Raw genomic sequence first — 111,399 nt, forward strand, 5'->3', positions numbered from 1 at the left:
CCGTGCCGAGGGGAGCGCGACCTCACCCGTAGAACAGCTTCTCGAACACGCGCCTCGCACGGCGGGTGGCCGCGAACCAATCCTCCTCGACCTGCGTCGCCGACCGCGGGGGGTAGTCGAGCAGGCGGCCGATCGCGTCGAGCTTCATCCGGTCGGGCGGCAGGATGTCGCTGGTGTGACCGGAGGCCAGGGTGTTGGCGGAGCGGAGCCGACTGGCCAAGCGCCACGCCTCCCCCAGCCGCTGTGCGGCCGCGGAAGGAACGAGATCGGCATCGCGCGCTGCGGCCAACGCGGCCTGCGTCGATGTCGTGCGCAATTGTTCGACGCGATGTCCATGCTCGAGCTGGAGGAGCTGAACGAGCCACTCGACGTCGCTGAGGGCTCCGGGACCGAGCTTGAGGTGCCGGCGGGGGTCGGCGTTCTGCGGCAATCGCTCATTCTCGACACGCGCCTTGATCCGTTTGATCTCACGGACGCCCTGCGGGTCGACCTTCGCCGGGAAGCGGACGTCGTCGGCGAGCTTCATGAACGCGCCGATGAGCTTGACGCTCCCGGCGACACCGCGCGCCCGCAGCAGCGCCTGCGCCTCCCATGACAGCGACCAGCGCCGGTAATACTCGGCGTAGGCGTCGAGCGAGCGGGCGAGCGGTCCGTTGCGCCCTTCCGGACGCAGGTCGACGTCCAGATCGAGCGGCACGCGGTGATCCTCGGAGTGCTTCCGGATGCCTGCGACGAGCTTGAGTGCGAGATCGTGGGCGCGCTGTGGTTCGATGCCGTTCGCGCGGTAGACGTACATGACGTCGGCGTCCGAGCCGAATCCGAGCTCACGCCCGCCGAAGCGTCCCATCGCGATCACCGAGAAGTCGAGGTCACGGTCTTCTGGCGGCACGATCTCGCGGCGAACGGCGCGCAGGGTCGCCTGGATCGTCACCTCGGTGATGGTCGTGAGCGTCTCTCCCAGCTCCTCGACGGTCATCCCGCCGACGATGGCGCCCATGGCCGTGCGCAGCAGCTCACGGCGGCGCAGTGCCCGCACCGCCCGCATCGCGTCCTCGGTCGTCTCGTGACGCGTCTGGATCGCACGGGCCTCCTCCTGCAGCGCCACTCCGCCGCGTGGCCGGAGCAGGTCGTCGTCGTCGAGCCACGCCGCGGACTCGGGGATCCACTCCATGAGCTCGCCGATGTACCGCGAGCTGGACAGGACCCGCGTCAGGCTCTCCGCCGCGGCGGACGAATCACGCAGCATCCGCAGGAACCACGGTGAATCCCCGAGCCGCTCACTCAGCCGGCGGAAGGCGAGCAGTCCATAGTCCGGGTCGGCGCCGTCGGCGAACCATCGGATCAGCACCGGCATCAGGTGACGTTGGATGCTCGCCTTGCGGCTGAGGCCGCTCGTCAGGGCGGCGATGTGGCGCAGCGCTCCGGCCGGATCGGAGAAGCCGATCGCGGCGAGCCTGTCGTGGGCCTGTTCGGGCGACAGGCTGCGTTCCTCGGCGCTCATCCCGGCCACCGCCGACAACAGCGGCCGGTAGAACAGCCGCACGTGGATGTCGCGGACCTCGCGCTTGACGGATTCCCAGAGCTCCCACACGGCCGGACCCGAGCCGACGAGTCGTGTCGCGCGCGCCAGCGCGCGCAGCTCCCCCGGATCGGACGGCATGAGGTGGGTCCGGCTCAGTCGACGCAGCTGCGTCCGATGCTCGAGCAGCCGCAGCACACGATAATCGCGTGCGAAGGTCTGGGCCTCGGCGCGACCGATGTAGCCGGCTGCCACCAGCGCCGTCAAGGCATCCAGCGTGCCACGCTGCCGGATCGTGTCATCGCTGAGACCGTGGACGAGCTGCAACAGCTGCACCGTGAACTCGATGTCGCGGATGCCGCCGGGACCGAGCTTGATCTGGTACTGCACCTCGTCGGGCGGGATGTGCTCGGTGACCCGCTCGCGCATGCGCTGCACACTGTCGACGAAGTTCTCTCGCGCGGCGCTGGTCCACACCTTCGGCTGCACCGCCGCCACGTACTCCTGTCCGAGTTCGAGATCTCCGGCGAGCGGACGCGCCTTCAGCAGAGCCTGGAACTCCCAGCTCTTGGCCCACCGATCGTAGTAGGCGAGGTGCGATTCGAGCGTGCGCACGAGCGCCCCCTGACGCCCTTCGGGGCGGAGGTTCGCGTCGACCTCCCACAGCGGCGGCTCGACCTCGACTTCGGAGATGCCGCGCATCGTCTGCACGGCCAGACGCGTGGCGATGTCGACGACCCGGCTCTCCCCGACCTCATCGATCAGGGCCGGATCGCCGCCGCCGACGAAGATGACGTCGACGTCGCTCACGTAGTTGAGCTCGCGGGCGCCGGTCTTGCCCATTCCGATGACAGCCAGGCGGGTGCCCGCCACCTGCTCCCGCGGGAAGAGCCCGCCTCCTGCCGGGTCGCGGGCGATGCGCGTCCGCGCCACGCAGAGGGAGGCCTCCAGCGCGGCGCCCGCCGCGTCGGCGAGGGTCGCCGCGACGTCGGGGATCTCATCGACGGGTTCATCGCTGAGCAGGTCGTACGCGGCGATGCGCGCCAGCATCCTCCGATAGCGGACACGCAACGCCACCCAGGAGGCCTCCGCGCCGGACTCGGCGAAGCCGTCCTCGGCACCGACCGCGCTCGTGAGTGCGTCGAGCAGCTCCGTCGCACTGGGCAGCCGTGTGCCTGCGGTCGTCAGGTCCGGGAGTTCTTCGGGGTGGCGCAGGTAGAACTCGCCGAAGCCGTACGACGCGCCGAGCAGAGCCCACAGCGCCCGCCATCCCTTCTCGGACGCCGCCAGGGTGCGCACGGCCTGAGCGTCCCGCCGCGCGATGAGCGTGAGCGAGTCCAGCGCCGCGTCCGGGTCGGCCGCGACCGACGTGTGGGCCAGCAGCGCGTCGCGGTCGAGCCCGAGCACTGACTCGAGCTCGGACAGGTGGGCGTCCGCATCGGCGAGTTCGCTGAAGCCGACGCGGGCGAGCAGGGTGAGCGCCGACGAGCGCTCGCTGGCGGCCACGGCGGTCTCAGAGCATCTCGAGGTTGCTCTTCAGTTCGAAGGGCGTCACCTGCGAGCGGTATCCCTGCCATTCACGACGCTTGTTGAGCAGCACGTAGTTGAAGACCTGCTCGCCGAGCGTCTCGGCCACCAGCTCCGACTCCTGCATGTACTCCAGAGCGTGGTCGAGGCTCGCCGGCAGCGGCGCGAACCCCAGCGCGCGGCGCTCGGCATCGCTGAGGTACCAGACGTTGTCCTCGGCCTCGGCGGGCAGCTCGTACCCCTCCTCGATCCCCTTGAGCCCGGCGGCGAGCAGCAGTGCGTAGGCGAGGTACGGGTTCGCCGCGGAATCGAGCCCGCGGTACTCGACGCGCGAGGACTGACCCTTGTTGGGCTTGTACATCGGCACGCGAACGAGCGCGGAACGGTTGTTGTGACCCCAGCAGATGAAGCTCGGGGCCTCGTCGCCGCCCCACAGGCGCTTGTACGAGTTGACGAACTGGTTCGTGACGGCGCTGATCTCGTTGGCGTGCCGAAGCAGACCCGCGATGAACTGGCGACCGATCTTCGACAGCTGATACTGCGCGCCCTCCTCGTAGAACGCGTTCACGTCGCCTTCGAACAGCGACATGTGCGTGTGCATGCCGCTGCCCGGCTGACCGCTGAGCGGCTTGGGCATGAACGTCGCATAGACGCCCTGCTCGATCGCGACCTCCTTGATCACCGTCCGGAAGGTCATGATGTTGTCGGCCGTGGTCAGTCCGTCGGCGTACCGCAGGTCGATCTCGTTCTGCCCGGGGCCGCCCTCGTGGTGGCTGAACTCCACCGAGATGCCGAGGTCCTCGAGCATCCGCACCGACCGGCGGCGGAAGTCGTGCGCCGTGCCGCCGGGCACGTTGTCGAAGTAGCCGGCCGAGTCGACGGGCTCGGGCCCCTCGGGTCCGTACGACGATGACTTCAGCAGGTAGAACTCGATCTCAGGGTGGGTGTAGAACGTAAACCCGGCATCCGCGGCCTTGGCCAGCGACCGCTTGAGCACATTGCGCGGGTCGGCGACCGCGGGCTGACCGTCGGGGGTCGTGATGTCGCAGAACATCCGGCCGGTGGGGTCGATCTCACCGCGCCATGGCAGCGTCTGGAACGTCGTCGGGTCGGGGTAGGCGAGCAGATCGGACTCATACGAGCGCGTCAGCCCTTCGATCGCCGAGCCATCGAAGCCGAGGCCCTCGGCGAACGCGCCCTCGACTTCGGCCGGGGCGATCGCCACCGACTTGAGCGTGCCCATCACGTCCGTGAACCAGAGGCGCACGAACTTGACGCCGCGCTCCTCGATCGTCCGCAGAACGAAGTCTCGCTGCTTGTCCATTCGCTTCCTCTCCGCTTGTCGTCCTGCTCAGACTCCGCCGCCGCCGCCGGACCTGTCTTCGCGCGCGTCCTCTTCGGCCCACGCGCGTGAGCGCTCCTTGATCACCTCGGGGGCGTTCTCCGCCTCCTCCGCCGTCTCGAACGGGCCGGCGCGATCGATGCCGAGGGACTGCGGGCCCTTCTCCACCTCGCCGGTGCGGAGGTTGAACCAGAACTTGTCACTGTCGTCGTGCATCGGGGTCTCCCTGGTCGATCGGATGCCTCGATCCTACTGATCGCGCGCGGTGCCCTGGATAGGCTGAGCGCATGGCAGCAGACAGCACCCGCGCCGTCGGCGTGGACATCGGCGGGACGGGCATCAAGGCGGGCATCGTCGACCTGACGGCGGGAGAGCTCATCAGCGACCGCATCAAGGTCGCGACGCCGGACGGCGCCGAACCGAAGGACGTGTTGGCCGCGGTGACCGAGGTGCTCACGCACTTGGGCGTCGCCGACGATCCCATTCCGCTGGGAGTGGCGTTCCCCGCGATCGTGAAGTCGGGGCGCACCCTGTCGGCGGCGAACGTGTCGGACGCCTGGATCGGTTTCGCGGCCGAGGATTTCTTCGAGCAGGGACTCGGGCGTGAGATCCACTTCGCCAACGACGCCGACGTGGCCGGCGTCGCCGAGATGCGGTACGGCGCTGCGCGTGACCGATCGGGATTGACGATCCTCACGACGCTCGGCACGGGCATCGGCTCGGCATTGCTGTACAACGGAGTCCTGATCCCCAACAGCGAACTCGGCCACGTCCATCGGGCCAAGCACGGCAAGGACGCCGAGGCGTATGCCGCCTACTCGGCGAAAGAGCGCGAGGATCTCTCCTGGGAGGAGTGGACCACACGACTGCAGTGGTACTACTCGCACATCGAGTTCCTCTTCAGCCCCGATCTGCTCGTCGTGGGCGGCGGCGTGTCCAAGCACGCCGACAAGTTCCTGCCGCTGCTCAAACTCGACACCGAGATCGTGCCGGCGGTGCATCGCAACAATGCGGGCATCATCGGGGCGGCCGCACTGGCGGTCGCCTGACCGGCTGGGCGAATGGGCCGGCCGGTACGCCGGGTTCTGTTCCGGGGCGAAGCCCCATCGACGGTCATCTCTCTCGGCGACACGTTGCCGTGCCGCTCCAGCGGCCTACCCGGGGACTCGGCGGGCCGCGTCGTCATCCCCTGTCTGGCCTTGCTCCGGGCGAGGTTTGCCATGCGGATCGCGTCACCACGATCCCGGTGGTCTCTTACACCGCCCTTTCACCCTTACCGGGTCGCAACCCGGCGGTCTGCTCTCTGTGGCACTGTCTCGCGGATCACTCCGGGTGGGTGTTACCCACCGCCCTGCCCTGTGGAGCCCGGACGTTCCTCGGCGCAGCCGGTCTCCCGGTTGCGACGCGACCGTCTGGCCGACCCATTCGCGACCGCGAGTCTAGCCCGTCGCGCTGATGCTCCCCTCAGTCCTCACGGGCCGTCTGCCCGATTCGCACGTCGAGGGGGAAGTCGATGGGGAAGTCGCCGAACAGCGCCGCGCCTGCGGCGTCAGAGGCATCCTGCACCGCATCCGCCACCTCTTGCGCCCGTTCGGCGGGCGTGTGGACGATGACCTCGTCGTGCAGGAAGAACGCGAGATGGGCCCGTTGCGCGAACGCCACGCCGGACGCCTCCGCACGCGCACCGTCGGTCGGCGCCAGCTCGGCGAGGCGACGCCGCAGCTCGGCGAGCCAGACGAGCGCCCACTCGGCGGCCGTGCCCTGCACGATGAAGTTGCGCGTGAACCGGCCACGCTCCCGTGCCCACTGCCGGGCCCGAGACACGTCTGCGGAAGTGGCGCCGTCCTCGGTCGCAGCAGACTGCGCGTGCCGCCACTGCGCCGACGGGAGCGGCGACGTCCGACCGAGCCAGGTCGAAACGACCTCGCCGTCCTCACCCGCCTTCGCCGCCGCATCGACGAGCGCCATGGCCGCCGGGTAGGTCCGGCGCAGGCCGGGGAGAAGCCGACCCGACTCGCCCGTCGTCGCTCCGTACATCGCCCCCAGCACGGCGATCTTCGCCTCGGCGCGCGTGGACACGGCGCCGGCGGCGACGATGCCGTCGTAGAGATCGGCTCCCCGGGCGGCGCCGGCCAGCGCGCCGTCGCGAGACATCGCGGCGAGGACACGGGGTTCGAGCTGTGCGACGTCGGCGACCACGAGCCGCCACCCCGGATCCGCGCGCACGGCCGCGCGCAGCGGGCGCGGAAGCTGGAGCGCGCCACCTCCCGACGACGCCCAGCGGCCCGTTACGACGCCCCCGGGGACGTACGTCGGCCGGAAGCGTGCATCGCGGACCCACTCCTCGAGCCAGGACCAGCCGTTCGCGGAGTACAGCCGCGCCAGCTTCTTGTATTCGATCAGCGGCGCGATCGCCGGATGCGCGTACTCGGCGAGCTCCCACCGCGCGGTGGACTGCGCGGGGATCCCCGCGCGGTGGAGCGCGCGCAGCAGCTTGGGCTGGGAGTCCAGGCTCACCGCCGCGTCGTCGAGCGCGACGCGCACCTGCGTGGCGAGCTCCTGCATCCGCTGCGGCACGCCGTGTGTGCGCGCGCCGAGCGTGTCGGTGAGGATCCGGTCATGCTCGGCCGCGTCCCACGGCACACCGGCGGATCTCAGCTCTGCCGCGACGAGTGCCCCGGCGGACTCGGCCGCCGTGAGAATGCGCAGCCGGCCGCCCGTGTCCGGATCGCGGAGGGCTGCGCGTTGGCGCATCCACTCGTTCGCCGTGTCGTCCGGACTCGAGGGCAGGCCGCGCTCGGCGAACTCAGCCAGGTCGAACAGGCCGTCGTCGGGATCGACCCGAGCCTCGGATGCGGCATCCCACCGTCCGTCCGCGTCGAACGGCGCAGAGTCGGCGACGAGCGCCGACGATCGTAGAATCGCGCGACACAGTCGCAGATCGTGGCAGCGCGCGACGCGCACACCGGACGCGAGGAGTGCGGGATACCACTGCGGCGTGTCGTTCCACACCCAGCGCACCGAGGGGCCCTCGTGGCGCGCCACCCACGCCGCGAGGTCGGCGAGCGGCATCTCCTCGTGCGAGATCAGCTCGCCGGCGCCATCGCGCCGGTCGACGGCGACGGCCGCACCCACCCGGCCGAGAAGGATACAGACGGGCTCAATCGCGGGCATCACCGAGGTCGCGGCGGAAGCTGGCGCGCCGATCCATCGACTCGTTCGCAGCCGCGTCGGCCCGGGCGTTCGCCGCTCGCGGCACCCACTCGAAGTGGACCTCGCGGTCTGCGATGAGCTCGCGCGCGCGCTGGGCCAGCACCTGCATGTCGCGGTGCTTGATGCGCCAGCGACCGGACATCTGCTCGACGACCAGCTTCGAGTCCATCCGCACCCGGATCGAAGCGGGGTCGCGTTCGATCGCGGCTTCGAGACCGGCGATCATGCCGCGATACTCCGCGACGTTGTTGGTCGCGATCCCCACGTACACGCCGACCTCGGTCAGGACGGCGTCGGAGTCCGGATCGATCACGACGGCCCCGCCGGCCGCCGTGCCCGGGTTGCCGCGCGAGCCTCCGTCGGCCTCGACGACGAGAGGGACGGTCACAGCCCGGATTCCTCGGTGCGCACGAGGATGCAGCCGCACTCCGGACACGTCGCGACGACGTCCGCGGCGACGTGACCGAGTGCGTTCAGATCGGTGCCGGACAGCACCATGTGACAGCCTTCGCAGGTCCGCCGGCGCAACAGGGCGGCACCGGCGCTGCGCGTGGACAGGCGGTCGTAGAGCGCAACCAGCTCGGCCTCGAGCGTCCCGGCGACAGCAGCCCGGTCTCGGGTCGCCGCCTCCAGCTCGGCCGTCGCCTCGGCGACGACCCGCTTGGCCTCGGCGCTGAGCCTCGCGCCCTCCTCGTTCGTCTCGGCGATCAGCGATTCCTGCTCGGCCACGGCGGCATCGGCCGACTCGAGCCGCTCCATGATCTCGAGTTCGCCGTCTTCGAGGTCGGACTTGCGGCGGGCCAGCGAGGCGAGCTCGCTCTCGAGCCCCTGGGCCTCCTTGACGTTGCTCGTCGCTGCGAGTCGCTCCTGGTCGCGCGCGGATCGCGCATCGACCACCGCCACGTCGGACTCGATCCTGCTCAGCTCGGTTCGCAGGTCGTCGCGCGTGCCCAGGCGCACCGACAGCTCCTGGGCCAGTGTCTGGCGCTGGGCGAGGAGCTCCTTGACCCGCTCCGCCTGCGGCGGATTGCGGCGCGCATCCTCGGCCCGACGGATGCGCGTGTCGAGGGCGGCGAGGTCGAGCAGCCGTCGCTGCTGGTCGGGGGTGGCATTCACGGCATCCAACCTACGGCACCCGCTTGCGCGTGCGTTCGCGGGACCGTGTTGCGTCGCGTTACCACCCGCTCGCGGCGCCGACGCGAGCGCGGATAGCTTCGCAGGACACCCACGGAAGGAGAGCACCATGACGCTCGTCGCACCCTCGCAGACGGTGCGGGCAGGACTGCCCACCGCCGCGGCGCACGTGCGCGTCAGCGAAGTGGGTCGGCGCTTCGGCGATCACGTGGTGCTGCGCGACATCGACCTCGACATCGCACCGGGCCAGATCGTCACCGTTCTCGGTGCGTCGGGCTCGGGCAAGTCGACCCTGCTGCGCATCGCCGGTGGACTCGACACCGCGACGCACGGGGGTGTCCGCATCGATGACGAGCCGGTCACAGGAACCGACACGCGGGTCGCGATCGGCTTCCAGGAGCCGCGGCTGCTGCCGTGGCGCACCGTCTCCGAGAACATCGCGCTCGGGCTGCCCCGCGGTCTGTCGAGATCGGATGGCGCCCGCCGCGTCGACGACCTGCTCGAGCGCACCGGACTCGCCGATTTCGCCCGTCACCGTCCGCGGCAGATCTCCGGCGGAATGGCCCAGCGCACCTCGTTGGCCCGCGCACTGGCGCGGCGCCCCCGGCTCCTGCTCCTCGACGAGCCGTTCGGAGCCCTCGACGCCCTGACCCGCCTGCGAATGCAGGACCTGCTCCTGGCCGTGCTCGACGGCACACCGACGACGACGCTCCTGGTCACCCACGACGTCGACGAGGCGCTGCAGCTCGGCGACCGCGTCATCGTGCTCGGCTGCGATCCGGACGCACCGGCGGGCGCCCAGATCCAGCGCCACGTCATGGTCCCGGGCGACCGTCCCCGCGACCGCGGATCCGCCGCGCTGGCGGAACTGCGCGCCGAGCTGCTCGTCGCCCTCGGCGTCGATCGCCACGCGCACTGACCGCACACCCGATCCCCTCTCCCTCCCCACCCTGACCGAAAGGCCGACCATGTCCCGTTCCCTGCGCGCTCTCGGCGCACTCGCGGCCGCCGCCGCCCTCGCAGCGGGCCTCACCGGCTGCCTCGCCGGCGAGGATGCCCGTCCCGCCGCCGTCGTCGACGCCGACGGCTTCGCCCTCAACCTCGATTGGGCGACCTACAACCCCCTCAGCCTGATCGTGAAGGATCAGGGCTGGCTCGAAGAGGCCGGCTACGAGGTCACCTGGAGCCAGTCCCTCGGCTCGTCGAAGGCGAACGAGGCCCTGCGCGCCGGCGCGATCGACTTCGGGTCCACGGCAGGCTCGGCGGCACTGCTGGCACGCGCGAACGGCGCACCCCAGCAGATCGTCGACGTCGTTGCACAGCCGGAATGGTCGGCGCTCGTCGTCCCGGCGGACTCCGACATCGACTCGATCGAAGATCTCCGCGGCAAGACCGTCGCAGCGGCGCTCGGTACAGACCCGTACTTCTTCCTCGTGCAGGCGCTCGAGGAAGCGGGGCTCTCGGTCGACGACGTCACCGTCGAGAACCTCATCCACCCGGACGGCTGGGCCGCCCTGCAGGCGGGCGCCGTGGACGCCTGGGCGGGCCTGGACCCGATCATGGCGACGGCCGAGGCCGCCGGCGCACAACTGCCCTACCGCAACCTGGAGTTCAACTCGTACAGCGTGCTCAATGCGACCGAGCAGATCATCGCGGAGCACCCCGAGGTGGTGCAGGACGTCGTCGACGCCTATGAGCGGGCCCGTGCGTGGGCCCTGGACAACCCGGCCGAGACCGCGCAGATCCTCGCCGACGCGTCGGCGATCGACCTCGCGGTCGCGACGAAGGTCATCGACGAGCGCGAAGGACTGGACGTCGACCCCGTTCCCGGCGATGGTCTGGCCGCCGTGCTCGCGCCGATCGGCGTCATCCAGGTCGGTCTCGGCGACGTGGCATCGCAGGACGCCGTCGATGACGCGCTCGCCACTCTGTTCGCCCCGCAGTTCGCCACGGCCGCGACGGACCGCTGATGGCCTCCCCCCTCGTGCGTGCCCCGGAGACGCGTGCCGTCGCCGGGGCACGCCCGTTGGACTCCCCCGGTGTCCGGGCCGTCCTCGGCGCGGCGATCCCCGTCACCCTGCTCGCGATCTGGTTCCTGGTCACGCTGCCGGCGAACCCGATCGTGCCGCCGTACCAGTTCCCGAGTCCCGAAGCGGTGGTGCGTGCCGGCGTCGATCTCGCCGAACGCGGCGAACTCGGACCCTACATCGCCATCTCGCTGCAGCGCGTCTTCGTCGGGTTCGCCGCCGGAGGCCTGCTCGGCATCGCGGTGGGCGGACTCGTCGGGCTCTCGCGGTTCTGGGACACGGCGCTGGGGCCGATCCTCGGCATCATCCGCGCCGTACCCAGTCTCGCGTGGGTGCCGCTGCTGATCGTGTGGTTCCAGACCGGTGAGCAGTCGAAGATCGTCCTCATCGCGATCGGCGCGTTCTTCCCGGTGTTCACCACGGTCTCGCTCGCGCTGCGGCACGTCGACCCCCAGCTGGTCGAGCTCGGACGGTCGTTCGGCCTGCGCCACGTGCGGCTGTTCTTCACGGTGCAGTTGCCCAGCGTGCTGCCCGCCGTCTTCGCCGGGCTGCGACTGGCTCTCGTCCAAGCCTGGCTGTTCCTGGTCGCCGCCGAGCTTCTCGGAGCATCGATGGGACTCGGCTTCCTGCTCTCGCGCGGATCGTCGAACGGACGCGTCGATCAGATCGTGCTCGCGATCATCCTGCTCGCAGTGCTCGGCAAGCTCACCGATGTCGTGCTCGCACAGGTGCAGCGCTGGGCGACGCGGCGCTGGGGCTGACCACTCGGTCGCCGGCGCCCCTCGCTATCGTCGGTGCATGCGCATCGGTCTGATCAACCAGCTGCACGGCCGTCCCGGCGGCGCCACGCCCGCGCCGACGTGGCAGACCATCTCGGCGCGGGCGAAGGCGGCGGAGCGGGCCGGGTTCGACATCTTCGTCTACGAGGACGCGCTCCTCTACCGCGGCGACGCAGCCTCGGACGGGGTGTGGGAGTCGATGGCGGTGTCGGGAGCCCTTGCCCTCGCGACGGAAACCATCCGGTTCGGCCCCTCGGTGATGAATGCCCCGTATCGGCATCCGGGTGTGGTCGCCTCCGCGGCCGAGACCCTCGGCGAGATCTCGGACGGACGATTCGTCCTGGGTGTCGGCGCGGGCAACACCGACGACTATCGGGCGTTCGGCATCCCCGCGGATCCGCGCTACTCGCGATTCGCGGGGTGGCTGCCGATCGTGCACGGACTGCTCCGCGGCGAGGTCGTGACGACGGACGGCCCCTATCACGCGGCCGAGCACGCCGAGCTGGTGCTGCGAGGACCGCGTGAGGTGCCGATCGTCGTGGCGGCGCGGGGGCCGCGGATGCTGCGTCTGACCGCCCGATTCGCGTCGGGGTGGAACTGGTGGGCGTCGGGTCGCTCCGACAGCGCGATCGCCGATCTCGCGCGACTCGTGCGCGAACTCGACATCGCATGCGACGAGTCGGATCGTGACCCCGCGACACTCACGCGCACCCTTGACTTCTACACCGTCATCGCCCCCGGGTCGACGGGCGAAGCGCCGGACGGCGCGATCTCGGGAAGCGCCGAGCGGATCGCCGAGGAGATCCTCGGGTTCCGGTCGCTCGGGATCGAGGAGGTGCGCTGCGACGTGCATCCGAAGACCACCGAGGCCATCGATGCGATGACCGACGTGGTTCGGCTCGTGCACGCGAGATGATCCGGGTGGGCCCTGCCGGGATCGAACCGACGACATCCACGGTGTAAACGTGGCGCTCTACCAGCTGAGCTAAAGGCCCGCCCCGCAATTGTAGGCGTCCCGCCTCGCCCGGCGACGAGTGACTAGGCTGTGTGCGGTGCGTTCGTACGCGGCGGACAACGTCGGCGACGCCTCTCATGCGAACTCCTGGCACGATCTGCCAGAACCGAGGAAAGGTCATCCGTGACTGTCAACGACCAGGATCCGTACTCCCAGGGCCCGCAGGACAGCGATCCCGAGGAGACCTCCGAGTGGCGGGAGTCCCTGTCGCAGCTCGTCGACGCGAAGGGCCGCGGTCGCGGCCGCGAGATCATGCTCAGCCTTCTCGCGCGCTCGCACGAGCTGCAGCTGAACGTGCCCCAGGTGCCCACCACCGACTACATCAACACGATCCCGACCGAGAACGAGCCGGACTTCCCCGGTGACGAGGAGCTCGAGCGGCGCTATCGACGTTGGATCCGGTGGAACGCCGCCATCACTGTGCACCGTGCACAGCGGCCGGGGATCGGCGTCGGCGGGCACATCTCGACCTATGCGTCGTCGGCGTCCCTCTACGAGGTCGGTTTCAACCACTTCTTCCGCGGTCTCGACGACCCGTCGGGCGGCGACCAGATCTTCATCCAGGGTCACGCCTCGCCCGGGATCTATGCGCGGTCCTTCCTCGAGGGCCGCCTGAGCGAAGACCAGCTCGACGGATTCCGCCAGGAGAAGTCGAAGGCGCCTGATGGGATCCCGTCGTACCCGCATCCCCGCCTGATGCCCGAGTACTGGCAGTTCCCGACCGTGTCGATGGGCCTCGGTCCGATCAACGCCATCTATCAGGCGATGACGAACAAGTACCTCACCAACCGCGGAATCAAAGACCTGTCGGACTCGAAGGTGTGGGCATTCCTCGGCGACGGCGAGATGGACGAGGTCGAAAGCCGCGGCCAGCTGCAGGTGGCGGCCAACGAGGGGCTCGACAACCTCGTCTTCGTCGTCAACTGCAACCTGCAGCGCCTCGACGGTCCGGTGCGCGGCAACGGAAAGATCATCCAGGAGCTGGAGAGCTTCTTCCGCGGTGCCGGCTGGAACGTCATCAAGGTCGTGTGGGGCCGCGGCTGGGACGAGCTGCTCTCGCGCGACGACGACGGTGCACTCGTGCACCTGATGAACACGACGCCGGACGGTGACTTCCAGACCTACCGCGCCGAAGACGGCAAGTTCATCCGCGACCACTTCTTCGGCCGAGACGAGCGCACCTCGCAGATGGTCGCGGACTGGTCGGATGACGACATCTGGGGCAAGCTGCGTCGCGGCGGGCTCGACTACACGAAGGTGTATGCGGCGTACAAGGCGGCCGCAGAGCACAAGGGCCAGCCCACCGTCATCCTCGCCAAGACCATCAAGGGCTACGGACTCGGGCACCACTTCGAGGGCCGCAACGCGACGCATCAGATGAAGAAGATGACGCTCGACGATCTGAAGCACTTCCGCGACTCGATGCGCATCCCGATCACCGACGCACAGCTCGAGGAGAATCCGTACCTGCCGCCGTACTTCCACCCCGGCGAGCAGGACGAGACCATCCAGTACATGCTCGAGCGTCGTCGCAACCTGGGCGGCTTCCTGCCCGAGCGGCGGACGCATCACGTGGGCCTCACCCTGCCGGGCGATGCCGCGTACGCGTTGCCCAAGAAGGGGTCGGGCACACAGGAGATCGCCACGACGATGGCGTTCGTCCGGCTGCTGAAGGATCTGCTGCGCGCGAAGGACTTCGGCCACCGCATCGTGCCGATCATCCCCGACGAGGCACGCACGTTCGGGATGGACGCGTACTTCCCGACGGCGAAGATCTACAATCCGCACGGCCAGAACTACACCTCGGTCGACCGCGAACTGCTCCTGGCCTACAAGGAGAGTCCGCAGGGTCAGATCATGCACGTCGGCATCAACGAGGCCGGCGCCCTGGCAGCGTTCACCGCCACCGGTACGAGCTACTCGACTCATGGCGAACCGCTGATCCCCGTGTACGTCTTCTACTCGATGTTCGGGTTCCAGCGCACGGGTGATGCCCAATGGGCCGCGGGAGACCAGATGGCACGCGGTTTCATCATCGGCGCCACCGCCGGACGCACCACGCTCACCGGCGAGGGTTTGCAGCATGCGGACGGGCACTCGCACCTGCTGGCCTCCACGAACCCCGCGACGGTGTCGTACGACCCCGCCTACGGGTACGAGATCGCACACATCGTGCGCGCGGGCATCGACCGGATGTACGGCGGGAACCACCCCGACCCGAACGTCATGTACTACCTCACGGTGTACAACGAGCCGATCGTCCAGCCGGCCGAGCCGGAGGACGTCGATGTCGAGGGGATCGTGCGGGGCATGCACCGCATCTCGGTCGCGCAGGGCGAAGGGCCACGCGCTCAGCTGCTCGCCTCGGGCGTCGGCGTTCCGTGGGCGCTCGAAGCGCAGCAGCTGCTGCGCGACGACTGGGGCGTGCTCGCGGATGTCTGGTCGGTCACCTCGTGGACGGAACTGCGCCGCGACGGGCTCGACGTCGACGAGCACAACTTCCTGCATCCGCTCGACCACCCTCGCACCGCATACGTCACCGACCGGCTCAAGGACGCGGAGGGACCCGTCGTCGCGGTGAGCGACTTCATGCGCGCCGTGCAGGACCAGATCCGCCAGTGGGTGCCGCAGCGCTTCGTGAGCCTGGGAGCCGACGGCTTCGGCTTCTCGGACACGCGGCCCGCTGCGCGGCGCTACTTCAAGATCGACGGTCCCTCGCTGGTCGTGCGCACCCTGCAGGCCCTGGCCGCCGAAGGAAAGGTCGACCCGGCCCTGTCTGCGCAGGCCATCGAGAAGTATCGCCTCCACGACGTCACTGCGGGCACGAGCGGGAACGCGGGCGGCGAGAGCTGACCCGGATGCCGAGCGGCTCCCCCCGGATGGACAAAGCCGAGACGCTGGCGTGGCTGCGCCGCATCTCGGGTGATCTCGCGACCGCGACCACGCGTCGACTCGAGGAGAGCCTTCCGTGGTACGCCGAGATGCCGCCGGCGCGGCGCTCCGCCGTCGGGCTCGTCGCACAAGCCGGCATCACGTCGTTCATCCAGTGGTACGACGATCCCGCCTCGACCCCGTGGATCGCCTCCGACATCTTCGCGGCGGCACCTCGCGAGCTGCTGCGCAGCGTGAGCCTGACGCAGACGCTGCAGCTCATCCGCGTGACGGTGGAGGTGACCGAGGAGCGTGTCACCGGCAAGGGCGAGCACCTGCGCGAGGCGATTCTGCTCTATTCGCGAGAAGTCGCCTTCGCCGCCGCCGACGTCTACGCGCGCGCAGCGGAGGCGCGCGGGCTGTGGGACGCGCGCCTGGAAGCACTCGTGGTCGACTCGATCCTCACCGGCGAGGCCGACGAAGAGCTGCCGAGCCGCATCGCGGCGCTCGGATGGCATGGACACGGCGAGGTCGCGGTCCTCGTCGGGACCACTCGCCCGATGTTCGATGTCGACCAGCTGCGTCGTACCGCGCGCAAGCTGGGCGTGGACGTCCTCATCGGGGTGCAGGGGTCCCGATTGGTCACCGTCCTCGGTCGCGCCGAAGCCCCCGGTCGCGCCGAGGATGTGCCGGCCGACCTGCCGTTCCCCGAGATCGCCCGCCGACTCGAGCCGTCGTTCGGGCCGGGGTTCCTGGTGCTCGGACCGGCGGTGTCCGCACTCGTGGACGCGAGCCAGAGCGCCCGCGCCGCGCTCGCCGGGTTCGCCGTCGCCCGAGCATGGCGCAACGCACCTCGACCCGTCGAGGCCGACGATCTGCTGCCTGAGCGCGCCCTCGCCGGAGATCCGCTCGCCAAGCAGACGCTCGTCGAACGGATCTACCGGCCGCTGCACACGCACAGCACCGATCTGGTCACGACACTGTGGAGCTACCTCGACAACGGCCGGTCGCTGGAAGCGACCGCCCGCGAGCTGTTCGTTCATCCGAACACGGTGCGCTACCGGCTCAAGCGCGTCTCGGAGGCGATCGGGTGGGATGCCACGGGGCCGCGGGAAGCGCTCATTCTGCAGACCGCGCTCATCCTCGGGTCGGTGGGCACCGACGCGACGAGGCGCCGATCGTCGCCGGGCCGCCGGGCCTCGAGTGCCTGAGATGTGCGGCCCCGACAAACGTTGCGGAGATTCTTGTGACACGATCGCCAGAAGACGCCCCGGGATCCTTGGCAGGATGAGATGGTGAACATCGCGGTCTTTCCCGGCCAGGGCTCGCAGACGCCCGGCTTCCTCCTCCCCTGGCTCGAGCGCGAGGGCGCAGCCGAGACCCTTGCGACGTACTCGGACTGGGCCGGCGTCGACCTGACGGCGGCGGGGACGGAATGGGATGCCGACCGCATCAGGGACACTGCCGTCGCTCAGCCGCTGATCGTCGCGGCGAGTCTGCTGTCGTGGAACATGCTCGACGCCCGGGACAGCGTTCAGGGTGTCGCCGGCCACTCCGTCGGCGAATTCGCGGCCGCGGCCGCCGCGGGCATCCTCTCGGAAGAGGACGCCCTCCGGCTCGTCGGCATCCGCGGCCGTGCCATGGCACGGGCTGCCGCACACGTCGAGACCGGCATGAGCGCGGTCATCGGCGGCGACCAGGACGCCGTCGTCGCCCGGCTGGACGAGCTCGGCCTCACGCCCGCCAACTACAACGGCTCCGGCCAGATCGTGGCGGCCGGTACGCTCACCTCGCTCGCCGCCCTCGCGGCGGACCCACCGGCCGGCACACGGGTGATCGCCCTTCAGGTCGCCGGCGCGTTCCACACCTCGTTCATGGCTCCCGCGGTCGAGTCGCTGCGCACGGCTGCGGCGGATGTCACCACGACGGACCCGGTGCCGACTGTCTGGTCCAACAGCGACGGCGGCGCGGTCTCGCACGGGCGTGCGTTCCTCGACGCGCTCGTCACGCAGGTCGCATCCCCCGTGCGCTGGGATCGCTGCATGACCTCCTTCGCCGACGCCGGAGTCTCCGCGATCGTCGAACTCTCGCCGGCCGGCACCTTGGTCGGACTCGCCAAGCGCGCGCTGCGCGGCGTCCCCTCCGTCGCGCTCAAGTCCCCCGACGACATCGAGTCCGCCCGACGTCTGCTGACGGGAGAATCCGCATGACCGCAACGATCAGCCAGGCCCGAGGTGCGGCGCACACCCGCATCCTCGCCTACGGTGCCGCACGCGGCGAGATCGCCGTGCCCAACGACGACCTCGTCGCGGCGATCGACTCGAGCGACGAATGGATCCGTCAGCGCACGGGCATCGTCACGCGCACGCGCGCGACGGCCGAGACCGACGCCGTCGATCTCGCGACCGCGGCGGCCGCCGAGGCCGTCGCCACCGCAGGGGTGGATCCGAGTGTCGTGGATGCGGTCATCGTCGCCACCATCAGCAACCCGAAGCAGACGCCCTCGGTGTCGGCGATCGTCGCCGACCGGATCGGCGCCAACCCCGCCGCGGCGTTCGACCTCAATGCGGCCTGTGCCGGTTTCGCCTACGGGATCGCGCAGGCCGACGCGCTCATCCGCGCGGGTGCCGCGACCTACGTCGTCGTCGTCGGCGCCGAGAAGCTCAGCGACATCGTGGACCCCGCCGACCGCAGCATCTCGTTCCTGCTCGGCGACGGAGCCGGCGCCGCACTGGTCGGCCCGAGCGAGACCGTCGGCATCGGTCCGACGGTGTGGGGATCCGACGGATCCAAAGCGGATGCCGTCGGGATGAACCACACGCTGAACGAGTTCCGGTACGGTACCGCGCCGTGGCCGACGCTGCGGCAGGAGGGCCCGACGGTCTTCCGCTGGGCGGTGTGGGAGATGGTCAAGGTCGCCCGTCAGGCACTCGAAGCGGCGGGCGTGGAGGCGTCCGATCTCGCCGCCTTCGTCCCCCATCAGGCGAACATGCGCATCATCGACGAGTTCGCCAAGCAGCTCGGGCTGCCAGACACCGTCAAGATCGGCCGCGACATCGAGACGACGGGCAACACCTCGGCGGCATCGATCCCGCTGGCGACCCATCGCCTGCTGCACGAGCATCCCGAGCTCAGCGGCGGACTCGCGCTGCAGATCGGCTTCGGTGCAGGGCTCGTCTTCGGCGCGCAGGTCGTCGTGCTCCCGTGACGTCCGCGACGCCGACCATAGACTGATTCAGTTCGACACCCGGGTCTGCGACCCCTCAACAACAGGAGACACCATGGCATACACGAACGACGAGGTCCTCGCCGGACTCGCAGAGCTCATCACCGACGAGACCGGCATCTCGGCCGACGAGGTTGCGCTCGACAAGTCCTTCACCGACGACCTCGACATCGACTCCATCTCGATGATGACGATCGTCGTCAACGCCGAGGGCAAGTTCGGCGTCACGATCCCCGATGACGAGGTCAAGAACCTGAAGACCGTCGGCGACGCCGTCGACTTCATCACGTCGAACCAGGAGTAGTCACCACGGTGGGGGCTCCGGCCCCCACCCGACACATCCGTCACGTCACGCGAGGATCCACCTGCACTATGACCACCCCACGCATCGTCGTCACCGGAATCGGCGCCTCATCGCCGTTGGGCGGCACCGCCCCTGAGAGCTGGACAGCGCTGCTGGACGGCGTCTCCGGCGCGCGCGCCCTCGAGCACGACTGGGTCGCCGAGTACGAGCTGCCCGTCACCTTCGCCGCCGAGGCCGCCGTCCGCCCCGACACGGTGCTCGAGCGGCCGATTGCGAAGCGACTCGATCCGGCTTCCCAGTTCGCGCTCGTGGCAGCACGCGAGGCCTGGGCGGATGCGGGCGAGCCCGACGTGGAACCCGAGCGCCTGGGCGTCGACTTCGCGACCGGGATCGGCGGGGTGTGGACTCTGCTGGATGCGTGGGACACGCTGCGCGAGAGCGGCCCCCGCCGTGTGATGCCGATGACCGTGCCGATGCTCATGCCGAACGCCGCCGCCGCGGCCGTGTCGATGCACCTCGGTGCGCGTGCGTACGCGCGGACGGTCGCATCCGCGTGCGCCTCGAGCACCGAGTCGATCGTCAACGCGCTCGAGCACCTGCGTCTGGGCCTGGCCGACGTAGTGATCGCGGGCGGTGCCGAGTCGGCCGTCCACCCGATCACGGTCGCCGCCTTCGCCTCGATGCAGGCGCTCTCCCGCCGCAACGAAGACCCCGAGCACGCATCACGTCCGTACAGCGTCGACCGCGACGGGTTCGTCATGGGCGAGGGCGCCGCCGCGCTCGTGCTCGAGCGCGAGGATCACGCCCGCGCGCGCGGAGCGAAGATCTACGCCGTGGTCGCGGGCGGCGGTGTCACGGCGGACTCGCACCACATCACCGCCCCCGAACCCGAAGGCCTCGGTGCTTCGCGGGCGGTTCGGCTCGCCTTGGAGTCGGGCGGACTCGACGTCGCCGACGTGACCCATATCAACGCCCACGCGACCTCGACCCCGACCGGGGACATCGCCGAGTACCGCGCACTGCTGAGCGTCTTCGGCGACCGCGTCCACGACATCCCGGTGTCGGCCACGAAGGCGTCCACAGGTCACCTTCTCGGCGGCACCGGCGCCCTGGAGGCCCTGTTCACCGTGCTCGCGCTGCAGGAGCGCGTCGCGCCCCCCACCATCAACCTGACGACGCAGGATCCCGACATCCCGCTGCGCGTCTCGAGCGACGCCCTGCCGCTCGACGGAACCGACCACGTCGCGATCACGAATTCGTTCGGGTTCGGCGGCCACAACGCGGTCGCCGCGTTCACCGCGGTCTGATCGACTCTCGCGCCGAAGACGCCCCCGTCTCGACGGGGGCGTCTTCGTGTCGGCAAGCTCGGGATGCGGCATCCCGGCGCCGTCTCAGACGTCGATTCGCCTTCCCGCCGTCCGGGACCGATCGGTCTCCGACCACCGGTAGCGGCGCCGCGACGTCTGACGCCCGATCAGACTCACCCCACCTTGTGCAGCCACACCACGGGAGCGGCGTCACCGGCATGACGGAACGGCTCGAGCTCTTCGTCCCACGCCGCCCCCAGGGCGATCTGCAACTCTCGCTGCAGCTCCGCAGCGTCGCCGCGCGCGATGTCCATCGCGTAGCGGATGCGGTCTTCGCCGATCACGACGTTGCCGGCCGAGTCGGTCTGGGCGTAATGGATGCCGAGGCCCGGTGTGTGCAGCCAGCGGCCTCCGTCGCTGCGGGGTGTCGGGTCCTCGCTCACCTCGAAGCGCAGGTGCTCCCAGCCGCGTATCGCGGTGGCGAGGGCGGCGCCCGTCCCGGCCGCGCCTTCCCAATAGAACTCGGCGCGACGACTGCCGGCCAGCACGGGCTGGTCAGCCCAGTCGAAGCTCACCGCACGACCGAGGGCACGCCCCACAGCCCACTCGAGGTGGGGACACAACGCACGTGGCGCGGAGTGGATGAAGATCACCCCACGCGCCTGTGTTGTCGCCATGATCTCTCCGTTTCGTCAGGTGCGTCTTCCCCTACGACCTGACCGGAGTCCAGCGATGTGTGTGTTCTGTTGTTCCAGGGCCAATTATGCTCGCTGTTCCGCCGAATCACAAGAATGTCATTCGGCTCGTGGGGCGGGTGGGACTTGAACCCACGATCGTCGGGTTATGAGCCCGCTGCCTTGACCAGCTTGGCCACCGCCCCCGGTGGATCGAGCCTACCGGGCGCGACGCTTCCCCTCCGCCATCCGAGCGGTCGCCAGGGCTGCGGTGGAGGGGCAGGACCGATCAGCGAGACGGCTGGTCGTCGGGGTCGCTGACCGGGGGCTCCGGCCACACTTTCGAGACGGCCTCGGTGATCTTGATCGACCCGGTCGTGGGGTGGGGCACCTCACCCCCGCCGCTGCCGCGCTGGATCGGAAGACCCTGGCTGTCGCTGATGATCTGAGGATGGTGGCGGGCGAGCTGGAAGACACCCCACACCGCGAGAAGACCGGCCACGGCGAACCCGAAGTACGCCCACAGCGGGGCCTGCGAGGCCTCGTTCAGCACGATGAGTCCGATGAGGATCGCGACGATGGGGTCGATCACGGTGAGACCCGCGATGACCAGATCAGGGGGGCCTGACGAGTACGCGGTCTGCACGAAGTACGCGCCGACCGCGGTCGCGATGACCAGCGAGACGAGGCAGGTCACCGTCAGCCAGTCGAAGTCCTCGCTCTGGATGCGGCTTATCACGACCTTGGCGAGGGTGGCGACGAAGCCGTAGACGATGCCCGCGACCATGATGTAGAACAGCGCACCGGTACGGGCTCGCAGCCACAGCCACAACGCTGCGCACACGATCGTGAACACACCGAGCAGAATCAGGATCGTGATGAGCTGGCCGTTCGAGATCGGCTCTTCGGTCGCGAACAGCGCCGCGATCGTCACGAAGATGAAGATGCCGCCCACGCACGCGGCGATCGCGATCAGTGAGCGTCGGGTGGGTCGGTGGCCGCTGATCTGCGCGTTCAGCAAGGTGGTGATGACCAGCGCGATCGCACCCAGCGGCTGGACCACGATCAACGGGGCGAACGAGAGCGCCGCGAGCTGGCAGATGATGGCCAGTCCCAGCATGACCGTGCCGAGCACCCACGAGGGGCGTGTGAGCAGCCGTGCGAGCTGGTGCCGGCTGAGCCCCTGCTTCGCAGCCGATCCGCTCAGCTTCTCGACCTTGAGGACGCCGCGGTGCTGATACTGCGCCCCGAACGACATGAAGATGGCACCGAGCAGGGCGAGCGGAATGCCGATGAGGATGCCGGGGTCCTGGAAAGCGCCCAGGAGTTGATCGCCGACCTCTTCGACCACGTCAGCTCTCACCAGCACGCTTCGACGATACCCGGACAGCCCCGAAAGGTAGGCTCGACGCGTGGCCGTTCTGCCGATTCGCATCATGGGAGACCCCGTTCTCCATGCCCCCGCAGCCCCTGTCGAGGAGATCACCGACGAGATCCGCACCCTGGTCGCCGACATGTTCGAGACGATGGACGCCGCTCCCGGCGTCGGTCTCGCCGGCCCGCAGGTGGGTGTCGCGCTGCGCCTCTACACGTACTCGTACCAGGACGACGACGGTCAGCCGTGGCGAGGGGTCGTCATCAACCCGGAGCTGTGGGTGCATCCGCTCGTGCCGGGCGGTCCCGATCCCGACGAGGAGTCGGAAGGATGCCTGTCCTTTCCCGGTGAGCGGTTCCCGTTGCGGCGCTCCGAACGCGTGCGCGTGAGCGGAACCGACCTCGACGGAGAACCCGTGCACATCGAGGTCGACGGCTGGCGCGCACGGATCATGCAGCACGAGTTCGATCATCTCGACGGCGTGCTCTACGTGGACCGGCTCGGTGACGGCGACTGGAAGACGGCACAGAAGATCGCCCGCAAGCGCGGGTGGGGCCGGCCAGGTCAGGCGTGGACGCCCGGCATCGACGATCTCGACGCCTGAAAAAGGAACGGCCCCGAGGTGGAGCTCGGAGCCGTTCGCTCCCCCACTTGGACTCGAACCAAGAACCTATCGGTTAACAGCCGATTGCTCTGCCAATTGAGCTATGGAGGATCGCCGCGCTCGGGGCGCGGGCAACCAGACCATCCTAGCAAAGGCGCTGGCGTGGTGATGACCTCAGGAGGCGACCATTCTGCGATCGGCCTCGCCGCTGGGCGTCCACAGCAGATCGTCGGTGCCGTGGCCGTAGGCGACCGGGTGGCCGCCGCGCAGCACGAGCACGTCCGCATCCAGCTCGCGCACCACCTCTCGCTCGTTGGTGATGAGCAGCGTCGCCATGCCGTGGTCGCGGCGGCGACGGGTGATCGCATCCCGTGCGGCCTTCCGCACCTCGACGTCCATGTTCGCGAACGCGTCGTCGGCGACGAAGACCCTGGGCTGCAGCACGAGTGCCCGTGCGAACGCGACCCGCTGCCGCATGCCGGCGCTCAACTCGTAGGGATACTTCGGCGCCGAGCCGAGCGGAAGCATGAGCTCGTCGAGCAGTGTCGCGACGCGCACGGCGAGGGCGCGCTGGTTCACGCGCCGATCGCGGTTCGTGATCGGCGATCCGATGATCTCGGAGACGGTCATCCTGGCGGGCAGTGCCGCGCCGGCTCGTTGCGGCAGATACCCGGTGAGGTAGGTCAGCATCCGGTGGGCGCGCCCCGGACGCCGCACCGCGATCCCCTCGACCCATGCGTCGCCGCCGACGACGGCCAGCCCCGGCTCGTCCGAGCCGGCGAGCACGGCGGCGAGCGACGACTTGCCGGCGCCCGTGGGTCCCATCACGGCGAGCGTGCGCGCACGGGCCACCTCGAACGACACCCCGTCGATCACCCGTTCGGGCCCACCGGTGCGCCCCGCTCGGGCGATCGACAGATCACTCGCGCGGATCGCGGTCTCTGCATCGTCGCGGCGTGCCATCCCCTCATCCTGCCCGGTTCGCCGCCGCGCCGCCACCGCCCGATGTCAGTCCTCGGCGTCGAGAGCGCGTCGTCGCAGGTCGAGGTCGCGCATGCGGATCCGCAGCGCGCGACCCGCCTCGGACTCCGGCGCCACCCGCTGCAGCTCACCCTGCAGTTCGGCCTTCTCCCGGTCGAGTCCCCGGCCGACGACCCGCCGCGCGAGCGACGTCGCGGCGGCCACCGCACGGACGTCGTCGAGCGCGGGGAAGTCGGCGGCGAGCAGTTCGGCTCCCAGCGACCCGAACGGCTCGGGGATCTCGTCGATCACCGCCGTCGCCCACCCACGACCGTCGGCATCCGGATGAGCGGCGATGGTCGAGCGCACGGCATCGAGGGCGGGATGCCGGAACGGCATCGCGACCGCCTGCACCATGAGGTCGCGATCGAGCAGATGGCCGAACTGAAGGAACGCCATCAGGGCATCCCGCTCGAGCGCGATCTCGGGAGTGCGGGGCAGTGAGGCGAGGGTCACCCTCACCGGACGGTCGTCCTGTCCGCCCTCCGCGGCGCGGCGCTGCGGGGTCGCCGGCGCTCGACCTGCGCGCTCGACCTCGCGACGCACGTCGGTCGGGTCGAGTCCGAGCCGACGGGCGAGCACGCGTGTGTACTCGGCCTGCAGCAGTCCGTCACGCAGATCCGACACGACCGGAGCGGCCGCGCGCAGCGCACCCAGGCGTCCTTCGACCGTGGAGCGATCGAAGGGCGCCATGCGCTGATCGAGCACGAACTCCACCATCGGCACCTTCGTCTCGATGACCGATCGAACGGCGCCGTCGCCGCGCTGCAGCCGAAGGTCGCACGGGTCGAGCCCCTCGGGGCCGGTGGCGACGTAGGTCTGGGCGTTGAACCGCTTCGCGTCGGCGAAGGCACGCAGCGCGGCCTTCTGGCCTGCGGCATCCGGATCGAAGGTGAACACGACCTCGCCGGCGGCGGTGTCATCTCCCATCACGCGGCGCAGCACCGTGATGTGGTCGGCGCCGAACGCTGTGCCGCACGTGGCGATCGCCGTCGTCACCCCCGCGAGGTGGCAGGCCATGACGTCCGTGTAGCCCTCGACGACGACCACTCGGTGTTCGCGCGAGATGTCGCGCTTGGCGAGGTCGAGGCCGTACAGCACATTCGCCTTGCGGTAGATCGTGGTCTCGGGGGTGTTCAGATACTTGGGACCTTGGTCGTCTTCGTGCAGGCGTCGCGCGCCGAAGCCGATCGTCTGCCCCGTGACATCACGGATCGGCCACACCGCACGGCCGCGGAAGCGGTCGTACACCCCGCGCTGTCCCTGCGAGACGAGACCGGCGGCGAGAAGCTCCTCGGGGGTGAAACCCTGTTTGCCGAGTGCTTCGACCAGGCCCGACCATCCCTGCGGTGCGTATCCCACGCCGAAGTGGGCGGCGGCACCGGCGTCGAAGCCGCGTTCGCCCAAGAACCGCCGCGCGATATCGGCTTCCGGCGTCGCGAGTCGGCCGCGGAACCACTCAGCGGCGGCGGTGTTCGCCGCGTAGAGCCGAGTGCGTCCGGATGTGTCGGCGGCCGTGCCGCCGTCCTCGTAGTGCAGGGTGTAGCCGATCCGGCCGGCGAGCCGCTCGACGGCTTCGGCGAACGACAGGTGGTCCATCTTGCGCAGGAACGAGTAGACGTCGCCCGACTCGCCGCACCCGAAGCAGTGGTAGAAGCCCGCCTGCGGCCGCACATTGAAGCTCGGCGAGCGTTCGTCGTGGAAGGGACACAGGCCCTTCATCGAGCCGACCCCGGCGGGCTTGAGCGCGACCCGCTCGCCGATGATGTCGGAGATGTCGGTGCGCGCCTTCACCTCATCGACATCCGCTTGACGGATGAGGCCGGCCATCAGCGCGGCTCCGCCGCCGGCGATCGCGGCATCCACACGCCCAGCGACGGGGCGTCGACCTCGCCGACGAGCCGCTCATGCCAGGCGATCGCGAGCTGATCCGTGAGGCTCGCGACCTGGTCGACGACCACGCGTGCGCGCTGCGCATCGCTCGGCGCCGCGGCGTAGTCGTCGGCGTACATCGGCTCGAGCGTATCGGGATGCTCCGACAGGGCGGTCGCCAGCCGCTTGAGCACGCGCCGCTGCTCTTTGTAGAGCTCCTTGCGACCCTCGATGCCGACCACCGCGGCACCGACGATGCCTTTGAGGACGGCCATCTCGGCTTCGACGACGCGCGGCACCACGACATGAGCCGAGTACCGGGTCAGCACGTCCACGGCGTGCGCCTCGCGGGTCGCGGTCGTCGCGGCGCGGGCGAACCGCCCGATGAGGTCGCTCGTCAGGTTCTTGAGGCGGGCGAGCGCCGCGCGTGAGCCGTCGAACCCGTCGATCCACTCGGGCATCCGCATCAGGCGGTACAGCGCATCCTCGAGTTCATCCCGCGCGAAGTCGTACCCCACCCAGGCCTGGATCGCCCGCACCAACGCGTCGTGACCGCCATCCGCATCGAGCTCCGCGGGATCGAGGTATCGGTTGACGATCGCATCCTCGAAGTCGTGCACCGAGTACGCGATGTCGTCCGACAGGTCCATCACCTCGGCCTCGATGCAGCGCACGCGACCGGGGGCACCCTCGCGCAGCCAATGGAAGACGTCCTCGTCGTCGGGGTACACGCCGAACTTCAGCCGTCCGCCGGGGTCGGGCAGCGGGTGGTCCGCCGTCCAGGGGTACTTGCACGCGGCGTCGAGGCTGGCCCGGGTGAGATTGAGCCCGAAGGCCCGACCCGATTCGTCGAGCACCTTCGGCTCGAGGCGGGTGAGGATCCGCAGCGTCTGCGCGTTCCCCTCGAACCCGCCGATGTGCTCGGCCCAATCGTTGAGTGCGCGTTCGCCGTTGTGGCCGAACGGCGGATGGCCGAGGTCATGGCTCAGGCACGCCGCGTCGACGACGTCCGGAGCGAGCCTGAGCGCGGTGGCGAGTTCGCGGCCGACCTGCGCCACCTCGAGCGAGTGGGTGAGGCGGTTTCGTGCGAAATCCGCCGGACTCGCGGGGCTCAGCACCTGGGTCTTGGCGGCCAGGCGGCGCAACGAGGCCGAGTGGAGCACGCGCGCGCGGTCACGCGCGAAGTCGTCGCGGCTGGAGCGGTGGCGCTCGGTGTGAAACCTCTCGCGGGCGTGCGCGTCGTAGCCGTCCGCGTGCGGCAGGCCGTCAGCCGCCACTGTGGTCGAGTTCCGCATCGGCGAGGGCGCAGGATGCCTCGGTGCCGAGTTCGCGCGAGGCCAGCCATCCGTCCGGCAGCGCCGGTCGCTTCGGACTGCCGGCCCGGCCGCGTTGACCTTCCGCCGCCACACCGGGGTACGGCGCGCCGAGATCCAGCTCTGCCAGCAGATCATCGATCTCGACGAGGGACGAGACGGTCGCCAGCCGCGCGCGCAGGTCGCCGCCGACCGGGTACCCCTTGAAGTACCAGGCGACGTGCTTGCGGATGTCGCGACAGCCGCGGTCCTCGTCGTCGAAGAACTCGACGAGCAGCTGCGCATGACGGCGGAATGCTGCCGCGACGAATCCGAGGGTGGCGTCGACAGGGGCTCCCCCCGCCGCCGCCGCGCTGCCGAGCGAGCGCGCCAGGTCTCCGAACAGCCAGGGGCGTCCGAGGCATCCGCGACCGACGACGACACCGTCGCACCCGGTCTCGGACATCATCCGGACGGCGTCCTCGGCCGACCAGATGTCGCCGTTCCCGAGCACCGGCACGCTCGTGACTGCTTCCTTGAGAGCGCTGATCGCCGACCAGTCCGCGGTGCCCGAATAGAACTCGGAGGCGGTGCGTGCGTGCAGCGCGACCGCGGCGACTCCCGCGTCTTCGGCGATGCGACCGGCGTCGAGGAACGTCAGGTGGTCGGCGTCGATGCCCTTGCGCATCTTGACCGTCAGCGGGATGTCCCCGGCGGCGCGTGCCGCGCGGGTGACGATGTCGCGGAACAGGCCGAGCTTCCACGGCAGCGCCGCACCGCCGCCTTTGCGCGTGACCTTGGGCACGGGACAGCCGAAGTTCAGGTCGATGTGGTCGGCTCGGTCCTCGTCGACCAGCACGCGCACGGCGCCTTCGACGGTGGACGGATCCACGCCGTAGAGCTGGATCGATCGGGGCGTCTCCGACTCGTGGTGCCGGATGAGCCGCATGGTGGTCTCGTTCCGCTCGACGAGAGCCCGCGACGTGATCATCTCGCTCACGTAAAGGCCGGCGCCGTACTCGCGGCACAGTCGGCGGAAGGCGGTGTTGGTGATGCCGGCCATCGGCGCCAGCACGACGGGCGCATCGAGCTCGATCGGCCCGATGCGCAGCGTCCGAGCAGGGGCGATGGCGGTGGTCACTCCCCCATTCTCCCAGACGAAGACCCCCTGGCATCCCGCGGCACCGTAGCCTGGAGCCATGAGCGAGCAGACGGTCACCGACATCCGCCAGATTCCGTTCCAGACCGCGGACGGGGGCACCGCGACGCTCAGCGACTACGCCGACGACGTGGTGCTGGTCGTCAATGTCGCCTCGAGGTGCGGGTTGACTCCGCAGTACGAGCAGCTGGAGCAGCTGCAGAAGGCCTACGCCGACCGCGGATTCACCGTGCTGGGATTCCCCTGCAACCAGTTCATGGGCCAGGAGCCGGGGTCGATGGACGAGATCCTGGAGTACTGCTCGACCACGTGGGGTGTGAGCTTCCCCGTCTTCGACAAGGTCAAGGTCAACGGCGGCAAGGCCGCACCTCTGTACAAGGCGCTCAAGCAGAATGCCGACGACGGCGGGCACGCGGGCCGGATCCGCTGGAACTTCGAGAAGTTCGTGCTCACGCCCGACGGCGAAGTGCACCGCTTCCGCCCGCAGCTCAAGCCCGACGATCCCGCGATCGTGTCCGTGATCGAGAGGAATCTGCCGCGCTGACCTCAGGCGCGCCCTGTCATCTGCGCGATCCGGACGGCGGGTCGGCGTCGGGAACGAACCGGAACCGCACGCGCACGTCGTCGTACGGCACGACGATGGTCGACGCGTTCGGCGACCACCGGTCGGGCACCAGATAGAGGCGGCCGTCGCCCTGAGCCAGCAGACGCAGTCCGAAGTAGCGGAATCCGTAGGTCGCACCCCCGTCGGCATCCGGGACGTCGAGCTCATGGAACGTGATCGCGTCGTTGCCGGGCGCGAGCCGCTCGCGCGTGTCGAGCACGACCGCGGGCAGCACGGTGAAGTCGGATGCCACGGCGCGGGCCTGGCCTCGACCCCACCATTGCGCCACGGTGGCGGTGGCCCAGAACGTGCCGGCGACCATCACCAGGACCAGGAGCACGACCACCGTCCGCGAGAGCGACGCACCTCGTGCCCGGGCCGTGGAGGCCGCGTAGGCGCACAGCCCCGCGCCGACCGCGAGGAGGACCGGCGTGATCAGCTGGGCGACTCCCCCGTCGGCGAGCACGGGCCCGAGGAAGGCGACGAGGAGCCCGCCGAGGACGAGACCGATCCCCGACCACGCGATCGTCGCGACCACGCGGCCCGCGACGGCCACCGGCTCCTCCACCAGGCGGCGGCGAAGCATCCGGTGCCCGACGAGGAGTCCCGCCGAGAGCAGCAGGAGCACCATCACCGGGATGAACAGGGCTCCGGGGCTGCGCATCACGAACTCCTGCGAGCCCAGTCCGATGAGGTCGACGTCGATGCCGAAGTACAGGAAGAACTCGCGGGTCGACACGTAGCCGAAGTAGAACAGCAGGGCCGTCACCACGGTCAGCGGTGCGACGAATCCCGAGAGGAAGCCCATCCACTTCTCGAATCCCTGCCCCGGGGCGGGCTCGACCGACGCGATCGCCTCCTCGCGCCCACGCATCCCCGGCCGCGACATCACGAACCGTCGGGGTCGTTCACGACGATGGGCGGACCCGGATCGACCTTGCGCGCGGCGACCTGGTCGCACACCTCGGAGGTCGGGCAGTCCAAGGTGCCGGTGAAGGTGATGGTGGTCCCGTCGGCGAACGCGTCGTCGGGGCGCAGCAGAAGGCTGCAGAAGATGCCATCCTCGTCCGCCGCGACCGTCAGGCCGAGGCAGGCCCGGTCGGCGTTGCGTGTGCCGCAGACCGCGGATTCGACCGTGAGGCCGCCGGGGCTGACGACTGCCGTCTCGAAGGTGAACGACACCCCGGCGGGCACGGGCTGATCGCCGCCCCAGAACACGGCGAGCGTCTTGCACCACGCTCCGTCCTCGAGCACTTCGGCGGTCCCCTGGTCGCCGTAGGCCGGCCCGCCGTACTGCGCGACGGGCCCGGTGCGTGTGGTCTCCTGCTCCGGGTCCGCCTGTCCGTCGGTCTGCCCGCCGCCCTCCTCGTCGGCGTGGTCGGCGTCAGCGCCACCGCCCGCCTGCGAGACGACCGACGACGGGGTTCCCTCCTCCGACACCGGCGCGCACGCGGACAGGACGAGTGCGAGGGCGAGCGACACGACCGCGGCGAACGACGCAACCCGACCACGGGGCATCGACATGACGCACCTCCGATCGGCCGCACGACAGCGACCGCACCGATCAAGAGCACCGGATGGCTCGCAGGATACGCCTCGGGGCGCCCGCGCGACAGGTGTCAGAGCGCGGGGGGTTCGGGAGCGTCGACGGCCCCGCCGAACCGACGCTCGCGATGCTGGAACATCTCGATGGCATTCCACAGGTCGGTGCGCGTGAAGTCGGGCCACAGCGTGTCGAGGAAGGCGTACTCGGCGTACGCGGACTCCCACAGCAGGAAGTTCGACGTGCGCTGCTCGCCGCTCGATCGGACGAACAGGTCCACATCAGGCATGTCGGGCTGGTAGAGCCGACGCGCGATGAGCTTCTCGGTGACGGCCGACGGGCGCAGTCGGCCGTCGGCGACATCGTCGGCGATCGAGCGCACCGCGTCGACGATCTCGACGCGGCCGCCGTAGTTGACGCACATCGTGAGCGTGAGGATGTCGTTGGCCGCGGTCATGCGCTCGGCCAGCTGCAGCTCCTTGATCACGCTCGACCACAGGCGGGGGCGGCGGCCCGCCCATCGCACGCGCACGCCCCACTCATTGAGCTGGTCACGGCGACGGTGGAGCACATCGCGATTGAACCCCATCAGGAACCGCACCTCATCGGGCGAGCGTGACCAGTTCTCGGTCGAGAACGCATAGACCGAGAGGTGTCGCACGCCCACCTGGATCGCACCGGCGACGACGTCGAGCAGTGCCGCCTCGCCCGCGCGATGCCCCTCGATGCGCGTGAGGCCGCGACGGTTGGCCCACCGCCCGTTGCCGTCCATGACGATCGCGACATGGTTCGGCACCTTCGCGAACTCGGGCGGGTACAGCCCGGTCCAGTCGATGGGCCGGTACGGCACCGCGTCGCGATGCGTGTACGGCTTGGGTGTCATCGCGAGGCCTCCGCCGCCGTGAGCTGCGACAGCGAGCGGATGCCGCGCTCGAGGTGCCACTGCGCATAGGCCGCGACGAGGCCGGAGGCGGACGCCGTGGCTGCGGTGGGGGCGGCAGCGACGTCGTCCCATTCACCGGCCATGAGTGCGCGCAGCAGGGCGGACGTCGCCGGGTCGATACGGGCGGCGCCGGTCGGCGCACACCCATCGCACACCGTTCCGCCCAGTTGTGCGACGAACGAGGGATGCGGTCCGGGGGCCCCGCAGCGGGCGCATTCCGAGAGGCCGGGGGCCCACCCCGACAGCGCCATCGCCCGCAGCAGGTAGGAGTCCAGGATGCTGCGCGAGCGGTGCTCGCCGCGTGCGAGCGCGCGCAGCCCTCCGACGAGCAGCAGGTACTGCTGCGAAGTCGCTTCGGCTTCGTTGAGCCGGTCGGCGGTTTCGACCATCGCGCTGGCGGCGGTGAAGCGGTCGTAGTCGGCGACGATCGGCGCGCCGTACGAGCCCAATGACTCGGCCTGCTGGACGATGTCGAGCGTCCGGCCCCGGTACAGCTGGACGTCGGCGACCATGAACGGCTCGAGTCGAGACCCGAAGCGCGACGACGTGCGGCGCACGCCCTTGGCCACGGCGCGGATCTTGCCGTGGCGTCTGCTCAAGAGGGTGACGATGCGGTCCGCCTCCCCCAGCTTGTGGGTGCGGAGCACCGCGACCTCGTCGCGATAGGTGGGCACCCGTCGATTATCCCCGTCCGAGACGACATCGAGGCGGCGGCGGGCCGCCGATCACCAGACCGTGTAGAGCAGATGCTGGACCAGCACCGCCCACAGCAGCTGACCTCCGAGCGCCGGTCGGAGCCAGCGGTCGGGCAGAGCGGCCATCGCCAGCGTCAACCAGGGCATGAAGGGCAGCCAGATGCGCTCGACCTCGGCCTTGCTCATGCCCGACAGGTCTGCGAGCACCACCATCGCGATCCCGGCGCCGACCAGCAGCAGCATCCCGCGGCGCAACTCGCGCCACCGCGCCCCGGTCGCCGCGATACCCGCGCCCACGAAGGGACCGGCGCTGATCGCCAGGGCGGCGAGGTTGCCCCACACCCAGTACTCGAACGGGCGCCGACGGGCGATGCCGTCCCAGTACCGCTCCGAGATCACCGGGAACGCCTCCCACAGCGCGAAGCCGGCCGCCGCGAAGGAGAGCACGACGAGCAGCGCGACACCGGCGGCGATCGGCAGCGGCTGCCACCGCTTCGCGGCGATGAGCACCGCGACGGCGAGCACACCGTAGAGGGGCATCCCGTACGACATCATCACCGAGCCGCCGAGCAGCAGCCCCGCCCCCGCCGACCACGCCCACAGCGGACCGCTCCGCCTGCTGGTCGCCCCCAGAGCCAGCAACGCGATCCCCCACGCACCGACCACGGCGATGACGGCGTCGGCCGACACCGAGAGGAACACCGCCGCGGGGGTGAAGACCACGAACGGCGCCGCGCGGCGGGCGGTGGACTCGTCGACCAGCGCTCGCACCGTCACCAGCACCGCGGGCGCCAGGAGGGACGCGATCGCGGTCACGATGAGCCCCGCCACGAAGTCGGCTCCCAACCCCATCCGCACCAGGGCCACGAAGACCAGCAGCATCCCCGGCGGGTGGCCGGCGACGTGGGTCACCCAGTTGTCCTGCGCGTCCAACGGCACGCGCGACAGGTACTCCGACAGGAGCACGCCGATGTCGTCGACCTCGCGCGCAGTGCGCAGGTACTCCCATGGGTTCCCGAGTACGCGCGAGATCCCCGACGGACCGTCGACGAGTGCGAGGCTCAGCATCCAGGTGAACGCGGCACCGCTGCCGGCAGCGAGCACGCCGCGCCACGGCAGCGTCAGGGCGAGGGATGCCGCGTAGCGCAGCGCGAGCAGGGCCAGCACGACCACGGCGATCGTCGCGACGCCGATGTGCGGCACCCAGACGCCGTGCAGCGGCGGAACGGCCCGGTCGTCCTCGCTGCGCGCCGCCCGCGTGACCACATCCCACCCGGTCAGCAGCGGCACCGAAACCGCCAGCGCGATCAGCAGCAACGTCACGGCGAGGCCGACGGCGGCAGCCCGGGATCCACGGTCCGCGCGGGTGGCGGAAGCGCGTGGATCAGTCATGTGTCCGAGAGTATTCGCGGTGCGGCGTCGGACCCACAGCGGATGCCGCGTCATCCGCGAACCGTAAGGTTCCGCGCGGCCCCACAATGGGGTGGTGGATCAACCGCTGTTCGTCATCCCGCTGTGGGCGGACCTCATCGCCGTCGGACTCGGCGGCATCCAGGGTGCGCTCTTCGCCTCCGGCTTCCGTGGCCAGCGCCGCCTCGACCTGCTCGGCGTCGCGATCATCGGCATCGTCATGGGGATGGGCGGCGGCCTGATCCGCGACCTGCTGCTGAACACGACGCCGGTGACCCTTCAGAGCAATTGGTACCTTCTCACCGCGACGCTCGCCGCACTGCTGGGCATGCTTCTGGCCGGTCTCTTCCAGCGACTGAATGCCGTCATCGTCGGACTCGACGCCGTCGTGATCGGGCTGTTCGGAGCCTTCGGCACCAGCAAGGCCCTCACCCTCGGGCTGCCCCTCATCCCCGCCGTGTTCGTCGGCGTGTGCGCCGCGGTGGGAGGAGGCATCCTGCGCGACATGCTGATGGGACTGCCGACGGCGATCATGCACGTCGGCTCGCTGTATGCGGTCGCCGCGGGCGCCGGATGCCTCGTACTCGCCGGCGCGCACGCGTTCGGCCTGAACCTCGTCGTCGCCGCGATCATCGGCGTGGCGGTGACCACCGTCATCCGCCTGCTCGCCGTGATCTTCGACATCTCGCTGCCGGAGCAGCGCGCGCTCTACCGCCGGAAGGTCGCCGTCGAGACCTCGGCCGTCCCGGTCATCCGGCGTTGAGGGTCAGACCGCGGTCAGCTGCTCCTGTGCGCGCCGTGCGCGGATCGCCCGATTGACACCCGACACGATCGCCTTGAGCGACGCGGTGGAGATGTCGCCGTCGATGCCCACGCCCCACAGCCGCTCACCGTCGACCTGGAGTTCGATGTACGCCGCTGCCTGGGCGTCGCCGCCGGAACTCAGCGCGTGCTCGACGTAGTCGTAGACCGTCACGTCGAAGCCCTGTGCGCGAACGACCTCGAGGAACGCCGCGACCGGGCCGTTGCCGTGGCCGGAGGCCACGAACTGCCGGTCGCCGTCGCGGAGCGTGACCTCGAGAGCCACATCACCCGACATGTCGCTTCGCGTACTGGTGGCGAGAAGTTCGAACCGACCCCAGCGGGCCTGTTCGACCGCCGACGGCAGGTACTCGTCGGTGAAGACCTCCCAGATCTGGTCGCTGGTGACCTCCCCCCCATCCGAGTCGGTCTTCGCCTGGACGACGCCCGAGAACTCGATCTGCAGGCGACGCGGAAGATCGAGCGCGTGGTCCGACTTCAGCAGATAGGCCACCCCGCCCTTGCCGGACTGCGAATTCACGCGGATGACCGCCTCGTACGAGCGACCCAGGTCCTTCGGGTCGATCGGCAGGTAGGGGACCGCCCAGTCGAGCTCGTCGACGTCGACGCCGGACGCCGCGGCGCGGGCCTCCATCGACTCGAACCCCTTCTTGATCGCGTCCTGATGCGATCCGCTGAACGCGGTGAACACGAGGTCTCCGGCCCACGGGCTGCGCTCGTGCACGGGCAGCTGGTTGCAGTACTCGACCGTGCGCTTGACATGGTCGATGTCGCTGAAGTCGATGTGGGGGTCGATCCCCTGCGTCAGCAGGTTGATGCCCAGCGCCACCAGGTCGACGTTGCCGGTGCGCTCGCCGTTGCCGAACAGGCACCCTTCGATGCGGTCCGCTCCGGCCATGTATCCGAGCTCGGCCGCGGCGATGGCGGTGCCGCGGTCGTTGTGGGGGTGAAGCGACAGGATGACGTTGTCGCGGTGGTTCAGGTGGCGCGACATCCACTCGATCGAGTCGGCGTAGACGTTGGGCGTCGCCATCTCGACGGTCGCGGGCAGGTTGATGATGACCTTGCGATCGGGCGTCGGCTCGAACACTTCGAGCACCTGGTTGCACACGTCGACGGCGAAGTCGAGCTCGGTTCCGGTGTAACTCTCCGGCGAGTACTCGTAGAAGACGCGGGTCTCGGGGATGCGCTTCTCGTACTCGCGGCACAGACGCGCGCCCTCGAGGGCGATGTCGATGATGCCCTGACGGTCGGTGCGGAACACGACGTCGCGCTGCAGCACGCTCGTGGAGTTGTAGAGATGCACGATGGCCCGCTTCGCGCCGCGGATCGACTCGTAGGTGCGCTCGATGAGGTGGGCGCGCGCCTGGGTCAGCACCTGGATGGTGACGTCGTCCGGGATGAGGTCGTCCTCGATGAGCTGACGGACGAAGTCGAAGTCCGTCTGGCTCGCGCTCGGGAAGCCGACCTCGATCTCCTTGTAGCCCATGGCGACGAGCAGTTCGAACATGATGCGCTTGCGCTCGGGACTCATGGGGTCGATGAGCGCCTGGTTGCCGTCGCGGAGGTCGACGGCACACCATCGGGGTGCAGCCGTGATCCGCGCGTCCGGCCACGTGCGGTCGGTCAGGGGGACGTCGATCTGATCGTGATAGGGCCGATACTTGTGGATCGGCATGCCCGAAGGCTGCTGGGTGTTCTCCATGGGTCGCTTCTTCCTCGTCGAGTGGGCGGGCCGACGACAAGCTCCGCGACGAGGAAGGCCCTAGATCGAGGCCCCGTCGCGGCGACTAAGAAGGAGAAGTCGGCCGAAGCGCATGGTCACACGATACACCCGGCGCTCGACGACGGCGAACCTGAGACGATCGGCGGACGGCCGACACTCACAGCACATGACCGCATTCCCTCGACGGCTCCACGCCGTCGCCGCGCTCGGCGCGGCATCCCTGCTCGCCCTGACCGCCTGCGCGACCGCGGGAACGCCCGGAGCCGACGCGACCCTTCCGCTCGGCGCGGTATGGCCCGCGCCGCCCGAGAGCGACGTCGTCGCGCAGGGCATGGTCATGGATGTCGACGGCGAGGTGGAGCTGTGCCTCGGAACGATCGCCGAATCGTACCCGCCGCAGTGTCTGGGCATCCCGGTCGACGGATGGAGCTGGGACGGCGTCGAGGGCTCCGAGACCTCGGGCGAGGTGCGGTGGGGTTCGTATGCCGTCTACGGCACGTACGACGGCGAGCGATTCACCGTCACGCAGACACCGATCATGCTCGCCCTGTACGACCCGATGCGCCCCGAGGATCCCACCGGGGGCGAGCCCGGTGACGGGAGTGAGGCCGACGTGACGGCGCTCCAGGACGAATTGCCCGACCGACTCGACGCGGCCTATCTGTCGTCCTTCCCCGACAACGGATGGCTGTGGGTCGACGTCGTCTGGGATGACGGCACCTTCCAGGACGCGGCCGACGCCGAGTTCGGCGAAGGCGTCGTCGTGATCCGGTCGGCGATGAACCCGATCGACGGCTGACGAGACCTCAGAAACCGAGGCGGCCCAGCTGCTTCGGGTCGCGCTGCCACTCCTTCGCGACGCGCACATGCAGCGACAGGAACACGCGCGACCCCAGCAGCGGCTCGATGCCCGAGCGCGCCGTGGCTCCCACCTCGCGCAGCCGGGCACCGCGGTGACCGATGATGATCCCCTTCTGACTGTCGCGTTCGACCACGATGTCGGCGTAGATGTCGGTGAGATCCGAGTCCTCGCGCGGCACGATGTCATCGACGACGACGGCGATCGAATGCGGCAGTTCGTCGCGCACGCCATCGAGGGCCGCCTCCCGGATGATCTCCGCGATGCGGTCCTCGACGGTCTCATCCGTGACGACGCCTTCCGGGTACAGGGCCGGTCCTGTCGGCATGAGGGCGAGCAGCTCGTCGACGAGGACGTCGAGTTGAAGGTCGGTCGAAGCCGACAGCGGGATCACCGCGGCCCAGTCCTCGCGCAGCGCATCGACCTCGAGCAGCCGTTCGGTCACCTGGTCGCGCGTGGCGGCATCCGTCTTCGTCACGATCGCGACCTTCTTCGCTCGTGCGTAGCCGTCGAGGGACTCGGCGATGCGCCGGTCGCCCGGCCCGACCTTCTCATCGGCGGGCACACACATGCCGATCACATCGACGTCCGAGAGCACCTGCTCGACGAGGTCGTTGAGCCGCTGGCCGAGCAGGGTGCGCGGCTTGTGGATGCCGGGGGTGTCGACGATCACGAGCTGACCCGCGGGACGGTTGACGATCCCGCGGATCGCCCGTCGCGTCGTCTGCGGCTTGTCGCTGGTGATCGCGACCTTCTCACCGACCAGCGCGTTCGTGAGCGTGGACTTGCCCACGTTGGGTCGGCCCACGAATGTGACGAATCCGGACCTCGCGTCGGTCATGTCTCTGCCTTCTTCGGAAGCCGTATCTCGCCGGTGCGCGGTGCCCGCGCAGACGCTTCGGACTCGAGTGCGTCCGAGTCACCGCGCTCGACGAACACGGTGGCGATTCCGCGTCCGCGTCCGCGCGACGCCCCGCCGGTCATCATCAGGCCCGCGTAGTCCGCTGTGGACCCCGGAAGCGGGATGCGCCCGAGAGCCTTGCCCAGCAATCCGCCGATCGAATCGACGTCCTCGTCTTCGAGGTCGAGACCGAACAGGTCGCCGACCTCGTCGACGCCGAGCCGCGCGCTGACCCGGAATCGGCCGGGCCCCACCTCGACGATCTCGTCGCTGGGCGGGTCGTACTCGTCGGCGATCTCGCCGACGAGCTCCTCGATGAGGTCTTCCAGGGTCACCAGGCCCGAGACGCCGCCGTACTCGTCGACGACCATGCACACGTGCACGGCATCGCGTTTCATCTGCTGCAGCAGCGTCTCAGCCTTCATCGACTCGGGTACGAAGATGGGCGGCCGAGCGATGGGTCTGATGGATGCCGCGCGCCAACCGGCCTCGTCGCCGAAGCCGAACTGCACGAGGTCCTTGAGGTACAGGATTCCGATGACGTCGTCGGCGTCGTCGTCCATGATCGGCACACGCGACACCCCCTTGTCGAGGAAGATGTGCATCGCGCCGGTGGTCGTCTCGTCGGCGTCGACCGTGACCATGTCGGTGCGAGGGATCATCACCTCGCGCACGTACCGGTCGGTGAACTCGAACACGGAGTGGATGAGCTCGCGGTCGTCCTGCTCGATGAGCTCCTTCTCGGCGGCGTCGTCGATGATGCTCAGCAGCTGCTCCTCCGACGCGAACGACGACCCGCGCGAGACGCCCGGAGTGAGCCGGGTGCCGAGGATGACCAGCCCGTGCGCGAGCGGACCGAGCACGATCCGCACGCCGCGCACGACGGGCGCGGTCGCCCGAAGGAGGCCTTTGGCGTGCTGGCGGCCGACGTTGCGGGGGCTCGCCCCGACCACGACGTAGGACACGCCGGTCATGAGGACGGCGGCGGCGAGCATCGCCCACCAGATGCTGTCGAAGAGCAGCGTGAACGCCACCGTCACCAGCACCGCCGCCGAAGTCTCGGCGAGCACGCGGATGAAGATCACCGCGTTGGCGTGCGCCTCGGGGTCGTCGGCGATGCGACGCAGCGGACGGCCGTTGCGCACCGTGTCGGACAGATCGAGGAGATCGGCTCGACTGCTCACCGTGAGCGCCGCGTCGAGAGCGGCCATCAGAGCGCCGAAGGCGAGCAGCAGCACCGCGGCGATCAGCAGGAAGGCGGCGGTCATGCGCGATGTCGTCGGCGCTCGGCGGCCTGGAAGCCGGCGATCAGGTCCTTCTGCAGACCGAACATCTCGCGCTCCTCGTCGGCGGTCGCGTGATCGAATCCGAGGAGGTGGAGCAGACCGTGCGTGGTGAGCATGATCAGCTCGTCCTTGGTCGAGTGGTGGGCCGCCACGGCCTGCGTCTCGGCGACCTGGGGGCACAGCACGATGTCCCCGAGCAGACCCGGCGGCGTCGGCGCGTCCTCGGTGCCGGGCCGCAGCTCGTCCATGGGGAAGCTCAGCACGTCGGTGGGACCCGGCTCGTCCATCCACTGCACGTGCAGCGCCTCCATCGCGCCCTCGTCCACGAGCAGGATCGCGACGTCGGCATCGGCACTCACGTGGAGCTCGGCCAGATTGCGCTCGGTCAGGCGCAGGAGCACCGCCTCATCGACGGCGATGCCGGATTCGTTGCTGATCTCGATCGTCATGATGATCGACCTCGCTTCGGGAGTCGGTCGCGCGGGCCGGCCGGGCGGGATGCGGCTCGGCGGTCGGCGCGGTTCGCGAACTCGGATGCCTCGTCGCGTTCACGTCGCGCGGCGAGCCGACGCTCGTCGTACTCGGTGTAGGCGTCGACGATGCGCCCCACCAGCGTGTGCCGCACGACGTCGTCGCTGGTCAGGGAGGCGAAGTGGATGTCGTCGATGCGGTCGAGCACGCGGGTGACCAGGCGGAGACCGGACGCGCCCTGCGGCAGGTCGACCTGCGTGATGTCGCCCGTGACGACCATCTTCGTGCCGAAGCCGAGGCGCGTGAGGAACATCTTCATCTGCTCGGGGGTCGTGTTCTGCGCCTCATCGAGGACGACGAACGAGTCGTTCAACGTGCGTCCGCGCATGTACGCGAGCGGCGCGACCTCGATCGTGCCGGTCGCGATGAGCTTGGGAACCAGCTCGGGATCCATCATCTCGTTGAGTGCGTCGTAGAGCGGCCGCAGGTACGGATCGATCTTGTCGGTGAGCGTTCCGGGCAGGAACCCCAACCGCTCTCCCGCTTCGACCGCCGGCCGTGTGAGGATGATGCGGCTCACTTCGCGGCGTTGAAGGGACTGCACGGCCTTGGCCATGGCCAGGTAGGTCTTCCCTGTTCCCGCAGGGCCGATGCCGAACACGACGGTGTGGTCGTCGATCGCGTCGACGTACGCCTTCTGTCCGAGCGTCTTCGGCCTGATCACCTTGCCCCGCGACGACAGGATGGCTTCGCCCAGCACCTCCGACGGCCGAGGCGAGCCCTCGGTGCGCAGGATCCGGTCCGATGAGGTCACATCGGCCGGGCCGAGGTCGTGGCCTGCCTGTGTCATCGCGAGCAACTCGTCGACGAGGGACCGTGCGCGACGCACCGCGTCGGCCTCGCCGGTGAGCGTGATCTCGTTGCCGCGGACGTGGATCTCGACGTCCGGATGCTCGCGCTCGACCACGCGGAGCAGTCGGTCCTGCGGGCCCAGCAGCTGCACCATCGCCACGCCGTCGGCGTAGACGCGGTCGACGACGGGTTCGTCAGCCACCGAGACCTGCTTCGTCGAGCGATCCGGCCAGCACGTGGGCGTGCACGTGGAAGACGGTCTGACCGGCGTCAGCACCGGTGTTGAACACGAGGCGGAAGGCGCCGTCGGCCTGCTCGGCGGCGAGTGTGGATGCGAGACCCACCATCTCGGCGAGCAGCTCGGGATCGCCCGCCGCGAGCTCGACGACGTTGCGGTACTGCGCCGACTTCGGGATGACGAGCAGATGGACCGGCGCCCGGGGCGCGATGTCGCGGATCGCGAAGGCGTTCTCGGTCTCGGCGAGGATCTCGGATGGGATCTCGCCCTGCAGGATTCGCGTGAAGATCGAGGGCTCCGACATGCGCATCAGTCTACTGAGCCGCTCTCACCAGCGGCCCAGCGCCGCAGCGATGAGTGCGATCGCCGCCGGACCCGCGGTCGACGTGCGCAGCACGGTGTCGCCGAGCCGGACGGCGGTGGCCCCGGCATCCGCGAACAGCGCCCGTTCCTCGGGGCTCACGCCGCCCTCGGGACCCACCACGAGCACGACGTCCCGCTCGTCGCCTTCCCGCCACGCCTCGGCGGTCAGCGCGGCCGACGCGGTCGGTTCGAGCACGAGCATGCGGGAGCCGGCCGCTCGCCGCGCCAAGGTCGATGTCGTCATGGGCTCGGCGATCGCGGGGACACGCACGCGGAGAGCCTGCTTGGATGCCTCACGCACGATCGTCGACCAGCGTTGGCGTCCCTTGACCGCCTTGGCCGCGTCCCACCGGGAGACGCTCCGCGATGCCTGCCACGGCACGATCTCATCGACGCCGAGCTCGGTCGCGGCCTGGATCGCGAGCTCATCCCGGTCGCCCTTCGCGAGGGCCTGCGCGAGTACGATCCGTGGCGACGCCGCGGGCTCGTCCGTGCGACTCAGGACGCGCACCGTGACGGCTCGCGGCTGGGCGTCGACGACTTCGGCGTCGAGACGCGCTCCGTGCCCGTCGCCCAGCGACACCCGCTCGCCGGCTCGCACCCGGCGCACGGCGCTCGCGTGGTGGGCCTCGGTGCCGGACAGCACCACCTCGTCGCCGACGTCGGCGTCGCTGGCACGATCGAGCAGGAAGTGGAGTGCCACGTCAGCTGTTCCGGAACCGATCGCGCAGCTTGGCGAACAGACCCTGATGGAACTCGGCCAGTCGGGGCCCGGGAGCCTTCGTCCGGCGCGCGAACTCCTCGATCAGGGCACGATCCTTGCCATCGAGCCGGGTCGGGGTCACGACGTGCACGCCGACGCGCAGATCCCCGCGCTGCGAACCGCGCAGCGGTGTGATCCCGCGGCCCTTGATCGTGAGCACGTCTCCCGACTGAACCCCCGGACGCAGCTCGAGGTCGACCGGTCCGTCGAGGGCCTCGACGGTCGTCGTGGTGCCGAGGATCGCGTCCGGCATCGACACCTCGACGGTCGCGAGCAGATCATCGCCGTCGCGGCTGAACACGTCATGCGGCGAGACGGTCACCTCGATGTACAGGTCGCCGTTGGGACCGCCCGCCGGGCCGACCTCGCCGGAGCCGGGCAGCTGCAGTCGCAACCCCGTCTCGACACCGGCCGGGATGTCGAGCGAGACCGTGCGGCGCGCGCGCACGCGTCCCTGTCCTTGGCAGGTCGCGCACGGGTACGGGATCGTCGTGCCGTAGCCCTGGCACACCGTGCAGGGCTGACTGGTCACGACGTTGCCGAGCAGACTGCGCACCTGACGCTGCACGTGCCCGGTGCCGTGGCAGATGTCGCACGCCACGGGCGAGGTGCCCGGCTGGCAGCAGGATCCGTCGCACGTCTGGCAGATGACGGCGGTGTCGACCTCGATGTCGCGGTGGACGCCGAAGACGACGTCGCGCAGTTCGAGGGTGACGCGCACCAGCGCGTCCTGGCCGCGCTCGCGACGCGAGCGGGGGCGTGCACCGCGACCCGAGTTCGCAGCCCCGAAGAACGTCTCGAAGATGTCGCCGAAGCCGCCGAATCCAGCGCCCCCGAACGCGGACGAGTCGCCGCCGCGGTCGTATCGCGCACGCTGGTCGGGATCGCTGAGCACGTCGTAGGCGTGCGTCACGAGCTTGAACCGCTCGGCGGCGTCCTCGCCGGGGTTCACGTCGGGGTGGAGCTCGCGAGCGAGTCGGCGGTACGCCTTCTTGATCTCGTCGGTCGACGCGTCGCGCGACACGCCCAGCACCTCGTAGTGGTCAGCCACATTCGCCTTCCTGCCCGCCTCGGCGGGGATCGTGATGGATGGAGGGGGCGGCTCAGCGGCCGCTCTCGTCTTCTTCGAGCAGGCGCGTGAGGTACCGCGCCACGGCCCGCACCGACGCGAGATTGGTCGGGTAGTCCATGCGCGTCGGGCCGAGCACGCCGACGCGGGCGCGGGATCCGGTGGCGTCGTAGTCGCTGATGACGACGGATGCCTCCGAGAGCCCGAACGGCTCGTTCTCGCGGCCGATGCTGGCGGCGAGGCCCTGTTCGTCGGCCACCATCTCGCTCATGAGGCGCAGGATCGTCACCTGCTCCTCGATCGCCTCGAGCAGCGGGTAGAGGCTGCCACGGAAGTCGTTCTCGCGCCGAGCGAGGTTGGCCGCGCCTGCCATCACCATGCGGTCCTGGCGGAACTCCTCGAGCTCTTCCGCGACGACCCGCACGATCTCACTGGTCGCCGCGACCCGATCGGTCGCCGCCAGCCCCGGGTCGTCGAGGCGGGCGGCGATGCGCTTCAGCCCGTCGCGGACGGGGCGGCCCACCAGCAGCGAGCCGATCTCGGCGCGGATGAGCGCGATCTCGTCCTCTTCGAAGTCGACGCGCGTGGCGGCGATGCGCTGGGAGACCCGGCCGGTGTCGGTCACGACGATCACCAGCATCCGCCCGGCGCCCAGTTGCACGAGTTCGACGTGCGAGACGGTGGCACGCGCGAACGACGGGTACTGGACGATCGCAACCTGCCCGGTGAGTGTCGTCAGCGCGCGCACGGTGCGGGCGAGCACGTCGTCGAGGTCGCCGGGCGCCTCGAGGAAGGAGGCGATCCCCGAGCGCTGCGCTGCCGTGAGCGGCCGAAGCTCGGCGAGGTGGTCGACGAAGACGCGATAGCCCTTGTCCGTGGGGACCCGCCCCGACGATGTGTGAGGGGCGGCGATGAGGTCCTCGTCCTCGAGCATCGCCATGTCGTTGCGGATCGTCGCCGCCGACACCCCGAAGGAATGCCTCTCGACGATCGCCTTGCTGCCGACCGGTTCGCGTGTGTCGACGTAGTCCTCGACGATGGCGCGCAGAACCTGCAGCGCTCTCTCGCTGACCATGCGCCCTCCTCCTGCGTCTGGCACTCGCACGGATAGAGTGCCAATTCTACCCGATGCGCCCGGCCGCGTCCTTGAGCGACTCAGTCGGTGAGCGCCCGCACGACGGCGTCGGCAAGCAGCCGACCGCGACGGGTCAGCACGACACGCCCGCGGATCGCGGCCGCCCCGTCGATGAGCCCATCGGCGACGAGAGCGGCCACCGCGTGGCGTCCCCGCGGCTGCAGGTCGGCCACGGCCAGGCCCTCGCGGATGCGGGAGCGCAGCAGGACACGCTCGAGTTCGGCGGCCGCGGCGTCGGGCCGCTCGCGGCCCGCGGCGGGCGATTCCGCGCCCGCCAGGCGCTGGGCGTAGGCGGCGGGATGCTTGACGTTCCACCACCGCAGACCGCCGACGTGGCTGTGGGCTCCGGGGCCGAACCCCCACCAGTCCTGACCGGTCCAGTACGCCAGGTTGTGCCTGGATCGATGCGCATCGTCACGGGCCCAGTTCGACACCTCGTACCACTCGAAGCCGGCACCCCCCAGCGCGGCGTCGGCGAGCTCGTACATGTCGGCCTGCACGTCGTCGTCGGGTGCCGGCAGCTCGCCGCGGCGGATGCGGCGCGCCAACTGCGTCCCGTCTTCGACGATGAGCGCGTAGGCGGACACATGGTCGGGCTCGAGCGAGACCGCGGCGTCGAGTGACCTCCGCCAGTCGTCGAGCGACTCCCCCGGTGCGCCGTAGATGAGGTCGATGCTCACCTGCAGACCCGCGGCGCGGGCAGCCGCCACCGCGGTGCGGACGTTGTCGGGATCGTGGGTGCGGTCGAGCGTCGCCAGAACCGCAGGGACCGCTGACTGCATCCCGATCGACATGCGCGTCACCCCGGCCCGCGCGAGGCGGATCGCGACCACGTCGTCGACCGTATCGGGGTTCGCCTCGACGGTGACTTCGGCGCTGTCGGCGATGCCGAACGCGTCTGCCACGGACTCGAGCATCAGGGCCAGGTCCGAGGCGGGCAGGAGGGTGGGGGTTCCGCCGCCGAAGAACACGGTCGAGGCCGGGCGCAGCGGACCCCGGTCTGCGAGCGCGCGCCGCGCGAGGGAAACCTCGCGCACGAGCGTCCGGGCGTAGTCCTCGCGTCGGGCGCCGCGCAGTTCTGTCGCCGTGTAGGTGTTGAAGTCGCAGTACCCGCAACGCACGGTGCAGAAGGGAACGTGCAGATAGACGCCGAAGTCGGTGCGGCCGTCGATCGTCACGTCATCGGGCAGCGCTCCGTCGGGCGGAGCCGGTTCGCCCAGCGGCAGTGGTCCGCCCACGTCAGGACGGCGTCGTGTAGAGCGGCGAGACCGCGCGCAGGTAGCGCGTGAACAGTTCCTTCCGACGCCGCCGGATCAGCGCGGGAAGCATCCGGTACAGCGCGGCTGACGGCGCATCGAAGGCCCGGACGGTGAACCAGACCTCATCGGAGTCGGTCCAATCGACCATGAACGACTCCTCGCCGCTGACGACCGACCCCGCCACGGTGCCGAGGGCGTAGCCGACGCGCCGAGGCTCTTCGACGGCGAGGATGACGCGCAGCTCGGCATCGGCGCGCATCCCGGCGACGCGGCCGGCCACGCGGACCGAGGTGCCCGCGCCGACGTAGGGGGTTCCGTCCGCGTCGTACCGCAGGTCCTCGTCGACGCGGCTCGGCGCGATCGGCTTGCCTTCGGCGTCGAAGCTGACGCCCGAGTACATCGGTCCGGATGCCGGTGTGACATCGCTCAGCACGAGCCCCGCACCGCGCAGCGGAGCCCACGACAGCAGCGCGTCGGCCGCGGAGTGGAAGCGGGCCTCCCCGCTGCCGATGCGCCACGAATCTTCTGCCGGGATGCTCTTCTCCGGCGGATACTGCATGAGATCAGGCGCCTGCGTGGCGCCGACCGCCGCATAGTCGACGGTGCCGTCCTTGAAGGTGCCGCGACGCATGACCACCAGCCTACTTCGCGCCCTTGCCCTCGACGTCGCCCGAGAGGGCGGCGATGAAGGCCTCCTGCGGCACTTCGACACGGCCGACCATCTTCATGCGCTTCTTGCCTTCCTTCTGCTTCTCGAGCAGCTTGCGCTTACGGGTGATGTCACCGCCGTAGCACTTGGCGAGCACGTCCTTGCGCATCGCGCGGATGTTCTCGCGGGCGATGATGCGCGCGCCGATCGCCGCCTGGATCGGCACCTCGAACTGCTGGCGTGGAATCAGCTTTCGCAGGCGCTCGGTCATCATGGTGCCGTAGGCGTACGCCTTCTCGCGATGCACGATCGAGCTGAAGGCATCCACCTTGTCGCCCTGGAGCAGGATGTCGACCTTCACCAGGTCCGCCTCCTGCGAGCCGGCGGGCTCGTAGTCGAGACTCGCGTACCCCTGCGTCCGGGACTTCAGCTGATCGAAGAAGTCGAAGACGATCTCACCGAGCGGCACGCTGTAGCGCAGTTCGACGCGGTCCTCGGAGAGGTAGTCCATGCCGAGCAACGAGCCACGTCGCGACTGGCACAGTTCCATCACGGTGCCGACGTAGTCCTTCGGGGTGAGGATCGCCGCCTTCACGACCGGCTCCGAGACCGCGGCGACGCGCCCGTCGGGGTACTCACTGGGATTGGTCACGGTCACGAATTCGCCCGTGTCGGTGGTGACCTCGTAGATGACGCTCGGCGCCGTGGTGATGAGGTCGAGATCGAACTCGCGGGCCAGGCGCTCGGTCACGATCTCGAGGTGGAGCAGCCCGAGGAAACCGCAGCGGAAGCCGAACCCGAGGGCGACCGACGTCTCGGGCTCGTACTGCAGCGCGGCATCCGAGAGTTTCAGCTTGTCGAGCGCCTCGCGCAGGTCGGCGTAATCGCTGCCGTCGATCGGGTAGACGCCCGAGAAGACCATGGGCTTGGGGTCGGTGTATCCCGGCAGCGGATCGGATGCCGAGCGGCGGTGACCGGTGACGGTGTCGCCGACCTTGGACTGGCGCACGTCCTTCACCCCGGTGATCAAATACCCGACCTCGCCGACGCCGAGTCCCTTCGTCGGAGTCGGCTCGGGACTGGAGACACCGATCTCGAGCAGTTCGTGCGTCGCCCGCGTCGACATCATCTGGATCCGTTCGCGCGGTTGCAGCGAGCCGTCCACCATGCGGACATACGTCACCACGCCGCGGTACGAGTCGTAGACCGAGTCGAAGATCATCGCGCGCGCGGGGGCGTCGGCGTCCCCTGCCGGCGCCGGGATGTCGCGCACGATGCGGTCGAGCAGTTCCTCGACGCCCTGTCCGGTCTTGCCGCTCACGCGCAGCACATCGTCGGGATCGCCGCCGATGAGACCGGCGAGCTCCTGTGCGAACTTGTCGGGGTCGGCCGCCGGCAGATCGATCTTGTTGAGCACCGGAATGATGTGAAGGTCGTTCTCCAGTGCCAGATAGAGATTCGCGAGCGTCTGCGCCTCGATCCCCTGCGCGGCGTCGACGAGCAGAATGGCCCCCTCGCACGCCGCGAGAGAGCGCGAGACCTCGTAGGTGAAGTCGACATGGCCGGGGGTGTCGATCATGTTGAGCGCGAAAGCGGTGTCGTCGAGGGCCCACGGCATCCGCACAGCCTGCGATTTGATCGTGATGCCACGCTCGCGCTCGATGTCCATGCGGTCGAGATACTGCGCGCGCATGTCGCGATCGGCGACGACGCCCGTGATCTGCAGCATCCGATCGGCCAGCGTCGACTTCCCGTGGTCGATGTGGGCGATGATGCAGAAGTTGCGGATCTGCGCGGGTGGGGTCGCGGAGGGCTCGAGGGGCTTCAGGGCGCGCGGTGACATGTCCGCAGAAGTCTACCGGCCGGTCAGCCCCGAATCTGTGCGGACGCCCGCCGTCCCGCGCCGGCTCGACGGCCGCAGACCCTAGGCTGTGCGCATGGTGGTGCAGGTCGTGCTGGTGCACGGCATCCGCACGTCCGCGACGATGTGGCGCGCCCAGCGCGAATATCTCGCCGAACGCGGCAACCCCGTGACGGCCGTCGACCTGCCCGGGCACGGCGCGCTGCTCGGCGGGGAGTTCACGCTCGAGTCCGCGATGGCGACCATCGACGACGCCGTGCAGGATGCCGCGCGCCGAGGGCCGGTGCTGCTGGTCGGCCACTCGATGGGCGGCCTGCTCTCGATCGACTACGTCGGTGGCGAAGAGCCCCCGCCCGTCGCGGGATTCGTCGCCGCCTCGTGCACGGCCATCCCGCGCGGACTCGGCCTCGCGACGTATCGTCTGCTCGCGCGCGGCTTCGACGCACTGCCCGACCGGGGCATGTGGCTCACCGGCCGAGTGCTCGATCGGACTCTCCCCGCCGAGACCCGTGCCGACTTCGGCGCCGGCGGCTACGCGTTCGACGCGCAGGACACCGCCCTGCGCAGTCTGTCGGTGCTCGACCTGCTCACCGCGCTCGGACGCATCCGCGTGCCCCTCTGGTTCGTCAACGGTCAATACGACCAGCTGCGGGTCAACGAGAAGCTGTTCCTGCGCGTCGCACCCCACGCCGAGCTCATCGTGATCCCGCGCACCTCGCACCTCGTCACGGCGATGCGCCCCCGGGTGTTCAACGCGCTCCTCGAGGTCGCGCTCACGACCCTCGAGCGAACCTGATAAGATCGGTGTTTGGCTTGCGTGTGGGCTTCGACCCCCTCACGACCGCCGTGCGGCATCCCTCTCCTGCCACTCGGCACTCCACCGAACACTCCGAACGAAAGAACGTCGACACGTGGCGAACATCAAGTCGCAGATCAAGCGCAACAAGACCAACGAGAAGGCGCACGAGCGCAACAAGGCCGTCAAGAGCGAGCTGAGGACCGCGGTGCGCCGCACCCGCGAAGCCGTCGCCGCCGGCGACAAGGCCGCCGCAGAGAAGGCACTCACCTCGGCGACGAAGAAGCTCGACAAGGCCGTGAGCAAGGGCGTCATCCACGAGAACCAGGCCGCGAACCGCAAGTCCGCGATCGCGAAGCAGGTCGCCGCTCTCTGAGCCGCAGATGCAACGAGGCCCGTCCCCACAGGGGGCGGGCCTTCGTCGTTGCCGCCTCAGGAGCCGTAGGGAGCGCGGGTTGCGACGACGGTCACGAGTCGCTCCAACGCGAAGACGGGATCGCGGGACCCGCCTTTCACCTCTTCGTCGGCGCGGGCGGCAGCCTGGATCGCGGTGCCGAGCGCGGCCTCGTTCCAGCCGGCCAGATCGCGGCGCGCACGGTCGACCTGCCAGTCCTTGAGCCCGAGCCTGGCTGCCAGCGCCGGGCCGGGCTCGCGGCTGCCCGCCACGCGCGCCATGGTGCGCAGCTTCGACGCGACGGCGGCGACGAGCGGCACAGGGTCGGCCCCCGACGCGAGGGCATGGCGCAGCGCGATGAGCGACTCGCCGTAGCGGCCGGCGATCGCGGTGTCGGCGACGGTGAAGGCGGAGGCCTCGACGCGGCCGCCGTAGTAGCGCGCCACCACCTGCTCGGTGATGTCGCCCGGTTCGTCCGCGATGAGCTGCTGACAGGCCGCGGCCAGCTCGGTGAGATCGTCGGCGAAGGCCGAGACGAGGGCGCGAAGCGCACCCGGTGCGATCCTTCGCCGCGCGGTCGAGAACTCCCCCGCGGCGAAGTCGTAGCGGTCGGATTCGCGCTTGACGGCAGGGCACGCGATCTCGACGCCGCCTCCCGTGCCGGAGCGGATGGCATCGAGCAGCTTCTTGCCGCGCACCGACGCGCCGGTATGGCGTAGCACCACGGTGGCGGACTCCTGCGGGGCCTCGAGGTATGCGAGCGCCTCGGAGAGGAAGGCATCCGAGCACTTCTCCACGCCGCGTACGCGCACCAGGCGCGGCTCGCCGAACAATGACGGCGAAGTCCTCGCGAGCAGCGTGCCCGCTTCGTAATCGTCGGCGCGCAGGTCGGAGACCTCGAGACTGGCGTCTTCGGCCCGCAGATAGTCGCGTACACCGGCGATCGCCCGCTCCGCACACACCTCTTCGGGTCCCGATACCAGCACGATCGGCGCCGGCTGCGGGTCGCGCCACGACAGCTGGGGGATGGCGCTCCGCGAGCGGGGCGATGAGCCGCGACGAGCGCTGGGTGCCATGCGGCCAGACTACCCGCGGTCTCCGACGCGCTCACGCCAGACGACGACGCCGTCGACGGCCGGCCACAGCGCGATCGTGCCGTGCAGATCGGTGCGCGCCACGTCGGCGCCGACGGCGTCGAGCAGCGAGATCAGTTCAGCCCGCGGATGTCCGTAGGGGTTCCCGACGCCGACACTGATGAGACCGATCGGCGCACCGAGATCGTCGTAGAGCGTCGCGTCCTGGTCGGCGCTGCCGTGGTGGGCGACCTTGACGACCTCGTAGCGCGGCTGCGTCACAGAGGCGACGCGCATGGCACGCTGCGCGCTCGCCGACAGATCGCCCAGGAGCAGGATCGACGGGATACCCCCGCCGGCGAACTCGACGACGACGCTGGAGTCGTTGCCGGGGCCGAACCCCGCCGACCCTCTTCCCGGCCACAGCACGCGCCATGTGGCGTCGCCGAGCACGCCGGACATGCCCGCGCTCGCGGGGACGGCGCGCGCACCGTGTCGTTCGAGGACGCTGATCACCGCGTCATCACCCGGTCCGTGCAGCACAGTCCCCACCCGGCCCTGGACGACTTCCACGGCTCCGGCATGATCGGCGTCGAAGTGGGTGAGCACGAGCAGATCGACGCGTCCGACGCCCGCCCGCGCGAGGCACGCCTCCAGTCGCGCAGGGTCCTCCCCCGTGTCGACGAGCGCGACCCGATCGGCGGACCGCAGCAGCAGCGCATCCGCTAGCCTGATCGGTGTGACAGTCGAAACCAGACCCCGCGCAGTGCTCTACCTTCGCCTCTCCCGGAAGACCGAGGCCTCCACCTCGATTGTCCGCCAGAACGAGGAGCTCCTCGACCTCGCCGCCCGCGAGAACTGGAACGTGGTGAGCACCCTCACCGACGATGGCAAGAGCGGCGGCAAGCAACGCGACAAGGCCAAGCATGCCCTCGCCATGCTCGCCGAGGGCGACGCGTCGATCCTCGCCGTGTACGCCGTCGATCGTTGGAGCCGTATGGGCATCGGCGAGTCCGGTTCGATCATCGACGCCGTCAACGCCCATGGCGGACGCTTCGTCGCGGCGCGCGAGTCCATCGACTCAGAGAAAGACCCGGACTACTGGAAGCTCCGCCTCGCCTTCGCGCTCGACACGGCAGAAAAGGAGCGGAACAACACCATCGCGCGCGTCGCTTCGTCTCAGCGCTACCTCAAGGAGCAGGGCTACTGGGAGGGCGGACGTGTCCCCTTCGGGTACGCCCCGGCGCCGCACCCGGAGAACCCAAGCAAGCGCACGCTCGTCGTCCGCGACCGCGAGGCCGTGGTCGCCCGAGAGCTCGCTCGACGCCTGGCCCGCGGCGAGCTCCCCTCGCACCTAGCCGCAGAGCTCGCCGACCGGGGCGTACCGACGCCGACCTCGGGCTTCCGCCGCGCCGAAACGCTCACCATGGCGGAGCGCCCGATCCCCGCCGACCTCGACACCGAAGACCGCGGCCACTGGAGCACCCAGAGCATCCAGAGCATCATGACCGGCGACACCCTCCTCGGGCGCCGACACGAGTGGGCCGTCGAGCGCATCCGCGGCGCCGACGGCGTCATGCGCCAGAGGAAGACGGCCCTCCGCGTCATGCGCGACGCCGATGGCAAGCCCCGCCAGTGGTGGCCCGCCATCCTCACGCCCGCCGAGCTTGAAGCGGTCCGCCAGCACGTCAACAACCCCGACGACCGTGGCAAGTATCGTCCGCGCCTCGCCCAGCGCCAGAAGGCCACACGGCTCCTCTCTGGGCTCATCGTGTGCGACTCGTGCGGCTCCAAGCTCTACCCGGTGACCGCCCGCGACCGCCGATTCCCGAACGAGAACCGCGTCCGCGTCGCCTACCGTTGCGCGGCCAACACGACGCTCTGCCGCGAGAAGGCACACGCCGAGGCCCACACCGTCGAGGCCCACGTCGTAGCGCTCCACCTCGACACGTTCGGCGATCTCCCCGTCCTCAAGGCGACATCCGCGACCGAGGTACTCACAGCCCACGAGGCCGAGCTCGCGGACATCAGGGCCGCCATCCGCGAGGCGTCCACAATCCTCGCCGAGGAGGCCACCGCCGAGCGGTTCGAGGAGCTCCAGCGCCTCCAGCGCCACCGCGATACCCTCCAGGCATCGGCGCCTCCGGTCGCCACCGTTTACACGCCCACCGGCCTCACGCACGCGGAGGCGTGGGCCGAGGCGGAGAAGGTGGGCGACCTAGCCGCACAGCGCGAGCTCCTCGCGTGGCACTACCGAGAGATTCGCGTCTCCAAGGGCCGTACGCCCGTGCTCAAGCGCCTCACGCTCGTCGAATCTGTGGCGCGCGACCGCGGCGTCGACCTCGACGACGACGGACCCAGCCACGGCCCCGGCGACCCCGCCAAGCGCCGCAGGGGCACCGTGGGCGCTTCGGCCCGACCTCGCTAGACCTCAGCCCAGGGCGAGACACAGCGCCGCCACTAGCTGAATGAGCAGCCCGCCCAACAGCACGACCACGCCCAATACAGCGAGACGTGCCTCATGCCGGGCGGCGTCCCGTGCCTCGGCTCGTGCCCTCTCGCGCTCGGTCTCGAACTGCCGTGCCATCCTGGCGACTTCATCCCCGAGCTTGTCCCCGAGCTGATCAAGGCGCTTGTAGACGTCGTCGAGCTCGCCGCGGAGGCTTTCGAGTTGATCCTCTGTTGACTCGCCGACCTTGGTGGCGCGCCCGTATGCGTGCGCGTGAGTCCTCCATGCGACCGATGCGTGCCCGGTGTTCGGCCCGTCGCGCTCGCCCGTGAGTAGCGAGAATCCCTCACCGACCTTGCGCCAGGTCCGCCACAGCCCTACCGCCGTGAGGGTGAGTCCGACGCCCTCGACGAATATCCCGACCACCGCAAGCCACTGCATGCACGAGAGGGTAGCGCCTAGGCGCCGGGGGCAGGGCGCTGGCCCCCGTCGGCGCCGGGTGGGGGCCGGTGCGCCCTCCAGGGTGCAGATACGCGTCACGATTCACGGAACGCGTCCCTTCTCCATTCCCACCTCTAGACGACTCTCTCTCAAGGGGGGAATGGAGAAGGGAGGGAAGAACGAGAACGTGACGCGTATCTGCACCCCAGAGGTCGCCGCCCCGTCCCTCAGAGGGGGCCGCCGCCCGCCCCACGCGCCTCTGCGACGCCCCTCGCGCGCCCTACATCACCCGTGAGCAGGATGGCCGCCTCTACTGGAAAGAGGAAGCTTCATGCGTTCCCTGCCCATTGAGCAGAGTGGCCCCCGTTGGCCGCCACTTTCACTAGCTCACCTCGCCGACCGTGCCCACCTCCGTGAGCACCGTGGCGCTCTATAGGGTTACCAGAACCAAACCCCCCCGCCGACCGGGCGCGCTTGCTGCTCAGCAGAGTGAGCACCCCCGCCCCCCAATGGCGCTCTTTCTCCTCGGCCCCCTCTTCGCCCGCCCTCGTCGGCGGGCGCTTCACTTCGGCCTTCGTCCGTGACAACGCCTCCCGAAAGGAGCACCCCATGACGACCTACTCCCTCGTGTGCGACTCATGCGGGCGCAACTTCGACGCCGCCCGCCCCGACGCCGTGACATGCGGCCCGACGTGCCGCCAGCGGCGCTACCGGGAAGGCCTCGCCGCCAACGTCGTTAAGGCCGCCACCGAGCTTCTCCACCGGCAGACACGCACGGTCATCGCCTTCACGTCGACCGACGACGACCTCGAACGCGCCCGCCTCCGGCGCGAGCTCGACGCCATCGCCGCCGAGGCCGCCGACCGCTGGCCCGCCGCCGCGTAGCCCCCACAGACCCGCGTTTACACGCACATCCTCGCCCGACCTGAGCCATCGGCGCGAGCTTCCCGAGTGGCCCGCCCCTGTAGTCCAGTCCAGGGCGCCGGGCCGCTCGGCGACCCCTCCCGCTCCCTTCTCCCGCGGACTGGACCGCCACCCGCTCACCCGGCGCGCACGACTGGAATCATGACAGAGCTCCCCGAGGCCATCCGCCTCTACGCCCGCCCGCGCACTGACCTCAGCGCCCGCACGACCGTCACCACGAGGACGCTCTACGACCCCGCCGCCGAGTGGCACCACGACTTCCGCGTCCCCAGCCCCGCGCACGTCGCCAAGCACCTCATCGCCCGCCACCTCGACGACATCGGCCCCGCTCTCCGCGGCGACGTCGGCATGGTCATCCGGCGCGACGGCGAGCTCGTCGAGCTCACCCGCTCCGAGCTCCACACCCTCACCGTCGACCTTCTCGACGCCATGCCCAGCCATGTCAGCGGCCTCCGCGAGCTCGCCCGCGCCGATGTCTACCGCGGCCTCCACGCCTTCCTCCGCCTCGTCGACGACGAGGAGCGCGACGCCTTCATCAACGCTGTCGTCGCCGCCGTCCCCACGGCGCTCAAGCGACTCCCCACTGTCAAGCCCACCACCGCACCACGCCCCGCGCCCAAGACCGCCGCCGAGCGCCAAGAGGCCTACCGCGTCCGCCGCGCCCAGCACGAGCGCGAGACGGTCGAGGCCTTCCTCACGTGGGCCGTGGAGACGCACGGCACCGAGGACGCCGTCTCACGGGCCGAGCTCCTCAACGACTTCGCCGAGTGGCTCGACGCCCCCCTCGGCGACCGCGAGAAGGCCGTCGCCAAGCACACCGAGGCCCGCGAGAAGCATGACGACGAGCTCGGGCTATTCGAGCTCCACCTCATGCGCTACCGCGAAGAGGTCGAGCACGGCGAGGGCTTCACACCGATCAAGCCCGAGAAGCCCAAGCCTCCCGCCAACCCCTGGCCCGCCATCGCGGCGGAGAAGGGCCACCCCCTCAACGTCGTTGAGGTCGGCCCCCGCCGCGCCCTCGCGCTCTTCCGCGAGCTCGGCGTCGTCGAGCTCAGCCGCAAGGGCGAACGTTTCCACCGCATCCCCGACCCGTCACCCCGAGAGGACATCCGCATGCACGAGGCCCCCGAGACGATCCACGCCCGGGCCGCCGCCATCCGCGACGAGGCCACCGCCCTCGCCGACCGCAACACCGAGCACGAGCGCGAGCTCGACCTATTCGCCCGGCGTCTGGAGCTCCTCCAGGCCCGCGACCTCGTCGGCGCCCTCACCCTCCAGGCCGAGACACTCCCGGCTCCCGAGGGCGGCCTCATAGAGGCCGCCGACCGCTTCACCCGAAGGGCCGCCTAGGGCTGGCCGCGGTCGCGCGCCGACAGGATCAGCGCGACGGCCCCGATGACTGCGAGAGCGGCGGCGGCGAACACGAAGCCAACAGCGAGCGCCGGTAGTCCTGCGAAGAGCGCAACCCCAGCTAGCACGACGGCGACCGCCACGAGCACGACCGCGCCCACCTGTCTCCAGTTCTCCATACGGCCACCATAGGCCCCGGGCGCCCCCACGGGCGCCCCCAGCCTCCCCGCCCCAGCGTCGCGGCGGGGGCCGCCAGCACGCCGCCCCAGGCCTTTCGTGCGTCGTGTTGGCACCTGGCCCGCCGCCGTCCCGTGACTGTGGCGGCGGGCCACTCCCGGGTTCCTCTGGCCCGGTCACCCCCATCCGAAAGGGCATCACATGACCCGCCCCCTTGACCTCCTCGACGCGCACACGCGGCGTCAACTGGAGCACGCTCTCGCCGAGTGTCCGCGCCCCCATGGCCCTCGGCGCTCCACGCTCGACGCCGCCGCCGAGGACATCCTCCGCACCCGCGCCCGCGACCCCGAGGAGCTCAAGCTCCCCGCCGCCGTCTGGCGCTAGGGCCTCCCGGCCCCGCGGGCTCCGGCCCGCACGCCGCTTCTCTCTTGGGAGCGGCCCCTCCGATGAACGGAACCCCCATGACCAACCCCACCCCCGTCCGCCTCCCCGTCGGCACCTCCACTGGTTCGCGCGTCGTCCCCGAGTGGCTCGACGCCAAGAGCTCCAAGATCAAGGCCGCCCGCAAGGCCTCCGCCAAGGCCACCACCGACGCGGCGACAGCCCGCCAGGCCGTCACCGACGCCAAGGCCGCTCTCGGTGCCGTCTCCAAGATCACCCACGAGGCAGGCTCGCCCGTCTACGCGCCCGCCCCGTCGTCGACAACAGAGGAGCACGATGCCGCCCGCATCGCGGTCACCGACGCCGAGCGCGCCTACCGTGCCGCCACCCTCGCGGCGTCCCGCGCGCTCGACGCCTTCCACCGCACGGCCTCCCGCGAGGCTCGCGAGAACGCGGCCGTCGGCGAGGCCGTCGAGGCCCGCTTCGCCGAGGTCGACGTCGCGACCGCCGCCGCTTTCGCTCACGCCAGGGAGCTCCTCGCGGAGCGCGACGAGCTAGACAAGATGCTCGGCGTCGCGAGCGTCAAGGTGCACGGCATCCGCTCCATCCTCGACGCCGCCAAGCCCGGCACCCTCGTCCGCTGGCGCAAGCTCGCCGAGGGCCACTTCGACAGCGCCTCCGTCCTCCGCGAGGCGGCGGCGTACTTCTCCACCGTCAACGCCCGGGAGGTGTCCGCATGACTCTCGCCGACATCATCGACGAGGCTCTCGCCACCGTTCCCGAGCTCCCCGAGAGCGTCGACGCCCTCAAGGGCAAGGCGCTCACCCGCGTCCAGCGTCACGCCACCCACAAGGGCATCGGCGACCGCGAGGCACTCGCAGAGCTCCGCCTCCTCGACATGACCCGCACGCAGAAGGCGACCGCCGACTCCGCGCTCGACGACCTCGTCGCCGACATCACGGGAGGCCGCCGATGACCGCCTCTTCCTGCTCGCTCGCCGAGCTCCTCGGCCACCCCGAGCCCAAGGCCCGCCCCGCATGGGCGCGCATTGTCGGCGGCATCCTCGGCGTCGGCGTCATCGGCCTCGTGGCCGCGCTCATCGCGTGGGGCATCGTCGGCGCCGTCGTCGGCATCGCGGGGCTCCTCTCGTGAGGGCCGCAGAGCTCACCGTGAGCGTCCCGCCCGACCTGGCGCCGCGCATCATCCTCCAGCCCATCCGCCTCGTCCTCACGCGTCCCGTGACCGACGAGGACCGGGACACATGGGCCGACGCCTACGCCGCCCGCTACCCCCGCGAGTACCGCGCAGACGCGCTCCGCGCGGCCCGCCATGTGCTCGCCGGGGTCGACGTGAGCGACACGGGCCATCCCCGCATCGCCCCCGTCGGCGTCGACCCGGCGCCCAAGGGAGCGTTCCGGTAATCCGCCGCACTTGGCTCCCGCGCAGCGCGGAGCCAGGTGCGGCAGGTTGCGACTACGGATCCGCTCCCGTGGATGGGGCTATCGACCGCGCAATCGCCGTACTTCCTTGCGCTCTGCGAGCCAGGCACGATATCTGTCGGCCCACCGGCGATAGCTTCTCCACGGCCTGGGATGTGTGCCGGAGTAGCGAATCGCTAGTCTTCGCTTCTCTCGCGCGCTCACCTCGCCGAAGGCCGACCCAATCCGAAGGATGAACGGCCGCAACATGTCTGGCGCCGAATCGCTGTTCGGAGTCACGATGTCATGCCGCGAGGAGTCAGCCGGAGTAACCAAGTCTCCGAACCGTGGCCCCCAAGCGTTGCCACGCTCCCACGGCCACATCACATCCGCCCAATCAACAAGCTCGTCGGGTCGCGCAAGCGTCCAACTCACAGGCGAACCGGTTTCGTCGACCCCTGCCCCTAGTACCGTCCTCTCACTGACTTGGAAGATCAAGGTGCCATCTGTGGGATGCAGTCTCGGCACCCCAAGCTTCTCCGCGAGCACATGCGGGGACCACCACCCCGCGTAGAACTCGACTGCCGCCCAGAAAGCGACCTCCTCTTCTCCACGCTGAAAGAGGTCCAACGCCTCCGCTGTCAGGTCGTCGTAGCGGTCGCGGACCTGTGCGAAGCCCTGCGCCCCATGACTGACGTATCCCGCGTCCATGACGCCGTCGCGGATCGCTCGAAGACATAGTGCCTCCGCCTGCCCCATGAGAGAGACGATCTTCCAACGACGGAGCCGTCGTTGGCGAACCGTGGCGAGCACCCATCTCACGCCTTCGGCGACGATCCAGAGCAATACGCCTACCGCGAGCGGGGCCCAGAAGAACTCGATCAGGCCGACGGGAACATCACCCTGACGCTCGCCTGGCGACAGCGACGCGATGAGAGTCAACACTCCTGCTCCATCATCGCGCCGAGCTCATCCCAGTCGTACTCATCCGACTTCTCAACCCACACGCGATGTCCCCGTGCATCACGTCGCGGTACGTAGTCGGCACCGCGCATCGCGTCGGACAAGCGTCCGCCATCCTCTCCGAACACGGCGCGGAGCCGGTCCGCATGCCAACAAGGGCGCCTTCTGATCGCACGCACCAGGACATCACTCGGATCGGAGTCACCCGAGTCGCGCCAGTCCTCGTACACCCGGCGCGTCTCTCGATTCACTACGGATTCGTACCCATCCCGAGTCCGGCCCGTGATCGAGAGGATTCCTTCTAGTGTGAGTCCGAGACTCAACAGGGTCCAGATGGCGTCCACGAGGATGTGCCCGTCGCCTCCGAGCCCCCATGCGATGCCGATCTTCGAATCGCGCGATCCGAAGAATCGCTCGGCCTCCGCTACGGGCATATCAGGGTCGATCGACATGAGCGGAAGATCAGGCTCATCAAGCCTGATCTTCCACCAACCAATGAACCAGTCGTCGACTCCCGGATAGGCAACCTCGAACGATCGGCGCCACGCATCAGAAAACTTCTCCCCCGGGTATTCCGCCTCCACCTCCAGGACCGCGGGCATATCGTCAGCGAACGGCCCGCTCAGGATCGGCGATACGTCGAAAACGAGCATGTGCACGATGCTGGCTGAGCGCGAGGTGAGTCGTCAACAGGCGAGTCGCGCCGCCGCCGCGGGCCGCAAGTAGTCACCCGGGCGGGCGGGCCGTGCATCACGCACGCGCTCGCTCGTTCTAGGCGAAGATTCCGCGCCACTGGTAGATGTCGATAGCGTCCTGCCATGACGGCCCGCCGTTGCCGCGGCCCATCGGTTCGCCACTCTCCGCGTCGTACAGCCAGACGGCATACCGGTTGGCGGACGGACCTTCGTAGTAGTCCCTGAACTCCAGCTTGACCCGGCGCCCACCTGAGAGCGTGCCGGTGACCTCCCACGCTCGGTAGGTCTCATCGCCCTCCTGGTCACGGGAGAACTCGACCAACTCCTTGTCGTGGTAGCTCACGAGAGCGAGCTCGTGGTTGATCTTCTCGACCAGCGCGTCAACATCCATTCGGCATCCTCCGGTTCTCGACCCCAAGCTAGCGTCACGAGCCCTCGAACCACACCCCATGACGAGTAAGCAAGAAACTGCGCGAGACACGGGCGCCGCCGCCCGCAAGCCGCGCCCCTCCCAGCGGGCCGAGCCCGAGGCGCATCCCGCGTTCCGCTGAGCTCGTCGGCGATCCCGGTTTCAACTTGGGGGGTCATCGCCCTCCCCGGTGGCGGATAGCGTCTCCTTCCGCGCGCGAGTCTCAGCCTTTCGGAGCGCGCATCACCGCCATCCCCCCTCACCCTCGTCAACCCCAGGAGGTAACCCCATGCCCGGACGTGGCCCCCTTCCCAGCGCCCAGCGCCAACGCGACCGCGATAACCGCCGCCGTGCCTCCGACACCGCCCACGTCACCGACGACGGCGAGCTCCGCGGCCCGGACTTCCCCCACGACGTCATCCCGACGCCGCACCCGGCGACGGTCGCATGGTGGACCACCTGGCGCCGCGCTCCTCAGGCGCAACTCTTCCTCTCGACCGACTGGCAAGTCCTCCGCCGAGCCGCCCGCCTGCAAGAGGACGTGATGACCTCGGCCAAGGTCAGCGCCGCCGCCGTCTCCGAACTCCGCCTCATCGAGGAGCGCCTCGGCGCCACGTACGCCGACCGCCTCCGAGCCCGCATCACGGTCGACACGGCGCCCGCCCTCGCCCCGGTCACCGAGCTCCCCGGCGCAGGCATCGCCGCCCGCCTCGCGGCCTCTCGCGCCGCGCAGGCCGCCGACGAGCTCGACGCCCCCGACGACACCGAACCGCCCTTCTAGGAGGCCCTCATGCCCGCGCACCCCGACCCCGTCGAGCTCGCCGCCCGCATCCGAGCCGCTCTCGCCCCGGCGCCCATCCCTGTCGTCGTCGGCGGCGTATCGTGCCACCTCGTGCCACGACTCACCAACTCCCCCGAGGCCCTCTCGCGCCTCCACGAGTCGCCCTCGACGTGGGCGCGCCTCTCCCTCGTCGGCGGCCCCGCCGAGCTCGACGACGACGAGGCCCGCGACCTCCTCGTCGAGCACTCCGACGCACTCCTCCGCCAGCCCGACCCGCTCACCGTGCGCCTCGGCGACAACGAGCTCAGCATCCTCGGCGCTGTCGCTCGCTCCGAGCGGCACCTCGCCACGCTGGAGGCCTCGGGCCCGGTCGCATGGGCGCGCGCGGTCACCGACCGCCGCCTCCGCGTCGGCGAGGCTCGCGCCCTTGTCCTCGCCGTCGTCGAGGCCGCCGAGGCCCGCGCCGCATGACGCTCACCGACCGCGCACACGATGCCCGCTAGGGCCACCCCGCCCCCGAAAGGACTTCCGCATGGCCGCCCCCGTATGGTTCAACCTCCCCCTGGCCGCCTGGCGCATCGCACTCCGCGACGCCCGGGCGCCGTGGGTCGCGACCCGCTACGCCGTCGCCGAGGTCGACGTGCCCACCGTCGGCACCGTCTCCGTCCCGATCCCCGCGAGCGGCGAGCTCACCCCGCAGATGGCGCACGACGCCGCCCGCTTCATCGCGGGTTACTACTCGGTCACCTCGCGCCGTCAGTACGTCTACCGCGCGGCGCTCCATGCCCTCAAGCCCTACACCCCCGGCATCTGGGCACCGCCCGCACTCACCACCTGACCCACGCCCCCGCGCTCCTCACCGAGCTCGGGGGCCTTTTCGTCGTACCTCGGCGCTACGCTCCGCCCATGGACCCCGCGCGCCTCGTCATCACATTCCTCATTGCCGCCGCCTTCGCCCTGCCTTTCTACGGCGCCTTGCGTGCATACTGCCACGCCCGCAGGGTGATCGCGCAAGCTGACGCTCGCGCCGTGCGCTTCGTCGAGTTGAACGATGAGCGCCGCGCCGCCGAGCGCGCCGTCGACCCCGAACCCGCCGACACCCGCGCCGAGAGACTCGCCGCCGTCCGATCCCAATACCGCGCCCTTGAGGACGCCGAGGGCTTCCCGTCGACGAGCATCAACAACATCGGCCTCGATGGCTACGTCGCGGCGTCCCACGCCGTGCGCGACATCTTCGACGGCAACCGTGCCAACGCCGTCATCATTGCCATCGGCCTCGCGTGCGGCGCCGCCGCCGCCCTCTGGGCGCTGTACCTCCCCGCCGCGGGGGTCTAGGAATCACGCCGAACACGCCGCCTGCGCTTCGGCGCCGCCGCGGTCCAGGCCTCTTCGAGCCTCACGATGAACGGCCAGAGCGTCGCCGCCTCGCCCGGGGAGGTGACCGCCAGCGCGCGCCCATGGTCGCCGACGGCGTCATACAGCGCGTGGAGCTCCTCCAGCGTCATCCTCACCGTGACCGTGCGCCGCTCGTGTGCCATGCCGCGAGGCTAGCGACCCCGTCCGACCACGCGGATACGCTGGCCCCATGGGCTGGACCGTCACCGCCATCGTGCTCGCCACCTTGAGCGCAACCGCCGCGATTGCCGCGGGCACCCTCGCCTACATCGGACGCGAGCGAGAAGACACGGATCGCCTCGGATTCTTTCAGTCCGCCAGGTACGCGGGTCTCACCTTGACCCTCACCATCGCCGCCGCGCTCCTCGCCGCGCTCTCCGCGCTGTCGTCGGGCCTTGCCTCCCTCGCGGACTCTTGACCATGCGCGACGCCGAGACACCGCACTACCCGCCCGAAGATCATGAGGCCTTCCTCCGGCGTCAGTCCGCCCCGCCCCATGACGCCGAGGCCATCGAGGCCGCCCGCGCGGACTGGCCCGAGGCCCACCGGGCCATCGCGATCATGCAGGGCTGGTAGCCGCCCGTGGGCGACGACGAGCTCGACGACGACCTCGGCCCGGGCCGCGACTGCCCGACGTGCGGGCGCCCCCTCACCCCCGAGCCTCTCGACGGCGGCACGCTCGCGCTCGTGTGGACGTGCCCCCTCCACGGCGCCATCGACCTCACCCCGGACGCTCTCGGCGAGGCCTAGCCCAACACGCCTGGGCTGACATGTAGACCGTTCCGGTTGGCATCGCCCTGCCCGACGTCGCACGCCACGATCGCCCAGGCCGCCGGCAGCGTCCACGGCGCTGCCGGTCCGCCGAGCAGACCGCCGCCCAGTGCGACACCCGCCGCCACGGCGGTGAACGCGGCTGCCAGCAGGCGCAGTCGCCTGCGACTGCGCGGTGCGACCACGAGCACCGCGATCGCGCCTCCGAGCACGGCGAGGGTGGCGACGCCCGGACCGCCGGCGAGCCAGGGCAGCGCCGCACCCGGGAGTGCGGCGGCGACGAGGGCCGTCTGCGCGATCCACGAGGCGGGCAGCCACGCCAGGGCGGTCAGGCCGGCCTGCAGAAGGGGCACCGGCGCCGCGAGACATGCGGCGAGGCCCAGCACGGTGGCCGCCGGCGCGGCCGGCGCGGCGAGGGCGTTGGCGACGACGCCGTAGACGGCCACCGAGGGCTCGATGAGCACGATCAGCGGCCCGCACGCCAACTGGGCGGCCAGCGGCACCGCCAGTGTCAGCGCCAGAGCGCGCGGCATCCCGCGGGCCAGACCCGCCGCGAGGGGCCGGGAGAGCACGAGGAGGGCGCCCGTCGCGGCCACCGAGAGCGCGAATCCGATCGATGACGCGAGCCAGGGGTCTGCGACGATCACGACGGCCGTCGCGAGAGCAAGCAGCGCGAGCCCGGCGCCGGGCCGACCGAGCAGAACCGCCACCATCGCGATGGTCGACATCGTGGCGGCGCGCACGACACTCGGCTCGGGTGTCACGAGCACGACGAAACCCGCCAGCGCCGCCGCGGCGCCCGCGACCCTCAGCGCGCGTCGCGCGCCGAGCGCACTGGCCGCGACGAAGACGAGACCGACGACGAGCGCGCAGTTCGCACCCGACACCGCCGTCAGGTGCGACAGCGAACAAAGCCGTCTACGTATACCTTGTAGCTATGAGCGTTGCCCTCTACACACGAATCAGCCAGGACAAGACTGGTGAGCGTGCCGGCGTGGAACGGCAAGCGAAAGAGTGTCGCGAGCTGGCCGACCGTCGCGGACTGACGATCACTCACGAGTACTCCGACAACGATGTCAGCGCGTACAGCGGGAAGCGGCGCGACGGGTTCGATGCGCTACTGCGAGCCGTCTCAACCGGTGAAGTAGACCGAGTTCTCGTCTGGCATCCCGACCGCCTCTATCGCCGCTCAGCCGACCTCGAGAAGCTGATCAACCTCGTAGAGCAGCACAACATCAAGATCGTCACAGTGACGGCGGGAGACTTCGACCTCAACACCGCCACGGGCCGCGCCGTCGCGCGAACACTGGTCGCATGGTCTGGCTTCGAGGTCGAGCAGAAAACAGACCGTCAGAAGTCCGCGTACCGTCAACGGGCGGAACGTGGCGGGTGGCCTTTCGCTCACCGTCCGTTCGGCTACCAGCGTGTCAACGGGGAGATCGTGCAGGTTCCCGACGAAGCCGCCGTGCTTCGTGACATCCTGAGCCGCTACTACGAGAAGCTCGAGCCTCGTCACGCGATCATGCGGGATCTGAATCAGCGCGGGATCTTGACTCCGCGCCGGAAACCGTGGGGCATCATTCAGCTTCGCGATGTGCTGACCAACGATCGTTACGGCGGCGTCGTGAAGCACGGGGATACGGTTCTCGACGTCAAACCGTCGTGGGAGCCGATTGTCGACCGTGACGTGTGGCTCGGGTGGCGCAGCCGTGCGGCGAAGCGGAAGCGGAAGTCAACGTTCTCGTCAGCGAAGTATCTGCTTACCGGGATCGCCAGGTGCGACGTGTGCGGTGCGGTGTGCTTCGTGAAGCATCGTGCGGACGGTGGACGGTCCTACTTCTGTAGTGATCTCGGGTGTGTGCAACGGTCGGTGCCCGCCGTGGACGACCTTGTTGAACGCCTGGTGATCGGACGGTTGAGCATGCCGGACGCTTCTCAGGTGTTCGCTCCCCGCAATGAAGACACCGCCGACATTTCCCGCGAGATCGAGGCTAAGCAAGCTCGACTCGATGACATGGCCGCACTGGTGGCAGACGGCACGCTGAGCGCCGATGCTGTCCGTGCCGAAGCGAAACCCCTACGTGAACAGATGGAGCGTCTGAGGGCCGTCCTGGCGGAACGACAGGCACGCGCCACGATCCCCGCAGAGTTGTTCCAACAGCACGCCGGTGAGGCGTGGGACTCGCTGCCTCTCATCCGCAAGCGTGCAGTTGTTTCCGCAATCATGCGCGTGTCGATCGGCAGACAGGCGAACCCGCGCATCTTCGACCCGGAAGCGGTCCGCATCGAATGGGTGTCCGATGCCAAGTAGATACTTCCCATCAATCGATGGGCAGAAAGAAGCCCCCGCCGAGTAGCCGCTCGACGGAGGCAGGGAATCACAACACGAAAGGAAACTGATCCCCATGACAACTGTAACGATCTCCGATGAGGCCGCCCGGTCTTGCGAGTACATCGTCTCTCGCATCAGCGACTGGCCCGACGACCTCGCCGCCGACCGTCTCGGGACGACGGTCGAAACCGTCAGGGACTTGCGGCGTGATCCGTCGCTACTCGAGGTGCGGCACGCTCTGATCATCGCGCGGTGCCTTGGCACGACTGCAAGCGCACTCTGGGAAGAGTCCGTCCGATGAGTACCGTAGCGGAGGCGACGTCCACCCGTTCGCCCTGGTGGGATCAGTACTCCGTCGCGCGACTGCTGCACCAGGCGATCGCGAACGGTGCCGTTGTTCGGGAGTGGGATCCGTTCGGCGAGGCGGGCGAGCCGGCTGACCCGTGGTTCCTGGACGTCGTCTTCCAATCAACGATCCGGGTGCTCGTCGGCTACTCCACCAGCGACGGATTCTGGCGAATGATGATCGATGACGGCCCACTCGACCGCCTAGAAGCGACCGCCGAGGACCACAGTCTCGCAGCCCTGACCCTGGGCGTCGGGGCGAAGCTCTGCCGCGATCTCAATTTCGCGACCCGTGACCGGACGTCCCCGGCTGACGTGCTCGCTGAGGAAATCGAAGCGCTGATCATGGACAGCGACCAGCACCCCGGAGAGATCGCAGCCGCTCTGCGGATCAGTAACGGTGTCCTGTCGTCCAAGCTCACCGGGAGTACGAAGTGGACTGCTCTCGAGCTGTTGCAGTTGGCCCGTGCGCTCCGCCCCCACGACCCGACGGCGGTTCTCGAGCGACTGATGGAAGTATCAGAACGATGAGTACCCGGATGATTCTCGTCAACGTGCGATGCGACAGGTGCAAGCGGATCCTGTTCCAGGTCACGCGGGACACACAGCCTGTCGTCACCGCCGACGGGAGCGAACTACTGATGATCGCGCGATGCCGCTGTGACCTGCGCACGCGGGGTAGGGAGCGTCCGGCCCATGTCGAATTGCCGTGGGCCGACATGGTGCCCGTGACGCAGCGCGCGCGCCGCTACGGCAAGACTCAGAACGTGTCGTTCTCTGTGAAGGACACAATCAACTGATAACCTGAACGTGTCGTTTGCGTAAGTAGAGCGGCACTAGCAGTCCACCGTCGGGTACGGGAATCACATCGCGTTCTGGACGCGCGAACCGAAAGGTTCGCCATGCCCAGAAGTGGAACGCCGCTCGCCGCGACATCATCCGCGGTCGCCGTCGCATCACGTCGCAGAGATCCGGTTGCCCTCATTGAGGCTCGCCGCAATCATGCCGCGGTCAAGCTCGAGGACTACATCACGCGGGTGGTTGCTGAGGCCCCCCCGCTCACCACCGCTCAGCGCGAGCGGCTGGCAGCACTGCTCACAGGTGGTGCCCAGTGAATGCGGAAAGCGCCCCCCAGGAGGGAAGCGCTTCCAAGACTGCTAGGCGGCGGTCTACCTCTAGCGTACAGTTCGTTGCCTCATCCGTGTCTGGTGCCGTGCGCTGCGATCTCACCCGCCCCGCCAACGGCGACCGGTTCACCGAAGGCGAAGTCGGGAAGCGGATCTACCGTGCGACGGTTGGCATGCCGGCGCATTGCGTGTTGCAGCTCGCTGTGAGTGAGCGCACCCCGACGCATGACGTCCGTATCCCGGACGGGATGCGGATTCAGATCACCGCGCCCGACGCGGCGACCCTGCGCAACTGGCTCACCGTCGTATCCGCGGGGGTGATGTCATGAGCTACGAGAATGTTCCGTTCGGTGCCACCGATCCCGACACCTACGACGAACACGGGCGTCCTATCTCCGGTTCCGGGGAGCAGCATTCCGGGCAGGTTCGCATGGCGTACCGGCTCGCGGACTCACACCGGGATCGTCTGATGCATGTCCACGGGCTCGGGTGGATGTACTACGACGGCAAGCGTTGGGTATCTGACACGTCCGGGCACGCCCGCCGTGGCGTGCTGGACGTGCTGTCCGCGGCGCTCGCGGAATCGGTGGGTGACAAGCAGTTGCGTGCCGACGTCAGCAAGTGCGAGTCGGCGGGCGGGATCGATGGTGTGCTGTCAGTCGCGTCCGCGCTGGTGGAGTTCGCTGCGACCGTCGATGACCTCGACGCTGACCCGTTCCTGCTGAACTGCGCGAACGGCACCCTCGACCTCCGGACTCGTACCCTGCGTCCCCATGAGGCCCGCGACAGGCTCAGCCGTGTCTCGGCGGGCGCGTACCGCCCCGATGCCGACATGACCGTCTGGAGCCGCTTCCTCGATCGTGTGCTGCCCGATGCGGAGGAACGGGGCTACCTGCAACGCGTGTTCGGTCAAGCCGTCTACGGGCAGGTCAGAGAGCACCTGTTCCCCGTGCTGATCGGCACCGGCGCGAACGGGAAGTCGACCGCGTATGACGCGATCGTGCACGCGCTGGGCGACTACGCGACCGTGATCGACCCGGCGATGCTGATGCAGCGGGAGCGTGGCGGGATCGGTGGCCCCGAGATGATGCAATTGCTCGGGGCTCGACTCGTCGTCGGCTCGGAGACAGAAGAAGGTCGCAAGCTCGACGAGTCGACCATGAAGCGGCTCACGGGCGGCGACCGGCTCACTGCGCGGCACCTTTACCAGCCGCCCGTGACGTGGACCCCCACTCACCAACTGGTGTACGTCTCGAATCACCTACCCCAGGTGAAGGGGAATGATCCGGCGACGTGGCGGCGGATTCGGGTGGTCCCGTTCGATGTGGTGATCCCCCCGGCTGAGCGTGACCCCGGGTTGGTGGAAGTGTTGCGGCTGCACGCAGACTCGATTGTCTCGTGGGTGGTCGCCGGGTACTTCGATTACCTCGAGGCTGGGATGCGTGAGCCCGAGTCGGTGATCGCGGCGACGGACGAGTATCGCTCTGACTCCGATGCGGTGGCCATGTTCGTTCACGACCGCTGCCTGATCAATCCGTCTGCCTCTGGACGCACGCGACAGTTGTTCGCGGCTTGGCAGTCCTGGCAGATCGCGAATGGTGCCGAGCGTATTACCGAGAAGACGTTCGGGGCCGAGCTCGACCGGCTCGGTTTCCCGGCGAAGAAGACCGCCGCGGGGATGCTCCGCGCGGGTATCGGACTGCTCTCTGAGGACCAAGAAGGTGCCGACGATGCAGGGTGATGCAGGGTTTATGCAAACTCTACGCGTACGTGCGTATAGGGAAAGTTGTCTTGAACCCTGCACTACCCTGCACAACCCGCGTAATTCCGCGGATCGCCGTCATAGGAAGACGGTGTCGTGATGCGTGGGGCGACGCAGTATCAGCGGCTCGCCGCCGCCCTGGCGAACACGGCACCCACCTGCACGGGTGACCCCCGATACATCCTCGACCGGGTAGAGGTCAGCGACACCGACCGCGCCGAGATGGAATCCGCTTGCGCCACCTGTCCCCTGTTCGGGCTGTGTGACGCGTACGCCCGCGCTGGACGCCCCGAAGCGGGCATGTGGGCCGGGAAGTACTACCCCGGGAAGGGCGGTGCATGATGCGGGACAACGACGCGCACTCGCGCCTGTTCCACTCGTCCGCGCGCAGATACGAAGAGAACGTCCGGCAAGGTGCGATCACCCGGGCAGTGCGGGCACAGGTAGCGACAACTGACGGTGACAGCGTGCCCGGAGTCGCCGTGTTCGTCGGCACACAAGTACGAACGGTGCTGCTCGAGGATGACGCATGGCGACTCACCCACGAGATCGCTGACGCGTTGGAGAGTTCCCCGTGACGGCCACGGCTCGCGCGGTGCCGTTCCTGCGGTGGCTCGCTGACCGGATCGAGCAGGGCGGTCACAGGCAGATCGCGACGGACTGTCGCCGCATCGCTGACGACATCGAAATGGAAGCCCGCGTGCACGCCGCGTTCCAGACCCCCGGCATCTGTCCCTGCGGGCGACAGCTACCACCCCGGCTACCCGGTTCAGGCCGGAACCGGCTGTACTGCCTCACATGCCGGCCACGAAAAAAAGAACCGAAAAAAAGCATCCCCGCTTGACTGTAACTATCGAAAGGACTTACACATGGCAACCATCACCGAACCCGCGATCGTCACCGTCGCGGACATCGCTGACGCCCTCGGCATCCCCGGCCAGGTCGCCGCCGTCCACGAAGGACTCGTAGCAGACGGCCTCACGATCACCGAGGACTGGGCAGGACGCCCCGCCGTCAGCTTCCGGGACGCGAAACGCACCATCGACCGTCACCGCAAGCAGCAGGCCGAGTGGGAGGCACGCCGAACCCGAGACATGATGCTGAACGACGAAGCCGCGAAGTGTCAGACCGAGTTCGACGAGATCGCCGGACGGGCACTCCCGGTACTGCGGCGAGCGGACCCGCTGTCGACAGACCCGGACTCCGACCGTGAACGAATGGTCGAAGCTCGCCGTATCGCGCTCGAAGCGGTGCAGGGCAAGTACTCCCCCGAAGCGATCGCACGTCTCCTGCTCAAACCGATCATGACGATCGAGGACGACACGACCGCCGCGTTCCGGCCCATCGAGATCGTAGAGTCCACCGACGCGGCAGTCGAGAAGATCAAGAACCCGAAGTCACGCGCGCGTCTGCTCGCGTACCTGTTCCCGGAGGGTCGACCGTGAGCCTGGCCAACTTCGCCACGACCGGCATGGTCGCGACCCACCATGCCAACGCCGCTGTGCGGGCTGTGGAACCCGCCGAGATCTGGAACCGACACATCCTCGGCCACGACACCCCGTCCACGTTCACAGCCGCGTACACCGCCGCGGAGCGCGGCACCGACTGGGGCACCGTCGAACGCATGATCATCGCCGCCCACCAAGCCTCACCATCCACGCCGATCCGCGAACAGCTGACGTTCCGGAACGACGACAAGACCGCGTGCCGCACTCAGGGAACTTTCTACCCAGCCGGGGAAGCACGCGATGGAGGTCAGCGGCCTACTCAACCGCTGACCTCCAACCTCGAGGAGGTGCGCAGCTATGGCCGGTAGAGGCATCACGATCGACATCCTCGCGAACGTCCGCGACGCCCTGAATGGCACCGGCGACGTCGAACAAGCACTAGCCGACATCGAGTCGACACTCGAGGACATGGCCCGCGACGGCGACAACTCCGTCGACAAGATGTCCCGCGGGTTCCGCGACCTCGCGAAAGACGCCGACCGCTCCGCCGACCGCATCGAAGACTCCTACCGGCAGGCATACCGGAAGATCGACCGCGCCAACGACAACATCGGCGACTCCGGGAAGAAGGGCTTCCGGACCGCCGCGGACGCATCCGGCGAGTTCAAAGACGAAGCGTTGCAGAACTTCGGCGAAACCGCCGCCAGCTTCGACGGATCGATGGAATCACTCGGGCAGGTCGCCACCGACACACTCGGAGGCGTCGCATCCCAACTTCCCGGAATCGGCATCGCAGCAGGTGCCGCCGCCCTCGGCATCGGCGGCGTCACCAACTACCTCACGGAACTTGGCGAGAAGTCCGAAGAGATCAAGAACGACATCATCAGCGACTTCCTCGAGCTTGGCGACGCGCTCGACAAAGAAGCCGTCGATGCCCGAGTACGCGACTACCTCAACACCGAAGACACCCGCAAGCAAGCCGAACTGCTCGCAGAGATCCTAGACATCAACGTCGGGCAGGCCGTCCTCGCTATGGCAGGCGACTACGAATCAGCCGGCGTCACAGTCGGTGAAGTCATGGACGGCATCAACACCGCGTCCGGCAACGTCAACACCGAAACGTGGGAAGGCCTCAAGAACACCATCGACTCCACAACAACGGCGATGGAGATTGGCGAGCAAGCAGCGAAAGCCCAAGCCGATGCGCAGAACCGCACTGCGGATACCGCGAAGGCCGCGCAGGAGAAGGTCCGTGACGAAGCCACCAAGACCCAGGAATGGCTCCAGGACAAGCTCAACGGCACCTACGAGGCATCCGTGAAGCTGCGCGTCGATGACTCCGACGTCCGCAACTATCGCGCCCCCACGAAGTACGCCGATGTCCGGTACTCCCCCAGCGGAAGACCGATGATATGACCACGGACGACATCGCCGTCAGCATCCTCGACATCGCCCTAGCACTCACACAGGGCACCGGCACAGGCACGATCAACACACCCACCGCCCGCGCCGAAGACATCTACCTCGCCGCCGCCTACCTTGCCGCAGGACTCGCCGCAGGACTAGCCGACGCACCCGGCGCGGAAGACACCGCCAGCAGCATCCTCGAGAACCTGCAATGGCAGATCCGCATCAACCAGATCACACCCAACCAGCAGACACCCGCCTGACACGACCGGATTCTTTCATCGTGAGGACCTATGAAGACCCGCGAGTCCTGCACTTTCACACACGGAGGGGAGGGGGGTCTACACCCCCGTTCTTTACTCGACCGAATCGATGAAGACCCGCGAGTCGTTTCGATCTCCCCCCGTCGTTTTTCCACCAACCGCGGGCGGGTGGCGCGTAACCTCGGAGCATGCTTGAGGACGGCTCACAGCCCCGCTGCCCGCATTGCGGTGTTGTCATGCGGGATGAGCCGGGAGCGTACAAGTGCCCGTCGTGCGGGTTCCTGTACGCGCCCAGCATGCCCAGCGGCGGACTCCCCCGCTTTGACGGGCCGAGCGTGAACGGCGGCTGAGGCGCTGACGTCCTACTCGGATGTGTCGAGGGTTCCGTCGACTCGTCGTTGCAGATGGTCGCGTTGCCTTGCTGTGAGCCACGTTGCTTTCGCGGGGTAGTAGTCCTCTGTGTACTGCTCTCGGCGTGCTCGACGCATTCCGGTCACGATCGCGTTCTGGATGATGAAGTAGAGGATGAGTAGGGATATTGCGAGTGCGGCGAGTGGGATGACGAGCGAGGTAAGAATGATTTCCATGCCCACAAGGTAGTGGCACCTGCCGACGTCGTGAGGCGCGGACTCCCGAGAAATTCGCAGGCGGCTATTCAAGACGGGCTTGCGACGAGACCTTCATCGCCCCGTCGAGTTCGGCCGAGACGGCCGAGGTGTCGCCGACGGCGAGACCGGGCACCAGGCCAGCACCGGCGCCGGGGAGCCCCGTCGACGCGTCGACGAGTCCCCGACGCAGATCCGAGGCGGTGGCCAGCAGTCCCCCGGGCCCGGCGAGGACCTCGATCGGCTCGATCGCGCGGACCGACAGTGCCGCCCGATCATCCGGGAACGTCTCCGCTCCCGTCGCACGCACGCGCACGATCGATCCGACGTCGATGCGCTCCGTCGCCACGCCGCGGATGCGCACCGGCGCCGCGCCCGTCACGCGCTGCGCACCGTCTCGCGCGTCGATCACGATCGCCTCGAACCGCACCGCGCCGTCCGGCGCCGCCTGCACCTTCCCCGTCGCGACGGCGTCGATCGTCAGCACGCGCGCGCCATCGGCGGCCAGCTGCTGGACCGCGCTGCGCGCAGGTGAGGCCAGCACGACCGACAGGGCAGCCGCCGCCGCGACGGCACAGGCGGCGCTCGCCACGACCGCCCACTCGCGTCGCCCGACGAACACCGACACAGCGGCGAGCGACGCGGCCAGGACGCCCAGCGCGAGCGCGATCGGCGTCGCGTGCGCGGCGTGATGGATCGCGTATCCCGCCGAGACCCAGGCTGCGGCGGCGACCGGGACTCCGCGCAGCGCGGCTCGTCGCATCGCGCTCACACCGTTACCAGCTCACGCAGTCCTTCGAGGATCGCCTCGCCGATACCGGGCACCGCCAGAAGGTCGTCCACGCTGGTGAAGCGACCGTGCTCATCACGCCACGCGACGATCCGTGCGGCGAGCGCCGGTCCGATGCGCGGGAGCGTGTCGAGAGCGCCGATGTCCGCTGTGTTGACGTTCACCCGACCGTCCGACGCGCCCGTCGCCGTCGCCTCACCGACCACCGGCACATGAAGAAGCTCACCGTCGGCGACAGGGCGCGCGAGGTTCACCGCCTCGCGGTCGGCTTCCTCCGTGAAGCCTCCGGCGGCGGCGACGGCATCGACGACGCGTGCCGAGGGATCGACCGCGTAGACACCCGGCACCCGCACGGCGCCCGTGACGTGCACCCAGGCGTGCGCCGACGACGCTGCGGCCGACTCGTCGACGACCGGCACCGTCGCCACGGGGGCGACCGCGGTGCGCACCACCCCGATGCCGATCGTGACGGCGGCGGCCGCCAGCCCGAGGACGATCGCCGCGCCCACTCCGAGGCGCCGGCGGCGGGATCCCGAATCGGGGGCGACTGAGGTCACATGCCGACGCTACGGAGCCGATGCGCAGCGTCTGCGCGCGGACCGCGATCTGAGGACGGCGCAGGGCCCGCAGGTGCCTTGGGGAGGAGGCGGCGGCCTCAGTGCGTGCTGAAGCTCACGACCTTCGGGGGACGGACGATCGCGCGAGTGATCTGACGACCCGCGAGCGAACGCACCACGCGGGCGTCCTCCCTCGCCATCGCCTCGAGGGCGTCCTGGGCGATGCGCGCCGGCACCTCGAGCGTCGCGCGCACCTTCCCGTCGATCTGCACGACGGCGGTGACCGTATCCTCGACCAGCAGCGTCGGGTCAGGGCTGCGCCACGGGAAGAGGCCGACGTAGGAGTCGTAGCCGAGGATCTCCCACATCTCCTCCGCGGTGTGCGGAGCGAACAGGTCCAGCACCATGGCGGTCGCCTCAGCGGCCTCGCGCACCGCGGGATCGGCAGGACCCGCCCCGCTGTCGATGGCCTTGCGCGTCGCGTTGACGAGCTCCATCAGCCGCGCGACGACGACGTTGAACTTCGTCTGCTCGACGAGGCTCGGCGCGTCGGCGAGCAGCCGGTGCGTGACGCGGCGAAGCGCCGGGTCGCCCTCGGCCCAGACGACGTCGGGGTCGCTGGTGACATCCATCGCCACGCGCCACGCCCGTGCGAGGAACTTCTGAGCACCCGTGGTCGAGACGTCTTCCCAGTTGATGTCGTCCTCGACCGGACCGGCGAACGCGATCGCGACGCGCACCGCGTCGGCTCCGGGATCGAGCATGCTCGGGGCGAACTCGACCAGGTTCCCCTTGCTCTTGGACATCTTCGACCCGCCCAGCAGCACCATGCCCTGGTTGATGAGGGTCGAGAACGGCTCGGTGAACTCGATGAGCCCCATGTCGAACAGCACCTTGGTGATGAACCGCGCGTACAGCAGGTGGAGGATCGCGTGCTCGACGCCGCCGATGTACGAGTCCACAGGCGCCCAGCGATCGGCCTGCGCCGAGCTGAAGGCCTCGGCAGGGTCACCGGGAGAGAGGAATCGCAGGAAGTACCACGAGCTGTCCACGAACGTGTCCATCGTGTCGGGGTCGCGCCGTGCGGGCTCGCCCGTGGCGGGATCGACGGTGCGCATCCACTCCTCCGCGCCGCCGAGGGGCGACGTGCCCCGGGGTGCGAGATCCAGGCCCTCGGCATCGGGAAGCTGCAGGGGCAGCTGGTCGTCCGGCACGGGGACGATCCGGCCGTCGTCGGTGTGGATCATCGGGATCGGCGTGCCCCAGAAGCGCTGCCGCGAGATCAGCCAGTCGCGCAGACGATACGACTTCGCCGCGCGGCCGGTGCCGGCGCGCTCGAGCTCGTCGACGATGCGCGCGATCGCGTTGCGCTTGCTCAATCCGTCGAGCGATCCCGAGTTGATCATGCGTCCCTCGCCTGTGAGCGCGACACCGGTGCGGGCGGGATCGAGGTCGTCGAGCGTGGGGTCGTCGGCCGTGGGGTCGATCGGCGTGCCGTCCTCGTCGAGTTCGATGACGGGGATCGCACCGGTGATGGGCGCCGTCGTGTCGACGACGACCTTCACCGGGAGGTCGAAGGCGCGCGCGAAGTCGAGGTCGCGCTGGTCGTGGGCGGGAACGGCCATGACCGCGCCGTGGCCGTAGTCGGCCAGCACGTAATCGGCAGCCCAGATCGGAAGCCGCTCCCCGTTGATCGGGTTGATCGCATACCGGTCCAGGAACACACCGGTCTTCGGACGATCGGTGCTCTGCCGCTCGATCTCGGTCTCGCGCTGGACCCGTTCGAGGTAGTCCTGGAAGCGTGCACGCACGTCGGCGCTGGAGCCGGAGGCGAGCTCGGCCGCCAGGTCGCTGTCGGGCGCCACGACGAAGAACGTCGCGCCGTGCAGGGTGTCGGGACGCGTCGAGAAGACCGTCACCGGCTCGTGGTGCCCCTCGATCTCGAAGTCGATGTCGGCGCCGACCGACCGGCCGATCCAGTTGCGCTGCATCCGGATGACCTTCTGCGGCCAGAACCCCTCGAGCTGGTTCAGGTCGTCGAGCAGTCGATCGGCGTACTCGGTGATCTTGAAGTACCACTGCGTGAGCTTCTTCTTGACGACCTCGGCGCCGCATCGCTCGCAATGACCCTCGACGACCTGCTCGTTGGCGAGCACCGTCTGGTCGTTCGGACACCAGTTGACCGGGCTCTCCTTGCGGTAGGCCAAGCCGCGCTCGTACAGGCGCTGGAACAGCCACTGGTTCCAGCGGTAGTACTCGGGGTCGCTGGTGTGGAGGATGCGCGACCAGTCATAGCTCGAGCCGTACTCGCGGAAACTGCGCTTGTGCCGCTCGATGTTCGCGTACGTCCACTCCCGAGGATCGGCACCGCGCTGGATCGCGGCGTTCTCCGCGGGCAGCCCGAACGAATCCCATCCGATCGGGTTGAGCACGTTGTAGCCGCGGTGCCGCCAGAAGCGGGCGACGATGTCGACATAGGCGTAGTTCTCGGCGTGCCCCATGTGCAGGTCTCCCGACGGATACGGGAACATGCCGAGCACGTACTTGCGAGGACGCGTGTCGTCGGCGCCGCCAGCGCGGAACGGATCGTCCTCGAGCCAGCGCCGTTGCCACTTCTCCTGGATCGCGAGGGCGTCGAAGCCGTCGGCGGGCACGGCGGAGTCGGGCGCGGAGGAATCTGACACAGGTGGACCAATCGGAAGAGCACGGCGGGGGGCGCGGAGCGCGGTTCCAGGTTACCCGACAGCGGGCAGCCACCCCTCGGGCACCGCAGCACCGAGCGCGCCGAGCGGGCCGGCCGCCTTCACCGCGACCTCCGCGACCTCCGCCCACGGCTCCGATCGCCACGTGATGCCGCCCCCCGCACCGACGTACGCGTCGTCGCCGGCGACGACGATCGTCCGGATCACCATCGCGAGATCGAGGTCGCCGTCGATGCCCACCCACCCGAAACAACCCGAGAAGATCCCCCGCGGGCCGCGCTCGAGCTCGTACAGGATCGTCATCGCCGACAGCTTCGGAGCCCCGGTCATGCTGCCGGCGGGGAACGTGGCGGCCATGAGCCCGGCGACGTCGACTCCCCCGGCGAGCGTGCCCGACACCGTGCTCACGAGCTGGTGCACCGCCGGATACGACTCCACGCGCAGCAGCCGGTCGACCGCGACCGTGCCCGGCACGCAGACCCGGGACAGGTCGTTGCGCATCAAGTCGACGATCATGACGTTCTCGGCGCGCTCCTTCTCGCTGGTGACCAGTTCGACCGCCAGTGCCGCATCCGTCGCCGCATCCTCACCTCGCGGCCGTGTCCCCTTGATCGGGCTCGTGCGCACGACGCCCGACACGACCTCGAGGAACCGCTCCGGGCTGGCGCTGAGGATGCTGACATCGTCGATGCGCACCAGTCCGCCGTGGTGCGCGGGGGTCGCCTCACGCAGTCGCAGGTAGGTTGCGGTCGCATCGACCGGACCGGGCACGTCGAACCTGGTGGTGAGGCAGAGCTGGTACGCATCGCCCTCCCTGATCGCGTCGCGGCAGCGCTCGATCAACGCGGCGTATTCGTCGGGCGCGTGCCGCGGAGTCGCGATTCGGGATGCGGCGGGTTCCGACCCCGGACTCCCGCCGCGGCATCCGTCCGACACCTCGTCAGCCAATCCGCCCGCCCGATCGGCAGGTGCCACGATCCAGCTGCGTCGGCGAGCATGGTCGAACGCCACGAACCAGCTCGTCCGCATCCATCGTGAGCCGGCGAGGGAGTCGACGGGAACGGTCGGCGCGCCCGCCCCGTCGGCGCCGTCCTCGTAGCCGAGCCATCCGACCCATCCGCCGCGGAACGAGCCGGGGATCGTGTCGTCGCGTGCCGCCGACGCATCGACGCGAACCGCTCCGACCGCATCCGGATCCTGCTCACGGACGCCGACGCCCACCCAGCTCCACCCCGTGGCGGCCGCCGGGCCGGCATCGAGCCAGAACGAGCACGCCGCCTCCGCGTCCAGGGCCCGGTACACCGTCGCGGGATCGCACCAGTCGATCGCGACGGCGGTGAGGGGCTCCGGCATGACTCCCAGGCTAGATGCGAGTACGCGTCCTAGGCTCATGGCGTGAACGAGTTCCTCTCGTGGCTGCTCGACGCCGTGCAGAGCGTCGATCCCGTGCTGCGGACACTGCTGGCGGGGCTCGCCATCATGCTCGAGACGAGCGTGCTCATCGGGCTCATCGTGCCCGGCGACACCATCGTGATCGTGGCCGCGACCGCCGTCGGCTCGCCGCTGGAGGGGGTTCTGCTCGCGATCACCGTCGTCGTGGGTGCGCTGATCGGCGAATCCATCGGGTACGCCCTCGGGCGGTGGCTCGGACCGCACATCCGCGATTCGAAGCTCGGGCGCCGCATCGGACAGGAGAACTGGGACCGTTCCGAACGCTATCTTCGCCGTCGCGGCGGGCCGGCCATCTTCCTCTCGCGCTTCCTTCCCGTCTTGCACTCTCTCGTGCCCCTCACCGTCGGGATGAGCGGCTACCCCTATCGGCGCTTCCTCGCCTGGACCGTTCCGGCGTGCGTGCTGTGGTCCGGCATGTACGTCACCGTCGCGGCCGCCGCCGCCGGGACGTATCGGGAGCTGGCCGACCGGTTGCACTATGCGGGATACCTCTTCGTCGGAGTCATCGTCGTCTTCCTCCTGCTCGCCTTCCTGGGCAAGAAGCTCATCCACCGGCTCGAGCGCCGCCACCTCGAAGACGACCCCGCGCCTGTGGATGCCTCCGTGGCCGACGGCGACGACGTGCAAGACTGAAGGGATGCCCGGACGCCGCAAGACCAGGACGCGCACGAAGGTGCTGTGGTTCGCGCGGCTCGAGTACCGGTTCCACTCGTGGCGGGAGCGTCGAGCGCGGGCGCGCGGACTGCGCCCGACGGTGACACCCTTCCCCGGGTACGCGAGCAGCTCCTGGGTTCGGGTTCTCGGTCGCGTCCTGATCGTGCCGCCCGGTGCGGGCGGGCGCAGCGCCGAGCAGACGGGAGTGCGCGGCTGGCGCAGCTTCGTCGCGATCCCGGTCGGCTACGCGCAGGTCACCGTCATGATCGGGGGCGAGCGGCACGACGTCGTGGCAGACCGCGGCGGGGTCATCGACACGGTCGTCCCGGCGACGCTCGATCCGGGGTGGCACGAGTTCACGGTGTCGGTCGAGAACGGCGACCCGATCCAGACCCGGGCGTTCGTCGTCGGACCCGAAGTGCGCTTCGGCATCGTGTCGGATGTCGACGACACCGTCATGGTGACGGCCCTGCCGCGTCCGCTCGTCGCGGCATGGAATTCGTTCGTGGTCGACGAACACGCGCGCCAGCCGGTCCCCGGCATGGCGGTCATGCTCGAACGCGTGGCGCGAGACCGCCCCGGCTCGCCGGTGATCTATCTGTCGACGGGCGCCTGGAACGTCGCTCCCACCCTCATGCGGTTCCTCCGCCGGCACGTGTTCCCCCCGGGGGCGATGCTGCTCACGGACTGGGGGCCCACCCACGACCGGTGGTTCCGCAGCGGCCCTGAGCACAAGCTCGCCAACCTGCGCCGACTCGCCGCGGAGTTCCCCGCGGTGAAGTGGCTCCTCGTCGGCGACGACGGTCAGCACGACGAGGCGATCTACACGACTTTCGCATCCGAGCATCCCCGCAACGTCGCGGCGGTCGCGATCCGGCGACTCTCTCCCGCCGAGGCGGTGCTCGCCGGTGGCCGCTCCGTGGTCGACGACCACACGGCAGCCGACGTGCCGTGGGTCACGGACTCGGACGGCGCCGGTCTCCTCGAGGGCCTGGCCGACGTCGGTGTCGTCACGGACTGAGTGTCGTTCGCGCCGCGTAGGCTGACCGACATGTGCGGACGCTTCGTGGTTGCCGAAGTCGGCTCCGAGCTCGTGGGGATGCTCCGGGTTGACGTGCAGGCCGACGACCTGCCCGCCCCCTCCTTCAACGTCGCGCCCACCGACACCGTGGCGATCGTCCTCGACTCCGCGAAGACCGAACCGCCCACGCGGCGCCTCGAACCCGCTCGGTGGGGCCTGGTCCCCGCATGGGCGAAGGATCCGTCGGTCGGTTCCCGCGCCTTCAATGCGCGATCCGAAGAGCTCGAGGACAAGCCGATGTTCCGCGCGGCACTGCAGAAGCGACGTGCCGTCATCCCGGCATCCGGATACTACGAATGGAAGCGCGAAGCCGACGGCAAGACGCCCCACTACATCCATCCCGCCGACGACTCTCCCCTGTTCTTCGCCGGGTTGTACGAATGGTGGAAGGATCCGGCGAAGGCGGACGACGATCCGACGCGATGGCTGCTCAGCTGTACGATCCTCACCCGCGACGCGATCGGCCACCTGGGCTCCATCCACGACCGGATGCCGGTGTTCCTCGACCCGGACCACGCCGACGCATGGCTCGACCCGACGATCGACCATGCGCGCGATGTCCTCGACGCGGCCGTCGACGCGGCGCCGGTGATCGCGGAGACGTTCGCGGATCGCGTCGTGGGCAAGGCCGTCGGCAACGTGCGCAACGACGACCCGTCGCTCATCGAGCCCGCCGAGGGCTGACGCCTCTAGCCTGCCGCGGCGCACTCTCCGCACGGCATGAGCCCGCGGCCCTCGGCCGCGAGCTGGAGCCGCAGTTCGACGACGCGTGTCGCCGCCTCGTCCAGCCGCTCCGCCGACAGTGATCCCGACTCGGCTGCGGCCGCGATGCCGTCCGCCATGCGCGTCGCCGTGGACGCATCCGAGAACACGACCGCCAAGACCATGTCGTTGCCCGCGGCGATCGCCGCGACGGCGTTCGCGACGGGGTCCGAGTATGCGCTGATCCCCGATGCCTGGAGCATTCCGAGGTCGTCCGTGATCGCGACACCCCGGAAGCCCAGATCGCGTGCGATCTGGTGCCACCTCGACGAGAGCGACGCCGGAGCGGTGTCGACCGCCGTGTACTCGAGGTGTCCGAACATCAGCAGCGGTGCCCCGGCATCGATGCCCGCCTGGAAGGGCAGGGCGTCGCCGGCGCGCCAGTCGGCCTCCGACATGCCGGTCCGCGGGATTCCCTGATGCGAGTCTCCCGGCGCGGCGCCGTGGCCCGGAAAGTGCTTGAGGGTCGACAGCGCTTCGGCCCCCTCGCCGAGGACGGCCGCACCGACGCGCTCCGCGCCGCTCTCGGGCGTGGTGCCCAGGGCCCGACGATAGATGAACATGCCGCTGTCGTCTGTGACGTCGGCGACGATTCCGAAGTTCACGCCGATCCCGGCACGCTGTACGAGCGCTCCGCGGCCCGCGAAGGCCAGTTCCGACGCACGGGGGTCCTCGTACTTCAGCGTGACCGAGGAGGGGAAGTCGTCCCAGGGCAGACGCGAGACATCGCCTCCCTCCTGATCGACGGCCAGCAGCGGAGGCAGCGACGGGTCGAGGGTGAGCGCCGCGGTCACGCCGCGCAGCGCGCTCTCGCTGCCGGGGATGTTGGACCCCATCAGGATGAATCCGCCGACGGCGGAGTCCGCCATGTACGCGCGGAGCTGCTGCGGGTCGGTGGTCGGGATGTGCCCCATCACCACCGTGGCGGCCTTCTGCGCCGGCGTCATCGCTGCCACGCGATCCGCCGCGACCGTGGACAGGTCGTCGGCGGCGGCCTGCTCGACACGGACGACACCCGTCGACGGCGCGACCGGAGCATCCTCGGCATCCGACGTCGCCGCGGCCGGCAGCGTCGACACCATGGCGACCAGGGCAGCGAAGACGGTGCCCAGTCGCGTCGCACGCTGCATCGGGATGCCCACCCGCCCAGCCTAACGACGTGCCAGTCTGGGCGGGGGGCGTATCACCCGTCGCGCCGCACGCTCGTGTTCAGGGGAGGGATTCATGGGTATGAACTACTCCGGGGTCAAGCGGATCGCGGCTGAGGACCCTGTCGCCTCGAAGCGGTGCGCCGAACGCCTCCTGGCGATGCGCGCCACGCTGCGCGGTCAACGGGAGCGCCGCGACGACTCCCGCCTGCTGCTGGCCACCTGGAACATCCGCGACTTCGACTCCAACCGGTTCGGGATGGGCCCCCGGCTGCCCGAGACCTTCTTCTACATCGCCGAGATCATCTCCTGCTTCGACCTCGTCGCCGTGCAGGAGGTCAACCGCGACCTCGCGCCGCTGCAGAAGGTGCTCGACATCCTCGGTCCCGACTGGGACTTCATCGCAACCGACACGACCGAAGGCCGCGGCGGCAACGGTGAGCGGATGGCGTTCCTCTACAACCGCGACCGGGTGCGCTTCCGCAACATCGCGGGAGAGATCGTGCTGCCGGAGGGGCAGCTCGTCGTCGGGCTCACCGGTGCGAGCGATCCGACGACCTCCGCGGCACGCGGGCTCCAATTCGCGCGGAGTCCTTTCCTGGTCTCGTTCACCTCCGGCTGGTTCAAGTTCTCGCTGTGCACCGTGCACATCTACTTCGGTGACGAGAGCGGAGACCTGCTCGAACGGCGGATCGCCGAGATCGACCGCCTGGCCGCGTTCCTGGCGAAGCGTCAGGATGATGCGCCTCGGCCGACGTCGGGCGGTGTCGGCAACGTCGAGAACTTCATCGCCCTCGGCGACTTCAACGTCGTCAGCCCGGAGCACCGCACGATGCAGGCCTTGCTCGCGCACGGTTTCGAGGTGCCCGCCGCGATCGACGGTTCCCGTATTCCCGGTCGAGACCATTTCTACGACCAGATCGCCACGCGCGTGAGAGACGACCGCTTCGACGTCACGGCAGGCGGAATCCTGGACCCGTTCGCCGACGTGTTCCGTGATGAGGACGTCGAGGTGTATCGCCCGTACTTCGACGACGAACTGCCCGCGGACCCGACCGAGGAAGAGGTCCGGTCGGTGTATCGCCGGTGGCGCACCTGGCAGATGTCAGACCACTCGCCCCTGTGGGTCGAGATCCTCACCGACTTCGCCGACCAGTACCTTCGACCGATCGCCGAACGCTGATCAGTGCCGGGACAGGATGCCTGCGGCATCCGTACCGCGCGGGAGAACACCGTACTGCCACCCCCGGTCATCGCCGAGCCGAGACGTCAGGAACGCTTCCGCCGCGGCGGGAGGCGCATGCCTGATCATGAGCGAGCCCTGCAGCGCCAGCGCAAGCGCCTCGGCCAGACCGCGCGCACGCGGCTCGGCGTCGACCGGGTCGGCACCCGCGAGCGATCGCAGTTCGGCGAGGGCGCGTTCGACGTGGCGATCGAGCAGACCTGAGACTCCGGTCGTGCCTGCGATCTCGTCGGCGAACGCATCGACGGACTCGGGGTCGCGCACCATCGCACGAAGGACGTCGAGAGCGATGACGTTGCCCGACCCCTCCCAGATGGCGAGCACCGGCTGCTCGCGATACCGGCGCGCGAGTGGGAAGCCCTCGGTGTAGCCGTTGCCCCCGAGACACTCCATCGCCTCGTAGGCATGATGCGGGCCTCGCTTGCAGATCCAGTACTTCGCGACGGGCGTCGCCAGGCGTCGCAGGGCGATGTCGCGATCCGAGGCGTGACGCTCGAAGAGCCGGGCGAGCCGCAGTCCGGTCAGCGTCGCGGCCTCGGCCTCGAGCGCCAGATCCGCGAGTACCGACGTCATCGCGGGCTGATCGACCAGAAGCGCGCCGAAGGCCTCGCGCCCGCGCGCGTGCCAGACCGCTTCGGCGACCGATTGGCGCATGCCGGCGGCGGTGCCGAGCACGCAGTCCAGCCGGGTGCGCTGCACCATCTCGATGATCGCGCGAACTCCGCGCCCGGCCTCCCCGACCAGTACCCCCACAGTGCCGTCGAACTCGACCTCGGCCGACGCGTTCGACCGGTTGCCGAGCTTGTCCTTCAACCGCTGGAGCTTGAAGGCGTTGCGCATGCCGTGGGGCAGCAGCCGCGGCACGAACAAGCAGGACAGTCCCTCGTCGACCGCGCCGCGACGCGTGTGGGCGAGCACCAGGAAGCCGTCGGACATGGGGGCGCTGCAGAACCACTTGTGGCCGGTGAGCTGGTAGGAGCGGCCACCCATCGCGACGCCGACGGTGGTCCCCGCGCGGACGTCGGATCCGCCCTGCTTCTCGGTCATCGCCATGCCGATCAGCGCGCTGGTCTTGTCGGCGTCCAGCTGCAGCCGCGGCTCGTACTCGCGCGAGAACAGCCTCGGCAGCCACTGCTCGCCGAGCCACGGCGAGTCCTGCAGCGGCGCGACCGCCGCGTGGGTCATCGACACGGGACACGCGTGGCCCGGCTCGACCTGCGCGAAGAGCATGAACATGGCGGCCCGCGCGACTCCCGCGCCCGGCCGCACGTCGGTCCACCCGCTGGTGTGCGCTCCACGCGCGAGGGCCTCAGCGATCACACGGCGATAGGACGGGTCGTATTCGACTTCGTCCAGGCGATAGCCCCAGCGGTCGTGGGTGTGGAGTATCGGCGCTCGGGTGTGGGCGCGCTCGGCGTCGTACTGGAATTGTCGGGATCCCACCAGTGCTCCCGCTTCGGCGAGTTCCTGATCGGCCCAGCCCGCGCCGAAGGCGGTGACCGCATCGACGAGGGGGCGGTTGGTGGAGTACTCGTCGAGATCGACACGCCACGGCGGTTGATTCTCCACGTGATGCGTCGCTTCGCCGACGACGCGCTGACCACGACCCACGGTCATCGTTCACCCCTCACCCCGCCACCGTAGCGTGCGTCACCGTCGCGGCTGCGTTGTCACGTCGACCTGCAGCAGCAGATCGTCCTCCGGGCGCGGATCACCGCGACCGTCGGTGTTGTTCGTGAGCAGCCACAGGCTCTCCCCCACCGCGACCACATCACGCAGCCGGCCGTGCTCGCCGACGAGGAAGGCGGCGCTCGACTCGCCGCCCGCGTTCGCGACATCCACGGCCCACAGGCGCTCGCCGCGAAGGGCCGCCACGAAGACCGTGTCCCCGACCGCCGCGATCCCGCTCGGACTCGCCTCGGACGGCTGCCATTGGATCACCGGGTCGATGAACCCGTCCCGCTCGGCGACGCCCTCCACGACCGGCCAGCCGTAGTTGCCACCGGCCTCGATGCGGTTGAGTTCGTCCCAGCGGTTCTGACCGAACTCGCTCGCCCACAGCTGCCCTTCCGACGTGAAGGCGAGGCCTTGGACGTTGCGGTGTCCGAGCGAGTACACCGCGTTGTCGAACGGGTTGCCGGAGGCCGGCTCGCCCCCAGGTGTCACGCGCAGGATCTTCCCCCCGAGAGACCGGGGGTCCTGCGAGCGGTCGGGTACTCCGGCATCCCCCGTGCCGATGTACAGCATCCCGTCGGGACCGAATGCGATCCGGCCGCCGTCGTGGTTGCGCGCCCGCGGGATGCCGGTGACGATCGCCTCGGCGGGCCCGAGGGACAGGCCACCAGGGTCCCCGACCAGCGGCATCCTGACCACGCGATTGTCGTCGGCGGCGCCGTGGTAGGCGTAGACCCAGGTCGCACCGGCGTCTTCGAGCACGGCCATACCGTGCAGCCCCGCCTCGCCTCCAGGGACGACTCCGGGGACCACCCCGACCTCGCGGACTGCGCCCTCGGAGGTCAACTCCCGCACCCGCGCGGTACCCCGTTCGGAGATCAGCGCACCGCCGGCGCCCATCGGGACCACCGACCACGGCGACTCGAGTGTCGTCGCGAGCGGGGTCGGCGTTCCGGACGGGCGCCACGATGCGCCGGCGGGAGCGTCCGAACGGGCCGTCGGCTCCTCCGAGATCGGCACCGGGTCACTCGGGCCTGCGACGCCGCATCCGGTCAGCAGAAGCAGCGACACCAGCCCGAGCGCGAATCGTCTCACGGCGCGTCGGCCGCCGCCTCCACCGCGGCGATGTCGATCTTGTTCATCCGCAGCATCGCCTGCACCGCGCGATGGGACCGCTGCGGGTCCGGGTCTCGGATGAGCTGGATGAGCCGCTCGGGGATGACCTGCCACGACAGACCCCACCGGTCTTTGAGCCACCCGCACGGTTGCGCCTCTCCCCCGTCGGCGATGAGAGCGGTCCAGTAGCGGTCGACCTCGGGTTGGTCGGCACACGAGACGTACAGCGACACCGCTTCGGTGAACGGGAACTGCGGACCCGCGTCCATGGCGAAATAGTCGCGTCCGCCGAGGCGGAAGTGAGCATGCATCACCTTGCCGCCCATGCCGGGGACGGCATCCGGATAGCGGTCGATCGACACCACCTCCGACTCCGGGATCAGGCCGGTGTAGAAGGCGATCGCTGCTTCGGCGTCGTCGTCGAACCACAGGAACGGGGTCACTTCGGGCATCGCGCCTCCTCCGGCGTCGATCCCAGGCTCACCCGGATGGTCGCACGCGGTCAACCCCCGGCGCGATCGGTGCACGGGACGCCGCGTCCCACCAGTCGAGAACGCGCGTGCCGATGAGGGTCAGCCACCGCGACGGCTCGCCCTCGGCCGCGTCGACGTCGAACCACGTGCGACCGGCGAGCGGCGCCGTCTGCAGCCATCTGCCGTCCGGCTGACGTGCAGCCCGCACGGCGGCGACCGCGTCGGCGAGCCGTGGATCGGGTGGCGAGCCCTCGTACAGCGACACCTCGCGGAAGTGGTCGAGCGCGACGAGCACGCTGTATCGATGACGGCTGGGGTACACGAAGCGGGTCACGAATTCGCCGACCCGCTCGCCCGTGCCGGCCCGGAACATCAGACGCCGGCACAACAGGTACTCCTCACCGCCGTGCCGCGCTTCGCGCAGGCGGCCGTCGCCGGTCAGCTGCTCGTATGCGAGCATCCCGCGCAGCGCGTTGAGCGTCGAGTGGAACGACGAGCGCACCGAGTCGCCCTCTTCGGCTTCGCAGTTCCACCCGCCGTCGGCGAGGCGATGAGCGGGAAACCAGTCGCGCAGCGCAGCGACGTCCGCTCCGAGCCAAGCCCCGCTCGCCAACGTGTATGAATTGATGCAGACATCGACCTCGCCACCCCAGTACGGCAGGTCGCCATAGTCCCAGCGACTGTTCCGGTCGAGCTTCTCGGCCGTGTCTTCGAGCGCGGAGGCCTCGACGCCCCACTCGCGCAGATCCTTGAGCACCCACGTCGTGGCAACCCACGGCTGGCCGGGCTCGTCAGCCTCGGGACCGTCGAAGAATCCCGCCGGGAAGAACGATCCGCCCGCCCATTGCCCGTCGTCATCCTGCAGAGCAAGGAGCCGGGAGCCGAAGCCTTCGGTGGCCACGCGACGTCGCGTCGCCTGCCATTCCGCTGGATCTGCGTCGAGGAGGTCGCGCTCGACCTGCCAGCGCACGGCCGGATCGCTGTCGAGCAGCCACTCGCGGAGGCGGACGTCGAGAGTCATCCTCCGACGCTAGCGACCGCCGTCGAAGCGCGCGTGATGCTGAGAAGAAATGGGTGGACCTGAGGGGACTCGAACCCCTGACCCCCTGCATGCCATGCAGGTGCGCTACCAGCTGCGCCACAGGCCCGGATGCTGCTCCCGACCCGCGGGGCAACCATCACAGACTACTACATCGAAGAACCTGACTCGAACCGCGGGAGGCCCGGCCGGTCACTCGGCAGATGCCGGCGCGGGAAGCTCGATCGGGATCGTCGGGCAGTCCTTCCAGAGGCGCTCGAGCCCGTAGAAGTGACGTTCCTGCTCGTGGAAGACGTGCACGACGAGGTCGCCGAAGTCCAGCAGGACCCATCGAGACTCCTCCCGCCCCTCGCGGCGGAGGCGCTTATGGCCGGCCTCGAGGAGACGGTCCTCGACCTCGTCCGAAATCGCGGCGACGTTGCGCTCGCTGCGTCCGGTGACCAGAAGGAACGCGTCGACCAGGGGCAGAGGCGCGGACACATCGAGCGCGATGAGGTCTTCACCGCCCTTCGCGTCGGCCGCCGCGGCGGCGATCGCGACCATGTCGTGCGACTGCGCGCTGGCCGCCATCAGAACACCCCCGTGACGAACGCCAGAATGAGCACGCCGACCAGTGCGAGCGCGAGGACGCCTGCCGTGATGGCGAGGGTCATCATGAGCCTGCTGCCCTTCTCGGGAGCCGGGGGCTTGATCATGTCCCCCGAGTTCTTGACGGTGCTGATCGCGGCGCTCGCTGCAATCGGGGTCGGCGAGGAGTGTGCGGGCAGTTCACCGTCGACGAGCACGGCATCGACCTCTTTGCCGTCGGCGGTGCCGTGTGCGTGTCCGGTCGAGGCGAGGCCGTCGGGCAGCGAGTACGAGCCGGTGACGAGGACTTCACCGGTGGCGGTGACCGGACCTCCGAGCGAGGCATCCGGCGTCTGCGACACGATCAGAGCGTTGGGGATCGTCGAGGATCCGCTCGTCGAGTGACTGAGCAGCTCGTCGAACGACGGCGGCAGGTCGACCCGTCCGCCATCGCCGGCCAGGACACCGGCACCCAGCAGCGGGTTGACGACCGCGCGCGCATCCTGCTCATCGACCTGTTCCACCGCGGTCATCTCGCCGGGCTCCGCGTCGCGCGCAGGTGAGTCGACCTCGGAATCCTCCGCAACCGCTGTCTCGTCGGGCTCCGTTGCCGGCGGAGCCCAGGTCGGCATCTCGTGGTCGGCGATCTCTCCGCGGTGCTCCGGCTCCGCCACCGTCTCGGACTCGTCTGTGACGACGTCATCGGTGAGCTCGTCGTCGGTGTCGACCGACGGCTCGGCGGTCTGCACGGCCGTGAGCGTCGCGGCATGGGCGGCGGCGGCCTCCGGGGTGATCACGGGCACCGACGCGGTGCGGATGCGCTCCTGCTGGCGCGCCTGACGGCGCGTGCGCGGCGCCGCCTCGAGGTCGACCGACGAGTCGGCAGCCGGTGGCGGCGGCACCGCGACGGGCTCGGCGGGTCGCGGCAGCGGCGCCGGCGGCGCCGACGGCTGCTCGGTTTCGGTTTCGGGCTCGGTCATGACCGGCACGACGCCGGTGTTGCGCAGCTCACGCATCTGCTTGCGCGTGAGCGGGGCGGAGGTCGGCTGCTCGGGTGTGCTCATTCCTTGCTCCGATAGAGATGGTGCTTCGCAATGTATTGGACAACCCCGTCGGGAACGAGGTACCACACCGGATGACCGTCAGCTACGCGTTCGCGGCAGTCGGTCGACGATATGGCCAGGGCGGGGATCTCGAGCTGGCTCACATCGTCACTCGGCAGGCCTGCGGTGCTCAGGTCGTGTCCCGGACGGGACACTGCGACGAAGTGGGCGAGATCCCACAGTTCATCATGGTCCCTCCAACTGAGAATTTGCGCTACGGCGTCCGCTCCCGTGATGAAGAAGAGCTCTGCGTCCGGCCGCTGCGTCTTCAGATCACGCAGCGTGTCGATCGTGTAGGTGGGTCCGTCTCGATCGATGTCGACCCGGCTGACCGTGAACATCGGGTTGGATGCCGTTGCGATCACGGTCATGAGATAGCGGTGCTCGCTCGGCGACACACCGCTCTTCTGCCACGGGTGACCCGTCGGAACGAAGATGACCTCATCGAGGCGGAACGACTCCGCGACCTCGCTGGCGGCGACGAGGTGTCCGTGGTGGATCGGGTCGAATGTCCCGCCCATCACCCCGATGCGCGGGCCGCGCGCCGCCGTCATCCAATCGGCCTCAGTGGCCGTGCCCCGCCCGCTGCACGTCGTTGGCGTGGGCCTTCGCGTATGCCTGAGCCTTGTGGTCGTGGCGGTTGGCGACGTGGCGGTACGAGAGCGTCACGACAGCGAGCGCGCCGAACACGACCATCGCGACCGCGCCGTACCAGAAGGTCTCGAGGGCGACGTTTCCGTGGTGCTCCGCCTCCTCGGCGGCGAAGGCGACCAGCGTGGCGAGTGTCATTCGGGCTCCGTTCCGGGGCAGGCCGTGCGTGTGTCGCCGACCAGTCTATGCCGTCAGCCCCGCACCTGCCCGGTTCCCCGCGCCAGCCACTTCGAGCTGGTGAGCTCGGAGAGCCCCATCGGTCCGCGCGCGTGGAGCTTCTGCGTCGAGATGCCGACCTCGGCGCCGAAGCCGAACTCGCCGCCGTCGGTGAACCGGGTCGAAGCATTGACCATCACGACGGCGGAGTCGACCTCTGCGAGGAATCGCTCGCCGTTGGCGGCATCCGCGGTGATGATCGACTCGGTGTGGTGCGTCGAGTACCGGCGGATGTGGTCGAGCGCATCGTCGAGGTCGTCTACGACGCGCATCGACAGGTCGAGGCTGAGGTGCTCGAGGCTCCAGTCGTCGTCGGTTGCGGGCACGACGCCGTCGGCGCGGGCGGACACCGCGGCGTCACCGTGCACGACGACCCCCTGCCGCTGCAGGGCGTCGACGACGGGCGCGATCAGCCGATCGGCCGCGGCGCGGTGAACGAGCACGGTTTCGACGGCGTTGCACACGCTCGGGCGCTGCACCTTGGCGTTCACGACGATGTCACGGGCGGACTCGAGCGGGGCGGACTCATCGAGCACGATGTGGACGACTCCTGCGCCGGTCTCGATGACGGGCACCGACGATTCGGTGACGACCGTCTCGATGAGCTGCGCACTTCCGCGGGGCACGAGAACGTCGACGAGCCCTCGGGCGTGCATCAGGTCGCGCGCACCTTCGCGGCCGAACTCGTCGACGGTCTGGATCGCCTCGGGGTCGATGCCGAGTCGCGCCAGCGCGTCGCGCATCGTCGCAACGAGCACGCCATTGGTGCGCTCCGCCGCGGTGCCGCCGCGCAGCACGACCGCGTTGCCCGATCGCAACGCCAGCGCCGCGATGTCGACGGTCACGTTCGGGCGGGCCTCGTAGATCGACCCGATCACGCCGAACGGCACCGACACCTTCGTGAGGCGGATGCCGTTGTCGAGCACCCGCTCGTCGAGCACGCGACCGACGGGGTCGGGCAGATCCGCGACGTCGCGCACCGCGTCGGCGAGGGCGGCCACGCGCGCGGAATCGAGTTGCAGACGATCCAGCAGTCCGCCCGACAGGCCGGATTCGCGCCCGCGTTCGAGGTCTTCGCGGTTCGCCTCGACGATGTCCACGGCTGCCGACTCGATCGCATCGGCGATCGCCCGCAGCGCGGTGGCCTTCTGCCCGTCGCCGAGAAGACCGATCGAACGGGACGCCTCACGGGCGCGTGACATGCGCTCACGAGCAGTCGTGGCGATCGCGGTGGTCATCCGCCCAGCTTATCGGCGGACGTGCGCACCGGACCGGTCGACGGCGCCCCGACGGGCTCCGGGTTGGGGTCGAACCACGTGCCGATCTCGGCGCCGGACAGCGCGTCGGAGACGAGATCCGCACTGGTGACGAGCGTGCCGACCCCGGCGGCCGCCGCCAGGCGCGCGGCTGAGACCTTCGTGGCCGCTCCCCCGGTGCCCACACTGTTGACCACGACCGAGCCGAACTCGAACCCGTGCAGATCGTCGCCGTAGGCGACGCGGCTGATCGGTTCCGCCCCGGGCTCGCCGGGCGGACGCGTGTACAGGCTCTCGATGTCGCTGAGGAGCACGAGCGCCTCTGCTCCGATGAGTTCGGCGACGAGCGCGGCGAGCCGGTCGTTGTCGCCGAAGCGGATCTCGTGCGTCGCGACGGTGTCGTTCTCGTTGACGATCGGGAGGATCCCCAGACTCAGCAGGCGCTCCATCGCACGCTTCGCGTTCGAGCGGTGCGCCGGGTTCTCGAGGTCGCCCGCGGTGAGAAGCACCTGGCCGGCGAGCATCCCGTAGCGATCCAGACTCGTCTGGTAGCGCCACATGAGCACATTCTGGCCGACCGCCGCGGCGGCCTGCTGCGTCGCCAGGTCATGGGGGCGGCCGTCGAGCGAGAGGAACGGGATCGCCGTCGCGATGGCACCGGACGAGACCAGCACCACCTCGACGCCGGCGCCCTGCGCCGACGCCAGCGCATCGACGATGCTCTCGATGCGCCCCGCGCTCTCGGCGCTGATCGATGAGGAACCGACCTTCACGACGACACGTCGCGCGTGCGGCAGGTCGGTGCGGGTGCGTACGCTCACGAGTCGTCCTCGCCGGAGGCGGCCAGGCGCTCCGCCTCGAGCTCGGCACGCGCATCCGCCTTGGCATCCATGCGCTCGTGATAGCGCTCACGGCGCTGCGAGGTCGTTCGGCGGGTCGACGCGTCGAATCGCGGATCGGTGCCTCTCGGTGCCGTCATCAACTCGGCCGCCGAGCTGAGCGAGGGCTGCCAGTCGAAGACGACTCCGTCGCCCTCGCCGATGACCACGGTCGCCCCTGCGACGGCACCGGCTCGATACAGCTCGTCCTCGACGCCGAGGCGCTCGAGGCGATCGGCGAGGAAGCCCACCGCTTCGTCGTTCTGGAAGTCGGTCTGCTGCACCCAGCGCACGGGCTTGTCGCCCAGAATGCGGTAGATGTTCCCGTAGGTGCCGCCTTCGACCCGCACGGTGAAGTCGCGCTCGGAACCGCGCGGGCGGATGACGATGCGCTCCGGAGGTGCCGCGTCGGCGGATGCCGCACGATGCTCGTCGATGATGCCGCCCAGAGCGAACGTGAGCTCGCGCAGACCCGCATGGCTGACCGTCGAGATGTCGAAGACCCGGTAGCCGCGAGCCTCGAGTTCGGGCCGGACGAGGTCGGCCAGGTCCTTCGCCTCGGGCACGTCCAGCTTGTTGAGCGCGATCAGCTGCGGACGCTCGAGGAGCGGCACCTGTCCCTCGGGAACCGGGTATGCCGCGAGCTCTGCGAGGATCACGTCGAGGTCGGAGAGCGGGTCGCGTCCCGGATCGAGAGTCGCGCAATCGAGCACGTGGACGAGCGCCGTGCACCGCTCGACATGACGCAGGAACTGGAGTCCGAGACCTTTGCCCTCGCTCGCGCCCTCGATGAGACCCGGGACATCCGCCACTGTGAAGCGGATGTCGCCCGCCTGCACGACACCGAGGTTCGGGTGGAGCGTGGTGAACGGATACTCGGCGATCTTCGGACGCGCGGCCGAGATCGCGGCGATCAGAGAGGACTTGCCGGCCGAGGGGAAGCCGACGAGCGCGACGTCTGCGACGGTCTTCAGCTCGAGGACGACGTCACCCTCCCAGCCGGGCGTGCCCAGCAGCGCGAAGCCGGGAGCCTTGCGCTTCGGAGACGCCAGCGCCGCGTTCCCGAGTCCGCCCTGGCCCCCGGGAGCGACGACGAACCGCATTCCCGGCTCGACGAGGTCGACCAGCACCGAGCCGTCGGGATCCTTCACGACGGTACCCACCGGCACGGGCAGGTCGATCGGCTCTCCGGCCGCACCGGAGCGGTTGTCGCCCATGCCGAAGCCGCCGTTGCCGGCGGAACGGTGAGGAGAGTGATGGTACGACAGCAGCGTCGTCACCTGCGGATCGGCTACCAGCACGATGTCGCCGCCGCTTCCGCCGTTGCCGCCGTCGGGGCCCGCGAGCGGCTTGAACTTCTCACGCCGCACGGAAACGCATCCGTTCCCACCCTTGCCCGCCCGCAGGTGCAGGGTCACACGGTCGACGAACGTGACCATGTGTCGTCCCCTTTCGATACCGTCCACGGGCCAAGCCCGATAGCGCGGACGGGGGCGAGCCGCAGCCCGCCCCCGTCCGGAATGTCTGTCTGCCGGTCGCCGTGGATTACTCGGCGGCCGCCACGATGTTGACGACCTTGCGGCCGCCCTTGGTGCCGAACTCGACCGCGCCCGCGGTCAGTGCGAACAGCGTGTCGTCGCCGCCGCGGCCCACATTGGCGCCGGGGTGGAAGTGCGTGCCGCGCTGGCGGACGATGATCTCGCCGGCGCCGACGACCTGGCCGCCGAAGCGCTTCACGCCGAGGCGCTGCGCGTTGGAGTCACGACCGTTGCGGGTGGAGCTTGCGCCCTTTTTGTGTGCCATCTCTGCGTCTCTCCTGGCTTACTTGATGCCGGTGACCTTGACGCGCGTGAGGTCCTGACGGTGGCCCTGGCGCTTCTTGTAGCCGGTCTTGTTCTTGAACTTCTGGATCACGATCTTCGGACCGCGCTCCTCGCCGAGAACCTCGGCGGTGACGGTCACCTTCGCGAGCTTGTCGGCGTCGGTCGTGACGGCGTCACCGTCGACGAACAGCACCGCGGGCAGCTCGATGGTGTCGCCGATCTTCGCGGCCTGACGATCGAGAACGACGATCGAGCCGACCTCGACCTTCTCCTGCCGGCCACCGGCGCGCACAACTGCGTAAACCACTTCACACCTGATTTCTTCTGGGAGCGCACGCGCTCGGGATGTCAAAGAAGACGTGGTGCGGATTTCTCGACGCACCAAGGTTCTACTTTACCGGATGCCGCGACAAGCCGCAAAAGCCGTGCGTCGCCGTGTCGTGCGAGGATGGCGACCGTGGCGATCCTGATCGACGATCCGCTGTGGCCCGCCCACGGTCGGCTGTGGGCCCACCTGGTGAGCGACCACGACCTGGACGAGCTGCACGTCTTCGCCGCCGCGAACGGCATCCCCCGACGCGGTTTCGACCTCGATCACTACGACGTGCCGCAGGACGCCCATGCGCGACTCGTGGCGGCCGGCGCAGAGCACGTCGACGGCCACGAGCTGGTGCGGCGGCTCATCGCCTCGGGCTTGCGCGTGACCGAGAAGCAGCGCCGCGCGATGCGGGGCTAGCTAGTCCTCGCTCGGCGCGTGCGCCACCGGTGTGCCTGTGAGCGCCGCGGTGGTCACGCGTCGCCGACCCCGCCCCTGACCCGGCGCCTTGGGCTCGGGGAGCGCTTCGAGCACCGAATCCAGGAGCAGCTCCTTCTCGGACTTCGGCGCCCTCGACTCGGGCTCCTTGCGCTTCTTGCGCTTCTTCGGTCGCTCCGAGGGGCGCTCCGCGGTCTGCTCGTCCGGCGCGGCCTCCGCCGCCGCGCCGACCTCGGCGTCGACCGGGGCTGCGTCATCGTCCTGGTGGTGGATCGTCGATGCCGCGATCTGGGCGAGCGCCGACTTCATCCCCTCGGTGATCACGTGCGTGCCGTTCCCCGACTGACCGCTCGGCTGCTGCTGCGACGAACCCCGCGGACGGCGCCCGCCGTTTCCACCCTGCGGGCGGTGCTTGACGACCGGATCGTGGTGCACGATCACACCCCGCCCGGCGCAGACCTCGCACGACTCGCTGAACGTCTCGAGCAGGCCGAGCCCGAGCTTCTTTCGGGTCATCTGCACGAGACCCAGCGAGGTGACTTCGGCGACCTGATGCTTCGTGCGGTCGCGGCTGAGGCACTCGACGAGACGCCGCAGGACGAGATCGCGGTTCGACTCGAGCACCATGTCGATGAAGTCGACGACGATGATGCCGCCGATGTCGCGCAGCCGCAGCTGCCGCACGATCTCCTCCGCAGCCTCGAGGTTGTTCTTGGTGACGGTCTCCTCGAGGTTGCCGCCCGAGCCGACGAACTTGCCGGTGTTCACGTCGATCACCGTCATCGCCTCGGTGCGGTCGATCACCAGCGAGCCACCCGACGGAAGCCACACCTTGCGGTCGAGCGCCTTCTCGATCTGCTCGGTGATGCGGAACTCGTCGAACGGATCACGTTCGCCCTCGTAGGTCTCGACGCGATCGAGCAGGTCCGGAGCCACCGACTCGAGGTACTTGCTGATGGTCTGGTGCGCGTCCTCGCCCTGGATGAGCATCTTCGAGAAATCCTCGTTGAAGACGTCGCGGACGATCTTGACGAGCAGGTCGGGCTCGGAGTGCAGCAGCGCGGGCGCCTGGATGGACTCGACCTGGGTGGAGATGTGCTCCCACTGGTTGGTCAGCCGCTGCACGTCGCGGGTCAGCTGCTCCTCGGTGGCGCCTTCGGCGGCGGTGCGCACGATGACGCCCGACGACTCCGGCAGCACCTCCTTGAGGATCTTCTTCAGTCGGGCGCGCTCGGTGTCGGGCAGCTTGCGCGATATTCCGTTCATGGCGCCACCGGGCACATAGACCAGGTAGCGACCGGGAAGGGAGATCTGGCTGGTCAGTCGGGCGCCCTTGTGACCGACCGGGTCCTTCGTCACCTGCACCAGTACGCGGTCGCCCGTCTTGAGCGCGAGCTCGATGCGGCGCGGCTGGTTGCCTGTCTCAACGGCATCCCAATCGACTTCGCCCGAGTAGAGCACGGCGTTTCGACCGCGACCGATGTCGACGAACGCCGCCTCCATGCTCGGGAGGACGTTCTGCACACGGCCGAGGTAGACGTTGCCGATGAGCGAGGCATCCTGGTTGCGCGCGACGTAGTGCTCGACCAGAACGTCGTCTTCGAGGACGCCGATCTGGATGCGACCGTTCTTGGAGCGGACCACCATGACGCGATCCACCGCTTCGCGGCGGGCGAGGAACTCGGCCTCGGTGACCACCGCGCGCCGGCGGCCGGCTTCACGGCCGTCGCGACGGCGCTGCTTCTTGGCCTCGAGCCGCGTGGAGCCCTTGATGCGCTGCGGCTCGGTGATGACCTCGACGGCACGGCGGCGACCGGAGTCGGATCCGTCGCCGTCGTCGCGCTTGTCGCCGCTGCCGCCGCGCCGACGGCTGCGCCGACGCGACGATCCGGAACCCGACGGCTGCTCGTCGTCGTCGGATCCACCCGGCAGCGGGGGCAGGACCGCCACCTCGGGGGCGTAGAAGTGCAGCTGCGTCGACACCGCCGACACGAAGACCTCCGGGATGAGTCCCAGAGTCGCGGCGGTGACCGGCCCCGGGGGCTGCTCCGGGCTCGGGGGCTGCTCCGGGCTCGGAGACAGCGTGCGCTCCGGCGCACCGGATGCCTCCGGCTCCCGGGCCGCGGTCGAGTCGGGCACGGGGGCCCCGGACTCCTCCCCGTCCGTGTCGACCGTCTCCGCAGGAGAGTCGACCCCGGCGGGCGCCTCGGCTCGAACCTCCGTCGACGACTCGGCTAGCGAGGCATCGGTGTCGGGTTCGGTTCCATCGTGTGCATCGGTTCCATCCACCATCACTGGCGTACTCCCTGCGGGGCGACACCGCGCGTCACCCGGCGAAATCTCGTGCGGCGCCGCACCCGCGGGGCCGCGAACTCACTCGGTCTGCAGTCGGCTCTCGGCTCGAGCTGCGCGGGCGGTCATCGCCCGAAGTCTTCGATGTCGATGCGTCTCACGGCGCGGCCGCGGCGCATCGACCTTCATTATCGCACTTTCCTCGCCGGAATGTGCGATCACGACGCGGCGGCTCCTCCCGAACGCCGTCCCACAGCGGCGGATGCCATAATCCCCGCATGCCCCCGTCGCTGTCCCACACCCGACCCCGGGGTCTCGCGATCTGGCTCATCGTCTTCGGCGTCATCGGCTGGTGGGCGGCGTACTCGCTCACCATGGAGCGGTTCCATCTGCTCGCCGATCCCGATGCGATCGCCTCGTGCGACTTCAGCCCGCTGGTGCAGTGCACCCGCAACCTCGAGAGCTGGCAGGGTTCGGTGTTCGGATTCCCCAACCCGATCCTCGGCCTCGCGGGTTGGGTGGCGCCGGTCGTCGTCGGTTTCGCGATCCTGGCCGGGGCGCGCTTCGCCCGGTGGTTCTGGCTGCTCTTCGCCGCCGGGATGACCTTCGCCTTCGCCTTCGTCGTGTGGCTGATCAGTCAGAGCATCTTCGTGCTCGGCACCCTGTGCCCGTGGTGCATGGTGACCTGGAGCGTGACGATCCCGGCGTTCTACGCCGTCGTGCTGCATGTGCTGCGCGCCGGCATCCTGCCCGTCGGCACGCACGTGCGCACCGCGTCGGACCGACTGATGAGCTGGGTGCCGCTCATGGCGGTCGTCAGCTATGCGATCGTGGCGATCCTCGCCCAGTGGCGGCTCGACGTGCTCGGCGCTCTGTTCTGAGTCGGCGACTCAGAACCAGATGTCGAGCTCGCGGGCGGCCGACTCGGGGCTGTCCGAGCCGTGCACGAGATTCTGCTGCACCCGCAGACCCCAGTCGCGGCCGAGGTCGCCCCGGATCGTGCCGGGAGCGGCCGTCGTCGGGTCGGTGGCACCTGCGAGCGAACGGAAACCCTCGATCACGCGATTGCCCGCGAGGCGGATGGCGACCGACGGGCCCGACATCATGAACTCGAGCAGCGGCTCGTAGAACGGCTTGCCCTCGTGCTCGGCGTAATGCTGCTCGAGGCGCCCGCGGTCGGGCTCCACCAGGCGCAGGTCGACCAGGGCGTAGCCCTTCGCTTCGATCCGCGCGAGGATCGCGCCCGTCAGCCCACGGGCGACCCCGTCGGGCTTGACGAGAACGAGGGTCTCTTCGGTGGCCATGTCAGTCTCCGTTTCCGCTATCGGCAGCTCGCTGCGCATTGTGCGCGTCGAGCGATGCCCCCTTGATGGTCGCATACGCCCAGAGTCCGCCGAAGATCAGTCCGACGAGGAACAGCGCCGGCACCGCGAAGCCGCCGGCGAGCACGATCGCCTGCAGGATCCACCCCAGAACGAGCGCCCAGCGATGACGCAGACGTCCCGCGACGAGGATCATCAGGACGGCCAGCACCGAGCCGGCGACGATACCCCACCACGGCTCCACACCGTCGGGCGTCGCGCGCAGACCGAACACGGTGAGTCCGCCCAGGAACACCACGACCGACTCGAACCCCAGCACGATCGCACCGAGCGACTCGGCAGCGCCGCGTCGGCGGCGCGGGGAGCGCGCAGCTGCGGCGGCGTCCATCATGACTCAGCCGCCTTCCAGCCCTCGGCCTCGGCGAGCGCCACCGCCTCACCCGCAAGCACCACCGATCCGGTGATCACGACGGCGCGCTTCGGCGCCGCTGCGGCCCACCTCCGCGCGGCATCCGTCGCATCGAGCAGGTCCCGATGCACGGTCACGGCCACATCCAGCGCCTCGGCCACGTCGGCGACCGCGTCGGCGTCGGCCGCGCGGTCGGAATCCGGCGCCGTGGCGAACAGGTGGGCGGCCATGGGCGCGAGCGCGGTGACGATGCCGCCCACGTCCTTATCCGCGAGGATCCCGGCGACGACGCCCCACTCCTCGAAGTCGAACGCGTCGCGCAGGGCCTCCACGAGCGCGATCGCGCCATGCGGATTGTGCGCGGCGTCGACCAGCACGGTGGGGTCGGTGCCCACGAGCTGCAGGCGTCCCGGTGACCGCACCTCGCTGAGTCCCTCGATGAGCACGTCCGGCGCGATCGGCTGCGAGGCTCCTCCGATGAGCGCCTCGACCGCCGCGATGGCGAGAGCGGCGTTGTGCCCCTGGTGCCGGCCGTACAGCGGCAGGTAGAGGTCGTCGTACTCGCCCGCGAGCCCCCGCACCGACAGCAGCTGTCCGCCGACGGCGAGCCGATTGTCCGTGAGCGCGAACCCCTCGCCTTCGAACGCGAGAGTGGCGGATTCGCGCGCTGCCCGGGCGCGAATCACGTCAGCGGCCACCGGATCCTGCCGCGCCGACACCACTGCCGCACCCGGCTTGATGATGCCCGCTTTCACCTCGGCGATCTCGGCGATCGTGCCGCCGAGGCGATCCGCATGATCGATGTCGATCGGCGCGAAGACCGCGACGTCGCCGTCCGCGGTGTTCGTCGAATCCCACGATCCGCCCATGCCGACCTCGAGCACGAGCACATCGACCGGAGCATCGGCGGCCACCACGAACGCGAGCACCGTCAGCAGCTCGAAGAACGTCAACGCCTCCTCGCCGGACGCCGCCAGCTCGGCGTCGACGATGGCGACGAACGGCTCGATCTCATCCCAGGCATCCGCCACGGCCGCGTCTGCGACGGGCTCGCCGTCGATCATGATCCGCTCGGTGAACCGCTCCAGATGCGGGCTGGTGAACAGCCCCGTCCGCAGTCCGTGGGCGCGCACGAGACTCTCGATGATGCGCGCCGTCGAGGTCTTGCCGTTCGTGCCGGTGAGGTGCACCACGCGGTACGTCTTCTGCGGGTCGGCGAGGTACTCGAGCAGCCGCGCCGTGCGCTCCTTGCGCGGCTGCACCCACCGCTCCCCCGCCCGCTCCAGCAGCGCGGCGTACACCGCGTCGGCGCGATCGCGATCGTTCATGCCGGCACCTCGACCCTGCTCACCGCGACCGTGAACGGCCCCGCATTGGCGAATGCTCCCGCTGCGAACTCCGCGACGCTCGACAGCGAGACCGCGTTCTCGCGGCTGTGAACCCGCGCGGCGTCCAGCTCGACCGTCGCCGCTCCTGCGATCGCGTCTCGACCGCCCGCCGCGATGAGGTGCTCGGTGGCGAGCGTCTCCCCCGCGACGTTGGCACGGTCCCACGCCGATTCGATGGCAGCGCGATCGCCGGCGTCCTCGAAAGCGAGGACGAGGCGGATACGGTCGCTCACCTCGAGCCCGGCGGCCTTGCGTGTGTCCTGGACTGCGCGGATGACGTCGCGCGCGAGACCTTCGGCCTCGAGCTCGGGCGTGGTCGCGGTGTCGAGCAGCACGAAGCCGCCGTCGGCGAGCAGCGCGATCGCCGTGCCCTCCGCCATACCGCCGGCTTCGAGCGCGAGTTCGTATTCGCCGTCCTGCAGCGCGACGCCGTCGACGACGACGGTTCCGTCCACCTCTTCCCACACCCCGGCGCGTGCGCCCGCGATGACCTGCTGCACCTGCTTGCCCAGGCGGGGCCCCGCCGCGCGGGCATTGACGGTGAGACGCCGGCTGATGCCGTAGCGGTCGGCGACGCCGTCATCGAGTTCGACGAGCTCGACCGACTTGACATTCAGCTCGTCGCGCAGGATGTCTTCGAACGGCGCGAGACCCGCTGCGCCCTCGACGACGACCGTGAGCGCCGGGAGCGGCAGGCGAACCCGCTTGCCCACGCGCTTGCGCAGCGCGTTCGCGACGCTCGACGCCTCGCGGACGGCGTCCATCGCCGAGCGGATGTCGTCGGCCGCGGGGAAGTGCGCGGCATCCGGCCAGTCCTCGAGGTGCACGCTGCGACCGCCGGTGAGACCCTGCCACACCTTCTCGGAGACGAGCGGGATCAGCGGGGCGGCGACGCGGGTGAGCGTCTCGAGCACCGTGTACAGGGTGTCGAACGCCTCGCTGCTCGCCGGGTCGTCGGTCACGCCGGTCCAGAAACGGTCGCGCGAACGCCGGATGTACCAGTTGGTGAGCACCTCAGCGAATTCGCGCAGCTTGGCCGCCGCCATCGTCGAGTCCAGCCCCTCGAGGTCGGCCGCGACGCCGCGCACGAGATCGCCGGTGAGCGCCAGGATGTACCGGTCGAGCACGTCGGTCGAGTCGGTCTGCCACGACGCCTCATACCCCTCGCCGGACGCGTTGGCGTACGTGGCGAAGAAGTACCACGCGTTCCACAGCGGCAGCATGAATTCACGCACGCCCGCACGGATGCCCTCTTCGGTGACGACGAGGTTGCCGCCTCGCAGCACCGACGACGACATGAGGAACCAGCGCATCGCGTCCGACCCGTCGCGGTCGAACACCTCGCTCACATCGGGGTAGTTCCGCAGCGACTTCGACATCTTGAGGCCGTCGGAGCCCAGCACGATGCCGTGGCACGACACCCCGGTGAACGCCGGGCGGTCGAACAACGCCGTCGACAGGACGTGCATGACGTAGAACCAGCCGCGGGTCTGGCCGATGTACTCGACGATGAAGTCGGCCGGCGCGTGCTCGTCGAACCACTGCTCGTTCTCGAACGGATAGTGCACCTGGGCATAGGGCATCGAGCCCGAGTCGAACCACACGTCGAAGACGTCCTCGATGCGGCGCATCGTGGAGCGTCCGGTCGGATCATCGGGGTTCGGCCGCGTCAGCTCGTCGATGAACGGGCGGTGCAGGTCCACCTCGCCCTTCGCGTTGCGGGGCAGTCGCCCGAAGTCGCGCTCCAGCTCGGCGACCGAGCCGTACACGTCCACGCGCGGGTGCTCGGGGTCGTCGCTCTTCCACACCGGGATGGGCGTTCCCCAGAAGCGGTTGCGGCTGATCGACCAATCCCGCGCGCCCTCGAGCCACTTGCCGAACTGCCCGTGCTTGACGTTGTCGGGAACCCACGTGATCTGCTCGTTGTTCTCGAGCATCCGATCCTTGATCTCGGTGACGCGCACGAACCAGCTCGAGACCGCCTTGTAGATGAGCGGATTGCGGCACCGCCAGCAGTGCGGGTAGGAGTGCTCGTAGCTGGCCAGGCGCAGCAGCCGTCCGTTCTGGCGCAGGATGCGCACCAGAGGGGTGTTCGCGTCCATCCACAGCGTTCCGGCCACGTCGGAGACCTGCGGCAGGAAGCGGCCGCCGTCGTCGAGGCTCATGATGAGCGGGATGCCGGCCGCTTCGGTCACCCGCTGGTCGTCCTCACCGTACGCCGGAGCCTGGTGGACGATGCCGGTGCCGTCGCCGGTGGTGACGTAGTCGTCGACGAGGATGCGCCACGCGCTGCCCGTCCCCCACGTCTCTGCGTCGGCGTAGTAGTCGAACAGCCGGTCGTAGGCGACGTCTTCGAGCTCGGAGCCCAGGAACGTCTGCTCGACCGCCTCGCGGGCGGCCTCCGGCGACTCGTAGCCCAGGTCCTTCGCGTAGCCGGCGAGCAGCTCTTCGGCGAGCAGGTAGCGGTGCGCGGTGGCCTCGACCGGGTCGTCGGCCGACCCGTCGGGCGCGTGATGCACGTCGGCGGCACCGTTCGGACCACCGGGGAGCACGACGTAGCGGATGTCGGGCCCCACCGCGAGGGCCAGGTTGGTGGGCAGCGTCCACGGCGTGGTCGTCCAGGCCAGCGCGCGCACGGCGGTGAGGCCGAGCGCTTCGGCCTTCGCGCCGACCAGCGGGAACGTCACCGTCACGGACGGGTCCTGCCGCATCTGGTAGACGTCGTCGTCCATGCGCAGCTCGTGCGTCGACAGCGGCGTCTCGTCGCGCCAGCAGTACGGCAGCACGCGGTGGCCCTCGTACGCGAGCCCCTTCTCGTGGAGCGTCGCGAAGGCCCACAGCACCGACTCCATGAACGACGGGTCGAGGGTCTTGTAGCCACGCTCGAAATCGACCCACCGCGCCTGCCGCGTGACGTAGTCCTCCCATTCGCGGGTGTACGCCAGCACCGACTCGCGCGCCTTCGCGTTGAAGGCGCCGATCCCCATCTGTTCGATCTGGGTCTTCTCGGTGATGCCCAGCTGCTTCATCGCTTCCAGCTCGGCGGGCAGACCGTGCGTGTCCCAGCCGAACACGCGATCGACCTTCTTGCCGCGCATCGTCTGGAAGCGGGGGAAGAGGTCCTTGGCGTAGCCGGTGAGCAGGTGCCCGTAGTGCGGCAGGCCGTTGGCGAAGGGCGGTCCGTCGTAGAAGACCCACTCGGGTGCACCCTCGCGGTTCGCGATGGATGCCTGGAAGGTCTGGTCGGCCTCCCAGAAGGCGAGCGTCCCCCGCTCGACGTCGGGGAAGCGAGGGCTCGGAACGACCGGTTCGGAGCTGTCGGCGGGGTAGGTCATCGTCTCTCGCAGGGTTCGGCGGATTCACGTCGCCGGGACGACCCTCGCGGACCGCGGTACCACCCTGCGTGCCTTCCCGGCGCGTGCCGGGCGAGACCTCTCTCACTGCGGCTGTGACGGGCCTGCCCCGCTCGGTTCTAGTCCCTGCGGACGCCGAGGCGACTGCAGGTTTCTTCCGAGAGCTCCCCGGTGATGGCCGGATCGATGCGGATGCCACGATCATACCCGCGCGCGACGATCCGAAGGGCGGGGTCCGCACCGGCCGACCGGGTAGAATCGACCGGAATCCCACACTCAGGCACGCTCACACGGTGCCGCACATATCGCCTCAGGAGACCCCATGGCCGACGCGCACATCCCCGACAAGCCCGCCCTCGAGGGTCTCGAGCACAAGTGGGATGCCGTGTGGGAAGAGAAGGGCACCTACCTCTTCGACCGTGCCCGCGCCACCGAGGTCGGCCGCGCCGGCATCTACTCCGTCGACACCCCGCCGCCGACGGCATCGGGCTCACTGCACATCGGCCACGTGTTCAGCTACACGCACACCGACGTGAAGGTGCGCTTCGAGCGCATGCGCGGCAAGACGGTCTTCTACCCGATGGGCTGGGACGACAACGGCCTTCCCACCGAGCGGCGCGTGCAGAACTACTACGGGGTGCGCTGCGACCCGTCGCTGCCGTACGACGCCGAGTTCACTCCCCCCTACGAGGGCGGCGACAACAAGTCCTCCCGCGCGGCCGACCAGATCCCGATCAGCCGGCGCAACTTCATCGAGCTGTGCGAGAAGCTCACCGTCGAAGACGAGAAGCACTTCGAGGCGCTGTGGCGGTCGTTGGGCCTCAGCGTCGACTGGACCCAGACCTATCGCACCATCTCCGACGAGACGATGCGCACCAGCCAGCTGGCGTTCCTGCGCAACCTCGAGCGCGGCGAGGCCTTCCAGGACCTCGCGCCCACCCTGTGGGACATCGACTTCCGCACCGCCGTCGCGCAGGCCGAGCTCGAAGACCGCGAGCAGCCCGCCGCCTACCACCGCGTCGGCTTCGCCAAGAGCGACGGGTCAGGCGACGTCTTCATAGAGACGACGCGGCCCGAACTGCTGCCCGCGTGCGTCGCGCTCGTCGCGCATCCGGATGACGAGCGCTACCAGCCGCTGTTCGGCTCGACGGTGCGCACGCCGCTGTTCGACGTCGAGGTGCCCGTGCTCGCGCATCCGCTGGCCCAGCAGGACAAGGGCTCGGGCATCGCGATGATCTGCACCTTCGGCGATGTCACCGACATCGTGTGGTGGCGCGAGCTGGATCTGCCCAACCGCACGATCCTCGGCCCGGACGGCCGGGTGATGGCCGACGCCCCCGACGTGATCGTGACGGATGCCGCGCGCGCGGCCTACGGCGAGCTCGTCGGGAAGACGGTGTTCAGCGCGAAGAAGCGCATCGTCGAGCTTCTGCAGGAGTCGGGTGCGATGGACGGCGATCCGAAGCCTTTCACGCACGCGGTGAAGTTCTACGAGAAGGGCGACCGGCCGCTCGAGATCGTCTCGACGCGCCAGTGGTACCTGCGCAACGGCGCACGCGATGAGGCTCTGCGCGACCGGCTCATCGAGCTGGGCCAGGGCATGTCGTGGCATCCCGACTTCATGCGCGTGCGCTACGAGAACTGGACGAACGGTCTCACCGGCGACTGGCTCGTCTCGCGCCAGCGCTTCTTCGGTGTGCCGATCCCTGTCTGGTACGCGCTCGACGAGAACGGCGAGCGCGACTACTCGCGTGTTCTCACGCCGGATCCCGCGCTGCTGCCGATCGATCCGAGCATCGACGTGCCGGCCGGATACCGCGCCGATCAGCGGGGGGTCCCGGGCGGATTCGAGGGCGAGAACGACATCTTCGACACGTGGGCCACCTCGTCGCTGACCCCGCAGCTCGCGGGCGGCTGGGAGCGAGACCCCGAGCTGTGGGACCTCGTCGCCCCGTTCGACCTGCGCCCCCAGGGCCAGGACATCATCCGTACGTGGCTCTTCTCGACGATGCTGCGCAGCGCGCTCGAGGATGGGCGCGCACCGTGGTCGGATGCCGCGATCTCGGGCTTCATCGTCGACCCCGACCGCAAGAAGATGTCGAAGTCGAAGGGCAATGTGGTCACCCCTGCCGACATCCTCGCCCAGCACGGCTCGGATGCCGTGCGCTACTGGGCGGCCTCCAGCCGTCTCGGCACCGACGCCGCTTTCGATCCCCAGAACCCGACCCAGATCAAGATCGGCCGACGCCTGGCGATCAAGATCCTCAACGCGGCGAAGTTCGTGCTGTCGTTCCCGGTGCCCGACGACGCCGAGATCACCCATGCGCTCGACGCGTCGATGCTCGCCTCACTCGACGCCGTGGTGCGAGACGCCACACGAGCGCTCGAGTCGTACGACCACGCACGCGCTCTCGAGCTGACCGAGTCGTTCTTCTGGACGTTCTGCGACGACTACCTCGAGCTGGTGAAGGAGCGCGCCTACGATCGCGCCGATGTCGGTCAGCCTTCGGCCGCCCTCGCCCTGCGGTCCGCGCTGTCGATCATGCTGCGTCTGCTCGCGCCGGTGGTCGTGTTCGCCGCAGAGGAGGCCTGGTCGTGGTTCAACGAGGGATCGGTGCATGCCGCCGCATGGCCGGAACCGCTCGGCTCGGGCGGCGACCCGGCGGTGCTGTCGATCGTCGGCGATGCACTCGTCGGCATCCGCCGCGCCAAGACCGAAGCGAAGGCGTCGCAGAAGACCCCCGTCTCGCGCGCGGTGATCGCTGCCCCGGCTGACGCCATCGAGACTCTGAAGCTCGCCGAGGGCGACCTTCGGGCGGTCGGCCGTATCGAGGACATCGAGTATGTCGTCGCCGATGCGCTCAGCGTCACCGAGATCGAACTCGCCCCCCAGGAGCAGGAGGCCTGATATGCGCTTGGGAACCCGCTGGACCTCGGGAGATGAGCCGCCCCGGGCCGTGCCCGAGGCGCTGGCCCGCGGCATCCGCTCCGTCGATCAGGCGATTCCGTCGGACGAGCTCGGCCAGCCGCGCCCCCGTTGGACGCTGACCTGGCTGGAGGGCTCACCGATCGCCGAGCTCGACACCGGAGTCGTCGTGTCGCTCGGCCCCGACGGAGTCGCGCAGGTCAGCCATGATCCGGAGGGTCTCGGCTAGAGCTGCTCTTCGACCGTCGTGTGCGCCGACGATGAGAGCACGAGTCGCGCCGCCACCACCGTCGTGATCGCCGTGACCACTCCCGCGATGAGGAATGTCAGCCGCAGGTCGTAGCGCGCGACGAGGCCGCCGAGCAGCGTGGCGAACGGGAACAACCCCCACGTCAGCGTGCGCATGATGCCCAGGACCCGCCCGAACAGACGGTTCGGCACGATCGCCTGCCGCAGTGCCCCCCACGGGACGTTCCACGTCGACACCGCGAAGGCGAGCACGGCGTAGGACACGAGGCCCGTGACCAGCTCCGGCGCCAACCACAGGCCGACCAGGCCCGCCGCCGCACCGAAGTTCGCCACGAGCATCACCGCGCCACGGCCGAATCGCCGGACGAGGGCGGGCGCGACGAGCGACCCCCCGAGCGCTCCGAGCCCGATGCCGGCCGTGACGACGCCGATCGCCGCCTCGGGCACGTCGAGCTCGTCGAGGAAGTAGAGGATCGTCGGGGCCTGCGCGAATGTGAAGGCGCAGCCCATGATCGCGGTGAAGACCACCATCGATCGCAGGAAGCGATGGTTCCAGAGGTAGGCGACCGCTTCCCGTGCTGACGTGCCGTTCTTCTCGGATGCCGCGGATGCCGCGGATTGCGGCTCGCGCAGCGGGCGCGCGGCGGTGAGGGGCAGCAGCAGGGCGAGCGCGATCGGGATCGCGTATGCGGCCGACCCGATCCACAGCGGCAGAGCCAGGGCGACCGCGAAGAGCACGCCGCCGATGGGTGTCGCGATGAAGCTGTCGATCGTGACCTGTGCGGCCTGCATGAAGCCGTTCGCACGATCGAGCGCGGGCCGCGCGACGAGGGAAGGGACGACGGCGTTGGTGGCGTTCTCGAACAGGGTCTCGCCGAAACCGAAGATCAGCGTGGCCGCGAGCAGCGCCCACAGGCTGAGCGCGTCGGTCACCGTCAGCACGGCCAGCCACAGCGCGGCGGCACCACGCAGCCCGTTGGCGATCGCCATGATCCAGCGACGGTCGAACCGGTCGACGAGCATCCCGGCGGGAAGAGCGAACAGCAGCCAGGGCAGGAAGGCCACCGCTCCGAGGGCGGCGATCGCCAGCGGGTCACGCGTCAGGGTCGTGGCGATCAGCGGAACGGCGACACGACCGATGCCGTCGGCGAGGTTGCTGAACGCGGTCGCGGTCCACAGCTTGCCGAAGTCGCGGCCGAGCGCGGGCTTGGCCGGCCGCTCCGGGCGCGCAGCCCGAGCGGCATCCGCCCCGACGGTCATCGCGGAAGGATTCCGAGGGCGCCGTTCGCCTCGGCGCGGCGTCGGGCCTCGGCGGCCCGATCCTGCGCGCCGGCACGATGGGCGTCGGCTCCGCGCCGTTCCGCCCGGCGCGCCAGCGTGGCATCGAGGCGGGTCACCACGTACACCAGGGTGCCGTCGACGCGTGTGGCGCGGTGGCCTGCGCCCCGGACGGTGAGCGTACTCATCTCAGTCCTCCAGGTCGGGGAGGGGGAACACGTCGGCCCGAATGGTCACGGGCCGGACGTCGTCTCCGGTCTGATTGCGGTAGGTGTCGACGAATTCGTCGACGACGGCCATGAGCCTCATGGTCAGTTCGTGGCTCTGGGCGGGCGTGAGCCGGGTGGTCGCGCTGGAGATCATGACGGAATCACCCCAGACCTCGTCGTGATCGGGCGCGCCGGCGATGAAGTCGAGCAACTGCTGCTGCCGGTTGCGGAAGAACTCGGCCATGACCAGCTGCGTCGCCGATCGACCGGCGGGTGTCTTCATCGCGGCGGGGTTGGCGAATGACACGCCGCCGACCGGCCGTTCCCACCAGCGCTCACGGGTCGTGCCGCGGCCCTCGACCTCACGGATGAGGTCGTGCTTCGCGAGGGCGCGCAGGTGGTAGCTGGTGGCCCCGGACGACTCTCCGAGCTGCGCGGCGAGCGAGCTGGCCGTCTGCGGCCCGTACTGGCTGAGGATGTCGTAGATGCGCACCCGCAAGGGGTGTGCGAGCGCGCGCAGCGCACCCGTGTCCAGCACGCGGTCGGCGCTGTGGCGTGCTTCGACCCGGCGCCCGACCTCGCTCTTCTCGTCGTCCATGGCACCGATGGTAGCGATGCAAGTACTTCTTTGCAAGCATTTCTTTGCAAGGGAGTATTTGCAAAGTATCGGCGGCATCAACATCGGTTCGCAGTAGGCTTGAGCGGTGACGAACGGCAATCCACTGCTCTCCCCCGCGACGCTTCCCTACGACCTCCCCGACTATCGGGAGATCGAACCTCAGCACTATCTCCCCGCGTTCGAGGAAGCGTTCGCACAGCAGCGCGCCGAGGTCGCCGCGATCACGCGAGCACGCTCGATGCCCACGTTCGAGAACACTCTCGTGCCGCTCGAGGAGTCGGGCCGGCTGCTCGCCGACGTGGCGCACGCGTTCTACACCGTGTCGTCAGCCGATGCGACTCCCGAGATCGAAGCCGTCGAAGAGCGGCTGGCTCCGCTGATGTCGGCGCATCGCGATGCGATCCAGCTCGACCCCCAGTTGTACTGGCGCATCAGTACGCTCCACGAGCGGCTCGACGACCTCGAACTGGAACCCGAACAGCGCTACCTCGTGGAACGGCACCACCGCGAGATGACGCACGCCGGCGCCGGTCTCGACGACGCCGCCAAGGAGACGCTCGTCGCGCTCAACCAGCGACTGTCGACATTGACGACCACGTTCGAGAAGAATCTGCTGGCCGACAGCAACGACCTCGCCGTCGTGTTCGACTCCGCCGACGACCTCGCCGGTCTCACCGACGGTGAGCTGTCGGCGGCGGCCCAAGCTGCGACCGACCGCGGGTTGGAGGGATCGTGGGTGGTGACCCTCACGCTTCCCACCGGGCATCCGTACCTCTCGTCGCTGACCGTGCGCGAGAGCCGCCGTCGCATCATGGCCGCCTCGCGCGCTCGAGGTTCACGCGACAACGAGCACGACAACCGTGGCGTGCTGCGCGAGATCGTGCGGCTGCGCGCCGAGCGGGCGGCCCTTCTCGGCTACGAGACGCATGCGGGGTACGTGCTCGCCGACCAGACGGCCGGATCGCCCGAGGCGGTGCACTCCTTGCTGCGGCGTCTCGCCGAGCCGGCGGCGCGCAACGCCCGACGGGAGAAGGCCGCGCTCCAGGCCGTGATCGATGCCGAGCCCGAGCCGTTCGCCCTGGAACCGCACGACTGGGCCTTCTACACCGAGAAGGTGCGTGCCGCCGAGTACGCGCTCGACCGGGCGGCTCTGCGACCGTGGTTCGAGGCGGAGCGGGTGCTCCGCGACGGCGTGTTCCGCGCCGCGACCGAGCTGTACGGCGTCACGTTCACCGAGCGTCCCGACATCCCCGCCTACCATCCCGATGTGCGCGTGTTCGAGTTGCACAACGCCGACGGCTCGCCGCTCGGGCTGTACCTCCTGGATCTCTACACCCGCGACACCAAGCGTGGCGGCGCGTGGATGAACTCGATCGTGTCGCAGTCGCATCTGCGCGGCACCAAGCCGGTCGTCGTGAACAACCTCAATGTGCCCAAGCCGGGAGGCGGCGCCCGCACCCTGCTGACCCTCGACGAGGTGACGACGCTCTTCCACGAGTTCGGCCACGCCCTCCACGGCCTGTTCGCGACCGTCACCTACCCGCACTTCGCCGGCACCAACGTGTTCCGCGACTTCGTGGAGTTCCCGAGCCAGGTCAACGAAATGTGGATCTACTGGCCCGAGGTGCTGTCGGCCTACGCCCGCCACATCGACACGGACGAACCGCTTCCCGCCGACGTCGTCGAGCGCCTGCACGCATCCGAGACGTTCAACCAGGGGTTCGCGACGAGCGAGTACCTCGCGGCGTCGTGGCTCGACCAGGCGTGGCACTCGGTGACGGCGGCGGAGGCGGGCACGATCGACGACGTCGCCGTGTTCGAGGCAGCCGCCCTGGCCGACATCGGACTCGACGACCCAACCGTGCCGACGCGGTACTCGTCCACGTACTTCGCCCACGTCTTCTCGGGCGGCTACAGCGCCGGGTACTACTCGTACATCTGGAGCGAGGTGCTCGACGCCGACACCGTCGACTGGTTCCGCGAGAACGGTGGTCTCGTGCGCACGAACGGCGATCGATTCCGCGAGCGACTGCTGGGCGTGGGCGGGTCGAAGGATCCGCTCGAGGCCTACCGCGACTTCCGCGGGCGCGACGCCGAGATCGCGCCGCTGCTGAAGCGGCGTGGACTGGCCGACTGACGAACCGGTGAGGACCCGGCCTCAGGCGCTCTTGCGCTTCTGCCGCAGCACGAGGGTGGGCGCAGCCCCCTCTTCGACGGCGGCCCGGGTCACGATCACCTTGTCGACGTCTTCGGTCGACGGGATCTCGAACATGATCGGACCGAGCACGTCTTCGAGGATCGCGCGCAGTCCGCGCGCACCCGTCTTGCGCGCGACCGCCATGTCGGCGATCGCCTGAAGCGCGTCTCGCTCGAACTCGAGGGCGACGTCGTCGAGTTCGAACATGCGCTGATACTGCTTGATCAGGGCGTTCTTGGGCTCGGTGAGGATCTCCATGAGAGCCTCGCGATCGAGAGGCGACACCGACGCCACGACCGGCAGGCGTCCGATGAACTCGGGGATGAGCCCGAACTTGTGCAGGTCTTCGGGGCGCACCTCGCTGAACAGATCGAGGTCCTGACCCTTGTTGTGCAGCGGGGCGCCGAAGCCGACGCCGTGCTTGCCGACACGCGCCGAGATGATGTCCTCGAGCCCGGCGAACGCGCCGGCGACGATGAACAGCACGTTCGTCGTGTCGATCTGGATGAACTCCTGATGCGGATGCTTGCGGCCGCCCTGCGGCGGGACCGACGCCACGGTGCCCTCGAGGATCTTCAGCAGCGCCTGCTGCACGCCCTCTCCGGACACGTCTCGGGTGATGGAGGGGTTCTCGGCCTTGCGCGCCACCTTGTCGACCTCGTCGATGTAGATGATGCCGGTCTCGGCGCGCTTCGTGTCGAAGTCGGCTGCCTGCAGCAGCTTGAGCAGGATGTTCTCGACGTCTTCGCCGACGTAGCCCGCCTCGGTCAGCGCCGTCGCGTCCGCGACCGCGAAGGGCACGTTCAGCCGCTTCGCCAGGGTCTGCGCCAGGTAGGTCTTGCCGCAGCCGGTGGGGCCGAGCAGCAGGATGTTGCTCTTCGCGATCTCGACCTCGTCGGCGCGCTGCTCGGCAGCCTGGATCGTGCCGTGCGCGCGGACGCGTTTGTAGTGGTTGTAGACGGCGACCGACAGCGCCCGCTTGGCGTCGTTCTGGCCGACGACGTACTCCTCGAGGAACGCGTAGATCTCGCGCGGCTTCGGCAGGTCGAAGTCGGCGACGGCGCCCGACGCGGACTCGGCCATGCGCTCTTCGATGATCTCGTTGCACAACTCGACGCACTCGTCGCAGATGTAGACGCCGGGCCCCGCGATCAGCTGCTGGACCTGCTTCTGGCTCTTTCCGCAGAACGAGCACTTGAACAGGTCGGCGCTCTCACCGATGCGAGCCATGTGCATCCTCCAGATCGGGCGGAACCCTGCGGGACCGAACGTGGTTCGAGCCTAACCGCTCCCGGCGACGCCCGCCGGGATTGCCCCGCGGATTGTGGATTCGCGCCTGGCGAACGCCGAACCCCGCACGTGAGACGTGCGGGGTTCGGCGTCGTACGGGTGGAGCGACTACGACGTGATCGCGGCCTGACCGCGCTTGCGGGTGGTCAGCACCTGGTCGACCAGACCGTACTCGACGGACTCTTCGGCCGACAGGATCTTGTCTCGGTCGATGTCCTTGTTGACCTCTTCGGCGGTGCGCTTGGAGTGGTGCGCCAGCGTCTGCTCGAGCCACGTGCGCATGCGCATGATCTCGGCTGCCTGGATCTCGATGTCGGAGGCCTGGCCGTGACCGGCCTCTCCCATCGCCGGCTGGTGGATGAGGATGCGCGCGTTCGGCAGCGCGAGGCGCTTGCCCGGGGCTCCCGCGGCCAGCAGCACGGCGGCGGCCGACGCCGCCTGGCCGAGCACGACGGTCTGGATCTGCGGCGACACGTACTGCATGGTGTCGTAGATCGCCGTCATGGCCGTGAA

At 69.4% G+C, this 111,399-nt stretch carries 118 protein-coding genes, 4 tRNA genes and 1 other RNA gene (1 of these 123 running past the window's edge); 51 read left to right on the plus strand and 72 right to left on the minus strand.

The window, feature by feature from the left end; all coding sequences use genetic code 11:
- Positions 1-22 precede the first annotated feature (22 nt).
- From ABD663_RS02430 to ABD663_RS02440, 3 genes are read right to left on the minus strand one after another with little or no spacing between them, the layout of a single operon-like run.
- Positions 23-3,025 (minus strand): bifunctional [glutamine synthetase] adenylyltransferase/[glutamine synthetase]-adenylyl-L-tyrosine phosphorylase, encoded by a 3,003-nt coding sequence (locus tag ABD663_RS02430; RefSeq protein WP_344736258.1) that lies wholly within the window; start codon positions 3,023-3,025, stop codon positions 23-25.
- 7 nt (positions 3,026-3,032) lie between these two features.
- Complete coding sequence (locus tag ABD663_RS02435) at positions 3,033-4,370, minus strand: glutamine synthetase family protein (protein WP_344736259.1); 1,338 nt, start codon at positions 4,368-4,370, stop codon at positions 3,033-3,035.
- Between the two features lie 27 nt (positions 4,371-4,397).
- Positions 4,398-4,604 (minus strand): SPOR domain-containing protein, encoded by a 207-nt coding sequence (locus ABD663_RS02440; RefSeq protein WP_344736260.1) that lies wholly within the window; start codon positions 4,602-4,604, stop codon positions 4,398-4,400.
- A gap of 71 nt (positions 4,605-4,675) precedes the next feature.
- On the opposite strand from ABD663_RS02440, the gene ppgK reads away from it, so the two are divergent.
- A complete protein-coding gene (gene ppgK, locus ABD663_RS02445) occupies positions 4,676-5,437 on the plus strand; it encodes a polyphosphate--glucose phosphotransferase (RefSeq protein ID WP_344736261.1) in 762 nt (253 codons plus the stop codon).
- 9 nt (positions 5,438-5,446) lie between these two features.
- Here the strand turns inward: ppgK and rnpB are convergent.
- The 4 genes from rnpB to ABD663_RS02465 all read right to left on the minus strand — a co-directional run bounded on the left by rnpB (position 5,447) and on the right by ABD663_RS02465 (position 8,717).
- Positions 5,447-5,812, minus strand: an RNA gene (gene rnpB, locus ABD663_RS02450) — RNase P RNA component class A.
- A 40-nt stretch (positions 5,813-5,852) separates the two neighbouring features.
- Positions 5,853-7,562, minus strand: coding sequence for a bifunctional 3'-5' exonuclease/DNA polymerase (locus ABD663_RS02455; RefSeq protein WP_344736262.1), 1,710 nt, complete (start codon positions 7,560-7,562; stop codon positions 5,853-5,855).
- Positions 7,549-7,989 carry a reverse transcriptase-like protein gene (locus tag ABD663_RS02460; RefSeq protein ID WP_344736263.1) on the minus strand — a complete coding sequence of 147 codons (441 nt, stop codon included), beginning with the start codon at positions 7,987-7,989 and terminating at the stop codon, positions 7,549-7,551. The genes ABD663_RS02455 and ABD663_RS02460 overlap by 14 nt, the downstream gene beginning before the upstream one ends.
- A complete protein-coding gene (locus ABD663_RS02465; protein WP_344736264.1) occupies positions 7,986-8,717 on the minus strand; it encodes a zinc ribbon domain-containing protein in 732 nt (243 codons plus the stop codon). Before ABD663_RS02465 ends, ABD663_RS02460 begins: the two co-directional genes overlap by 4 nt.
- Before the next feature lie 127 nt (positions 8,718-8,844).
- On the opposite strand from ABD663_RS02465, the gene ABD663_RS02470 reads away from it, so the two are divergent.
- Genes ABD663_RS02470 through ABD663_RS02485 form a run of 4 tightly spaced genes read left to right on the plus strand, consistent with a single transcriptional unit; the run spans position 8,845 to position 12,457 of the window.
- A complete protein-coding gene (locus ABD663_RS02470; RefSeq protein WP_344736265.1) occupies positions 8,845-9,654 on the plus strand; it encodes an ABC transporter ATP-binding protein in 810 nt (269 codons plus the stop codon).
- Positions 9,655-9,703: 49 nt separating this feature from the next.
- Entirely contained in the window at positions 9,704-10,705 is a 1,002-nt protein-coding gene (locus tag ABD663_RS02475) for an aliphatic sulfonate ABC transporter substrate-binding protein (RefSeq protein WP_344736266.1), read from the plus strand.
- Positions 10,705-11,523: an ABC transporter permease gene (locus tag ABD663_RS02480; protein WP_344736267.1), complete on the plus strand. Its 819-nt coding sequence runs from the start codon at positions 10,705-10,707 to the stop codon at positions 11,521-11,523. The genes ABD663_RS02475 and ABD663_RS02480 overlap by 1 nt, the downstream gene beginning before the upstream one ends.
- A 37-nt stretch (positions 11,524-11,560) precedes the next feature.
- Complete coding sequence (locus tag ABD663_RS02485) at positions 11,561-12,457, plus strand: LLM class flavin-dependent oxidoreductase (RefSeq protein WP_344736268.1); 897 nt, start codon at positions 11,561-11,563, stop codon at positions 12,455-12,457.
- Between the two features lie 6 nt (positions 12,458-12,463).
- Here ABD663_RS02485 and ABD663_RS02490 read toward each other — a convergent pair.
- A tRNA-Val gene (locus ABD663_RS02490) sits at positions 12,464-12,536 on the minus strand.
- A 143-nt stretch (positions 12,537-12,679) separates the two neighbouring features.
- Between ABD663_RS02490 and aceE the strand changes: the two genes are divergently transcribed.
- From aceE to ABD663_RS02520, 6 genes are all read left to right on the plus strand, one after another.
- Positions 12,680-15,409, plus strand: coding sequence for a pyruvate dehydrogenase (acetyl-transferring), homodimeric type (aceE, locus tag ABD663_RS02495; protein ID WP_344736269.1), 2,730 nt, complete (start codon positions 12,680-12,682; stop codon positions 15,407-15,409).
- A gap of 26 nt (positions 15,410-15,435) precedes the next feature.
- The gene (locus ABD663_RS02500) at positions 15,436-16,638 is read left to right on the plus strand and encodes a PucR family transcriptional regulator (RefSeq protein ID WP_344736270.1); all 1,203 of its coding nucleotides are present in this window, start codon (positions 15,436-15,438) and stop codon (positions 16,636-16,638) included.
- An 84-nt stretch (positions 16,639-16,722) separates the two neighbouring features.
- On the plus strand, positions 16,723-17,637 hold the full coding sequence (locus ABD663_RS02505; RefSeq protein ID WP_344736271.1) for an ACP S-malonyltransferase: 915 nt from the start codon (positions 16,723-16,725) through the stop codon (positions 17,635-17,637).
- Entirely contained in the window at positions 17,634-18,635 is a 1,002-nt protein-coding gene (locus ABD663_RS02510) for a beta-ketoacyl-ACP synthase III (protein WP_344736273.1), read from the plus strand. The genes ABD663_RS02505 and ABD663_RS02510 overlap by 4 nt, the downstream gene beginning before the upstream one ends.
- A gap of 73 nt (positions 18,636-18,708) precedes the next feature.
- Positions 18,709-18,957: an acyl carrier protein gene (locus tag ABD663_RS02515; RefSeq protein ID WP_344736274.1), complete on the plus strand. Its 249-nt coding sequence runs from the start codon at positions 18,709-18,711 to the stop codon at positions 18,955-18,957.
- A 68-nt stretch (positions 18,958-19,025) separates the two neighbouring features.
- Positions 19,026-20,264 (plus strand): beta-ketoacyl-[acyl-carrier-protein] synthase family protein, encoded by a 1,239-nt coding sequence (locus tag ABD663_RS02520; protein ID WP_344736275.1) that lies wholly within the window; start codon positions 19,026-19,028, stop codon positions 20,262-20,264.
- A 173-nt stretch (positions 20,265-20,437) separates the two neighbouring features.
- Here the strand turns inward: ABD663_RS02520 and ABD663_RS02525 are convergent, their stop codons facing one another.
- The 3 genes from ABD663_RS02525 to ABD663_RS02535 form a co-directional block, all read right to left on the minus strand.
- Positions 20,438-20,941, minus strand: coding sequence for a DUF3145 domain-containing protein (locus ABD663_RS02525; RefSeq protein ID WP_344736276.1), 504 nt, complete (start codon positions 20,939-20,941; stop codon positions 20,438-20,440).
- A gap of 129 nt (positions 20,942-21,070) precedes the next feature.
- Positions 21,071-21,144: transfer RNA gene (locus tag ABD663_RS02530), tRNA-Ile, on the minus strand.
- 83 nt (positions 21,145-21,227) lie between these two features.
- Positions 21,228-22,304, minus strand: a complete 1,077-nt coding sequence (locus ABD663_RS02535; RefSeq protein WP_425561761.1) for a DMT family transporter — start codon at positions 22,302-22,304, stop codon at positions 21,228-21,230.
- A gap of 46 nt (positions 22,305-22,350) precedes the next feature.
- Here ABD663_RS02535 and def point away from each other — a divergent pair, with 46 nt between their 5' ends.
- A complete protein-coding gene (def, locus tag ABD663_RS02540) occupies positions 22,351-22,917 on the plus strand; it encodes a peptide deformylase (RefSeq protein ID WP_344736279.1) in 567 nt (188 codons plus the stop codon).
- A gap of 38 nt (positions 22,918-22,955) precedes the next feature.
- Here the strand turns inward: def and ABD663_RS02545 are convergent.
- From ABD663_RS02545 to dusB, 5 genes are all read right to left on the minus strand, one after another.
- Positions 22,956-23,028: transfer RNA gene (locus ABD663_RS02545), tRNA-Asn, on the minus strand.
- A 63-nt stretch (positions 23,029-23,091) separates the two neighbouring features.
- A complete protein-coding gene (locus ABD663_RS02550) occupies positions 23,092-23,880 on the minus strand; it encodes an ATP-binding cassette domain-containing protein (RefSeq protein ID WP_344736280.1) in 789 nt (262 codons plus the stop codon).
- A gap of 45 nt (positions 23,881-23,925) precedes the next feature.
- Positions 23,926-25,767 (minus strand): DNA primase, encoded by a 1,842-nt coding sequence (dnaG, locus tag ABD663_RS02555; RefSeq protein ID WP_344736913.1) that lies wholly within the window; start codon positions 25,765-25,767, stop codon positions 23,926-23,928.
- Positions 25,767-27,104 carry a deoxyguanosinetriphosphate triphosphohydrolase gene (locus ABD663_RS02560; RefSeq protein WP_425561747.1) on the minus strand — a complete coding sequence of 446 codons (1,338 nt, stop codon included), beginning with the start codon at positions 27,102-27,104 and terminating at the stop codon, positions 25,767-25,769. The genes dnaG and ABD663_RS02560 overlap by 1 nt, the downstream gene beginning before the upstream one ends.
- Positions 27,076-28,242, minus strand: a complete 1,167-nt coding sequence (gene dusB, locus ABD663_RS02565; protein WP_344736282.1) for a tRNA dihydrouridine synthase DusB — start codon at positions 28,240-28,242, stop codon at positions 27,076-27,078. Before dusB ends, ABD663_RS02560 begins: the two co-directional genes overlap by 29 nt.
- A 58-nt stretch (positions 28,243-28,300) precedes the next feature.
- Here dusB and ABD663_RS02570 point away from each other — a divergent pair, with 58 nt between their 5' ends.
- Positions 28,301-28,804, plus strand: a complete 504-nt coding sequence (locus ABD663_RS02570; RefSeq protein ID WP_344736283.1) for a glutathione peroxidase — start codon at positions 28,301-28,303, stop codon at positions 28,802-28,804.
- Between the two features lie 16 nt (positions 28,805-28,820).
- Here ABD663_RS02570 and ABD663_RS02575 read toward each other — a convergent pair whose 3' ends face one another.
- The 5 genes from ABD663_RS02575 to ABD663_RS02595 form a co-directional block, all read right to left on the minus strand.
- Positions 28,821-29,753 carry a hypothetical protein gene (locus ABD663_RS02575; protein WP_344736284.1) on the minus strand — a complete coding sequence of 311 codons (933 nt, stop codon included), beginning with the start codon at positions 29,751-29,753 and terminating at the stop codon, positions 28,821-28,823.
- Positions 29,753-30,388: a hypothetical protein gene (locus ABD663_RS02580; protein WP_344736285.1), complete on the minus strand. Its 636-nt coding sequence runs from the start codon at positions 30,386-30,388 to the stop codon at positions 29,753-29,755. Before ABD663_RS02580 ends, ABD663_RS02575 begins: the two co-directional genes overlap by 1 nt.
- A gap of 95 nt (positions 30,389-30,483) precedes the next feature.
- Positions 30,484-31,290, minus strand: coding sequence for an isoprenyl transferase (locus tag ABD663_RS02585; RefSeq protein WP_344736286.1), 807 nt, complete (start codon positions 31,288-31,290; stop codon positions 30,484-30,486).
- Complete coding sequence (gene recO, locus ABD663_RS02590) at positions 31,287-32,024, minus strand: DNA repair protein RecO (RefSeq protein WP_344736287.1); 738 nt, start codon at positions 32,022-32,024, stop codon at positions 31,287-31,289. The genes ABD663_RS02585 and recO overlap by 4 nt, the downstream gene beginning before the upstream one ends.
- A 51-nt stretch (positions 32,025-32,075) precedes the next feature.
- Positions 32,076-33,437 carry a hypothetical protein gene (locus ABD663_RS02595; RefSeq protein ID WP_344736288.1) on the minus strand — a complete coding sequence of 454 codons (1,362 nt, stop codon included), beginning with the start codon at positions 33,435-33,437 and terminating at the stop codon, positions 32,076-32,078.
- Between the two features lie 94 nt (positions 33,438-33,531).
- Between ABD663_RS02595 and ABD663_RS02600 the strand changes: the two genes are divergently transcribed.
- A complete protein-coding gene (locus tag ABD663_RS02600; protein ID WP_344736289.1) occupies positions 33,532-34,218 on the plus strand; it encodes a trimeric intracellular cation channel family protein in 687 nt (228 codons plus the stop codon).
- 3 nt (positions 34,219-34,221) lie between these two features.
- On the opposite strand, the gene leuA is transcribed toward ABD663_RS02600, so the two are convergent.
- Positions 34,222-35,982, minus strand: a complete 1,761-nt coding sequence (gene leuA, locus ABD663_RS02605; RefSeq protein ID WP_344736290.1) for a 2-isopropylmalate synthase — start codon at positions 35,980-35,982, stop codon at positions 34,222-34,224.
- A gap of 187 nt (positions 35,983-36,169) precedes the next feature.
- Between leuA and ABD663_RS02610 the strand changes: the two genes are divergently transcribed.
- Positions 36,170-36,802, plus strand: a complete 633-nt coding sequence (locus ABD663_RS02610; RefSeq protein ID WP_344736291.1) for a hypothetical protein — start codon at positions 36,170-36,172, stop codon at positions 36,800-36,802.
- A 7-nt stretch (positions 36,803-36,809) separates the two neighbouring features.
- On the opposite strand, the gene era is transcribed toward ABD663_RS02610, so the two are convergent.
- From era to lepA, 11 genes are all read right to left on the minus strand, one after another.
- Complete coding sequence (gene era / locus ABD663_RS02615; RefSeq protein ID WP_344736292.1) at positions 36,810-37,703, minus strand: GTPase Era; 894 nt, start codon at positions 37,701-37,703, stop codon at positions 36,810-36,812.
- The gene (locus ABD663_RS02620; protein WP_344736293.1) at positions 37,700-39,031 is read right to left on the minus strand and encodes a hemolysin family protein; all 1,332 of its coding nucleotides are present in this window, start codon (positions 39,029-39,031) and stop codon (positions 37,700-37,702) included. The genes era and ABD663_RS02620 overlap by 4 nt, the downstream gene beginning before the upstream one ends.
- Positions 39,028-39,498, minus strand: coding sequence for an rRNA maturation RNase YbeY (ybeY, locus tag ABD663_RS02625; RefSeq protein WP_344736294.1), 471 nt, complete (start codon positions 39,496-39,498; stop codon positions 39,028-39,030). Before ybeY ends, ABD663_RS02620 begins: the two co-directional genes overlap by 4 nt.
- Positions 39,495-40,526 (minus strand): PhoH family protein, encoded by a 1,032-nt coding sequence (locus ABD663_RS02630; protein ID WP_344736914.1) that lies wholly within the window; start codon positions 40,524-40,526, stop codon positions 39,495-39,497. Before ABD663_RS02630 ends, ybeY begins: the two co-directional genes overlap by 4 nt.
- Positions 40,527-40,566: 40 nt before the next feature.
- Positions 40,567-40,914 (minus strand): HIT domain-containing protein, encoded by a 348-nt coding sequence (locus ABD663_RS02635; RefSeq protein ID WP_344736295.1) that lies wholly within the window; start codon positions 40,912-40,914, stop codon positions 40,567-40,569.
- Between the two features lie 24 nt (positions 40,915-40,938).
- A complete protein-coding gene (locus ABD663_RS02640) occupies positions 40,939-41,676 on the minus strand; it encodes a 16S rRNA (uracil(1498)-N(3))-methyltransferase (protein WP_344736296.1) in 738 nt (245 codons plus the stop codon).
- A gap of 1 nt (position 41,677) precedes the next feature.
- Positions 41,678-42,787 carry a molecular chaperone DnaJ gene (dnaJ, locus tag ABD663_RS02645; protein ID WP_344736297.1) on the minus strand — a complete coding sequence of 370 codons (1,110 nt, stop codon included), beginning with the start codon at positions 42,785-42,787 and terminating at the stop codon, positions 41,678-41,680.
- 52 nt (positions 42,788-42,839) lie between these two features.
- Positions 42,840-43,880, minus strand: coding sequence for a heat-inducible transcriptional repressor HrcA (gene hrcA / locus ABD663_RS02650; protein ID WP_344736298.1), 1,041 nt, complete (start codon positions 43,878-43,880; stop codon positions 42,840-42,842).
- Between the two features lie 80 nt (positions 43,881-43,960).
- A complete protein-coding gene (gene hemW, locus ABD663_RS02655) occupies positions 43,961-45,178 on the minus strand; it encodes a radical SAM family heme chaperone HemW (protein ID WP_344736299.1) in 1,218 nt (405 codons plus the stop codon).
- A gap of 1 nt (position 45,179) precedes the next feature.
- Complete coding sequence (locus ABD663_RS02660; RefSeq protein WP_344736300.1) at positions 45,180-45,830, minus strand: DUF1990 domain-containing protein; 651 nt, start codon at positions 45,828-45,830, stop codon at positions 45,180-45,182.
- A 10-nt stretch (positions 45,831-45,840) separates the two neighbouring features.
- Positions 45,841-47,691, minus strand: coding sequence for a translation elongation factor 4 (gene lepA, locus ABD663_RS02665; RefSeq protein ID WP_344736301.1), 1,851 nt, complete (start codon positions 47,689-47,691; stop codon positions 45,841-45,843).
- A gap of 94 nt (positions 47,692-47,785) precedes the next feature.
- Here lepA and ABD663_RS02670 point away from each other — a divergent pair, with 94 nt between their 5' ends.
- Positions 47,786-48,505 carry an alpha/beta fold hydrolase gene (locus ABD663_RS02670; protein WP_344736303.1) on the plus strand — a complete coding sequence of 240 codons (720 nt, stop codon included), beginning with the start codon at positions 47,786-47,788 and terminating at the stop codon, positions 48,503-48,505.
- A gap of 115 nt (positions 48,506-48,620) precedes the next feature.
- Positions 48,621-48,881, plus strand: coding sequence for a 30S ribosomal protein S20 (gene rpsT, locus ABD663_RS02675; RefSeq protein ID WP_344736304.1), 261 nt, complete (start codon positions 48,621-48,623; stop codon positions 48,879-48,881).
- Positions 48,882-48,937: 56 nt separating this feature from the next.
- On the opposite strand, the gene holA is transcribed toward rpsT, so the two are convergent.
- Together holA and ABD663_RS02685 are read right to left on the minus strand one after the other, a co-directional pair.
- Positions 48,938-49,975: a DNA polymerase III subunit delta gene (gene holA, locus ABD663_RS02680; protein WP_344736305.1), complete on the minus strand. Its 1,038-nt coding sequence runs from the start codon at positions 49,973-49,975 to the stop codon at positions 48,938-48,940.
- A gap of 9 nt (positions 49,976-49,984) precedes the next feature.
- The gene (locus ABD663_RS02685) at positions 49,985-50,728 is read right to left on the minus strand and encodes a ComEC/Rec2 family competence protein (RefSeq protein WP_344736915.1); all 744 of its coding nucleotides are present in this window, start codon (positions 50,726-50,728) and stop codon (positions 49,985-49,987) included.
- Between ABD663_RS02685 and ABD663_RS02690 the strand changes: the two genes are divergently transcribed.
- Complete coding sequence (locus ABD663_RS02690) at positions 50,712-52,400, plus strand: recombinase family protein (protein WP_344736306.1); 1,689 nt, start codon at positions 50,712-50,714, stop codon at positions 52,398-52,400. The two genes, ABD663_RS02685 and ABD663_RS02690, sit on opposite strands and share 17 nt — an antisense overlap.
- 3 nt (positions 52,401-52,403) lie before the next feature.
- Here ABD663_RS02690 and ABD663_RS02695 read toward each other — a convergent pair whose 3' ends face one another.
- Entirely contained in the window at positions 52,404-52,862 is a 459-nt protein-coding gene (locus ABD663_RS02695) for a hypothetical protein (protein ID WP_344736307.1), read from the minus strand.
- 609 nt (positions 52,863-53,471) lie between these two features.
- Here ABD663_RS02695 and ABD663_RS02700 point away from each other — a divergent pair.
- Positions 53,472-53,747 (plus strand): FmdB family zinc ribbon protein, encoded by a 276-nt coding sequence (locus ABD663_RS02700; protein WP_344736308.1) that lies wholly within the window; start codon positions 53,472-53,474, stop codon positions 53,745-53,747.
- 180 nt (positions 53,748-53,927) lie between these two features.
- Complete coding sequence (locus ABD663_RS02705; protein WP_344736309.1) at positions 53,928-55,136, plus strand: hypothetical protein; 1,209 nt, start codon at positions 53,928-53,930, stop codon at positions 55,134-55,136.
- On the opposite strand, the gene ABD663_RS02710 is transcribed toward ABD663_RS02705, so the two are convergent.
- Entirely contained in the window at positions 55,133-55,315 is a 183-nt protein-coding gene (locus tag ABD663_RS02710) for a hypothetical protein (RefSeq protein ID WP_344736310.1), read from the minus strand. The genes ABD663_RS02705 and ABD663_RS02710 overlap by 4 nt on opposite strands.
- Before the next feature lie 199 nt (positions 55,316-55,514).
- On the opposite strand from ABD663_RS02710, the gene ABD663_RS02715 reads away from it, so the two are divergent.
- The 5 genes from ABD663_RS02715 to ABD663_RS02735 all read left to right on the plus strand — a co-directional run bounded on the left by ABD663_RS02715 (position 55,515) and on the right by ABD663_RS02735 (position 57,115).
- Positions 55,515-55,697, plus strand: a complete 183-nt coding sequence (locus ABD663_RS02715) for a hypothetical protein (protein WP_344736311.1) — start codon at positions 55,515-55,517, stop codon at positions 55,695-55,697.
- Positions 55,698-55,774: 77 nt separating this feature from the next.
- Complete coding sequence (locus ABD663_RS02720) at positions 55,775-56,434, plus strand: hypothetical protein (RefSeq protein WP_344736312.1); 660 nt, start codon at positions 55,775-55,777, stop codon at positions 56,432-56,434.
- Positions 56,431-56,670 (plus strand): hypothetical protein, encoded by a 240-nt coding sequence (locus tag ABD663_RS02725; RefSeq protein ID WP_344736313.1) that lies wholly within the window; start codon positions 56,431-56,433, stop codon positions 56,668-56,670. The genes ABD663_RS02720 and ABD663_RS02725 overlap by 4 nt, the downstream gene beginning before the upstream one ends.
- Positions 56,667-56,846, plus strand: a complete 180-nt coding sequence (locus tag ABD663_RS02730) for a hypothetical protein (RefSeq protein WP_344736314.1) — start codon at positions 56,667-56,669, stop codon at positions 56,844-56,846. The genes ABD663_RS02725 and ABD663_RS02730 overlap by 4 nt, the downstream gene beginning before the upstream one ends.
- Entirely contained in the window at positions 56,843-57,115 is a 273-nt protein-coding gene (locus ABD663_RS02735) for a hypothetical protein (RefSeq protein WP_344736315.1), read from the plus strand. The genes ABD663_RS02730 and ABD663_RS02735 overlap by 4 nt, the downstream gene beginning before the upstream one ends.
- A 78-nt stretch (positions 57,116-57,193) precedes the next feature.
- Here ABD663_RS02735 and ABD663_RS02740 read toward each other — a convergent pair whose 3' ends face one another.
- The 3 genes from ABD663_RS02740 to ABD663_RS02750 all read right to left on the minus strand — a co-directional run bounded on the left by ABD663_RS02740 (position 57,194) and on the right by ABD663_RS02750 (position 59,161).
- Complete coding sequence (locus ABD663_RS02740; protein WP_344736316.1) at positions 57,194-58,057, minus strand: hypothetical protein; 864 nt, start codon at positions 58,055-58,057, stop codon at positions 57,194-57,196.
- Positions 58,051-58,728, minus strand: a complete 678-nt coding sequence (locus ABD663_RS02745) for a hypothetical protein (protein WP_344736317.1) — start codon at positions 58,726-58,728, stop codon at positions 58,051-58,053. The genes ABD663_RS02740 and ABD663_RS02745 overlap by 7 nt, the downstream gene beginning before the upstream one ends.
- A 118-nt stretch (positions 58,729-58,846) precedes the next feature.
- Positions 58,847-59,161 (minus strand): hypothetical protein, encoded by a 315-nt coding sequence (locus ABD663_RS02750; protein WP_344736318.1) that lies wholly within the window; start codon positions 59,159-59,161, stop codon positions 58,847-58,849.
- 307 nt (positions 59,162-59,468) lie between these two features.
- Here ABD663_RS02750 and ABD663_RS02755 point away from each other — a divergent pair, with 307 nt between their 5' ends.
- The 4 genes from ABD663_RS02755 to ABD663_RS02770 all read left to right on the plus strand — a co-directional run bounded on the left by ABD663_RS02755 (position 59,469) and on the right by ABD663_RS02770 (position 61,295).
- Positions 59,469-59,960: a phage terminase small subunit gene (locus ABD663_RS02755; RefSeq protein ID WP_344736319.1), complete on the plus strand. Its 492-nt coding sequence runs from the start codon at positions 59,469-59,471 to the stop codon at positions 59,958-59,960.
- Positions 59,961-59,969: 9 nt separating this feature from the next.
- Positions 59,970-60,431: a hypothetical protein gene (locus ABD663_RS02760; protein WP_344736320.1), complete on the plus strand. Its 462-nt coding sequence runs from the start codon at positions 59,970-59,972 to the stop codon at positions 60,429-60,431.
- Between the two features lie 61 nt (positions 60,432-60,492).
- On the plus strand, positions 60,493-60,798 hold the full coding sequence (locus tag ABD663_RS02765; RefSeq protein ID WP_344736321.1) for a hypothetical protein: 306 nt from the start codon (positions 60,493-60,495) through the stop codon (positions 60,796-60,798).
- A 68-nt stretch (positions 60,799-60,866) separates the two neighbouring features.
- Positions 60,867-61,295 carry a hypothetical protein gene (locus ABD663_RS02770; RefSeq protein WP_344736322.1) on the plus strand — a complete coding sequence of 143 codons (429 nt, stop codon included), beginning with the start codon at positions 60,867-60,869 and terminating at the stop codon, positions 61,293-61,295.
- On the opposite strand, the gene ABD663_RS02775 is transcribed toward ABD663_RS02770, so the two are convergent.
- Entirely contained in the window at positions 61,292-61,498 is a 207-nt protein-coding gene (locus ABD663_RS02775) for a hypothetical protein (RefSeq protein WP_344736323.1), read from the minus strand. The genes ABD663_RS02770 and ABD663_RS02775 overlap by 4 nt on opposite strands.
- A 47-nt stretch (positions 61,499-61,545) precedes the next feature.
- Here ABD663_RS02775 and ABD663_RS02780 point away from each other — a divergent pair, with 47 nt between their 5' ends.
- The 3 genes from ABD663_RS02780 to ABD663_RS02790 are packed head-to-tail and all read left to right on the plus strand — an operon-like array spanning position 61,546 to position 62,105.
- Entirely contained in the window at positions 61,546-61,773 is a 228-nt protein-coding gene (locus ABD663_RS02780; RefSeq protein ID WP_344736324.1) for a hypothetical protein, read from the plus strand.
- Positions 61,770-61,931 carry a hypothetical protein gene (locus tag ABD663_RS02785; RefSeq protein WP_344736325.1) on the plus strand — a complete coding sequence of 54 codons (162 nt, stop codon included), beginning with the start codon at positions 61,770-61,772 and terminating at the stop codon, positions 61,929-61,931. Before ABD663_RS02780 ends, ABD663_RS02785 begins: the two co-directional genes overlap by 4 nt.
- A gap of 6 nt (positions 61,932-61,937) precedes the next feature.
- Positions 61,938-62,105: a hypothetical protein gene (locus tag ABD663_RS02790; protein ID WP_344736326.1), complete on the plus strand. Its 168-nt coding sequence runs from the start codon at positions 61,938-61,940 to the stop codon at positions 62,103-62,105.
- Here the strand turns inward: ABD663_RS02790 and ABD663_RS02795 are convergent.
- Positions 62,102-63,052, minus strand: coding sequence for a ComEC/Rec2 family competence protein (locus ABD663_RS02795; protein ID WP_344736916.1), 951 nt, complete (start codon positions 63,050-63,052; stop codon positions 62,102-62,104). The genes ABD663_RS02790 and ABD663_RS02795 overlap by 4 nt on opposite strands.
- Positions 63,053-63,063: 11 nt before the next feature.
- Between ABD663_RS02795 and ABD663_RS02800 the strand changes: the two genes are divergently transcribed.
- The 10 genes from ABD663_RS02800 to ABD663_RS02845 all read left to right on the plus strand — a co-directional run bounded on the left by ABD663_RS02800 (position 63,064) and on the right by ABD663_RS02845 (position 70,810).
- Positions 63,064-64,437 (plus strand): recombinase family protein, encoded by a 1,374-nt coding sequence (locus ABD663_RS02800; RefSeq protein ID WP_344736327.1) that lies wholly within the window; start codon positions 63,064-63,066, stop codon positions 64,435-64,437.
- 273 nt (positions 64,438-64,710) lie between these two features.
- The gene (locus ABD663_RS02805; RefSeq protein WP_344736328.1) at positions 64,711-65,334 is read left to right on the plus strand and encodes a hypothetical protein; all 624 of its coding nucleotides are present in this window, start codon (positions 64,711-64,713) and stop codon (positions 65,332-65,334) included.
- An 8-nt stretch (positions 65,335-65,342) separates the two neighbouring features.
- A complete protein-coding gene (locus tag ABD663_RS02810; protein ID WP_344736329.1) occupies positions 65,343-65,603 on the plus strand; it encodes a hypothetical protein in 261 nt (86 codons plus the stop codon).
- A 102-nt stretch (positions 65,604-65,705) separates the two neighbouring features.
- Positions 65,706-65,918 carry a hypothetical protein gene (locus tag ABD663_RS02815; protein ID WP_344736330.1) on the plus strand — a complete coding sequence of 71 codons (213 nt, stop codon included), beginning with the start codon at positions 65,706-65,708 and terminating at the stop codon, positions 65,916-65,918.
- 86 nt (positions 65,919-66,004) lie between these two features.
- A complete protein-coding gene (locus tag ABD663_RS02820) occupies positions 66,005-66,259 on the plus strand; it encodes a hypothetical protein (RefSeq protein WP_344736331.1) in 255 nt (84 codons plus the stop codon).
- Positions 66,256-67,671 carry a DNA primase family protein gene (locus tag ABD663_RS02825; RefSeq protein ID WP_344736332.1) on the plus strand — a complete coding sequence of 472 codons (1,416 nt, stop codon included), beginning with the start codon at positions 66,256-66,258 and terminating at the stop codon, positions 67,669-67,671. The genes ABD663_RS02820 and ABD663_RS02825 overlap by 4 nt, the downstream gene beginning before the upstream one ends.
- A gap of 890 nt (positions 67,672-68,561) precedes the next feature.
- Positions 68,562-69,137: a hypothetical protein gene (locus tag ABD663_RS02830; protein ID WP_344736333.1), complete on the plus strand. Its 576-nt coding sequence runs from the start codon at positions 68,562-68,564 to the stop codon at positions 69,135-69,137.
- Positions 69,134-69,508: a hypothetical protein gene (locus ABD663_RS02835; RefSeq protein WP_344736334.1), complete on the plus strand. Its 375-nt coding sequence runs from the start codon at positions 69,134-69,136 to the stop codon at positions 69,506-69,508. Before ABD663_RS02830 ends, ABD663_RS02835 begins: the two co-directional genes overlap by 4 nt.
- Positions 69,498-70,556, plus strand: a complete 1,059-nt coding sequence (locus ABD663_RS02840) for a hypothetical protein (RefSeq protein WP_344736335.1) — start codon at positions 69,498-69,500, stop codon at positions 70,554-70,556. The genes ABD663_RS02835 and ABD663_RS02840 overlap by 11 nt, the downstream gene beginning before the upstream one ends.
- Positions 70,553-70,810 (plus strand): hypothetical protein, encoded by a 258-nt coding sequence (locus ABD663_RS02845; RefSeq protein ID WP_344736336.1) that lies wholly within the window; start codon positions 70,553-70,555, stop codon positions 70,808-70,810. Before ABD663_RS02840 ends, ABD663_RS02845 begins: the two co-directional genes overlap by 4 nt.
- Positions 70,811-71,172: 362 nt before the next feature.
- Here ABD663_RS02845 and ABD663_RS02850 read toward each other — a convergent pair whose 3' ends face one another.
- From ABD663_RS02850 to ABD663_RS02870, 5 genes are all read right to left on the minus strand, one after another.
- The gene (locus ABD663_RS02850; RefSeq protein WP_344736337.1) at positions 71,173-71,397 is read right to left on the minus strand and encodes a hypothetical protein; all 225 of its coding nucleotides are present in this window, start codon (positions 71,395-71,397) and stop codon (positions 71,173-71,175) included.
- Positions 71,398-71,461: 64 nt separating this feature from the next.
- Positions 71,462-72,178 (minus strand): hypothetical protein, encoded by a 717-nt coding sequence (locus tag ABD663_RS02855; RefSeq protein WP_344736338.1) that lies wholly within the window; start codon positions 72,176-72,178, stop codon positions 71,462-71,464.
- Positions 72,179-72,183: 5 nt separating this feature from the next.
- On the minus strand, positions 72,184-72,762 hold the full coding sequence (locus tag ABD663_RS02860) for a ComEA family DNA-binding protein (protein WP_344736339.1): 579 nt from the start codon (positions 72,760-72,762) through the stop codon (positions 72,184-72,186).
- 98 nt (positions 72,763-72,860) lie between these two features.
- On the minus strand, positions 72,861-75,446 hold the full coding sequence (leuS, locus tag ABD663_RS02865) for a leucine--tRNA ligase (RefSeq protein ID WP_344736340.1): 2,586 nt from the start codon (positions 75,444-75,446) through the stop codon (positions 72,861-72,863).
- 51 nt (positions 75,447-75,497) lie between these two features.
- Entirely contained in the window at positions 75,498-76,817 is a 1,320-nt protein-coding gene (locus tag ABD663_RS02870) for an anthranilate synthase component I family protein (RefSeq protein WP_344736341.1), read from the minus strand.
- A 42-nt stretch (positions 76,818-76,859) separates the two neighbouring features.
- Between ABD663_RS02870 and ABD663_RS02875 the strand changes: the two genes are divergently transcribed.
- From ABD663_RS02875 to ABD663_RS02885, 3 genes are read left to right on the plus strand one after another with little or no spacing between them, the layout of a single operon-like run.
- The gene (locus ABD663_RS02875; protein ID WP_344736342.1) at positions 76,860-77,549 is read left to right on the plus strand and encodes a DedA family protein; all 690 of its coding nucleotides are present in this window, start codon (positions 76,860-76,862) and stop codon (positions 77,547-77,549) included.
- Between the two features lie 4 nt (positions 77,550-77,553).
- Positions 77,554-78,591 (plus strand): App1 family protein phosphatidate phosphatase, encoded by a 1,038-nt coding sequence (locus ABD663_RS02880; RefSeq protein ID WP_344736343.1) that lies wholly within the window; start codon positions 77,554-77,556, stop codon positions 78,589-78,591.
- 30 nt (positions 78,592-78,621) lie between these two features.
- Positions 78,622-79,335: an SOS response-associated peptidase gene (locus tag ABD663_RS02885; RefSeq protein ID WP_344736344.1), complete on the plus strand. Its 714-nt coding sequence runs from the start codon at positions 78,622-78,624 to the stop codon at positions 79,333-79,335.
- Between the two features lie 5 nt (positions 79,336-79,340).
- On the opposite strand, the gene ABD663_RS02890 is transcribed toward ABD663_RS02885, so the two are convergent.
- The gene (locus tag ABD663_RS02890; protein WP_344736345.1) at positions 79,341-80,555 is read right to left on the minus strand and encodes a glycoside hydrolase family 3 N-terminal domain-containing protein; all 1,215 of its coding nucleotides are present in this window, start codon (positions 80,553-80,555) and stop codon (positions 79,341-79,343) included.
- An 88-nt stretch (positions 80,556-80,643) separates the two neighbouring features.
- On the opposite strand from ABD663_RS02890, the gene ABD663_RS02895 reads away from it, so the two are divergent.
- The gene (locus ABD663_RS02895; protein ID WP_344736346.1) at positions 80,644-81,744 is read left to right on the plus strand and encodes an endonuclease/exonuclease/phosphatase family protein; all 1,101 of its coding nucleotides are present in this window, start codon (positions 80,644-80,646) and stop codon (positions 81,742-81,744) included.
- Here ABD663_RS02895 and ABD663_RS02900 read toward each other — a convergent pair whose 3' ends face one another.
- From ABD663_RS02900 to rplU, 14 genes are all read right to left on the minus strand, one after another.
- Positions 81,745-83,421, minus strand: coding sequence for an acyl-CoA dehydrogenase family protein (locus ABD663_RS02900; protein WP_344736347.1), 1,677 nt, complete (start codon positions 83,419-83,421; stop codon positions 81,745-81,747).
- Positions 83,422-83,454: 33 nt separating this feature from the next.
- Positions 83,455-84,573 (minus strand): PQQ-dependent sugar dehydrogenase, encoded by a 1,119-nt coding sequence (locus ABD663_RS02905; protein ID WP_344736348.1) that lies wholly within the window; start codon positions 84,571-84,573, stop codon positions 83,455-83,457.
- A complete protein-coding gene (locus tag ABD663_RS02910; RefSeq protein ID WP_344736350.1) occupies positions 84,570-85,046 on the minus strand; it encodes a VOC family protein in 477 nt (158 codons plus the stop codon). Before ABD663_RS02910 ends, ABD663_RS02905 begins: the two co-directional genes overlap by 4 nt.
- A 28-nt stretch (positions 85,047-85,074) precedes the next feature.
- On the minus strand, positions 85,075-86,088 hold the full coding sequence (locus ABD663_RS02915; protein WP_344736352.1) for a squalene cyclase: 1,014 nt from the start codon (positions 86,086-86,088) through the stop codon (positions 85,075-85,077).
- A gap of 54 nt (positions 86,089-86,142) precedes the next feature.
- Positions 86,143-86,215, minus strand: a tRNA-Ala gene (locus ABD663_RS02920).
- Positions 86,216-86,298: 83 nt separating this feature from the next.
- Entirely contained in the window at positions 86,299-86,676 is a 378-nt protein-coding gene (gene rsfS, locus ABD663_RS02925; RefSeq protein ID WP_344736353.1) for a ribosome silencing factor, read from the minus strand.
- Positions 86,676-87,737, minus strand: a complete 1,062-nt coding sequence (locus ABD663_RS02930; RefSeq protein WP_344736354.1) for a hypothetical protein — start codon at positions 87,735-87,737, stop codon at positions 86,676-86,678. The genes rsfS and ABD663_RS02930 overlap by 1 nt, the downstream gene beginning before the upstream one ends.
- A complete protein-coding gene (gene nadD, locus ABD663_RS02935) occupies positions 87,734-88,330 on the minus strand; it encodes a nicotinate-nucleotide adenylyltransferase (protein ID WP_344736355.1) in 597 nt (198 codons plus the stop codon). Before nadD ends, ABD663_RS02930 begins: the two co-directional genes overlap by 4 nt.
- A 10-nt stretch (positions 88,331-88,340) precedes the next feature.
- Positions 88,341-88,565, minus strand: a complete 225-nt coding sequence (locus ABD663_RS02940; protein WP_344736357.1) for a hypothetical protein — start codon at positions 88,563-88,565, stop codon at positions 88,341-88,343.
- 53 nt (positions 88,566-88,618) lie between these two features.
- Positions 88,619-89,881, minus strand: a complete 1,263-nt coding sequence (locus ABD663_RS02945) for a glutamate-5-semialdehyde dehydrogenase (RefSeq protein WP_344736358.1) — start codon at positions 89,879-89,881, stop codon at positions 88,619-88,621.
- Positions 89,878-90,720, minus strand: a complete 843-nt coding sequence (gene proB / locus ABD663_RS02950) for a glutamate 5-kinase (RefSeq protein WP_344736359.1) — start codon at positions 90,718-90,720, stop codon at positions 89,878-89,880. The genes ABD663_RS02945 and proB overlap by 4 nt, the downstream gene beginning before the upstream one ends.
- Positions 90,717-92,216, minus strand: coding sequence for a GTPase ObgE (obgE, locus tag ABD663_RS02955; RefSeq protein ID WP_344736360.1), 1,500 nt, complete (start codon positions 92,214-92,216; stop codon positions 90,717-90,719). The genes proB and obgE overlap by 4 nt, the downstream gene beginning before the upstream one ends.
- 106 nt (positions 92,217-92,322) lie before the next feature.
- A complete protein-coding gene (rpmA, locus tag ABD663_RS02960) occupies positions 92,323-92,580 on the minus strand; it encodes a 50S ribosomal protein L27 (protein ID WP_344736361.1) in 258 nt (85 codons plus the stop codon).
- Between the two features lie 18 nt (positions 92,581-92,598).
- Positions 92,599-92,907 carry a 50S ribosomal protein L21 gene (gene rplU / locus ABD663_RS02965; protein WP_344736362.1) on the minus strand — a complete coding sequence of 103 codons (309 nt, stop codon included), beginning with the start codon at positions 92,905-92,907 and terminating at the stop codon, positions 92,599-92,601.
- Positions 92,908-93,057: 150 nt separating this feature from the next.
- Between rplU and ABD663_RS02970 the strand changes: the two genes are divergently transcribed.
- Positions 93,058-93,336: a DUF4031 domain-containing protein gene (locus ABD663_RS02970; protein ID WP_344736363.1), complete on the plus strand. Its 279-nt coding sequence runs from the start codon at positions 93,058-93,060 to the stop codon at positions 93,334-93,336.
- Here the strand turns inward: ABD663_RS02970 and ABD663_RS02975 are convergent, their stop codons facing one another.
- Positions 93,337-95,646 (minus strand): Rne/Rng family ribonuclease, encoded by a 2,310-nt coding sequence (locus ABD663_RS02975; protein ID WP_344736365.1) that lies wholly within the window; start codon positions 95,644-95,646, stop codon positions 93,337-93,339. It lies immediately after the preceding gene.
- A 278-nt stretch (positions 95,647-95,924) separates the two neighbouring features.
- Between ABD663_RS02975 and ABD663_RS02980 the strand changes: the two genes are divergently transcribed.
- A complete protein-coding gene (locus ABD663_RS02980; protein WP_344736367.1) occupies positions 95,925-96,527 on the plus strand; it encodes a vitamin K epoxide reductase family protein in 603 nt (200 codons plus the stop codon).
- A 9-nt stretch (positions 96,528-96,536) separates the two neighbouring features.
- On the opposite strand, the gene ndk is transcribed toward ABD663_RS02980, so the two are convergent.
- From ndk to ileS, 4 genes are read right to left on the minus strand one after another with little or no spacing between them, the layout of a single operon-like run.
- Entirely contained in the window at positions 96,537-96,950 is a 414-nt protein-coding gene (gene ndk, locus ABD663_RS02985; protein ID WP_344736368.1) for a nucleoside-diphosphate kinase, read from the minus strand.
- Between the two features lies 1 nt (position 96,951).
- Positions 96,952-97,359 carry a DUF4233 domain-containing protein gene (locus ABD663_RS02990; RefSeq protein ID WP_344736369.1) on the minus strand — a complete coding sequence of 136 codons (408 nt, stop codon included), beginning with the start codon at positions 97,357-97,359 and terminating at the stop codon, positions 96,952-96,954.
- Complete coding sequence (locus ABD663_RS02995) at positions 97,356-98,705, minus strand: bifunctional folylpolyglutamate synthase/dihydrofolate synthase (RefSeq protein WP_344736370.1); 1,350 nt, start codon at positions 98,703-98,705, stop codon at positions 97,356-97,358. Before ABD663_RS02995 ends, ABD663_RS02990 begins: the two co-directional genes overlap by 4 nt.
- Positions 98,702-102,100 (minus strand): isoleucine--tRNA ligase, encoded by a 3,399-nt coding sequence (gene ileS, locus ABD663_RS03000; protein WP_344736371.1) that lies wholly within the window; start codon positions 102,098-102,100, stop codon positions 98,702-98,704. Before ileS ends, ABD663_RS02995 begins: the two co-directional genes overlap by 4 nt.
- Before the next feature lie 340 nt (positions 102,101-102,440).
- Here ileS and valS point away from each other — a divergent pair, with 340 nt between their 5' ends.
- Both valS and ABD663_RS03010 read left to right on the plus strand, forming a co-directional pair.
- A complete protein-coding gene (valS, locus tag ABD663_RS03005; RefSeq protein ID WP_344736372.1) occupies positions 102,441-105,026 on the plus strand; it encodes a valine--tRNA ligase in 2,586 nt (861 codons plus the stop codon).
- 1 nt (position 105,027) lies between these two features.
- Complete coding sequence (locus ABD663_RS03010; protein ID WP_344736373.1) at positions 105,028-105,273, plus strand: hypothetical protein; 246 nt, start codon at positions 105,028-105,030, stop codon at positions 105,271-105,273.
- Here ABD663_RS03010 and ABD663_RS03015 read toward each other — a convergent pair.
- The 3 genes from ABD663_RS03015 to ABD663_RS03025 are packed head-to-tail and all read right to left on the minus strand — an operon-like array spanning position 105,270 to position 107,378.
- Complete coding sequence (locus ABD663_RS03015) at positions 105,270-106,553, minus strand: MFS transporter (RefSeq protein WP_344736374.1); 1,284 nt, start codon at positions 106,551-106,553, stop codon at positions 105,270-105,272. The genes ABD663_RS03010 and ABD663_RS03015 overlap by 4 nt on opposite strands.
- Positions 106,550-106,759 (minus strand): hypothetical protein, encoded by a 210-nt coding sequence (locus tag ABD663_RS03020; protein WP_344736375.1) that lies wholly within the window; start codon positions 106,757-106,759, stop codon positions 106,550-106,552. Before ABD663_RS03020 ends, ABD663_RS03015 begins: the two co-directional genes overlap by 4 nt.
- Before the next feature lies 1 nt (position 106,760).
- Positions 106,761-107,378 carry an ArsR/SmtB family transcription factor gene (locus tag ABD663_RS03025; protein ID WP_344736376.1) on the minus strand — a complete coding sequence of 206 codons (618 nt, stop codon included), beginning with the start codon at positions 107,376-107,378 and terminating at the stop codon, positions 106,761-106,763.
- Between the two features lie 106 nt (positions 107,379-107,484).
- On the opposite strand from ABD663_RS03025, the gene ABD663_RS03030 reads away from it, so the two are divergent.
- Positions 107,485-109,536, plus strand: coding sequence for a M3 family metallopeptidase (locus ABD663_RS03030; RefSeq protein ID WP_344736377.1), 2,052 nt, complete (start codon positions 107,485-107,487; stop codon positions 109,534-109,536).
- Between the two features lie 21 nt (positions 109,537-109,557).
- Here the strand turns inward: ABD663_RS03030 and clpX are convergent, their stop codons facing one another.
- Positions 109,558-110,826, minus strand: coding sequence for an ATP-dependent Clp protease ATP-binding subunit ClpX (gene clpX, locus ABD663_RS03035; protein WP_344736378.1), 1,269 nt, complete (start codon positions 110,824-110,826; stop codon positions 109,558-109,560).
- 168 nt (positions 110,827-110,994) lie between these two features.
- On the minus strand, positions 110,995-111,399 hold the 3' portion of the coding sequence (locus ABD663_RS03040) for an ATP-dependent Clp protease proteolytic subunit (RefSeq protein WP_344736379.1). 270 nt of this gene lie beyond the right edge of the window; only the last 405 of its 675 coding nucleotides appear in the window; its start codon lies beyond the right edge, outside the window — the gene reads right to left on this strand; it ends in the stop codon at positions 110,995-110,997.

This window comes from Microbacterium awajiense (genome assembly GCF_039536545.1).
GTDB lineage: Bacteria > Actinomycetota > Actinomycetes > Actinomycetales > Microbacteriaceae > Microbacterium > Microbacterium awajiense.

Bases quoted from the DNA above. Each gene is read 5' to 3' on its own strand.
- ABD663_RS02435 (WP_344736259.1), bottom strand. From the start codon at position 4,370: ATGGACAAGCAGCGAGACTTCGTTCTGCGGACGATCGAGGAGCGCGGC.
- ABD663_RS02440 (WP_344736260.1), bottom strand. From the start codon at position 4,604: ATGCACGACGACAGTGACAAGTTCTGGTTCAACCTCCGCACCGGCGAG.
- ppgK (WP_344736261.1), top strand. From the start codon at position 4,676: ATGGCAGCAGACAGCACCCGCGCCGTCGGCGTGGACATCGGCGGGACG.
- ABD663_RS02455 (WP_344736262.1), bottom strand. From the start codon at position 7,562: ATGCCCGCGATTGAGCCCGTCTGTATCCTTCTCGGCCGGGTGGGTGCG.
- ABD663_RS02470 (WP_344736265.1), top strand. From the start codon at position 8,845: ATGACGCTCGTCGCACCCTCGCAGACGGTGCGGGCAGGACTGCCCACC.
- ABD663_RS02475 (WP_344736266.1), top strand. From the start codon at position 9,704: ATGTCCCGTTCCCTGCGCGCTCTCGGCGCACTCGCGGCCGCCGCCGCC.
- ABD663_RS02480 (WP_344736267.1), top strand. From the start codon at position 10,705: ATGGCCTCCCCCCTCGTGCGTGCCCCGGAGACGCGTGCCGTCGCCGGG.
- ABD663_RS02485 (WP_344736268.1), top strand. From the start codon at position 11,561: ATGCGCATCGGTCTGATCAACCAGCTGCACGGCCGTCCCGGCGGCGCC.
- ABD663_RS02500 (WP_344736270.1), top strand. From the start codon at position 15,436: ATGGACAAAGCCGAGACGCTGGCGTGGCTGCGCCGCATCTCGGGTGAT.
- ABD663_RS02510 (WP_344736273.1), top strand. From the start codon at position 17,634: ATGACCGCAACGATCAGCCAGGCCCGAGGTGCGGCGCACACCCGCATC.
- ABD663_RS02515 (WP_344736274.1), top strand. From the start codon at position 18,709: ATGGCATACACGAACGACGAGGTCCTCGCCGGACTCGCAGAGCTCATC.
- ABD663_RS02520 (WP_344736275.1), top strand. From the start codon at position 19,026: ATGACCACCCCACGCATCGTCGTCACCGGAATCGGCGCCTCATCGCCG.
- ABD663_RS02525 (WP_344736276.1), bottom strand. From the start codon at position 20,941: ATGGCGACAACACAGGCGCGTGGGGTGATCTTCATCCACTCCGCGCCA.
- ABD663_RS02550 (WP_344736280.1), bottom strand. From the start codon at position 23,880: ATGGCACGCCGCGACGATGCAGAGACCGCGATCCGCGCGAGTGATCTG.
- dnaG (WP_344736913.1), bottom strand. From the start codon at position 25,767: ATGGCCGGCCTCATCCGTCAAGCGGATGTCGATGAGGTGAAGGCGCGC.
- ABD663_RS02560 (WP_425561747.1), bottom strand. From the start codon at position 27,104: ATGCGGAACTCGACCACAGTGGCGGCTGACGGCCTGCCGCACGCGGAC.
- ABD663_RS02570 (WP_344736283.1), top strand. From the start codon at position 28,301: ATGAGCGAGCAGACGGTCACCGACATCCGCCAGATTCCGTTCCAGACC.
- ABD663_RS02575 (WP_344736284.1), bottom strand. From the start codon at position 29,753: ATGTCGCGGCCGGGGATGCGTGGGCGCGAGGAGGCGATCGCGTCGGTC.
- ABD663_RS02580 (WP_344736285.1), bottom strand. From the start codon at position 30,388: ATGTCGATGCCCCGTGGTCGGGTTGCGTCGTTCGCCGCGGTCGTGTCG.
- ABD663_RS02585 (WP_344736286.1), bottom strand. From the start codon at position 31,290: ATGACACCCAAGCCGTACACGCATCGCGACGCGGTGCCGTACCGGCCC.
- ABD663_RS02595 (WP_344736288.1), bottom strand. From the start codon at position 33,437: ATGACTGATCCACGCGCTTCCGCCACCCGCGCGGACCGTGGATCCCGG.
- leuA (WP_344736290.1), bottom strand. From the start codon at position 35,982: ATGGAGAACACCCAGCAGCCTTCGGGCATGCCGATCCACAAGTATCGG.
- ABD663_RS02610 (WP_344736291.1), top strand. From the start codon at position 36,170: ATGACCGCATTCCCTCGACGGCTCCACGCCGTCGCCGCGCTCGGCGCG.
- era (WP_344736292.1), bottom strand. From the start codon at position 37,703: ATGACCGACGCGAGGTCCGGATTCGTCACATTCGTGGGCCGACCCAAC.
- ABD663_RS02620 (WP_344736293.1), bottom strand. From the start codon at position 39,031: ATGACCGCCGCCTTCCTGCTGATCGCCGCGGTGCTGCTGCTCGCCTTC.
- ybeY (WP_344736294.1), bottom strand. From the start codon at position 39,498: ATGACGATCGAGATCAGCAACGAATCCGGCATCGCCGTCGATGAGGCG.
- ABD663_RS02630 (WP_344736914.1), bottom strand. From the start codon at position 40,526: ATGGTGCAGCTGCTGGGCCCGCAGGACCGACTGCTCCGCGTGGTCGAG.
- ABD663_RS02635 (WP_344736295.1), bottom strand. From the start codon at position 40,914: ATGTCGGAGCCCTCGATCTTCACGCGAATCCTGCAGGGCGAGATCCCA.
- hrcA (WP_344736298.1), bottom strand. From the start codon at position 43,880: ATGGTCAGCGAGAGAGCGCTGCAGGTTCTGCGCGCCATCGTCGAGGAC.
- ABD663_RS02660 (WP_344736300.1), bottom strand. From the start codon at position 45,830: ATGCGTCGCGGCACCTTCAAGGACGGCACCGTCGACTATGCGGCGGTC.
- lepA (WP_344736301.1), bottom strand. From the start codon at position 47,691: ATGTCACCGCGCGCCCTGAAGCCCCTCGAGCCCTCCGCGACCCCACCC.
- ABD663_RS02670 (WP_344736303.1), top strand. From the start codon at position 47,786: ATGGTGGTGCAGGTCGTGCTGGTGCACGGCATCCGCACGTCCGCGACG.
- holA (WP_344736305.1), bottom strand. From the start codon at position 49,975: ATGGCACCCAGCGCTCGTCGCGGCTCATCGCCCCGCTCGCGGAGCGCC.
- ABD663_RS02695 (WP_344736307.1), bottom strand. From the start codon at position 52,862: ATGCAGTGGCTTGCGGTGGTCGGGATATTCGTCGAGGGCGTCGGACTC.
- ABD663_RS02700 (WP_344736308.1), top strand. From the start codon at position 53,472: ATGACGACCTACTCCCTCGTGTGCGACTCATGCGGGCGCAACTTCGAC.
- ABD663_RS02705 (WP_344736309.1), top strand. From the start codon at position 53,928: ATGACAGAGCTCCCCGAGGCCATCCGCCTCTACGCCCGCCCGCGCACT.
- ABD663_RS02710 (WP_344736310.1), bottom strand. From the start codon at position 55,315: ATGGAGAACTGGAGACAGGTGGGCGCGGTCGTGCTCGTGGCGGTCGCC.
- ABD663_RS02715 (WP_344736311.1), top strand. From the start codon at position 55,515: ATGACCCGCCCCCTTGACCTCCTCGACGCGCACACGCGGCGTCAACTG.
- ABD663_RS02720 (WP_344736312.1), top strand. From the start codon at position 55,775: ATGACCAACCCCACCCCCGTCCGCCTCCCCGTCGGCACCTCCACTGGT.
- ABD663_RS02725 (WP_344736313.1), top strand. From the start codon at position 56,431: ATGACTCTCGCCGACATCATCGACGAGGCTCTCGCCACCGTTCCCGAG.
- ABD663_RS02730 (WP_344736314.1), top strand. From the start codon at position 56,667: ATGACCGCCTCTTCCTGCTCGCTCGCCGAGCTCCTCGGCCACCCCGAG.
- ABD663_RS02745 (WP_344736317.1), bottom strand. From the start codon at position 58,728: ATGCTCGTTTTCGACGTATCGCCGATCCTGAGCGGGCCGTTCGCTGAC.
- ABD663_RS02750 (WP_344736318.1), bottom strand. From the start codon at position 59,161: ATGGATGTTGACGCGCTGGTCGAGAAGATCAACCACGAGCTCGCTCTC.
- ABD663_RS02755 (WP_344736319.1), top strand. From the start codon at position 59,469: ATGCCCGGACGTGGCCCCCTTCCCAGCGCCCAGCGCCAACGCGACCGC.
- ABD663_RS02760 (WP_344736320.1), top strand. From the start codon at position 59,970: ATGCCCGCGCACCCCGACCCCGTCGAGCTCGCCGCCCGCATCCGAGCC.
- ABD663_RS02765 (WP_344736321.1), top strand. From the start codon at position 60,493: ATGGCCGCCCCCGTATGGTTCAACCTCCCCCTGGCCGCCTGGCGCATC.
- ABD663_RS02770 (WP_344736322.1), top strand. From the start codon at position 60,867: ATGGACCCCGCGCGCCTCGTCATCACATTCCTCATTGCCGCCGCCTTC.
- ABD663_RS02775 (WP_344736323.1), bottom strand. From the start codon at position 61,498: ATGGCACACGAGCGGCGCACGGTCACGGTGAGGATGACGCTGGAGGAG.
- ABD663_RS02780 (WP_344736324.1), top strand. From the start codon at position 61,546: ATGGGCTGGACCGTCACCGCCATCGTGCTCGCCACCTTGAGCGCAACC.
- ABD663_RS02800 (WP_344736327.1), top strand. From the start codon at position 63,064: ATGAGCGTTGCCCTCTACACACGAATCAGCCAGGACAAGACTGGTGAG.
- ABD663_RS02810 (WP_344736329.1), top strand. From the start codon at position 65,343: ATGATTCTCGTCAACGTGCGATGCGACAGGTGCAAGCGGATCCTGTTC.
- ABD663_RS02815 (WP_344736330.1), top strand. From the start codon at position 65,706: ATGCCCAGAAGTGGAACGCCGCTCGCCGCGACATCATCCGCGGTCGCC.
- ABD663_RS02825 (WP_344736332.1), top strand. From the start codon at position 66,256: ATGAGCTACGAGAATGTTCCGTTCGGTGCCACCGATCCCGACACCTAC.
- ABD663_RS02830 (WP_344736333.1), top strand. From the start codon at position 68,562: ATGGCAACCATCACCGAACCCGCGATCGTCACCGTCGCGGACATCGCT.
- ABD663_RS02840 (WP_344736335.1), top strand. From the start codon at position 69,498: ATGGCCGGTAGAGGCATCACGATCGACATCCTCGCGAACGTCCGCGAC.
- ABD663_RS02845 (WP_344736336.1), top strand. From the start codon at position 70,553: ATGACCACGGACGACATCGCCGTCAGCATCCTCGACATCGCCCTAGCA.
- ABD663_RS02850 (WP_344736337.1), bottom strand. From the start codon at position 71,397: ATGGAAATCATTCTTACCTCGCTCGTCATCCCACTCGCCGCACTCGCA.
- ABD663_RS02855 (WP_344736338.1), bottom strand. From the start codon at position 72,178: ATGCGACGAGCCGCGCTGCGCGGAGTCCCGGTCGCCGCCGCAGCCTGG.
- ABD663_RS02870 (WP_344736341.1), bottom strand. From the start codon at position 76,817: ATGCCGGAGCCCCTCACCGCCGTCGCGATCGACTGGTGCGATCCCGCG.
- ABD663_RS02880 (WP_344736343.1), top strand. From the start codon at position 77,554: ATGCCCGGACGCCGCAAGACCAGGACGCGCACGAAGGTGCTGTGGTTC.
- ABD663_RS02885 (WP_344736344.1), top strand. From the start codon at position 78,622: ATGTGCGGACGCTTCGTGGTTGCCGAAGTCGGCTCCGAGCTCGTGGGG.
- ABD663_RS02895 (WP_344736346.1), top strand. From the start codon at position 80,644: ATGAACTACTCCGGGGTCAAGCGGATCGCGGCTGAGGACCCTGTCGCC.
- ABD663_RS02900 (WP_344736347.1), bottom strand. From the start codon at position 83,421: ATGACCGTGGGTCGTGGTCAGCGCGTCGTCGGCGAAGCGACGCATCAC.
- ABD663_RS02910 (WP_344736350.1), bottom strand. From the start codon at position 85,046: ATGCCCGAAGTGACCCCGTTCCTGTGGTTCGACGACGACGCCGAAGCA.
- ABD663_RS02915 (WP_344736352.1), bottom strand. From the start codon at position 86,088: ATGACTCTCGACGTCCGCCTCCGCGAGTGGCTGCTCGACAGCGATCCG.
- rsfS (WP_344736353.1), bottom strand. From the start codon at position 86,676: ATGGCGGCCAGCGCGCAGTCGCACGACATGGTCGCGATCGCCGCCGCG.
- ABD663_RS02930 (WP_344736354.1), bottom strand. From the start codon at position 87,737: ATGAGCACACCCGAGCAGCCGACCTCCGCCCCGCTCACGCGCAAGCAG.
- nadD (WP_344736355.1), bottom strand. From the start codon at position 88,330: ATGACGGCGGCGCGCGGCCCGCGCATCGGGGTGATGGGCGGGACATTC.
- ABD663_RS02940 (WP_344736357.1), bottom strand. From the start codon at position 88,565: ATGACACTCGCCACGCTGGTCGCCTTCGCCGCCGAGGAGGCGGAGCAC.
- ABD663_RS02945 (WP_344736358.1), bottom strand. From the start codon at position 89,881: ATGACCACCGCGATCGCCACGACTGCTCGTGAGCGCATGTCACGCGCC.
- obgE (WP_344736360.1), bottom strand. From the start codon at position 92,216: ATGGTCACGTTCGTCGACCGTGTGACCCTGCACCTGCGGGCGGGCAAG.
- rpmA (WP_344736361.1), bottom strand. From the start codon at position 92,580: ATGGCACACAAAAAGGGCGCAAGCTCCACCCGCAACGGTCGTGACTCC.
- ABD663_RS02975 (WP_344736365.1), bottom strand. From the start codon at position 95,646: ATGGTGGATGGAACCGATGCACACGATGGAACCGAACCCGACACCGAT.
- ABD663_RS02980 (WP_344736367.1), top strand. From the start codon at position 95,925: ATGCCCCCGTCGCTGTCCCACACCCGACCCCGGGGTCTCGCGATCTGG.
- ndk (WP_344736368.1), bottom strand. From the start codon at position 96,950: ATGGCCACCGAAGAGACCCTCGTTCTCGTCAAGCCCGACGGGGTCGCC.
- ABD663_RS02990 (WP_344736369.1), bottom strand. From the start codon at position 97,359: ATGATGGACGCCGCCGCAGCTGCGCGCTCCCCGCGCCGCCGACGCGGC.
- ABD663_RS02995 (WP_344736370.1), bottom strand. From the start codon at position 98,705: ATGAACGATCGCGATCGCGCCGACGCGGTGTACGCCGCGCTGCTGGAG.
- ileS (WP_344736371.1), bottom strand. From the start codon at position 102,100: ATGACCTACCCCGCCGACAGCTCCGAACCGGTCGTTCCGAGCCCTCGC.
- valS (WP_344736372.1), top strand. From the start codon at position 102,441: ATGGCCGACGCGCACATCCCCGACAAGCCCGCCCTCGAGGGTCTCGAG.
- ABD663_RS03010 (WP_344736373.1), top strand. From the start codon at position 105,028: ATGCGCTTGGGAACCCGCTGGACCTCGGGAGATGAGCCGCCCCGGGCC.
- ABD663_RS03015 (WP_344736374.1), bottom strand. From the start codon at position 106,553: ATGACCGTCGGGGCGGATGCCGCTCGGGCTGCGCGCCCGGAGCGGCCG.
- ABD663_RS03020 (WP_344736375.1), bottom strand. From the start codon at position 106,759: ATGAGTACGCTCACCGTCCGGGGCGCAGGCCACCGCGCCACACGCGTC.
- ABD663_RS03025 (WP_344736376.1), bottom strand. From the start codon at position 107,378: ATGGACGACGAGAAGAGCGAGGTCGGGCGCCGGGTCGAAGCACGCCAC.
- clpX (WP_344736378.1), bottom strand. From the start codon at position 110,826: ATGGCTCGCATCGGTGAGAGCGCCGACCTGTTCAAGTGCTCGTTCTGC.